Here is a 114,651-nt window from a genome sequence, read left to right as displayed (position 1 = left end):
ACGCGCACTTCGTTTGCCGTCTCGAAGAGAACCTCGCCGTCTTCTCCGAGATAGCGCACCCGCCACCAGAACTGCTCGCCGGTGACCTCGATGCGGCGCAGTCCGCCGTCTTCGTCCTGAAACCAGGGCCGGACATTCGGCATCAGCCAGACGGCATAGGAAAGAAGCGCGGCAAGGATGACGGTCGGCATGACCGCGCCGCCCCAGAGGATGAACTGGCCGGCTCCCTTTTCCGAATGCGCCCGCCTTTTGCGCGCCGCATAGACGAGCATCGCCACGACGCCCGCCCAGATGACAGCGCCGCCTGTCAGCATGACGAAGAAAAGCGTTGCGACATCCGCCGCTTCCCGACCGGCGGGATCGAGCGCCGACTGGATGCCGGAGCAGGAAGCGGTCATGGGACAGAGGAGAAGGGCGGGAATGGCCCGGATCGCCCGCCGATGGGTGCCCCGAGCGTCGCCAAGGCCGAAAATCTGTCTTGATCGGATTGGCCGGCTGGAACCGGTCAAGCGGTCATCCTTCATTCGGCGGGCACCCGGACAAGTTCATCAGCGGCGGGGAGCGCAGACATCCGGCGTCAAACGCACGACACGGAATTTTGTTCCAGAACCGCACGATAACGTTGTGTAACGGGCTGCAAAAAAGATGGAACGAATTCGTGGGCCGGGGGTTTGCCCCTGCGTAAGAGGGCACATGCCCTCGTTCGCGACGGGAGATCTATCATGCGACACTTTTTCAAGATGCTGCGAAACAGACTGACCGGCACCAACGAGAAGAAGACGTTTGCCGTTGCCCATCCGGAAGAGCTGCAGGTCGTCGTACCCGAAGCCGTGGTCCTTCCGCTGCCCAAGGCGCCTCGCGAAGAAATCAGCGTTCCCGCCTCCATCAACGGCCGGGACCTTTCCACCGGCCGCCTTTGAGACCGGAAAAACATTCGACGAAAAGGAGTTCAGAATGACCGCTATCGAGTCCGCTTCCATCCTGATCCTCGCGACCGACGGCTACGAGCGATCGGAACTGCGCGTTCCATTGGAGGAGCTGAAGAAACGCGGAGCCGAGGTGAAGATCGCATCGATCAAGTCAGGCGAGATCAAGAGCTGGGACAAGAAGGACTGGGGCGATACCGTCCCGGTCGACCTCGAAGCCAAAAACGTCAAGGCCGAGGAATTCGACGCCCTCGTCCTGCCCGGCGGGCAGATCAATCCCGATCTTCTGCGCGTCAACGAGGATGCCGTGCGCGTCGTGCGCGATTTCGTGAGAAGCGGCAAGCCCGTCGCGGCGATCTGCCATGGTCCGTGGCTGCTGGTGGAAGCCGACGCATTGCGGGGCCGCAAGGCGACGTCCTACCACTCGATCCGGACGGACATCCGCAATGCGGGCGCCTCCTGGAAGGATGAAGCGGTGGTGGTCGACAACGGCATCATCACCTCGCGCTCGCCCGACGATCTGCCGCAATTCGTCGACAAGATCGTCGAGGAGGTCCGGGAAGGACCGCACGATCGCCGGGCGGCGTGATCGACGCCAACCCGGTTTTCGGCCGCCCGTCACTCCTCGCGGGCGGCCGTCCCCAAGGCCCTCAGCTGGTCGAGACCTCCCGCAGGAAAGCCATCAGCCGCCGCTCGTTGGCCCTCAGGCCTCTCGGGCCATCCAATACGGTCTCGTCCCCCATCACCTTTTCCAGCGGAGAGATATCCTCCGCCAGCGCCAGTATGCTCGGGTGGATATAGCTCGACCGGCAGACGGCCGGCGTGTTGTTCAATGCTTCCGACGCGGCTTTCGTCATCAACTTGACCTTCGGGCGCCTGCCCTCCGCCTCCACGAACTCCCATGCCGCCATGAAGGCGGAAAGGCTGCCGCCCCAGGTCCGGAAGGTCTTTGCCGAGACGGGAAAGCCCGCCGCCTTGGCGAGATAGGCGTTCAGCCTTCCCGAATCGACCGGATGAGGGACGCCCTGGTCGTCCGGCCAGGAGAAGAGCTGGCGGCCGGGCAGATCGGCGATCTCCTCCAGGATGCGCTGCAGGCGCGGATGCTTCAGCGTATGCTGGACCCGTTTCCCGCCCTTGGCGACGAAGCGCAACCGGATCGCATCGCCCGAAAGGATCATGTGCCGCTTGAGGAGCGTCGTAGCTCCGTAGGTCTTGTTCTCCTTGGCATAGGCCCTGTTGCCGACGCGCAGATGCGTGGCGTCGAGAAGCGCCACGAGAGCCGCGATCACCGCATCGGAATTGTCCAGGCCGAGCGTCAGATCGCGCTTCACCTTGCGGCGGATTCTGGGCAGCGCCTCGCCGAAACGGACGAGCTGGTCGTATTTCTGCTCGCTGCGGAAATTCTGCCAGTCCGGATGATAGCGGTACTGCTTGCGGCCGCGCGAATCGTAGCCCGTCGCCTGCAGATGCCCGCGCGGATCGAGGCAGATCCAGACGTTTTCATAGGCCGGCGGGAGGCCGAGCGAAGCGATCCTGCGCCGCTCCTCTTCATCCTCCAGCAATGCGCCGTCCGGCAGGCGGTAGCAGAAGCCCTTGCCGCGCCGCAGCCGCCGGATGCCGGGCTCGGTATCGCTGACATAGGTAAGGCCGATGATTTCGAGGGAATCCCGATCGATCTCGATCGTCGTGAGAGTGGCGTCCATGGCCGCTTAAACGGCAGGAGCGCTGCTTCGTTCCGACGCCGGAGGCTAAATCGCGATATCCTTGAGGCTTTCGGCGCCCTCGCCCCGCTCGAAGGAGGAGCGCGGTGCCACGAGGATCCAGCAAAGCCCCTCGGGACGGAAATCGACGTCCACCTGGCCTGCGAACGCCGCCGCCGCGTGGCGCTTGATGATCGTCGTGCCGAAACCCGTCCGCGACGGTTCGCGGACCGGCGGACCGTCCTTTTCCTCCCAGACCAGCCGGAGCTTGGTCTCGCCTCCGCCCTCGTCGGCGACATCCCTCCAGGCGATGCGGACCTTGCCCTGCGGCACCGAGAGCGCACCGTATTTCACCGAGTTCGTCGCAAGCTCGTGCAGGATGAGACCGAGGTTTTGAACCGCCTCCGCTTTCAGCGTGAAATCCGCGCCCTGCAGTTCCACCCGATCGGCCACTTCCGCAAAGGTGCTCATGTGGATCTCGATCACACGGCGGATGGAGACGCCGCCCCATTGCTCCTTCGCCAGCGCCTCGATCGATTTGCTGAGACCCTGAAGGCGGTTGCTGATGGCGTTCTGGAACTCCTCCATCGTCGTGTCCTGGCGCGCGAGCTGGCGCATCATCGCCTGCACGAGGGTGAGGATGTTCTTGGTTCGATGGACAAGCTCGTGCAGGATCAGGTGAATGCGATCTTCCGCCTGGCTGCGGTCGAAGGAAGCGTTGGAAAGGGCGACGGCCACCTGGTTGGCTTCCCGTATCTTGGTTTCCACCGGCGCCACGATTTCGCCCCTGCCGATGCGCTCGGCCATTTCGGCGATCTGCCGGATGGGAATGCGAAGCTGGCGGCCGACGAGCCAGGCGATCAGCATGCCGACGGCCAGGAAAATCGCCCCGCCGGCGATCAATTGCCGCCAGGTGGTCAGGATGCTTGCCTGCGCCGCGTCTATCGGCCCCCACACCACGGCCTTCCAGGTCCAGCCGGTGATCTGGGCATAACCGTACATCTGCTTCAATTCGCCGTCCATGTCCTCGATCGTGCCCTTGAAGCCGGTCATCAGCCTCAGGGTATCGGCGGGAAAGGCCGAGCCGGACGCTAGCGCATTCGCACCGGTCGACGTGACCACATGCCCGGAGCCATCGACCACCGCGACCGTCCACCCGGCCGAGAGCCCTTCCGTCGAGATGAGCTTTTGCAGGTCCTCGGCGTTCTGCGTGATGATCATCGCAGCGCCGGAATGGGAAACCTCCTTCGGCAGGGGCATCGAGACGTTGAAGACGTGCTTGCCGCTCGTGGTGCCGAAGAAGACATTGGAGACTTCCGTCACGCCGCTGCGCAAAACCGATGCGAGCGCCGCCGGATTGGATACCTTGCCGAGCGAGGTTCCGAAAGGCACGCGCGTATTGAGCCGCTGCTGACCGTCCGCATCGACCACGAGCACGTAGAGCGAGTTCGATCGAAGGCTGTTCTGCGTGCGTTTGTGGAAGGCCCTGAGATCGCCGTTTTCAAGCTCCTGCGACGTGACGAGCAGCCTCAGCGTCGTCGCCATGTCCTGCAATTCACGATCGACCGAACGGGCGATGAGCTGGGCGTCCTCGGCCGTTTCGTTGGCGAGGATCTCGCGCTCGTTCGACTCGAGCTCCAGCATCAGATAGGCCACGAAAACCAGCAAGGGCAAAGCCACGCCAGCCGCAAGCGCGACCAGGTAAGCGCCGATGGGCGCTGTCGGGAAAAACCGCGAAACTCTTAACATTCCGCGCATTTACCCTAGGGAAACGATGCAGGCGCCTGTGCCGCCTGCCCCCGTACTCGTCTCAATATCCCGCCCTTTGCTAATATAGCTAGCGCGTATCTTCTAACCGGTTTTGGGGGCGCGGCCAAGGATTGATTGCTGGCGATACGTCTTTTCACAGGAGCGTCGGAAACGTCCCGGGCGGAAGGCGATCGAAGAAAATCCGCAGAGGAAGCGGCCTAGATATTCCGGGAGCGCTCGGTAATGTCGAATTTGACCTCCCAGTCCTTCTTCGGCTCCTTGCGACCGGGCGGCAGCTTATGGGCGGTCGCATCTTCCGAACCGGTGATCACCGTGGGCTTGGCGCTCGCCACGCCGCTGCTTTTGCCGCCCGTTTTCGGGTTGGCGAACTGGCCCTCGGCATCCTTGCGAATCGCTTCCGGGCCGTGTCGGTCACTCGTCGTCTTGGTCATGGGCGCTCCTTGGGAAAGGCGTCGGTGGGAAAAGGGCCGGGCCGCCGGGCGGCCCGGCACGTCATCGAAAGCGGCTAGTCCGTGGTCGAACCGGTGAGCGTATCGGCCGGGGCGCTGTTCACGCGCAGATTGTTCTGCACATGCCGGACGCCGGAGACGTCGTCCACCAGGTCCTCGGCGCGCCGCTTGTCCCAGCGGCTGGAAACGAATCCGTCGAGCGTCACTTCCGCGCTCTTGACGGTGACCGTGATGTTCGATGCGTCGAGCACGGGATCGTCGCTCAGACGGTCGTTGACGTCCTCCTCGATGCGCGAATCGGAACGCTGATAGCCTTTCGGCCCTTTGCCGCGATGCTGATCCATCATGCGGCGCTGTTCGGCCTCTTCATCGCCGAACCAGGATGCGACCTCGTCGCCGGCCCGCTCCATGAAGCTGCGCTGGGAGCCACGGTCGTCCGAGCCACGGAAGCGATCCTCCCTTCCATAGCCCCGGTCGGTCACGGCTCCATAGCCATAGTCGGCGCCGTAGCGGTCTCCATAGGCCTGGTTCACCCGGCGCCGGCCGGGCTCGTAGCTGAAGGACGAAGGCCTGCCGCGATAGGATTCTCGGGCCCAGGCGCGGGAACGCTCCGTATCGCCGTAACCGGACTCATAGCCGTAGTCGTCGCTGGCCCATTGCTCACCCCGGCCGTAGCGGGAGGAGCGCGACCGATCGCCCTCGCTGCCGCCGGACTCCCGGTCCCCGAAGGAATTGTCGCCGCTGCGCTGGTAGTCGCCGAAGCCGCGGACATAACCGGTGTCGCCCGGACGGTAATCGCCGGAGGTCTCCCGCGCAAAGTCGCGCTCGTCGCGCATGCGGTCGTTTCGATATCCACCCGACTGGGAATAATTTCCGTTAGCCATTGCCTGTCTCCTCGATCTGATCTTGGCCCCGTTCCGGACCGACTACGGATAGAACCGCGCCTCTGGGGAGATTGTTCCGGATTTTTCGAGGATTCCGGCGCTCAAAGCACCGAAACGGCCATGACCATGGAAAGGCCGGGAAGCACGGTTTCCGCGGTCGTTCCCATGGGCTCTGCATGAAAGATCGAGCCGGAAACGGGCGGGATCGACTTCTCCTGCTCCGAAAGATTGGCACGGAGCTGCAGGATGCGATCCGCCAGGCGCCAGTCGACGGCGATTACGCCCGGTTCGGCATCCAGCATCTCGCCGGAACGAGGCGGCGCGGAACGCAGGCCGGGAACGACATGCTCGCGACGCTTGGCGATCAGCTCGCGAAACCGGCCGCGAAAGGCCCGGCCCTCCGGCCGCCGGACATGCTCCCAGCGCAATTTCGAGCGCTCGAAAGTGTCGACGAGATTGGGATCGGCGATATCCTCCGGCCTGGAGACGCCTTCGGGAATGCCGCCGAAATTCGCCGCCTCGTTGATCCGGTTGTCCCAGGTCTCCCTGGCGAGCACGCCCTGATAATCGCTGAAGAAGCGGAAACCCTGTGTCTCGCCGTAATCCTCGCCCATGAACAGGAGGGGGACCTGCGGCGAAAGCAGCAGGATCGCGGTCATGACACGCAGCATCCGGGGGTCGGTAAGTGAGATGAGCCGTTCGCCGAAAGCACGGTTGCCGACCTGGTCGTGGTTCTGCAGGAAATTGATGAATGCCGTCGGCGGAAGGTGGCCGCTCGGCTCGCCGTGTGCCTCGCCGTCCGGCGACGGTTCGCCCTGATGGATGAAGCCTTCCGCCAGTCCCCTGGCGAATTTCCGGACCGGATCGTCGGCAAAGATCCCCACATAGCCGGCCGTCTCGCCGGTTGCGGCGACATGCGCCGCATGATGGACGTCGTGGTTCCAGACCGCCTCGTAAAGCAGTGCCTCGCCGGCGCGATTGCGCTCGAGATAGCGGGTGATGTTGCGGTGATCCTCCATGACGAGATGCCGGCGGCGGCCCGTCACCTCGCCGTGCACCCTTTCGGCGAGCTCCACCAGGAAATGCTTCTCCGAGGAGTCGTCGACGATCTGATCGACGGCATCGAGCCTTAGCCCGTCGAGATCGTATTCCTCCAGCCAATAGAGGGCGTTGTCGATGAAGAACCGCCGCACCTGAGGCCGGCTGAAATCGATGGCCGGCCCCCATGGCGTCTTCCGCTCCGGATCGAAGAAGGAAGGTACGTAGGGCTGGAGCAGGGACCCGCGCGGGCCGAAATGGTTGTAGACGACGTCGAGCATGACCGACAGCCCGTGCCGGTGGGCGGCATCCACGAACGCCTTCATGTCGTCCGGCGTCCCGTAGGCATGGTGCGGAGCATAGGGCAGCACGCCGTCATATCCCCAGCCCCGTTCGCCGGGAAACTGGTTGACCGGCATGACCTGCAGCATTGTGACGCCGAGCGAGGCGAGCTGGTTCAATCTCTCCGCCGCGGCGCGGAACGTGCCTTCGGGCGTGAACGTACCGATATGGATTTCGTAGAGGATGGCCTCCTCCCAGGCATGGCCCCGCCAGCCGGGCGCGCTCCAGCGATAGGACGAGGGGTCGAGAACGATCGACGGGCCGTCCACGCCGCCCTCCTGGGCACGCGACGCCGGGTCCGCGAAGGCCTGCCCGTCGGGCATGACGAACCGATACGGCGTTCCCGGCTCCACGTCTTCGACGACCAGCGTGAACCACCCGGCCCCGGCCGGCAGCATCTCGCGATTGCGTCCGTCGACCTGCAAGCGCAGGCGCTCGATGTCCGGCGCCCAGAGCCGGAACAGAGCCTCGCCATCGCTCAGATATTCTGCACCCCATGACTTGGGGAACGCCCGTTTCGCGGGACGTTCGGAGGCTTCCTTACGCGAATCGAACTGCGTGAAATCCCGGGTTCGCGACATGACTTCTCCTTGGTTCCGATGTTTCCAAGGGAACACAAGTTCGTGAGGAATGGTTCCGCACGTGTGGCTAAGTCGCTGTTATCGCTACCTAAAAAGGCGCATGTATTGCGCCTTCGTCCATTTCGGAGGTGGCCTCAATCGATACGGCTGGTCGTCTGCGGATCGAAGACGACGGCCTTGTCGAGATTGAAGGAGAAGGGAAATTTCTGGCCGACCGAAACATGCACGTCCGCACGGGTGCGGGCCGTGAAGCTTGCCCCGTCCAGCTTGCCGGTCACGAACGTATCGGAACCCGTCGGCTCGACCATGGTCACATCCGCCTCGATCTGCGCGACGGAGCGCACCTGCGGATCGAGGAGGCCGCTGTCCGTGATCGCTTCCGGACGCAGGCCCAGAATGACCTCCTTGCCGTCGGCGAGACTCGCCGTGACGGAGGGCGGCATGGAGACCTTGACGCCCTCGTTGCCGAAGAGCGCGATCGACTGCGCGCCGCCGGAGGAGACGACCTTGCCCTTCAGCATGTTCATCGCCGGAGAGCCCATGAAGTCGGCGACGAAGAGGTTGGCCGGACGATTGTAGATTTCGGAAGGCGCGCCGACCTGCTGCACCGTGCCCTCCTTGAGCACGACGATCTTGGTGGCGAGCGTCATCGCCTCGATCTGGTCGTGGGTGACGTAGACGATCGTGGCATGGGTGTTCTGGTGCAGCGCCTTGATCTCGGCGCGCACTTCGACGCGCAGCTTGGCGTCGAGGTTGGAGAGCGGCTCGTCGAACAGGAAGACGCGCGGCTGGCGCACGAGGGCGCGGCCCATGGCGACGCGCTGGCGCTGACCGCCGGAAAGCTGGCTCGGACGACGCTTCAGGAGATGCTCGATCTGCAGCGTTTTCGCCACCTGCTTGACCGCAGCCTCGCGGCTCGCCTTGTCGACGCCGCGCATTTCCAGCGCGAACGCGATGTTTTCCTCGACCGTCATGTTCGGATAGAGCGCGTAGGACTGGAAGACCATGGCGATGTCGCGCTTCGACGGATGCAGGTCGGTGACCACCTGTCCGTCGATAACGATGTCGCCGGAAGACTGCGGCAGAAGGCCGGCAATGACGTTGAGCAGGGTCGACTTGCCGCAGCCGGACGGCCCGACGAGAACCAGGAAGCCGCCCTTTTCGAGGTCGATATTGATGCCCTTCAGGATCTCGACGTTGCCGATCTTCTTGCGGATGTTCTTGATTTCAAGAAAGCTCATGAGCACTTATCCCTTGACCGCGCCGGCCATCAGACCGCGCACGAAATAGCGTCCGGCGACGATGTAGACAAACAGGGTCGGCAATGCCGCGAAGACGGCGGCCGCCATGTCGACATTGTATTCCTTGACGCCCGTGGAAGAGGAAACGAGGTTGTTCAGCGCGACCGTCATCGGCGAGGCCTCCCCGCCCGCGAAGGAGACGCCGAACAGGAAGTCGTTCCAGATATTGGTGAACTGGTAGATGACGGTAACGACGATGATCGGCCCCGACGTCGGCAGCAGGATGCGCCAGAAGATGCGGAAGAAGCCCGCGCCGTCGATCATCGCGGCCTTCACGAGTTCGTCCGGGAAGGCTTCGTAATAGTTCCGGAAGAACAGCGTGGTGAAGCCGAGACCGTAGATCACGTGGACCATGACGAGACCGGTCGTGGTGTTCGAAAGCCCCATCAGGCCGAGCAGGCGCGCCATCGGGATGAGGACGGCCTGGAAGGGAATGAAGCAGGCGAACAGCATCATGCCGAAGACGATCTTGTGCCCCGGAAAACGCCATTTGGTGAGCACGTAGCCGTTGAGCGCGCCGAGCAGCGTCGAGATGACGACCGCCGGAACGACCATCTTGATGGAGTTCCAGAAATAACCCTTGATGCCGACGCAGGAGACGCCGATGCAGGCCTCTCCCCAGGCCCTCGCCCAGGCGGCGACCGAGGGCTCGCGCGGCAGGGCGAGCATGTCGCCTGCGCGGATCTCGTCGAGCGACTTCAAGGATGTGGTGAGCATCACGTAGAGCGGCAGCAGGTAGACGAGCGCAAGTACGATGAGCGCCGCATAGATGAAATAGCGGGCGGTGCGGGCCGAACCGGCGCTCACCGTCCCATTGGCGGTTTCTTGTGTCGCGCTCATTGCTTTCTCTCCCGCAGTTCCGAATAGAGATAGGGCACGATGATCGCGGTGATGCCCATCAGCATCATGACGGCGCTCGCCGAACCGACATTCATCTGGTTGCGCGTGAAAGTGTAGGAATACATGAAGGTGGACGGCAGTTCGGTCGCGTTGCCCGGCCCTCCGCCGGTGAGCGCGATGACCAGGTCGTAGGACTTGATCGCCATGTGCGCGAGCACGATGAAGGCGGAGAGGAAGACCGGACGCAGAAGCGGAATGATGATGCGGCGGTAGATCGCCACGTTCGATGCGCCGTCGATCTGGGCGGCCTTGACGATCTCGCCGTCGATGCCGCGAAGCCCCGCGAGGAACATCGCCATGACGAAGCCGGAAGCCTGCCAGACGCCGGCGATGACGACGGTATAGATCGCCATCTGCGGGTTGACGAGCCAGTCGAACCTGAAACTCTCCCAGCCGAGATGGTGCATGGTGTTCTCAAGCCCGAGGCCGGGGTTGAGGAACCATTTCCAGGCGGTGCCGGTGACCACGAAGGAGAGCGCCATCGGATAGAGGAAGATCGGCCGAAGCACGCCTTCGGCGCGGATGCGCTGGTCCATCAGGATCGCGATGGCGAGGCCGAGCGCGATGCAGATGCCGATATAGAGAATGCCGAAGATCGCCAGATTCTGCATGGCCACATACCAGTTCGGCTGCGACCAGAGGCGGTAATAGGCGTCGAACCCGCCCCACTTGTAGACCGGCAGGATGCGTGAGGTGGTGAAGGAGAGATAGACGGTCCAGAGGATGAAGCCGTAGACGAAGACCAGGATCACCGCGAACGAGGGCGCCAGCACGATCTTCGGCAGCGCGTTGCGCAATCCATCCGCAACTGAGCGGCCCTGTCTCTGCGGCACCACGGCCGGCACCGGTTCGATTGTCGTCATCATGACCTCCGGTAGACACCAGAAATAAGGAAACTCGAAAAGTGGCCGGGATTGCCTCCCGGCCACTTAAACTTCAGCAATTTACAATCAGCCGATCACTTCGCGGCAGCGACCGCTTCCGGCAGGCGCTTCAGCGCCGCGTCGGTGGTGAGCTGGCCGTTGAGATGCTGGGTGATGACGTCCAGCATGGCTTCCTTGATGGCGGCCGGCTGGGCGTAGCCATGGGCGAGCGAGCCCATCAGCGTACCCTTGGAAGAGGCTTCGGCGAGGTCCGCAATGCCCTTCTTGCCGCAATCGTCGAACTGGTCGCCCGGCACGTCGGTGCGGGCGGGCACCGAGCCCTTGACGGTGTTGAAGGCGATCTGGAAGGCCGGATCCTCGACGGCGGACGCCATCTTGAGCTGGGCGTCGCGCTGGTCGTCACCCACGTCGAACATCATGAACTGGTCGGCGTTGAAGAGAACGGACCCCTGCGTGCCGGGGAAGCGGATGCAGACGAAATCCGTGCCTGGTTTCTTGCCGGCGCGCAGCCATTCGCCCTTGGACCAGTCGCCCATTTCCTGAGCGCCCGCCTTGCCTTCGATGACGAGAGCGGTCGAGAGGTTCCATTCGCGGCCCGAGAAGTTCGGGTCGAAATAGGTGCGCAGCTTCGACATCGTGTCGAAGACCGTCTTCATCTGATCGCCGGAAAGAGCCGCCGGATCGAGATCGAGAACCGCCTTCTTGTAGAAGTCCGGGCCGCCGACGGAAAGGACGACGGCTTCCCACAGCGTGCCGTCCTGCCACGGAACGCCGCCATGGGCGAGAGCCGTGAGGCCCTGGGCCTTGAAGGCATCGAGCAGCGTGATCAGCTCGTCGAGGTTCGTCGGAACCTTGCCGCCGGCCTTGTCGAGAGCCGCCTTGTTGATCCACAGCCAGTTGGTGGAGTGGATGTTCACCGGAGCGGCGATCCAGTGGCCGTCATACTTGGAGAAATCCTGGAGAGCTGCCGGGATGACCTTGTCCCAGCCTTCCTTGGCGGCGAGGTCGTCGAGATTGGCGGCAACGCCCATTTCCGCCCAGTCGCGGAGGTCGAAGCCGAGAAGCTGGACGGCGGTCGGCGGATCGCCGGCCGTGACGCGGGCGCGCAGCGCCGTCATCGCGGCGGAGCCTGCACCGCCGGCAACCGGCATGTCCTTCCAGGCGACGCCTTCCTTCTGGAGGTTTTCCTTCAGGACGTTGAGCGCCGCAGCCTCACCGCCGGAGGTCCACCAGTGGAGGACTTCGACGCTTTCCTGCGCCTTGGCGGCACCCGCCGTCAGGGCGATGATCGCCGCGCCGGCAGCGAATTTGCTGATCATTCGAATATTCATTGAGAATCTCCCTTTGCATCCGGGCTCCTCTCCGGATATGGCGATTTATAACGATATAAACGCGGTTGGTGTCAACCCGGCAGGAGGAGTTTTTTGAGGAGTTTCATCATACGCCTAACACAATGAAAAAACTTGAGAATCTGAAAGGAAGCAAATTTTTCCTCAGGAATCGAGAAAAATTCCTGGCGACATCCGGAAAATTTGTAACGATATAGGTGAGGCTTGTTCCGATTTCGGAAGGGGCGGAGGAGACGAGGATACATGTCGCTGGATGACCTGGAGGACAAGGGTCGGCGGGCGATGCCGGATCGGACGACGGAAAGATCCGGCTCGGATGCGAAGCCAACCTTGAAGACGATCGCCGAACTGACGGGGCTTGCCGTCACGACCGTATCGCGGGCGCTCGCCGATGCGCCGCAGATCGCGCTCGAAACGCGGATGCGCGTGCGCCAGGTCGCCGGCGAGATCGGCTACCTGCCGGACCGGGCGGCGCAACGCCTGCGCACCGGCCGCACCAACGTCATCAGCCTGGTTCTCGATCCGCACGAGGAAATCCTCGGCTACGCCACCTCGATGATCAGGGGATTGACGGAAGCCTTGCGCGGCACGGCCTACCATCTCGTCGTCACCCCGCACTTTTCCGACACGCCGCAGATCGACCCGGTACGCCACATCGTGCGCAACCGCATGGCCGACGGCATCGTCTTCACCCGCACGGAGCCCTCGGACGAGCGTGTCAAACTGCTGATGGAGAACAATTTTCCGTTCATCTGTCATGGCCGCACCGAGCTTGCGACCGCCCACCCCTATGTGGACTACGACAATTACGGCTTCGCCTACCAGGCCGCCCGCAAGCTGATCGCGGCCGGGTCGAAAAAGCTGTTCATCATCCTGCCGCCGGACCGCTTCACCTTCGCCCACCACATGCGGCACGGCTTCATGACGGCGGTGCGCGAGGAAGGCGTCGGCTTCGAGATCGCCAAAGGCGTGACGCTCGACAGCAAGTCGGACGACATCCGCGACCATCTCTACCGGCGGATGGCCGAACCCGACCGTCCGGACGGCTTCGTCTGCGGCGGCGAGGTCTCGGCTCTTTCGGTGATCGCCGCCGCCTCCGACCAGGGCCTCGAAGTCGGGAAGGACGTGCGGCTGGTGGCCAAGCAGACCTCCGGCCTCGATCGGACGGTCGATGAAGATCATCGGATCGCCGCGCGAAATGACTAGCGAACGCCTGAGGTTCTCCTCCATCAGCGGACCAAGGATGAAGCCGAGCACCATGGGGGCCGGTTCGCAGCCGAGCTTGTGCAGGATATAGCCGAAGATCGTGAAGACGATCATCAGGACCATCATGAACGGTTCGGTACTGGTCGAATAGACACCGATCGCGCAGAACAGCAGGATCGCCGGATAGAGCAGGCGATAGGGGACCGACAGCAGCTTCACCCAGATGCCGATCATCGGCAGGTTGATGATGACCAACATCAGGTTGCCGATCCACATCGAGGCGACCATGCCCCAGAAGAGGTCCGGACGGGTGGTCATGACGGCCGCACCCGGCTGGATGCCCTGGATGATCATCGCGCCCATCATGATCGCCATGATCGGGTTCGAGGGAATGCCGAGCGTCAGCAACGGGATGAACGAGGTCTGGGCCGCCGCATTGTTAGCCGCCTCCGGACCGGCGACGCCTTCGACGGCGCCATTGCCGAACTTGCGGGGGGTCTTGGTGATCTTCTTCTCCAGCGTGTAGCTGGCGAAAGAGGCAAGAACCGCTCCGCCACCCGGCAGGATGCCGAGGATCGAGCCGAGGCCGGTGCCGCGCAGCGCGGCCGGAATGGAGTCCCTTATCTCCTGCTTGTTGGGCCAGAGATCGCGCAACCGCGTGCTGATCGTCTCGCGCGGCGGCGGCGGGTTTTCGAGATTGCGGATGATTTCCACGATGCCGAACAGGCCGAGGACCAGCGGCAGGAAGTCGATGCCCTCCCAAAGACCGGACAGGCCGAAGGTGTAGCGGGTGAGGCCTGTATTGATGTCGGTGCCGACGAGGCCGAGAAGCAGACCCATGAGGACCATCGCGACGGCCTTGAGCACCGAGCCGTGCGCCAGCACGATCGCCATGACCAGGCCGAGCAGCATCAGTGCGAAATAGTCCGGCGAGTTGAACTGCTGGGCGATCGCCGACAGCGGCGGGCCGAAGGCGGCGATGAAGACCGTGCCGACGCAGCCGGCGAAGAACGAGCCGAGAGCGGCGATCGCGAGCGCGGCGCCGGCGCGCCCGCGCCTGGCCATCTGGTGGCCCTCGATGCAGGTCACCACCGAGGAGGCTTCGCCCGGCATGTTGACCAGGATCGAGGTGGTCGAGCCGCCGTATTGGGCACCGTAATAGATGCCGGCCAGCATGATGAGCGAGGAGAGCGGGTCGAGGCCGAACGTGATCGGCAGAAGAATGGCGAGCGCGGGGATCGGACCGATGCCAGGGAGGACACCGATCAGCGTGCCGAGCACCGTGCCGATCAAGACGTCAGGGCCACGGAGAGGACAGGTTCTATCTGCGGCAGGCCGGCTTCCTTGACGGTCGGAAGGTCCTTCAGGACGTCGAGGCGCTCCGGCGAGGTGACCGCATAGGCCTTCACGGTGCCCCCCTGGATCTGCTTCGTCGTGTTGGTGGTCTGGTCGCACATGATGTCCACCTGGCCGCCGAGCAGATCGGTCATGGCCGGGCCGGTGCCCTTGTAGGGGACGGTGACGAGCGGCGTTTCGATCGCGCTCATGAAGAGCATGCCGCAAAGATGCGAGGCGGCGCCGATGCCGGCATTGGCGACGGTCACCTTGTCCGCATTGGCCTTGGCGTATTCGATCAGGCCCTTCAGGTCGGTCGCCTCCATGTCCTTGCGGGCGAGCAGCGTCATCGGAACGTCGGTGACGAGGCCGACATATTCGAAGGCGTTCAGCGTGTCGTAGGGAAGCTTGCGGTAGAGCGTGGCGCTGGTCGCCATGCCGATATGGTGGAGCAGCACGGTATAACCGTCCGCCTCGGCATTCGCGACGCGGGCCGCGCCGAGCGTGCCGCCTGCACCGCCGACGTTTTCGACGACGATCTGCTGGCCGAGGTCCTTCGACATGGATTCGGCGACGAGACGGGCGACCGTGTCGGTCGGGCCGCCGGCTGCGAACGGCACGACCATGGTGATCTGGCGTTCCGGATAACCTTGTGCATTGGCGGAGGCGGAAAAGAGCGAAAGTGCCGCAAGAGCGGTTGCGCCGATGACGGCGTTCATGATTTTCATCGGGGTCCTCCAGGATGAAAGCTGTGGCTTAGCCGGCGCGCAAGTCTCCTCAAGTCTCCTCCGGCGCCAGCCTGAAGGCCATTTGTTGCAAGACCGGACGAGGCGCAATCATTGCGAAAGTGTTAAACCGGCATTTCCGTGAATGCCGCGCCGCAGCATGGGTGGATTCGGAAACAATGGGGGAAAACCATGGGTGGATTTCCACCCATCCCTAGGCCGGATCAGCTCTCCCGATCGTCCTGCAGCATGTGTTCCGGGCCGAGCAGCTTCTTGTCGAGGCCGTATTTCTGCATCTTTTCGTAAAGCGTCTTGCGCGAGATGCCGAGGGATTCGTAGACGGGCCTGAGCGCGCCGCCATGCGCGGCGATCTCGCCGGCGATCAGGTTGCGCTCGAAGGCCGCGACCTTGTCGGCGAGCCGCCCTGCCCCGTCCTTGGCTGCCCCCGCCGTTTCGCCGGGCTTCGGATCGAGCCCGAGCACCAGCCGGTCGGCGGCATTGCGCAGCTCGCGCACGTTGCCCGGCCAGTCGCGCTGGGCGACCGCCGAGATGACGTCGGCCGGCACGTCCACATCCTCCCGGCCGTAGCGCGCCGCCGCCTCCCGCACGAGCTGCAGGAAGAGAAGCGGGATATCCGCCCGCCGCTGCATGAGCGACGGAACATGGATGGTCGCGACATTGAGGCGGTAGAAGAGATCGGCGCGGAACCGGCCGGCCGCCACCTCCGCTTCGAGATCAACCTTGCTGGTGGCGATGAAGCGCACGTCGAGCGGCACGGTCTCGTTGGAGCCGAGCCTGGTGATCACCCGCTCCTGCAGCACACGCAGGAATTTCGCCTGCAGGTCGACGGGCATAGAGCCGATCTCGTCGAGCAGGATCGTGCCGCCCCGCCCGTGTTCGAACTTGCCGTAGCGCGGCCGAAGCGCGCCGGGAAAGGCGCCGGCCTCGTGACCGAAAAGCTCGCTCTCGATCAGGTTTTCCGGCAGGGCGGCGCAGTTGATGGCGATGAACGGCCTGTTGGCGCGCGTGCTGACGTCGTGCAGCGCCCGGGCCACCACTTCCTTGCCGGCGCCCGTCTCGCCGATGATCAGCGTGTCCGCGTCGGTCGCGCCGATCGCGCGGATGCGATAGCGCAGGTCGACCATGACCTGGGTGCGGCCGGGTAGCCGGGCCTCCACATCGTCGCGCTTGCCGGCCACGGCCCGCAGGCGCCGGTTTTCGAGCACGAGGCCGCGGCGATCGAGCGCGCGGCGGATGATGCCGGCGAGATGCTGGGGGGTGAACGGCTTTTCGAGGAAATCGTAGGCCCCTTCCCGCATCGCCTTCACGGCGAGCTGCACGTCGCCGTGCCCCGTCACCAGGATGACCGGGATTTCCGCATCGAGCTCGCGGATACGCTGGAGAAGCGTCATGCCGTCGATGCCGGGCATGCGGATATCGCTGACGACCACGCCGTCGAAGCCGAAACCGGTGAGCTCCAGCACGTGATCGGCATGGGAGAAGGTCTGGACGGTGAGGCCGAAGAGCTCCAGCGCCTGCGCGGTCGAGCGGCGCAGCTCCTCCTCGTCATCGACCAGCAGAACCCTTTGCCCGTTCACTCGGCCGCCTCCAGGAGATTGCCGTCGGCAACGTCGAGCTCGATCATGAAGACCGCGCCGCCCTCCGGATGATCGGCAACGCTCAAGCTGCCGCCGAAATCCTTGACGATATTGTAGGAGATCGAAAGCCCGAGGCCCAGGCCCTTGCCGACGCCCTTGGTGGTGAAGAACGGATCGAAGATGCGCTCGCGGATGGCGGCCGCCACACCCGGGCCGCGGTCGCGCACGGACACCATCACCTTGTCGCCGTGCACGGCGGCGGAAACGGTGATGCGGCGATCATCGAGCCCTTCGACGGCATCGGCGGCATTGGTGATGATGTTGACCAGCACCTGTTGAAGCCGCACCGCGCCCGCTTTCACGGCCTTCACCGCGGGATCGATCTCGATCTCGAGCTCCGCGTCCGCCGCCTTGAGCCGCGCGGCGACGATTTCCAGCGTGTCCCGCATGACGTCGTCGAGCGCGACCGGCCCGAGCTTCTCGTTCGGCTTGCGGGCGAAGTTGCGCAGATGCTTGCTGATCGAGGCCATGCGGTCGATGAGCGCGGAGATGCGCTTCACGTTGTCCCGCGCCTCCTCGGTGCGCCCGAGATCGATCAGGACGCCGGTCGTCTCGGCATAGGTCTTGGCGGCCGCCAGCGGCTGGTTGAGCTCGTGGGAGAGTGCGGCCGACATCTGGCCAAGGCCGGCGAGCTTGCCCGCCTGGATGAGGTCCGCCTGGGTTTGACGGAGCCGCTGCTCGGTCAGGCGCCGCTCGGCGATCTCCTCCTCGATGCGGCTGTTGACCCGGGCGAGATCGGCGGTGCGTTCGGCAACGCGCCGTTCGAGCTCGTTGCGCGCCTCCGCCTGCAGCTGCATGCGCTCGTCCAGCCGGGCGCGGCGCTGCATGAAGATGGCGATCGCAAGCCCCGCAAGGCAGAGCATCAAGAGCACGGCGACGATCGTCGTCGTGGCCTGCTTGTGAACGGAGCTGGTATCCATCAGGACGTTGACGGTCCAGCCGGCCTCAGGCATCGGCTGCGACACGACAAGATATTCCTTCGCGACCCCGCCATCGGCGATCGTCATCACGTTCCGGTCCGCGAAGGTGCCGCGTCTCACCGGCAGCTCGCGCAGCTTCGCATCCGCGTAACGGCGGGAGGCCTCGGTGCGGGCGATGCGGTCGGGCGTCAGCGGCAGGATGCTCGCATAGAGCCATTCCGGGCTGCCGGTCATGAAGATGATGCCTTCCGGATCGGACACGAAAATCCGGTCGTCGCCACCGCTCCAGGACGCTTCGATGGAATCGATATCCACCTTGAAGACGATCACCCCGTAGATGATGCCGTCGATTTCGATCGGCGAGCCGAAATAGTAACCGCGCTTCAGCGACGTGGTGCCGAGCGCGTAGAAACGCGACTGCCGGCCCTTGGCCGCCTCCAGGAAATAAGGGCGATAGATGAAATTCTCGCCGACGAAGCTGACCGGGGAATCGTAGTTGCTGGCGGCGATCGTCTCTCCCTCCATGGTCATCACATAGATGTCCGAGGATTTGAGGAGCGCGTTGATCTCCTTGAGATAAGCATTCGTGCGCGCCCGCAATCCCTGGTTCTTCGGGTCGAAGATAAGCGCCTCGATATTGTTCTGGTCGGCGATCAGCGCCGGCAGCGCCTCGTATCGCTTCAGATGCCCGTCGAGCGCGGAGACGGCAAGGCGCAGCGTCGTGCCCGCCTGGACCTCGGCCTCGTTCATATAGCCGCGCGCAACGATATCGCCGCCCTTCAGGACCAGCGCCAGGCCGATCGCTGCAAGCGCGACCAGAGGCAGAAGAATGCGATATCTCAACAGGCGGGCTCCTCCATCCGTCCCGGGCTTCTAGCGGGAACCGGCGGTCATTTTAATCCCTGTGCAGCCGATTTCCATAAAATCCTTCGAGACGGGAAAGCACGTTTTGCGAGCACTCCAGGCAGAAAGGCAGGTGCGGGGGCGGTTTATACAAGTTTTACTTGACCCGATGCTGGGTCGGGAACAGTCTTGCGTCCGGGACAGGTCACGCCGAAACGGCATCAAAAGGGGGTTATCGTGGTTTATGTGCTTGCACTTCTGATCGGCGTCGTCGCCGGCCTTCGCGCCATGACGGCGCCCGCCGCCGTCGCCTGGGCCGCCTATCTCGGCTGGCTCGATCTTTCCGGCTCCTGGCTCGCCTTCATGGGTTCGGTCTGGGCGGTCGGCATCTTCACGATCCTCGCGATCGTCGAACTCGTCACCGACCAGCTTCCGTCCACGCCGAGCCGCAAGGTGCCGCAGCAGTTCGGCGCCCGCATCCTCATGGGCGCGCTGGCGGGTGCCGCGATCGGCACGCCCTCTGGCGGCTGGATCGCAGGATTGATTGCCGGCATCGTCGGCGCGGTCATCGGAACCTATGGCGGCGCGGCCGCCCGTGCCGGGCTTGCCAAGAGCTTCGGCAAGGATCTCCCGGCCGCCCTCATCGAGGATGCCGTCGCGATCGTCGGCGCCTACCTCATCGTGTCATCCCTGTCCGTTCCGGTTGCGCCATGAAGGCTTTCGACGCGATCATCATCGGCGCAGGACAGGCGGGCCCGTCGCTCGCCGGACGTTTCAACGACGCCGGCAAGACGGTCGCGATCATCGAGCGCAAGCATGTCGGCGGCACCTGTGTCAACACGGGCTGCAAACCGACCAAGACGCTTGTCGCGAGCGCCTACGCAGCCCATCTCGCCCGCCGCGGCGCCGATTACGGCGTCGTGCTCGGCGGGCCGGTGAAGATCGACATGAAGGCGGTCATGCGCCGCTCGCATCAGGTGACGCTCGATTCCCGCCACGGCAACGAAAGCTGGCTGGAAGGCATGCCGAACTGCACGCTGATCCGCGGCCATGCGCGTTTTGAAAGCAGGAACACGGTGCGCGTCGGCGACGAATTGCTGACCGCCCCGCAAATATTCCTGAACGTCGGCGGACGGGCCGCGATCCCGGATTTCCCGGGCATCGGCGACGTGCCCTACATGACCAACAGCGACATCGTCATGCTCGACCGGGTGCCGGAACATCTCATCATCGTCGGCGGCAGCTATATCGGCCTCGAATTCGCGCAGATGTACCGCCGCTTCGGCGCGAAGGTGACGATCGTCGAGAAAGGCCCCCGCCTCATCGGCCGCGAGGACGAGGAAATCTCCGACGCGGTCCGCGGCATCCTGGAGGCGGAGGGGATCGACGTCCGCACCGGCGCCGAATGCATCCGCCTCCGCAAGGACGGAGACAGGGTCGCGGTCGGGGTGAACTGCACCGAAGGCGCGCCGGAGGTCGTCGGTTCAGACATCCTGCTCGCGGTCGGACGCCGCCCGAACACGGACGACCTCGGCCTCGACAAGGCCGGCGTCGAGACGGACACGCGGGGCTACGTCAAGGTCGACGACCGTCTCGCGACCAACGTGGACGGTATTTGGGCGATGGGCGACTGCAACGGCAAGGGCGCCTTCACCCACACCGCCTATAACGACTTCGAAATCATCGCCGCGAACCTCTTCGACGGCGAGGACCGCAAGGTGTCCGACCGGCTGCTCGGCTATGCGCTCTATATCGACCCGCCGCTCGGCCGCGTCGGCATGAGCGAGACCGAAGCCCGCAAAGCCGGAAAGAAGGTCCTCGTCGGCCGCCGGCCGATGACGCAGGTCGGCCGGGCGGTCGAAAAGGGCGAGACGCAGGGCTTCATGAAGATCGTGACCGATGCGGAAACCAGACGGATCCTCGGCGCCGCCATCCTCGGCACCGGCGGCGATGAATCGATCCACGGCGTGCTCGACATGATGAACGCCGGCGCCACCTTCGATGCGCTGCGCTGGGCGGTTCCGATCCATCCGACGGTCTCGGAACTCTGGCCGACCGTCATCCTCAGCATGCAGCCAACCTGAACCTCTTTTGGACACGCGTAAAATTTTACCGGCCGCTTAAGGAGAGGCTAAGGCATTTCCGTCTATGAATGGGTTGTGTTCCTGTTCATGGTGGAAACAGATGTGCGGTTTGGCTGGCTTCGCCGGTGAGGCATGCGGCTCCGGAAATCCGGAGATGCTGCTGTCATCCATGGCTCACGCGATCGCCCATCGCGGGCCGGACGGACAGGGCGTGTTGTCCGCTCCGGGCGTCGGACTTGCGCATGTGCGGCTTTCGATCGTCGGGCTTGCCGACGGCCAGCAGCCGATGTCGGACAGCGACTGCCGGTACACGATCGTCTTCAACGGCGAGATCTTCAACTACGTGGAACTGCGCGACGAGCTCAAGGCGCGCGGCGTGATCTTCAGAACCGGCAGCGACACCGAAGTCCTGCTGCAGCTCTATGCGACCTACGGCGAGGCCTGCCTGTCGCGCCTCAACGGCGATTTCGCCTTTGCGATCTGGGATGCCCGCGAGCGGCGGCTGACGCTTGCCCGCGACCGCATGGGCGTCCGGCCGCTCTTCTACGCCGAACACAAGGGAGCTCTCTATTTCGCTTCCGAGGTGAAGGCGCTGTTGCAGGTGCCGGGCATCGAGGCGGAACTCGATCCGGTGGCGCTCGACCAGATTTTCACGCTCTGGGCGCCGATCCCGCCGCGCACCGCATTCAAGAACATCTTCGAGCTGGAACCGGGCCATCTGATGAGCGTCCGGAACGGCCGGACCGAAATCCGGCCCTATTGGAGCTTGGATTTTCCGGATGCGGGCGATCACGCCGAAGCCGATCAGGCCACGAAGGAAGAAGAACTTCGGGCGCTGCTGGCGGATGCGACGCGGCTGAGGATGCGCGCCGACGTGCCGGTCGGCGCCTATCTCTCCGGCGGCCTCGATTCCTCGCTGATCGCAGCACTCGCCGCGCCGATGGCTCCGAACGGGCTGAACACCTTTTCGGTCACCTTCGACGATGCCGAGCATGACGAAAGCGCCTTCCAGATGGCGGTGGCGCAGGCACTCGGCACCCATCACCGCGCCGTCGCCTGCGGCCCGGGCGACATCGCAGGGAATTTCCCGGACGTGATCCGCTTCACCGAACGGCCCGTCCTGCGCACCGCCCCTGCCCCGCTTTACCGCCTTTCCGGTCTCGTACGTGACGCCGGCATGAAAGTGGTGCTGACCGGCGAAGGCGCCGACGAAGTGTTTGCCGGTTACGATATCTTTCGCGAGGCGCGCGTTCGCCGCTTCTGCGGCCGCCAGCCGGGCTCGAAGATCAGGCCGCATCTCTTCCGCAAGCTCTATCCCTATCTGCCGGGTCTGAAGCAGCAGTCGGCGGACTATCTCGCCGCCTTCTTCGGCGCCGGCAACGATGCGGCCGACGATCCTCTCTTCTCGCACCGGCCCCGCTTCCGCTCGACGGCTGCGGCAAAGATCTTCTATTCCGACGACCTGCGTTCGACGCTGGGGACCTATGACGCGGCGGCGGAACTCGCCTCCCGCCTGCCGGAAGATTTCGGCCGCTGGCATCCGCTCCATCAGGCGCAATATCTCGAAACCCGCTTCCTGCTCCCCGGTTATATCCTGTCCAGCCAGGGCGACCGCATGGCGATGGCGCACGGCATCGAAGGGCGCTTCCCCTTCCTCGACCACCGGCTGGTGGAGTTCGCAAGCCGCCTGCCGCCCGGCATGAAGCTCAAGGGGTTGGAAGAAAAGCACATCCTGCGCCGCGTCGCGAAGGACCTGCTGCCGGACCTGATCAGCAAGCGCCCGAAACAGCCCTATCGCGCGCCGGACAGCCGCTCCTTTGCCGGCAGCGGCGAACAGGCCTATGTGGGCGAATTGCTGAGTGAGCAGGCGATCGCCGGTTCCGGCCTCTTCAACGCCCGCGCCGTGTCGAAACTCCATCAAAAATGCCGTGCACAACCCGTTTCGGGTTTCCGCGACAACGCCGCCTTCGTCGGCATCCTTTCAACCCAGCTCTGGCTGAGGCGTTTCGCGACCCGCCAGGCGGCAGGCGTGCGGAATGCCGCGGCAGCGGCCGGAACGCCTCGCGTCATGGCCAAGAGCAGGCATCCCAGCCTGGCGATAGGAATGCCCGCCGAATGAACCCGTCGCCGAACCCGGTCCATCTCGAAGAGCCTTCCCCCGTCCGGCCCCTCCGCGAGCCCAGCCGTTGCGTGCGCCCCATGGAGGCCGCCGATCTTCCCGCCGTCGGGCGGCTCTTCAACAAGGCGTTCCGCAGGAAAAACGAGGAGCCGCAGCAGGATCTCCTCGGCTATCTCGACCACGTTTTCCTGCAAAATCCGGGCTATGCGCCGGAACACGGCAGCATCGTACACAAGGACGGAACGGGGCGCATCGACAGCGCGCTGCTTTCGCTCCCCATGTCCTTTCATGCCATGGGCCACCGCATCACGGCGCGGCTTCTCTGCGCCTTCATGGCGGACGGCAGGGCGGGATTTGCCGGCGCGGCGAAACTGGCGCGGGCAATCCGCCTCTCGCAGCCGGATCTCTGCTTTTCCGACAATGCCTCTCCCGTCAGCGCCGACCACTGGATCACGGGCGGCGGTTTCATGCTGCCCATCCAGAGCCTCGAATGGCGGCGAACCTTCCGCCCCTTCCAGGGAGGGTTCGAGCGGCTGAGGGAGACGATGCCGGCGTTCCGGCATCTCCGGCTCACTCCGCTCCTCAAACCCGCCGATCTCGTCGCGCGCCGCCTGTTCGGCGCCTTCGTTCCGCCGGGGCCGCCGGGCATGGCCTCCATCGAAGCGGGCCTGGACGAATTTCTTGCCTGCGCGCGGCAAATGACGGAGCGTTTCGCCATCCGGCCGGACTGGTCGCGCGAGGACGTCGCCTGGCTGATGGATACGGCCGCCCTGAACACGTCGCTCGGCCAGCTCCGCTGCAGGATCGCCGTCAACGCCCAGGGCGCGACGGTCGGCTGTTACCTCTTCTCCGGCAGGCCGGGGGAGATGGCGCACGTGCTCAACGTCCTCTGCCTCGAGGGCCGGGAATTCGACGTCGTCGGACATATGTTCGCCGATCTTGCCGCGTCCGGTTATGCCGCAGCCCGCGGCATGGCCCAGCCGTTCCTGATGAATGCGCTGATGCGCCAGCGGCAGATGAATTTCCGGCACCGCGGTTATTTCTGCATGGTCACCCAGCATCGGGACATCCGCGAAGCGGCGCTCCGCAACGACATCTTCATCGGCGGCCTGGCTTCGGAAAGCTGGAGCCGGCTGCTTACGGATTTTCGATAGGTCCCGGTCAGCTCCGGTCGGCCGGCCTCTCCGCCGGCACGGGATCAAAACGGCGTTTCGCGGGTTTCTTCCCTGAGTGAAAAAAGATTCAGGAGGAAACCTCATGGCCAATGCCAACTCGAAACAGCTTGGAGCAGCAACCCGCGGGAAAAGCAGCGGAAACGGCGCCATGACGGATATCGACAAGAACGTCCTGCCCGAGAACATGGTGCTCTCCAACCGCGACAAGGCGCAGCACTCGCGGCAGCGGGGATTGGACGGCAAATCCGTTCAGACGGAACAATTTCACAACCATGAGGCCAACCACCTCGACGACTGAAAAAGGACGCACATTCACGACTGGGTGAGAAGAGACGCGAGGGCGTCCGGACAGCCATAATTTGTCGTTCCTCCCTTGCAAAGGAGGAGAGAAGGAGTAGTCTTGGCCTATTGCAAGTAGGGGGGTGTCGGCGACGGGAATGCAGAAACGCTTTCGCCGCCTGAGTGGAGGCCGAAAAGATGAATCCGGCAATCCTGACGAATACCTTTGAACCCAGCGACTTGGCGTTTCTCCAGCGCCTTTTCGACCATCTTTGCGCGGAACGCGGGCTGCCCGGCGGAAGCCTCGCCGCCAATGATCTCGCTGCGAAGATCATCCAGCTCTACCAGCAGGGCGTGCGGGACGAAAGGGACCTGCAGGCCCAGCTCGACTGCGGAGCGATGCCGAAAAACTGAGCGATGCCGCCTCTCCTGGGGGGCTCTCCTACCTTTTAGCCATCAGATCGCGCTCGTCCCGCATGAGGAATATGCGGGTGATCGTGTCGAGATTGGCTTCCAGCCATTCCGCCATGGCGATTTCTTCCGCCAGGATCTGCTCGAAGACGAGCTTCGCACCCATTTCCTCGAGCTCGTCCGCCGCGGCGATGAGAACGCGATAGCTGGCGATTTCGAGATGCTCGAAAGCATAGCCCGTCATCGCCCCCCTCACGACCTCGTCGCTCGTCAGCATCCCGCCGACACCCTGCGCCTTCGCCGCAAGCTTCGCCGCCATGTCCTTCAGCGCCAGCGCGCCGCCCGAGCCGGAGAACTGGTCGAGCAGGTCCTTCAGCGCCTGCGCATGTCCTTCCGTTTCGTGAAGGTGCGCGATGATCCGGGCCTTGAGGTCCGGATAGCTTTCGATGCGCCGCGACTGGGCGGCCAGCATGGTGATCGCCTGCTCCTCCATGGCATGCGCCGCGCGAAGCCAGGTCAGGAAATTGTCTTGGGCATGTGTCATTCGCATCTCCTCGAAAATGATCAGCCGCCGGAGAGGAGAATGGGCGCAACCGACGGATTTCAACCCCTGACGGCACGCGAAGTTCCTCTTCGCGTCGTCCCGGCGGAACATTTGCACCCGGTTGCGAATTATCCCGCTGCAGAATGAACAGCCATAGAGGCAAGCATCATGACCCGCGCAGGCAGGGCGAATTCGATCATCGGAGCCATCATCGTGGTATTTCTGGTGCTGGCGCTCGGTTATTACTTCACCGGCAGCCAGGATACGGCGCAGGCGCCCGGCGCTCCCGCAGCGACCGATACCGCCCAGACGCCGGCACCCGCACCGGCCCCGGGGACCGACACCACCAACACCGGCTCCACCAATCCGTAAGCACGACGATTGCGAGGAACAATCGCCATGCCGGGCGGTTGTGGATCGAGTAACAGGGAGCCTATCCCATGATGCCCGATCCCCGCGAACCGAGCGAACAGCCACCCATGCCGGCGCCCGTCTGGACGCCGGAACCACCGGTTGAAGAGCCTGAACCCGATCGCCTGCCGGACGAGATACCGCTGCCCAATCCGGACGAAAGTCCCGATCCGCCAGCTTACATGCCGCCCGGCAGCCTGATCCTGCATTGACGAGATACCGGCACGCGACAGCGCCGAGGTGCAATCATGAACATGCATAGCCGTCCCCATGTGAGCCACCGGGAGACGCAGGAAGGCAGCCGCCGGAGACCGGCGAAGTCCGGTCTCTGGAAACTGCTGGCCGCGGCAGCCCTAATCCTTCTCGGGCTGGCCGTGGTGGTGGAACTTTTCGAAGACACGCAAAGCGCGTTCAACGCGCCCGATCCGGCCCAGCAGACCCAAGATGAATGACAGCAGGCACCTGCACTTCCCGAACGTTGCGGACCAGCTTCGGGAACAAGGATAAAATTCGCACGTTTTCCAGTCGTTTATGACGAGGTCGCGCAGGTGGATATCACGACGCAATCGCTCCCGCTCCGGGAAACGGCACCCCATTTCGAACCGATCATTCGCCCCGGCCGCAACGTCTGGCGCAGCGCCGAGGCGGAAAGCCTGGCCTTCCTGATCGACGGCGAGGACTATTATCGCCGGCTGGACCGGGTGCTGCGGCAGGCGGAACGGTCGATCTTCATCGTCGGCTGGGATTTCAACCCCGATATCCGGCTGCGGCCCGCCGAACCGGACGGGGAAACGCTCGGTGCGCTTCTGCGCAGACTGATCGAGGAGAAACCCGCCCTGGAAATCCGGATACTGGTCTGGGGCATGGGGCCGGTCTATTCCAGCAAGAGCCTGAAGATGTTCGGAAAGATGGACTGGAGCGATCATCCGCGGATTTTCCTCCAGTTCGACTTCAAACACCCGCTGCGCGCCAGCCACCACCAGAAGATCGTCGTCGTGGACGACAGGACAGCCTTCCTGGGCGGCATCGACCTCACGGCCGAACGCTGGGACGACCGGCGCCACGCCGCCGAAAACCCGTTGCGCCGCGGGCCGGACGGCACGCCTCACGGCCCTGTCCACGACATGCAGACGATCGTCACCGGCGATACGGCGAGACTTATCGGCGACGTTGCGCGGCGCCGCTGGCAGAAGGCCACGCGGGAGATCCTGAAGCCCCTGGATGCCGGCGGCGGAAAGCCGTGGCCGGAGGATCTCGAGCCCGCGCTTTCCCGTTGCAGAACCGGCCTTGCGCTGACCGAGCCCTGGAAATGGAGGGGCCGCCGCGGGCATCGCGAGGCGATCCGCCTCACCCATGACGCGCTGAGATCGGCCAGTCGCCACCTCTATCTGGAAACCCAGTACCTCGCCTCCTTCGGCGTGGGACGAACGCTCGCCCAGCGCCTCAGGAAGGCCGACGGACCGGAGATCGTCGTCGTCGTGACCCGGCAATCCCACGGTTTCCTGGAGCGGCTGATGATGGGGCACAACCGCAACCGTCTGATCCGGCGCCTGAAGCGTGCCGATCGCCACGGCCGGCTGCGCGTCTTCTACGCCGTCGTGCCGGACGGCAAGGGCGGCGAGCAGGAGATCATCGTGCATTCCAAGCTCATCATCGTCGACGACCGCTTCGTCCGGGTCGGCTCGTCCAACCTCAACAACCGGTCGGAAGGGCTGGATACGGAATGCGACCTGGCCGTCGAAACCGACGAGGCGGCAGGCAGGCAGGCGATCGCCTCTCTGCGCGACGGCCTGCTTGCGGAACATCTCGACGCGGAACCCGATGAGGTCGCGCGGATCATCGAGGAAACCGGCTCCATGATCGCCGCGATCGACCGGCTGAACGTCAGGCCACGGGGGCTGAGAGCCTTCGACGTCGATCCGGAAAAGGGCGAGACCAGGTCGATGATCGGGACCTCCATCGTCGATCCGAAACAGCCGTTCTGGCCGATCCCCGAGATCAAGAGCGGCCTCCGGCGGTTCTTCGCCCGCCTGTCACATCACCGTCTGCTCTGAAAACCGGCCGCCGCGGTGGCGATAATAGGCCTCGGAGATCAGCAGGGTCGGCACGCCGATCGTCAGCGGCACGAAATAATAGAGCACGCGGAAGGCGATCAGCGCGCCGATCGAGGCTGTCGAAGGCAGGATGGCGAGCATGGTCGCCTCCAGGACGCCGATCCCTCCCGGCACATGGCTGATCAGCGCCGCGATATTGGCCGTCACGTAAGCGCTCGCGACTTCCAGATAGCCAGCATCGGTGAAGGTCGCGAGGAGTTGATGGATCGATGCCGCGACGCAGGCGAAATTGAGCGTGCCGAGAACGATCTGGCCGATGGCGAGGCCGAGCTTCGGAGGATCGAACTGCCATGTGCGCAGACGGAGCGGCCGCCGGACGAAGGCGCAGAGCAGGAGATAGAGCGCCGGCATGGAAAGGCAGGCGAGCCCCAGGGCGGTCCTGACCGGGCTCTCCAGGCCGAGGAGATCCGGCCCGCCCTCCTGCAGCAGCAGCGCCAGGCCGGCGAGCGTCACAAGCCCGAGCCCGACGGTCACGCCACAGAAGATGATGATCTTGGCGACATCCTCCGCCGTCAGTCCCCAGCGCGAATAGAACCGATAGCGCACCGCGCCGCTACTGAGGGCGGCAAGCCCCACATTGTGCCCGATCGAAAGCGCCGTGAACGAGGCGAGCGCCGTCCGGCGGTAGGCAAGGGGCTTGCCGGCATAGCGCACGGCGAGAGTATCGAAGCCGGTAAGGCAGAGATAGGAGAGAATGACGAACAGAAAGGCCGAGGCCAGCCGGAAGCCGGCGATCGATTGCACGGACTCCTCGATCTCGTCCAGCGTATAGCGGCCAAGGCTGCGATAGACGAGAAAGATCGCCAGGCAGATCGCCCCGCCTATGAGGAATTTCAGCAGATGGCGTCTGGCGATCATGATCCTCCCCGCGGGCTGTTGTCTGATATCGGGAACGAAAACGCGGGCAAGTGTGTTCCCAGCGCTATGGATGACCCGACTGTTCCCGCCCCCGCCGACAGGCATCGCCTGAAAATCCTGAGCTACAACGTCCACAGCTGCATCGGCACCGACGGCAGGCTCGATCCCGCACGGGTGGCGGAGGTCATTGCCGCCCTCGAACCCGACATCATCGGGTTGCAGGAACTGGATGTCGGCCGAAACCGCACCGGCGGCGTGGACCAGGCCCATATCATCGCGTCCCTGCTGCGGATGGAATACCACTTCCATGCGGCTCTCAGCGTGGCGGAGGAACGCTATGGCGATGCCATTCTGACGGCCCTGCCGGCAAGGATGGTGAAGGGCGCGGGCCTGCCCTCGCGCGGCGAGCCGCGCGGCGCCGTATGGGTGGAGATCGAAGTCGGCCGGCACCGGCTGCAGGTCTTCAACACGCATCTCGGCCTGCGCGGCCGGGACCGGCTCGGCCAGATGGCGGCGCTTCTCGGCCCTTCCTGGCTCGGCAGTCCCGCTTGCCACGGCAAGCCTCAAGTCCTGATCGGCGATTTCAACGCCATCCCGTCGACGGTGACGTATAAGGGCATCACCCGCCAGATGATCGACGTTCAGCTCCGCCCGCGCGCAAAGCCGAAACCCACCTTCCCCTCCCGCTATCCCCTTCTGAGGATCGATCACGTCTTCGTCTCGCGGGAGATCTCACCCGTCGGCGCCGAGGTCGTCTCGACGCCGCTGGCGCGCCGCGCGTCCGATCACCTGCCGCTGCTCGCAACGGTCGAACTCTGATCCTCAATGGAGCATGCGGGCGAGCCGGCGGGCCTCCTTCAGAAGCCGCACCACATCCTGATCCGTGGTCTCGGTGAAATCGCCGTAATGCAGGCTGACCGCCTCCAGCCGCTCCGGCGCCGAAAGGCAGACGATATCGTCGACCTCCTCCCGCAACTCTTCCAGGAGATCGCGGGGCGCAACGGGAACCGCGAGCCGGATCGAGCCGACGGCCATCTCCTTCAAGGCATGGATGCCGGCGCGGATCGAACCGCCGTTGGCGATGCCGTCGTCTACGAGAATGACGTCGCGGCCGGCGTGATCATGATCCTCCGGCTGGTCCTCGCCGAAATACATCCGGTGGCGGCGCTCGATCTCGGCGAGCTGATGCTCGCGTTCGGCCGCGAGGTAGCCGGGCGGGATGTGGAATTGGCGGGCCGCCACCTCGTTGACGATCACATGCGGCTCCTTGCCGTCGACGACAGCGCCGATGCCGTATTCCGGATGACCCGGCGCGCCGATCTTGCGCACGATCAGGAGATCGAGCGGCGCGCCGAGCCGTTGCGCCACCTCGAAGGCGACGGGGACGCCGCCGCGGGGAAGCGCCACGACGACGGGGTCCTTCAGCGGCGCGGCCTGCATGGCGTCCGCAAGCTGCCTGCCGGCATCTTCGCGATCGGAAAAAACAGGGCCTGAAGCGAACATGTCATCCTCCCCGGAACATGGCGGCGCGACCATGGGGCCGCGCCTTTCGTCTCACCCAGCCCTGAAGGGATCATACCATCAGGGGCATATCCGACAACCTTGGGGATGCAGGTTCGGTTCCCTGCACCGACCGTTACGTGCCGCTGCCCTTGTGGTGTTCGCTCTCCTGGTTGCGGCCGCGGACGATGGACGGATCGTCGTTCATGGAGCGATCCGCGGCGCGCATGTCCAGATCGTCGCCGCGCCGGAAGGCTTCGCGGGCCGCCTCGCTGCGATGGAGATCGGCGCTTGCGTCGAAATCCCTGCCCGCATTGGCGGTGTTCTCCCGCTTCTCGATGATGTTGCGCTGCTGCTGATGGGTCTTCTTGCCCTGCATGATCGTTTCTCCTTGAGCCGGTTACTTGTTGGCACGGCCGCGCTGGTTGGGATTGACGCCGCCGAAACGGGTCGCATCATTGGCGACATCGCCTTCTTCGGTGTTCTCGCCGGCGATTTCCTCGTTGCCGGTGGCGCGGTTCAACCCCTTGGACTGGCCGATGCCGGGATCGTTTTTCAGATCGGCATCGCTCGGCTCTTTCGGCTTGAAATGTTTGGACATGACCGTCCTCCTTTCATGCGCTCGGCCGCGGCCAGGAGCCGCAGGCCTCAGTGCTTCGTGCGGGACACGAACTTGTTGAAGCGGCTGGTTTTTCCCGCCTCCGTCTCGTCCTGGTAGAGGAAAGAAAGCTTGTTCTCGTCGAAGATCGCGAAGAAATCGTCCCATCCGATCTCTTCGAGCGCCTCTTCCGGCTTGCCGAAATCGACCCGCAGGATGCCTCCCTCGCGGGCGCCTTTGACGCGGGCCGGATGGCCTCCGCGCTCCTCGATCCACTGCCGGATTTCGTTGTGATTCGTCGTTTCAACGGCCTTGCTCATGGCATCGGTTCTCCCTGTTGTCCGATTGCAGAACCGGCGCCATGGACGATTGTTCCGTTCGCGAGGCAGGCAATCGGAAGGGTAAGCGGAACAAAACTCACGACTGTGTGTTCACGCCGTGTCGGACGCCGAACCTCCACGCGGCCGACAGCGTCATAAGTACCCCTCCCCAACTGACGCTTCCCTTCACGGGAAGCGTCTTTTTCCCCGTATGGACGCAATTGACCTTCAGCGTCTCGTCAGCGCGACCACGTAGCGGGCCGGCTCCCGGCCCGGATTGAAGAAGACGCAATCGGCCGGCGGGCCGAGCAGAAGGCAGTCGCCCTCCGTCAGGTGATGCAGGGTTGGGCCTTCCTGGAAATCGAGCCGGCCCGAGAGCACCCAGATCTGCTGATGCTGGAAGGCGAAGGCCGAGGCCGGATAGGGCACGCGCACGCCGGGCGGCAACGAGACTTCCAGAAGTTCCAGCAAGGCGTTCGGCGGCGATACGGCACGTCGGGTATAGCCGGTTTCCGGATCGGTCCAAACCGGCTGTTCCGCATGGGGAGCGACGCGCTGCTCAGCCCGCTCCGCCAGCGCCAGGAGCACCGACAGCGGCAGGCCGAAGGCGCCGGAAAGACGGCCGAGCACGGTCGCGGTCGGGCTCGCCTCGCCGCGCTCGATCTTGCTGATCATCGCCTTCGAGACGCCGGAACGTTCCGCAAGCTCGGCCAGCGACCAGCCGCGCGCCTCCCGCTCGACCTTCAGCCGCATGGCGATCGCCTGGACCGGGTCCTTCTCCGCCTGCTGCAAGATGCTTGCCTTTCGCCGATCGTCTTCTATAGTGGACAAACGAATCCTATAAGAGACGAGCGCGGTTCGCAACGAAAAACAGGGAAGAGCATGGCGCGCGAAATCCGGTTCAACGCTTTCGACATGAACTGCGTCGGGCATATCCAGCAGGGGCTCTGGACGCATCCGCGCGACCAATCGCATCGTTATGCCGAGCTGCGCTACTGGACGGAGTATGCGAAGAGGCTGGAGGCCGGCCTGTTCGACGGCATCTTCCTCGCCGATGTCGTCGGCATCAACGACGTCTATGGCGGCGGCGATGCGGCGGCACTCAGAGGCGCGGTGCAGGTTCCCGTCAACGATCCCATGATGCTGGTGCCCGCCATGGCGGCGGTGACCGAGCACCTCTCCTTCGGCATCACGTCGAACCTCACCTACGAGCCGCCCTTCCTCTTCGCGCGGCGCATGTCGACGCTCGATCATCTGACCAACGGCCGGATCGGCTGGAACATCGTCACTGGCTATCTCGACAGCGCCGCCAAGGCGATCGGCCTCGACACGCAAGCCGCCCATGACGACCGCTACGATCTGGCGGACGAGTACATGGAAGTCATGTACCGGCTATGGGAGGGGAGCTGGGAGGACGATGCGACCGTCTTCGACCGGGAAAAGCGGATCTATGCCGATCCCTCAAAGGTCCATAAGATCCGGCATCACGGCAGGCAGTACCGGATCGACACCGTCCATCTCTGCGAACCGTCGCCGCAGCGCACGCCCGTCCTCTATCAGGCCGGCTCATCGACCCGCGGGCGGCAGTTCGCCGCGACCCATGCGGAATGCGTCTTCGTCAACGGCCAGAAGATCGAGGGCGTGAAGGGCATCGTCGACGATATCCGCGCCCGTGCCGGGGAATACGGCCGGCAGGCGGACGATGTGAAGGTCTTCGTCGGCGCGACGATCGTCACCGGCCGCACGGAGAAAGAGGCGCGCGAAAAATTCGAGGATTACCGCGCCCATGCGAGCACGGAAGGTGCGCTCGTCCATGCCGCCGCCTCCCTCGGCATCGATTTTGCGAAATACGATCTCGACGAACCGATCGAGACCGGCAGGAGCGCGGCGATCGTCTCAAATGTCGAAGCGATGACCCGCACCGCCGGACCGCAATGGACAAAGCGCAAGCTGCTCGAACAGATGGTGCTCGGCAGCCGTCAGGCACCGATGGTGGGCTCCGCCGAACAGATCGCCGACAGGCTCGTCACGTGGATGGACGAGGCCGGCGTCGACGGCTTCAACCTGTCGCGCACCGTCGTGCCGGAATGTTTCGACGACATCATCGGGCTGGTGATCCCGATTTTGCAGGAGCGCGGCCTCTACAAGACGGATTACCGTGAAGGCACTTTCCGCGAAAAACTCTTCGGATCGCCGCGCCTGCCGGACCGGCACGTCGCCGCTGGATATCGGGCTGCAGGATGAACAACATACACGGCGCTTTGCTTGGCACCCCCCTCTGCCCTGCCGGGCATCTCCCCCACAAGGGGGGAGATCGGCAAGAAGTACCGGCTTCCCAAATCATTAGCGGTGTTGAACCTGGCTCCGGCGATCTCGAACCTGGGTTGGGAGCGAGAGCCCGCTACTATCCGATCTCCCCCCTTGTGGGGGAGATGCCCGGCAGGGCAGAGGGGGGTGAAGGATGACGGCGTCGCCGGAATCAAAGGCTGAAGGCCGTTGGCGCATGCTGGCGCTCCTCTGCCTCGCGGTCGTGCTCTCCTTCTCGACCTGGTTTTCGGCAAACGCCATCGCGCCGGAATTGAAGCGCATCTGGTCGCTGTCAGAAGGCAGCGCCGCCTGGCTGACCAACGGCGTGCAGATCGGCTTCGTCGTCGGGGCGCTGTCGGCGAGCCTCTTCAACCTGCCGGACCTCATCCGCATGAACCGGCTGATGGCGGGCTCCGCCCTGCTTGCCGGGCTTTCCAATGCCGTGATGCTGCTGGAGCCCGGACCGGCCGGCGCCGTCTTCTGCCGCATGGTCACGGGCTTTGCGCTTGCGGGCGTCTATCCGCCGGCGCTGAAGCTCGTTTCCACCTGGTTCGTTTCCGGCCGCGGCCTGGCCTTGGCCGGCGTCATCGGCGCCATCACCGCCGGTTCCTCGCTGCCGCATCTTTTCCGCGGCATGTCGTCCGCCGTCGACTGGCACGCCGTCGTCGCTCTTTCAAGCGGCGCCTCGCTGATCGGCGCCGTCGTTTTCCTGCTCTTCACCCGCGAAGGCCCCTACCCGTTCGGCAAGGCGCTGTTCGATCCGCGCCAGATCGGCCGGGTGCTGAAGGATCGCAACCTGCTGCTCGTCAACGGCGGCTATCTCGGCCACATGTGGGAACTCTATGCCATGTGGGCCTGGCTGCTCGCCTATCTGACGGCCGCGCTCGCCGACGGCGGAACCGGCATCAGCAGCGAGGCCTCGCTGCTCACCTTCGTCGCCGTCGCCTCCGGCGTCGTCGGCTGTTTCGGCGGCGGCATCCTCTCCGACCGTTTCGGCCGCACGGCCACCACCGCCGGCCTGATGATCGTCTCCGGTGCCTGCGCGCTCACGATCGGCTTCGTCTTCGACGGCCCCTTCTGGCTGCTGACGCTGGTGGTCGTCGTCTGGGGCATTTCGATCATCGGGGATTCGGCGCAGTTCTCCGCCGCGGTCACCGAACTTGCCGACCGCAGTTATATCGGCACGGCGCTTTCCCTGCAGATGGGCATGGGCTTTGCGCTGACCATCTTCATGATCTGGCTGATGCCGCATCTGGCGGAATTGCTCGGCGGCTGGCGCTGGACCTTCGTCCTGCTCGCCGTCGGTCCGATCTTCGGTGCCGTCTCCATGCTGATCCTGCGCGGCAGGCCGGATGCCGTCCGGCTTGCCGGAGGCCGCCGCTGATCAGGCGCCGTTGATCAGGCAACCAGGCGGCGGTTTTCCCCCTCCCGCGCCTGCCGGTCGCGCGCCAGGCGTTCGGCACTGCGGGTCTTGAAGCCGCGCAGCGCCGTCACCAGCCGTTCCACGGCATCGCGGAGATCCGAGGTCTGCTGCGACGTCTCCAGGACCATGGAGGAATTGTCCTGCGTGATCGTGTCCATGCGGGTCAGCGCGCCGCTGACCTCCTTGAGGCCGCTGGACTGATTGGCGGCTTCGCCTGCGATCGTCTTGACGATCGTGTTGATGTCGTCGATCCGGTCGGTGATCTGGCTGAGCGCCGCGCCGGCGTTGTTGACGAGGTCGACACCCGCCTGAACCTGCCGGGAACTGTCCGAAATCAGGTCCTTGATCTCCTTGGCGGCATCGGCGCAGCGCTGCGCGAGCGCCCGCACTTCCTGCGCCACCACGGCGAAACCGCGGCCGGCCTCGCCCGCGCGGGCCGCCTCGACGCCGGCATTCAGCGCCAGCAGGTTGGTCTGGAAAGCGATCTCGTCGATGACCCCGATGATCTTGGAAATCTCGTCCGACGAGCGCTCGATCTCGCCCATTGCCGAAACCGCCTGCTTGACGACCGGGCCGGAGGCCCGCGCTTCGGAAAGCGCCACGTCGACCGCGGCCGCCGCCTTGCTGGCGCCGTCGGCGGTGCCGGACACGCTTTGGGTCAGCTGAAGCAGCGTCGCAGAGCTTTCTTCCAGCCCCTGCGCCTGCTCTTCCGTGCGCTGCGCCAGGTCTCTTGAAGCCTGTGAGATGGCGTTCGTGCTGGTGAGAATTTCCTCGCCGGCATGGCGGACGGTCGCCATCGTCAGACGCAGCTTCTCGGCGCTGTCGTTGTAATCCTTGACCATACGGGCGAAGTTGGCCGGCAGATCGTGGGAAAGCCGGGTTTCCAGATCGCCGGTCGCAAGTCCCCTGAGGACGTCGTCGAGAGCCTCGAGCGCGACTTCCTGCTCCTGATCGGCGGCGCGCTTCGCTTCTTGCGCACGGCGGCGTTCTTCCGCCTGGATGTCCAGATAGACGGAGATCGAATAGTCCATGTCGAGCATCGCCGCCTTGACGAGCGCGCTGATTTCCTTGGCGAGCTTCTCGGAATTGCTGCGGCCGAAGCGGGACGGCCGGCTCGCCGCCATCACCGCATGGATGAGCTGCTCCAGAACGATCGCGTAGCCGCCGATATACCAGCGCGGATCGAGACCGATATGGGCATGCGCCGCCCCCACGGCCCGCACGCCTTCGACATAGCGCTCGTCGTAATTGGCTTCGCCGACGACGGCCCAATGGCTCGTCTGGCGCCTCTTGGCCCCTTCCATATGGGACTGGCTGGAAAAGAAGCCGGCGGTATCCGGCGTCGATTGAATTTTCTTGTAAAGGGCGCCGAGCGCCGCTGGAAGACCGGCGTTGATGACGGGAGCCAGGCGGCGAAGCGCGGCGCGTGCCTCCTGGTCCAGGCCGACGAAATCCAGGCGCTTCTGCAATTCACGTTTTTCTTCAGCCGACGACATTCAAAGCCCCCAAATCCGCCGCGTCCGCACCCCGAGCGGGGCGTTCCACGTCCATATTGTGAATCTTAAGGTATAAGATCCCTTAATAAGGCGCCCTGAGAAGTAATAGATTGTCGGAATCTCCGTCAGGCGCCGCGGGCGGGAATGCGGTTTTCCAGCAGACGGAAGCCGGCCACCAGAATGCCCGTCAGGCAGAGATAGATCAGCGCCAGCAGCAGCAGCGGTTCGTAGGTCAGGAAGGTATCCTGCCTCACGCGCGAGATCACCGCATAGACGTCGATGACGGTGATGGTTGCCACAAGCGGCGTGGATTTCAGTTGCAGCACGGTTTCGCCGGCAAGCGTCGGCAGCGCCCGGTGCACGGCTCTCGGCAGCCAGATGCGGCGGAACATCGTGAAACGGCTCATGCCGAAGGCGCGCGCCGCCTCCAGTTCGCCCCGCGGCACGCCGGCAAAGGCGCCGCGCATCACCTCGCCCTCGTAGGCCGCAAACGAGATCATCAGCGCCGTGAAGCCGTAGGGCCAGGCCTGCCGCAGATAGGGCCATAGGAAGGAGGAGCGGATCTCCGGATATTGGGAGAAGAGCGAACCGAGCCCATAATAGAGAAGCCAGAGCTGCAGGAGCAGCGGCGTGCCCCGGATGATCGTGCAGAAGATCCTGGCGAGCCAGGCGAGCGGCCACGGACCGGTGACCTGCACGAGACCGATCGGCACGGCGAGCAGGAAACCGATCCCCGCCGTGCAGAACAGCATGAGGAGCGTCTGCCAGACGCCGTAGGCGAGCCGGCCGCCATAGCGCGGCAGCCAGTCCCAGCGCATGAAGCATATGGCGCAGAAGACGATGACGAGGAAGACCGCCATCAGGAACAGCCGGTGCGGCTCGAAAAGGCTGCGCGCCTTGGGCGGGATATAGGCCGGCAGAGCGGAAGTCTCTTCGCTCATGACGTCACACCGTGCGGGGCATGCCGCGCCGGGCATGCCGTTCGATGAAGCCGATGACGATGTTCGACATCAGCGTCACCAGGAGATAGAGAACGCCCGCCGCGAGATAGAAGGTCATGTAGGCCTTGGTGGAACCGGCCGCCTGGCGGGTGACGAGCGTCAGTTCGCTGAAGCCGACGACGGCAAGCAGCGCCGTATCCTTGGTGGCGATCAGCCAGAGATTGGAGAGGCCGGGAATGGCGTAAGGCAGCATGGCCGGCAGGATCACGCGGCGCAAAGCGAGGAACGGCGGCATGCCGTAGGCGCGCGCCGCCTCGATCTGCCCCGCCGGCACCGCCTTGATCGCGCCCCGCAGCACTTCGGTGGAATAGGCGCCCTGCACCACCCCGATCACGAAGATGCCGGCTGCGAGTCCGCTGATATCGACCGCCGGAAAGCCCAGCAGCAGCAGGATCTGGTTCACGGCATCCGTGCCGGCATAATAAAGAAGCAGGATCAGCACCAGTTCCGGCACGGCGCGGATCAGCGTCGTGTAGACTTCCAGCAGGTCGCGCAGGATCGGCCCGCCGTAAAGCTTGCCGCAGGCGCCGCCGATCCCGATCACGAGGCCAAGCAGATAGCCGCCGACGGCAAGTTGCAGGGAGGCCGCGAGCCCCGCGAGCAGCACACCGCCCCAGCCGGGCGGCGAAAGCGACAGGAGTTCAAGACCGGACGGCATGCCGGTTCAAGGTCCGTCAACCGCCGTAGATGTCGAAGTCGAAATACTTCTTGGAGAACGTGTCGTAGGTGCCGTTGGCGCGGATCGCCTTGATCGCCGCGTTGACCTTGTCCTTGAGTTCGGTCTCGCCCTTGCGCAGGCCGACGCCGATGCCGGCGCCGAGAACCGCCGGATCGTCCTCCACATTGCCCTTGAGGTCGCAGCAGGCACCCGCATCGGACTTCAGGAAGGCGTCGAGCGCGATCGCGTCCGCCTGCACCGCATCGATGCGGCCGGCGGCGAGATCCTGGTTCGCCTCGTCCTGCGTCTGGTATTCCTTGATCTCGGCGGCGACCGGGCCGAAATGTTTCGTCGCATATTCCTAATGCACGGTGGACACCTGCACGCCGATGATCTTGCCCTTGAGGCCTTCCGGCGTCGCGTCGAACTTTTCCGACTTCGGACCGACGATGCCGGTCGGGGTGTTGTAATATTTGTCGGAGAAATCGATCGTCTTCAGGCGTTCCTCGGTGATCGACATGGAGCCGACGATCATGTCGATCTTCTTCGAGGTCAGCGCCGGAATGATGCCGTCCCAGGCGATCGGCGTGGGGACGCATTGAAGCTTGGCCTCGGCGCACATCGCTTCCATGAAATCGATCTCCCAGCCCACCCATTTGCCGCTCGCATCCGGAGAGGTGAAAGGCGGATAGGGCTCGGCCGCGAAGCCGACCTTCACCTCCTGCGCCTGAGCCGCGCCGAAGGCAACGGTTCCGAGAACGACCGCCGCCGCGATGGCCTTGATGACATTTTGCATGATCTTTCCCCTTTTTCCGTTGTTTTGGTTAGTGGATCGAGCTGATGAATTTTTTGAGCCGCTCGGATTCCGGAGCTCCGAAGATCCGATCCGGAGGCCCCTGTTCCTCGATGACGCCGTTGTGCAGGAAGACGACGTGGTTCGAGACCTCGCGGGCGAACTTCATCTCGTGGGTGACGAGGATCATCGTGCGTTTTTCGCGCGCCAGGCCGCCGATGACCGAGAGCACTTCGCCCACCAGTTCCGGATCGAGCGCCGAGGTCGGTTCGTCGAACAGCATGACGAGCGGCTGGATGGCCAGCGCCCGGGCGATCGCCGCGCGCTGCTGCTGGCCGCCCGACAGAAAGGCCGGATAGGCGTCGCGCTTCTCGTAGAGCCCGACGCGGCGCAGGAGCGCCTCGGCGATCTCCACCGCCTCGTCCTTCGGCGTTTTGAGCACATGCACCGGCACTTCGATGACGTTCTGCAGCACCGTCATGTGCTGCCAGAGATTGAAGCCCTGGAACACCAGGCCAAGCTGCGAACGGATGCGCTGCACCTGCCTGCGGTCGGCGGGCATCAGCCCGCCATGTCCGTCCTTCTTCATGGAAATCGTCTCGCCGTGAATGGCGATCGTGCCGGCGCTCGGCAGTTCCAGCATGTTGATGCAGCGCAGAAACGTGGATTTGCCGGAGCCGCTGCCGCCGATGATGGCGATCACGTCGCCCTGCCGGGCCGTCAGCGAGACGCCCTTCAGCACTTCCAGAGGACCGAAACGTTTATGCAGGTTCGAGACTTCTATGGCTTGCGCCGAATCCGTCATGGACACCGTCACCGCCGGCTCGGGTGAAGCCGGTCCGCACAATTGGCACTGTTCCCCCAGCTTATGATTTTTAAGGCGCGCGGCGCTGGTTCCGCTGCCCTGTTGAGAAGAAGTCTGGCACTTGTGCCGGAATTATTCAAGCGTATAATAAAACCAAATCCGAAAAAGAGCGGCATCAGCCCGCTTCGCTTTCCCGAAGGGATGATCCATGACCGCCTGCGGCTCAGAAGCCATGTCGACGCCCTTGCTGCATGTCCTGATGCACCGTCCGGGAAAGGTCCGCGGATGACGGTGAACCGGCGCAGCTACCATCGCGCCAGCGAGGCCGAACGGCGCGAGGACCTGATCGCCGCCACGCTCGACTGCATCGCGGAATTCGGCATCCAGGGCGCGACCGTCCGCCAGATCGCCACCCGCGCCGGCGTGACCGGCGGGCTGATCCGGCACTATTTCGCCGGCAAGGACCAGATGCTGCAGGCGGCCTACCGGAAGGTGATGACCGGCATGACGGAGACCGCGATAGCGGCAGCCATAGAGGGCGAGACGGCCAAGGCGAGGCTCCGCCGCTTCATCGTCGCCAACGTCACGCCGCCGGTCACCGATCCGCGCACCCTGTCGCTCTGGGCGGCCTTCATCAGCCATATCCAGATCGACCCGAGCTTCGCGGCCGTTCACCGCGAGAACTACCTGGCCTTCCTCGAAGCGCTGGAAACGCTGCTCACCGCTTTCTTCCGGGAAGAAAACCGGGCGGTGAGCCCGCAGGAATGCCGCCGTTACGCCGTCGCTCTGAACGCGCTGGTCGACGGACTGTGGCTTGAAGGAACCCTGGCGGCGGACATGTTCGCGGACAGGGAACTGGCGGAGAATGCGCTTCATTCCGTGGAGGCGCTGTTGCGCCTGGAGCCGGGCGGACTCTCGGCCGAAGAACGATAAGAAAAGGAAATACCAATGCGTTATGCCTCGATCACCGATCGCCTCGCCCATCTCGGCTCCGGCCGCTGGGCCCTTCATCTCACCGCCCGCCGCATGAAGGCGTCCGGCGAAGAGATCATCGAGCTGACGATCGGCGAACCGGACGTGGCTCCCGACAAGGCGCTGCTCGACGAGGCTGCGCGCGCCATGTATGCCGGCCGCACCCGCTATTCCAACGGCCGCGGCGAACCGTCGATCCTGGCAGCCCTGGTGGAGAAATATGCAAAGCGCCGCCCGGGCGTCACCGAGCGCAACTTCCTCTGTTTCCCCGGCACCCAGACCGCGCTTTACGGCGTCATGACCGGGCTCGTGGAGGCCGGCGACGGCGTGCTGGTCGGCGATCCGCTCTATGCGACCTACGAGGGCGTCATCGCCTCGACCGGCGCGCATATGATCCCCGTGCCGCTCCGCCCCGAGAAGAAGTTCCACCTGCAGGCCGACGATCTGGAACGGGCGATCACCCCGGAAGCGCGGGTGCTGCTCCTCAACACGCCGCACAACCCGACGGGCGCGGTTCTGACCGCCGCCGAGATTGCCCGTATCGGCGAGGTCTGCCGCCGCCACGACCTCTGGATCGTCTGCGACGAGGTCTACGAACAGCTGATCTTCGAAGGCACCGACTTCGCCTCGCCCTTCGACATGCCCGAACTCGCCGAACGCACGATCGTCGTCTCGTCGATCTCGAAATCGCATGCCGCACCCGGCTTCCGCAGCGGCTGGGCCGCCGGCCCGGAGGAGTTCTGCGAAAAGCTCCTGCCGGTCTCCGAGACCATGCTGTTCGGCGTGCAGCCCTTCATCTCCGATATGACGGCGATGGCGCTGTCGCAGCATTTCGACACTGCCGACGTGATGCGCGAGAACTATCGCCGCCGCGCCGCGATCGTCGAGAAGGCCTTTGCCGGCAGCAACCTCGTGAAGCCCATGCCGCCGGAAGGGGGCATGTTCATCCTGCTCGACGTGACGGCGACCGGGCTGAACGGCGAGGAATTCGCCTGGGAGCTCCTGCAGGAGGAGAAGGTCGCGGTGATGCCCGGCACCTCCTTCGGTGACCAGGCCGCGGGGTTCCTGCGCATCTCGCTGACCGTGCCGGAAGATGTCGTCGCGGCCGCCATGGGCCGCATCGCCGATCTCGCCGGCCGCATCGTCTCGCGCAGGGAGGCGCCCGTGCATGTCCGGTGAGCTGAAGACGGTCGGCGAAACGTTGATCGACCTTCTGGAGGTCAACGGCGTGGATGTCGTCTTCGGCATCCCCGGCGTCCATACCGTCGAGCTCTACCGCGGCCTCGCCGCCTCGAACATCCGCCACGTGACGCCGCGCCACGAACAGGGCGCCGGCTTCATGGCCGACGGTTACGCCCGGGTCAGCGGCAAGCCGGGCGTCTGCCTCGTCATCACCGGGCCGGGCCTCACCAACATCATCACCCCCATGGCGCAGGCCTATCAGGATTCCGTACCCATGCTGGTGATATCGGGCGTCAACGCCCGCGCCACGCTCGGCCATGGCCGCGGCCGGCTGCACGAACTGCCCGACCAGCGCGGCATGATCGCGACGCTGGCGCTGATGTCGCACACGCTGCATGAACCCGAAGACCTGGCGGACGTGATGGAACGGGCCTTCGCGATCCTGCGCTCCGGCCGGCCCGGGCCGGTGCATATCGAAATCCCGATCGACGTCATGTCAGCGAGGATCGAGGCCCCTCGCCTCCGGCATGCCGCCCCTCTCCGGCCTCGCGCCGACATGGGCACGATTAACGAAGCGGCTTCCCGCTGTCTCGCCGCGAAACGGCCGGTCATCCTCGTGGGCGGCGGCGGCGTGCCGGCCGCCGGGGACATCCGGACGCTTGCCGAGCGGCTCGATGCGCCGCTGGTGACGACCACCAACGCCCGCGGCGCCTTCGCCGGCCATCCGTTGTCCGTGCCGGCAAGCCCGAGCCTCAAATCCGTCCGCAAGCTGATCGCGGATGCCGATCTTGTGCTCGCCTTCGGCACCCAGATGGGCCAGACGGATTACGACATGTATGCGGATGGCGGCTTCCCCGAACTCCACAATCTCATCCGCATCGACATCGACGCCGCCCAGCTTGCCCGCGGCCCGCAAGCGGCGATTTCGATCCTCGCTTCGGCGGAAAATGCCGTGGCCGACCTGCTTGCCGCAATCGGCACAGGCAATCGGCCCGAGGCCGGGGGCGCAGCACGGGCGGAAGGAGTCCGCAGCGCGACGCTCGCCGAGCTGACGCCGAAGATGCGCGCCGAGATCGGCATTCTGGACAAGGTCCGCGACGCCCTGCCCGGCGCGATCATCGTCGGCGACAGCACGCAGGCCGTTTATGCCGGCAACCTCTATTACGAGGCAGGCCGGCCGCATGGCTGGTTCAATGCCGCGACGGGCTACGGCGCGCTCGGTTACGGCCCGCCCGCCGCCATCGGCGCCGCGATCGCCGAACCGGAAGCGCCGGTCGTCTGCCTCACCGGCGACGGCGGCCTTCAGTTCACGCTGGCCGAGATCGGCTCGGCCAGGGACGCCGGCGCCAACGTCATCTTCCTCGTCTGGAACAATGACGGTTACCAGGAGATCGAGACCTATATGGTCGAGAACGGCATCGAGCCGGAAGGCGTCAGACCCTCGGCCCCGGACTTCCTGAAGATCGCGGAAGCCTTCGGCCTGCCGGCGCAACGCCTCGCGCATGTGGACGAGCTGCCGGCGGCATTGCGGAAGTTCCGGCAGCACAAGGGTCCGTCGCTGATCGAAATCCATCAGACGAAAACGGCCGGCGCGACTGCCTGAACCGCATTGCGAGGATCAATGTCCGTCCTTGCGCCTCGTCTGGCGGCCGACGACATCGGCTTGAGTCTCGGTGTCGTAGGGCAAGTTCTGGCCGCCTGCGTCGCCCGCGTCGGCGACGCGGCCGCTCGTGTTGCCGGAACCTTCCGCATCCCAGACCTTCCGCGCCTTGTTGATCTCGGTCGTGGCCGGATCGGGTTGCTTGCGGATCGTGCTCTCGCCGGTGCCGGAACTCTTGGCGATGTTCGGCTGGCTGCTGCCGAAACGTTTGGCTTCCTGGTTGGCGTTGTTGCGTTCCATGAGGATCCTCCTTTGGGTCTCACGGAAAACCACCGGGAGGCCTGATCGTTCCCGGCTCACCCTCGCCGCTTCCGAGCCTCGTCCTTAGAGCGCCGTGCGTCCGAACGGACGCACAAAGGACGCTCTAACTTATTGAATCTACGCATCGTGCTTACCGAAAATCGATTCCGATTTTCGGGCCGATGCTGTAGGCGGCGGTTCGAAGCCGAAGACGCTGCGGCCGCCCCATTCATGCGAATGGCGGAACTCGCCCGCGACGATCTCCTTGAGGTCCGGACCGGTGACGTAGCGCTCGAGCCGCCGGGCCTGGTCGTCCAGCCGCTTCAGCGCCTGCAGCTCCTCCTCGCGGCCGAGCCTCGCCTTGCCGACCGCCGATTTCATCACCTTGATCGTCTCGTCGTAGACCTTGATCGGCACGGGAAACGGATGCCGGTCCTTGCCGCCATGGGCGAGCGAAAAACGCGCCGGATCGGAAAAACGGCACGGCGCGCCATGCACCACTTCCGCCACCATGGCGAGCGCCTTGACCGTGCGGGCGCCGACGCCCGGCATCAGCAGCAGGCTTTCGAAATCCTCCGGGCCGCGATCGGCCGCCGCCGCAAGCGTGCCGTGCAGCCGTTTCATGTTGACGTCCTCCTGGCGGACGTCGTGATGCGCCGGCATGATGAGATGCGGCAGCATGGGCTGTGCCGTATCTTTGGATTTCCGCGAAGGATCGAGCGCGATCACTTCGCGGACGATCCGGTCCGGCCCGAGCGATGCGAGCAGATCGAGCTGGCCCTTGCGGGAAGCGTCCGCCCGATGATCCGCGAGATTGACGATCTCGCCCTGCTTGCGGCCCTCGATCGCCGCATGCGGCGAGTCGACGAAACTGGTGATGCCATCCGAGAGCCAGTGATAGCGCCGCGCCTGCCGCTTGTCGCCGTTCATGCCCTGCTGCACGACGACCCATTTGCCGTCGTCGGTGACGATGAAGCCGTGCAGGTAGAGATCGAAACCATCCTGCACCGCGGCGCTGTCGACCTTCGCGACGAGCTTGCTGGTCTGTGCAAGCGCACCGCCGTCGATGCCGACGCGGTTGCCGATGGCGATCAATTCTTCCGGCGTCTTGCGGGAATTCTGCCCGCGCCCGCCGCAGACATGGATGCCGAGCTCGCCGGCAAGCGGCGTCAGTCCGCGTTTGAGCGCACCGATGACGCTGGTGGTGATGCCGGAGGAGTGCCAGTCCATGCCCATGACGCAGCCGAAAGACTGGAACCAGAAGGGGTGCGCGAGCCGCCTGAGCAGCTCGTCGCGGCCGTATTCGATGACGATCGCTTGCGTGATGATCGCGCCGAGTTTCGTCATGCGCTCGCCCAGCCACCGGGGAACCCGGCCGCCGTGAAGCGGGAGATCAGCGCTGCCTGCTCTTTGGACCATGATCCGCTTATATACGGAGGAACCCGATCAGGATAGAGAAAAGTTCTGCAAACGTTCTTCCAGAAGGCGGATCGTCGGCACGTCCGCATTGGCGAAGGCGAAGCGGAGGTAATCCTGCTGGCCCGCGCCGAAATAGGCGCCCGGAATGCAGGTGATGCCTGCCTGTTTGGCGAGCTTTTCCGCGACTTCCGCGGAGCTCCTGCCCGGGAAAGGGTGGCGCACGAACGCGAAATAGGCGCCGATCGCATCGAGCTTCCAGCCGTTGACCGAGCGCATCACCGCCTTCAGGGCGTCCGCCCGCCGGCCGATCTCTTGCCGGTTTTGCTCGCGCCAATCCGCCAGGAGCGGCAGTGCTCTTGCGACGGCCGCCTGAGCGGCACGCGGCGCGCAGATCTGCAGATTGTCCATGATCTTGGCGATCTGCTCCACGGCTTCGGCGCCCGCCGTGATCGCCCCCAGCCGGTGTCCCGGAATGCAGAAGGATTTGGAGAAGCTGTAAAGGCTGATCAGCGTCTCCTGCCAGCCGTCGAGGCCGAAGAGGGCGTGCGGGGCCGCACCGGCTTGCGGCATGAAATCGCGATAGGTCTCGTCGAGGATCAACCAGATGCCCTTCGACCGGCAGAGCTTGAAGACGGCTTCCAGAAGCGACGGCGGATAGATCGCGCCGGTCGGGTTGTTGGGGGAAACGAGCGCCAGCGCCCGCACGTCCGCCGTGATCGCCGCTTCCAGCCCGACGAGATCCGGCAGAAAGCCGTTTTCCGCCGCGCAGGCCACGAAGGCGGTCTTGATGCCCATCATGGCAAGCGTGGTTTCGTGGTTGAAGTAGAAGGGCTCCGTCATCAGCACCGTATTGCCGGGACCGGCGACCGTCATCGCGGCGCAGACGAAGGCCTGATTGCAGCCGGAGGTGATGTGGATGTTCTCCACGCCGAGCGATGCGCCGTAAATTTCCGAGAGGTGTTCCGCATAGGCGCGGCGAAGCTCCGTCTCCCCCTCGATCGGCCCGTAGCCGGTGAAGGCTGTGGAAGATGCCGCCTCCCCGAGCAGTTTCAGCATGTCCGGATGGGCCGGATATCCCGGCACCGCCTGCGACAGGTCGATCAGCGGCCCTTTCGATCCGTCATAGGCGCGCCCCCAGGCTGCGACGGAGGGAACGGGCGGCGGCTCAAGCTTTTCGACGAGGGGATTGAAGGCGGGCATGATTGTTCCGGAACAGTCTTTTCAAAGACAGGCGATTGATTTGAACCCCTTGTTCATCAGATTATCGGGGGACGCAAGGAGAACCGCATATGGCCGACGACATTCCCCCCGAGGATTCGAAGCTTACCATCACCAAGCGGAAATGGGCGGAGCAGGGAAAATTCCTGACCGGACGCATCTCCAGGCCGCAAACCGAGCGGCTGCCGCCCGGCCAGCACCTGGTGAAGAACTGGCCGGTGCTCGACCTCGGCCAGCAGCCGCGGGTTTCGACCTCCCAGTGGAAGCTCAACGTGCGCGGCCTCGTCAACAATCCGAGGACCTTCGACTGGGCGGCTTTCCAGGCGCTGCCGCAGACCGAGATGCGCTCCGACATCCATTGCGTGACGACCTGGTCGCGCTACGACAACAACTGGAAGGGCGTTTCCACTCACGATTTCCTCGATGCCGTCGATCCGAAGGACGAGGCGGTGGCGGTGATGCTGACGAGCTATGACGGCTACACCACCAATCTCCTGCTGTCCGATTTCGCCTCGCCGGACGCGATCATCGTCTACGAATGGGAAGGCCAGCCGCTGACGGAAGAGCACGGCGGACCGGTGCGCCTCGTGGTGCCGCATCTCTATTTCTGGAAGAGCGCCAAATGGCTCCACCGGATCGAATTCCTCGACCGGGACCGCGCCGGCTTCTGGGAGCAAAACGGCTACCATATGCGGGGCGACCCGTGGGCCGAGGAGCGCTATTCGGAAGACTGACGGAACTCGACGGAGCCCCGCATCTGCCTGCCGGTACCTTCTCCATTGCCGGGGAGCAGAATTGCCGTGCCGGCCCGGCTGGCGGGATGCGGCGCATAACTGCAAGGAAAATTGCCAAGGAGTTCGGTCGCCAGGCTTTCGGCGATAACGCCGCAGGTCTGTCTCGCCTTGGACGCAGTCCGATGCTATTGCTATTGCTACAGCAACAGGAAACGGGGCAGGACAATCATGGATTTGGCAATTCCCAGCGCAACCAATCTCAGCCTGTTCGTCAGCGCCACGCTGGTGCTGCTTCTCGTGCCGGGACCGGCAGTCCTTTACATCTTCGCGCGTTCGGTCGAGCAGGGCCGTTCCGCCGGCCTCGTTTCGATCCTCGGCATCCACACGGCCACGCTTGTGCATGTCACCGCCGCCGCTGTGGGGCTGTCGGCACTCCTGGCGTCGTCCGCACTCGCCTTCAGCGTCGTGAAGTATGCCGGCGCGGCCTACCTGATCTGGCTTGGCCTCAAGAAGCTCTTCGGCCCGTCGGACATTCCAGGTGTCGAGGGCGGTTTACCGGCGCGCAGCCGCATGCGCCTCTTTCGCGAGGGCTTCATAGTCAACCTCCTCAACCCGAAGACAGCGCTGTTCTTCCTGGCTTTCCTGCCGCAATTCGTCGAGGTCGACCGTGGTCATGTGGCAATGCAGATCGCTTTTCTCGGAATTCTCTATACAGCGATCGGCGTTCTGACGGACAGCACCTATGCACTTGCCGCCGGCACGGCCGGCAACTGGCTGAAGCGCAGCCCCGTCTATCTGAAGGCTGAACGCTGGGTCAGCGGCTTCGTCTATATCGGCCTTGGCTTGACGGCCGCTTTTGCGGGCAATCAGAAGAAATAGGCCGTAGGTGACATCCCCATCCTAATTCCGAATATTTCTTCTCCCCCTACGCAGGGGGAGAAGATGGGTCTATCCGATGGCAACCCTCAGATCAGCTTTTCCAGCGTGATCGGCAGGTCGCGGATGCGTTTTCCCGTCGCGTGGAAGACGGCATTGGCGATCGCGGGCGCGACGCCGACGATGCCGACCTCGCCCACGCCCTTGCCGCCCAATGCCGAGGCGTTGTAATCCGGCACGCCGACGGAGATGACCTGGATGTCCGGAATGTCGGAATTGGTCGGCACCAGATAGTCGCCCACGTTGTTGTTGATCGTCCGGGCGTTGCGCTGGTCGACAAGTCCCTCTTCCAGCAGCGCCTGGCCTATCCCCATGATGATGCCGCCGCGCCACTGGCTTTCCACCAGCCGCGGATTGTAGAGCCGGCCGCAATCGAAGGCGGAGACCATCCGCGAGACACGCACCGTGCCGAAATCCTCGTCCACGCGAACTTCGGCGAAATGGGCGCACCAGCTGTGCATGGAATACTCGCCCATGGTCGGTCCCTGCACCTTTGCCATGGTCGTCCAGGCCTGATGGTGCTCCTGGGCGGTTGCGCCGTCCGGCAGCGTATTTCGGCGGGTCTCGAGTTCGTCGCGGCCGAGCGCCGCCATCAGTTCCGGCAGGGTAAGCGAGGGTCCCTCGCCGCGCTGCACGCCGATCCGCCCGTCGCTGAAAGCGAGCGTGTTGGCCCCGGTGTCGCGCAGCGGCGAATTCGCGTCGCTGAGCGCAAGCCCGATCAGCTCGTCGCGCGCTGCCGTCGCAGCCTTGTGAACGGCACCGAGGATCGAACCCGCAAGCATCGAGCCCCCGGCGATCGCCGAACCCGGCAGGCGGGAATCGCCGAGCTTCACGTCTACCTGGCTGACCGGCACGCCGAACACTTCCGCGGCCGTCTGGGCGAGGATCGTATAGGTGCCCTGCCCCATGTCGATCGCACCGCTGACGACCTCCACACGGCCGTTGCCGAGGATACGGATCATCGCCTCGCTCGGTGCCTGGATGACCGGGAACGTGCCGCAGCCGATGCCCCAGCCGATCAGCGTCTTCCCGTCACGCATGGAACGCGGCGCGTGGCTGCGCTTCGACCAGCCGAAGGCTTCCGCCCCCTCGGTCAGGGCCTCGCGCAGGCGGCGGGTCGACCAGGGTTTTCCCGACTGGTAGTCACGGTCGGCATAGTTCTTCAGCCGGATTTCCAGAGGATCCATGCCGAGCTTGTAGGCAAGCTCCTCGATGGCGCTTTCGATGCCGTAGGCGCTCGGGTTCTTGCCCGGCCCCCGAAGCGCGCCGGGCGTCACCGTATTGACGGGCACGACCCGGTGCTGCGAGGAGAAGTTCTCGACCTTGTAGAGGATCGGGGTCGCGGCACCCGTCTGCTCGGGCCAGACCGCGTATGTGGACGTCTCGCTGGCGCCGCGATGGACGATAGACTGCAGGACACCGTCTTCCGTCGCGCCGAGCTTGATCGTCTGGCGGGTTGCGGCACGGCCGCCGTAACTCGTGAAATTCTGCGGCCGGGTGACCGCGAGCTTCACCGGCCGGCCGAGCTTTCTCGCCGCGAAGGCAGCGACCGCGCCATAGGCGAGAACCGCGCCCTTCGAGCCGAAACCGCCGCCGATGAAGGGGGATATGAGGCGGACGTTCTCGTAGGGAATGCCGAACCATTCCGCATAGGTGCGCGCCATGCCATGCGACCACTGGCTCGGTTCCCAGACCGTCAGCTGGTCGCCATCCCATTTCACCGTCAATCCATGCGGCTCCATGGCGGTGTGATATTCGCGGGGCGTGGAATATTCCGCCTCGATCTGAACGGGTGCGGCCGCAAACGCGGCCTCGGCATCACCCCAGGCAGAGCTGAGATTATCCATCACCATACCTTCGCCCGCCTTCGGATCGTCGAGGCTCGCCACATGAGGGGCTTCCTCATAGCTGACCCGGATCAGCCTCGCGGCCTCATCGGCCTGCTCCCGGCTTTCGGCCACCACCGCCGCGATCGCCTCACCGTTGAAACGCACCTCGCGCGGCAGCGGGATATAGGGCTGGTTTTCCGGACGGTTGCCGTACCAGTCCGTCGCGACGGTGAGGCCGAGATCGTCGTCGGGCGTCAGCACCATCAGCACGCCCGGCGCGGCAAGCGCCTTCGACGCGTCGATCGAGACCACGCGGCCGGCCGGGATCGTGCTCTGGACCAGAACTGCATGAGCAAGGCCGTCGACCGGATATTCCAGCGCATAGGTCGCGGCGCCCGTGACCTTCAATTGGCCTTCGAAGCGGGTTTGGCGGCCGCCGACCATGCCGTCGGAAGCGTCGCCATGTTTGCGGGGTTCCATGATGGTCATGCGAGGACTCCGATATTCTGGGCCATTTTCAGGATGGCGCGGGTAACGACGCGCGGCGCTAGCTCGATCTTGTAACGGTTGCCGCCATGGGAGACGGCGCCTTCCATCGCGAGCCGGCTCGCCTTTTCGACGCTTTCCGCATCGAGAATCTTGCCGGTGAGCGCCTGTTCGACCGCGCGGGCGCGCCAGGGTTTCGTTGCAACGCCGCCAAGCGCGACGCGGATGTCGCGGATCGTTCTGCCATCCGCTTCGAACTCGATACCCACGGCAGCGCTTGCCGCGGCGAATTCGTAGGATTGCCGGTCGCGCACCTTGAGATAGGTCGAGTGCCTTGCGGCAGCGGAAGCCGGAATGCCGACGCTGACGATCATCTCGCCGCGCTCCAGCACGGTTTCCCTGTCCGGCGTGTCGCCGGGCGTCAGAAAGAAGTCATCGACGGCGACTTTCCGGGTACCCAGATCGACCACGGCGTCGAACGCCACCAGAGCCACCGCCAGATCGCCGGGATTGGAGGCGATGCAGGCGTCGCTCGTGCCGAGGACGGCATGGTTGCGCGTCACGCCGCCGATAGCCGAACAGCCGGAACCCGGATTGCGCTTGTTGCAGGCCGGGAAAGCGCCCGGATCGCGGAAATAGGGACAGCGCGTCCGCTGCAAGAGATTGCCGCCGATCGTCGCCATGTTGCGGAGCTGGGCGGAAGCGGCGAGCGACAGAGATTCCGCGACGGCCGGAAAGGCTGCACGGATGTCGCGGTGGTCGGCGACATCGCCCATCCTGGCAAGCGCGCCGACCGTGGCGCCGCTTTCGTCGACCGTGATCCCGCCGAGACCGGAGAGGTGGGTTATGTCGATTACCGTTTCAGGCTCGACGACGCCGCATTTGGCGAGATCGAGCAACGTCGTGCCGCCGGCAAGCAGGGCGGCACCGGCCTGAAGAGCGGCCTGACGGGCTTCGTCCGCCGAGGTCGCGCGGAGATAGGAAAAGTCTCGCATCAGGCCATCTCCGCCGCTTCGCGCACCGCCGCGACGATGCTGTTATAGGCCCCGCACCGACAGAGATTGCCGGACATGTATTCGCGGATCTCCTCGTCCGAACCCGCATGCCCCTCCCGGATGCAGGCGACGGCGGACATGATCTGGCCCGGCGTGCAATAGCCGCACTGGAAGGCGTCGTTCTCGATGAACGCGGCCTGGACGGGGTGAAGATCGCCGCTTTCCGCCGCCAGCCCTTCGATCGTGGTGACCTGCCGGCCTTCGACCTGGGCGGCGAGCGTCAGACAGGAGAGCACGCGCTTGCCGTCGACATGGCAGGTGCAGGCGCCGCACTGGCCCTGGTCGCAGCCCTTCTTGGTGCCGGTCAGCGACAGATGCTCGCGCAACGCGTCAAGCAGGGTGACGCGGGGCTCGACATCGAGCTCGTGCCGCCTCCCGTTGATATCGAGCGAAAGATGGATGGTTCGTGTCATGGATCAAGCTCCTGCCATCGTCACGAGAATGAATTCAAAATCCAGAATGGGGTGGTCGGCCGTCGACCGGGTGCTATATTGATTTCCAACAAGAGAAGCCCCGGCACATTTGGGCATGGCATCCGGCCCCCTTCTGGAATAAGAAGTGGAAGGCACTCCAGATAACCGGAGGCGCCTCCGTTTAAACTAGTGGCTTGTGGGATTTCGTCAAGCCCTCATTCGCCTGGAGCACCATTTTGGCCTCGGCCGAGCCCAAGACAGCATCGACCGCCTCCACCAAGCTTCGCGCCGACGCCCGTCGCAACCGGGACAAGCTGATCGAAGTGGCCGCCGCCGCCTTCGCGGAAAATGGCGTCGAGACCTCGCTGGAGGACATAGCGCGACAGGCCGGCGTCGGCATCGGCACGCTCTACCGGCATTTTCCGACCCGCGAACATCTGGTCGAGGTCGTCTACCGCCGGGAATTGGAAAGCCTCGCCGCCGCGGCTACGGAACTCGCGGGGAAATATCCGCCGGACCTGGCGCTCGAAGAATGGACGCGCCGTTTCGTGGGCTATATCGCCGCCAAACGCGGCATGGCGAACAGCCTGCGCATCCTGATGACCTCCAATTCCTCGCTCTTCGCCGAGGGCTCGGGGCTCATTCGCGGCGCTCTCGAAGGGCTGCTGAAGACTGCCGGAAAAGAGGGTTATATCCGTACCGACATCGAGACGACCGATCTTCTGCAGGCTCTGTCCAGCATCTATTCCATTCCGGATTCGCCGGAATGGCGCGAACGGGCGTATCGGCTGATCGGTCTGCTGATGGATGGTTTGAGGGCGAAGAAATAGCGCCTCGAAATGGCCGATCAGGCCATCCTCGGCGCTCCTGTCGATGGCCAGATTTCGCATCGTCCTTGAACGGAAAATCAATCAATCCGCATTGGCAGGTATCCTGTTACTCCGTCCTCGGGTTTCATCAGATTATCCTTGTAAAATAACCGGATAGCAGAACGGAAATCTGGGATTTTTCCGCCCGAAAACGGTCAAAAATCGTTTTACATTGTCAAAATTCAATCTGTCGTTAAAGAGTTTGACCTAGGCTCCGGACCATGGCGCCGTCGCCGTCCGGCATGGCGCGGAACCGGTATGAGGCCGGTTCTCTTCCCCACACTGCCAGATATCAGATCTGCGCGTGAAAACGCGATGCCTCTCCTCGAGGCTTCCTCATGTCGGAGCCGAACTCATGTCCCGTCTCTCCATCCGCAGCTCGCTGATCGCCGTCTTCGGCGCGATAGCAGCGCTCACCGCCGTTCTTTCCTGGGCGGCCATTTCCTCGCTCTCCCATGTCGCCGGCAATCTCGATACGATTTCCAACAATTCCCTTCGGAGCGTCCAAGCCTCCAAGAACATCGAGACGGCCATCCTCGGCATGACGATCGCCTACATGAGCCATCTCACGACGACGTCGGACTTCGGCATGGAAGCTGCGGAAAAGCTGATCACCGAGCAGTCGGCAGCTCTGAAGTCCGCCCTCGACACCTACAAGCCGATGATTTCCGGCGACGACGAAAAGCAGCTCGTCGATCAGATCGCAACCGGCGTCGACAAATACGTGGCGGGCGGCGAAAAGATGCTGGGCTTCTCCCGCAAGGCTTCCGATGCCCGCGCCCGCGTCGAAATGGAGAAGATGCGCATCGCGATCCAGCCGGTCATGGAGGCCGTGACAGAGCTCGTCAAGGGGAACGCCGACGAGGCGGTCGTCGAAACCGCCAAGGCGGAGGCGACCTATGCCAGTGCGTTGACCACGATGTATGCGATCCTCGGCGTCGTGTTCGCCCTGATCGCCGGCGCGGCCGTCTACGTCCTGACCGGCATCGCCCGCCCGATCCAGCGCATCACAGCCTCGATGAGCAATCTTGCCGCCGGCGACACGGCGACGGGAATTCCCTTCGCGGGCCGCAAGGACGAAGTCGGTGCTATGGCCGGCGCCGTCGAGGTCTTCCGCCAGGCCGCGATCTCCAACCGGCAGCTTCAGGAAGAGGCCGAAGAGGCCCGCGCCCGTGCCGAAGCCGACCGCATCCGCCTGCAGGAGGAAGCCGAAGCCGCCGCCCAGGCCCGCCTTCAGGAGGCCACCTCCGGCCTCGCCGCCGGTCTGCGCCGCCTGGCCTCCGGCGATCTCGCGTTCCAGCTCACCGAACCCTTCGCTCCGGATTTCGAGGCGCTGCGCGAAGACCTGAACTCTGCCGTCGCTCGCCTCAGCAGCGCCCTTTCGGAAGTCGCCTCCTCGGCCCAGTCGATCGACAGCGGCTCGCGCGAAGTAAGCCAGAGCGCCGACGACCTTTCGAAGCGCACGGAGCAGCAGGCCGCCTCGCTTGAGGAGACCGCCGCCGCTCTCGACGAGATCACCGCCAACGTCTCGAACTCTTCCAAGCGCGCCGACGAGGCGAAGGCGATCGCGCGGGAGGCGAATGCCAGCGCGGCCCAGTCGGGCAGCGTCGTGGCGAACGCCGTCGACGCGATGCAGCGCATCGAACAGTCGTCCAGCCAGATCTCCAACATCATCGGCGTGATCGACGAGATCGCCTTCCAGACCAACCTGCTGGCGCTGAATGCCGGCGTCGAGGCAGCCCGCGCCGGTGAAGCCGGCAAGGGTTTCGCGGTCGTCGCCCAGGAGGTTCGCGAACTCGCCCAGCGCTCGGCCAACGCCGCCAAGGAGATCAAGGACCTCATCCGCAATTCCGGCGCCGAGGTCCAAAACGGCGTGAAGCTGGTCCGCGAGACGGGCGACGCGCTGAAGACGATCGAAGCGCATGTCGTCACCATCAACGAGCACATCAGCGCGATCGCGACCGCCGCCCGCGAACAGTCGGTGGGCCTCGCGGAAGTCAACTCGGCCGTCAACCAGATGGACCAGGTGACTCAGCAGAACGCCGCGATGGTGGAGGAAACCAACGCCGCCGGCGCCAATCTCGCCTCGGAAAGTTCCAAGCTGCGCGATCTCATCGGCCGTTTCAAGCTCGCCGAAACCGCAGCCAACCGTGCAGGCGCGTCGCGCATCCAGGGGCCGGTTGCGGCGGCCCACAATGCCGCCCCGCAGGAATCGCCGGCCCGCCGGCTCGCACAGCGGGTGACGAAGTCGTTCGGCGGCACGGTAGCGGCGGCAACCGCCGAAGCCCAGTGGACCGAATTCTGATCCGCTGATCAGCTTTCAGCCTGGGACGGCCCGGCTCCTGCCATCCGGCGCAGAAGCCGGGCCGTTTCGTCGTTGGCGGGGAAGAAGGATTCGACCGCGAGTTCCGAGAGCGTCACGTCGACGGGCGTCCCGAACACGGTGATCGTCGAGATGAAGGACAGAAGCCCCGCCTCCGTCCGCAACTCCATCGGCACGGCGATGCCGGCATAGTCCCGGCCTGCGGATTTGGGCGCCGCTTCCGGCGCAGGATAACCGGACAGCTCCTCCAGAAGCTCTTCGAGCACCCGATCGCCGGTCGCCACGATCTGCTGGTGCAGCCGCTCCAGCAGATGGTTTCGCCATTCGAAAAGATTGGCGATCTGCGGCGCCAGCCCCTGCGGGTGGAGGCTGAGGCGCAGCACGTTGACCTGTCCTTCCAGCAAGGTTCTGTCGGCTACACCTTTGAGCAATGGCGCGACCGCCGCATTCGCCGCAACGAGGGTCCAGTGCCGGTCGACGGCGAGGGCCGGAAAAGGCTCATGGCCCTTCAGCACCATGTCGATCGCCTGCCGCGCCGGCGCGAGCGCCGGATCGTCGAGCCTGCGCTCCGCAAAGACCGGCGCAAAACCCGCGGCGATCAGCATCGGATTGCGTTCGCGAAGCGGCACGTCGAGCCGCTCCGCCAGGTGCAGCAGCATTTCCCGGCTCGGAGCCGACCGCCCGCTCTCGATGAAGCTCAGATGGCGCTGCGAGATATCGGCCTCCAGGGCCAGGTCGAGCTGGCTCATGCGCCGGCGGCGGCGCCAGTCGCGCAGGAAATCGCCGAGAGGACGGGCGGTCGCGACGGTCGTCATGCGGCGGCCGGAACCTGGTCGAGGAAACCGTGCACCGTCTTCAGCCGGCCGTTTTCGAGCCTGGCGAAATCCGTGCCCTTGATGATCGGCTCGCCGCCTTCCGGTCCGAGATCCCAGGAAAAGCGCAGGTTGTCGCCATAGCCGTCGGCTTCGCCTATCAGCGCGAAGCGGAAGCCCGGAAAACGGGTCTGCACGCCCTCGACCAGGCAATCGATCCAATCATGACCCTTGCCGTGCATCAGCGGATCGACATAGACGCCATCCTCCGTCCAGGCATCGGCGATCATCGCCCGGCGGCGAGCGGCATCCGTCTCGTTCCAGATGGCGAGATAACGTTCGGCATGGGTGTTCGCGTCGGTCATGTCTTTTCTCCTTTGGTCGTCCCGTTCGTTTCAAGGACAGGGCGATCATGCGGGAGGAGCTGCACCGTCTCAATTACGCGGCAGGTAATAACTATCGCTCGGAAAGCGCAAGCCGGGCACCAAGCAATACGAACGCGCCGGCAAAGGTGCGCCGCATCCAGACGAGGATACCGGGCCGGGAGACGACGTGGCTGCGGATCGATGCGGCGAAGAGCCCATAGGTGACAAAGACGCCGAAGGTCATCAGCATGAAGACGAGGCTGAGCTCCGCCATGCGGGTAACCGGGAACGCTTCGCTTTCGGGAACGAATTGCGGCAGGAAGGCGAAGAAGAAGATTGAAAGCTTCGGGTTGAGCACGTTGGCAAGAATGGAAGAGACGATCATCTGCCGTGCCGATTTCGGCGTATCCTTGGTCTCGATGGTCAGTGCGCCCTTCTCCTTCAGGACCTGCCAAGCCATGAAAAGCAGATAGGCGACACCAAGATATTTGATCACCTGGAAGGCGAGCGCGCTGGCATGCAGCACGGCCGCAAGGCCGGAGATCGCGGCAACCATGTGCGGAACGATGCCGAGCGTGCAGCCGAAGGCGGCAATGATGCTCGCCCGCGCTCCGCGCGACAGACCCGCGGCAAGCGTGATCAGAACGCCGGTGCCCGGCGAAGCGACAACGATCAAGGAGGTAATCAGGAATTCGGGACTCATGGACTGTCCTTTCGAAAGGTTCGGCTATCGCCGAAACCCAACGTACCGATCCTCGAACGAAAAGACAGACCCGGAACAGTCCGCCATGACGGCATGCACAAGATGACATCCAGCCGGCCGCCGGATGGCGGAATGGTTTGCAGGCGTTTGCCGGGATGGACCGGTATCAGAAGCGATGGATGCGCAGACCCAGCACCTTTTCCGAAATGACCACCACCGCCAGCGTCAGCACGATCGAGCAGGTCGAGACGGCTGCCGCCTCCGGCGTGAAATTGGTGCGCAGATAGTCGAAGAGCTGGATCGGCAGCGTCGAGGTTCCGACATTCTTCAGCATGAAGGAGATGGTGAAGATGTCGAAGGAAATGATGAAGGCGAAGAGGCAGCCGCCGACGACGCCCGGCTTGATGAGCGGCAGCATGATCCGCCGGAAGCGGGTGAAGCGGCCCGCGCCAAGGCTTTGCGCGGCCATGCTCCAGGACGGATCGTAGCTTTCCATCGAGGCGGAGACGTTGATGAAGACGAAAGGAAGCGTGATCAGCACGTGTCCGACGATCATGCCGACCATGGTCTGGGTGCCGATGCCGACCGAATAGACGAAGAAGAGAAGCGCGATCGCCGTCAGCACTTCCGGCAAGAGCAGCGGCGCCAGCATGGCGATCCGCACCGTCTCCTTGAGCCTGCCCGAATACTGGACGTAGAACATCGCCGCCATCGTGCCGATGACGCCCGAGATCACCATGGTGATCGCCGCGATCCACAACGAGGTGCGGATCGCCCGCATGAACACCTCGTTGTTGAAGAAGACCACGTACCAGCGGAACGAAAAGCCCTGCGGCGGGAAGGTGAGGAAGGCGCCGGCATTGAAGGAGGCGACGACGACGACCAGGATCGGCGCCAGCAGGAAAGCGTAGATGACGAGGCAATAGGCGGTGAAGAATGGCTTCGACATGGTTCCTCAGGCCTTCCATTTCATGCGGGTCAGCCGCCCGAACAGCACGACGACGATCGCGCCGGTGACCGACAGCATCAGCGCGAGCGCCGAGCCGAACGGCCACTGGAACGTGTCGATCAAGGCGTCGACCACGGTGACCGCCATGGTCTTCACCCGCATGCCGCCGATCAGCGACGGCGTCACGTAGGCGCTGAGCGACAGCACGAAGACGAGGATGCAGCCCGCCTGGATGCCCGGCAGCGACAAGGGCAGCGTGATGCGGCGAAAGGCCGTGATCCGGGAAGCCCCGAGCGAACGCGCTGCCGCTTCCAGAGACGGATCGATGCCCTGGATGGCGCTCATGATCGGCAGGATCATGAAGGGGAGGAAGACATGCACCAGCGCGATGACGATGCCGAGCGCATTGTACATCAGCGGCAGCGGTCCATCGACGATGCCCCAGCTCGTCAATGTGCGGTTGATGATGCCGTTGTTGCCGAGCAGGATCGTCCAGCCGTAGCTGCGGATGACGATGCCGACGAGGAGCGGCGAAAGCACGAGGCCGTAACCCAAAGCCCGAAATGCCGAGGTGCCGCGCGCCAGCTGCCAGGCGACGGGATAGCCGAGAACCAGGCAGGCGAAGGTGGTCACGAAGCCGATCCACAGCGTGTTGACGACCTGGCCGATATAGAAGCCGTCGGCGAAGAACTTGCCGTAGTTGGCGAAGGTGAAGCCCGGCGCATAGGGCGTGCCCTGCCCCGGGATGCGGAAGCTCATCACCACGATATTGAGATAGGGCAGCACCAGGAAGACGCCGAGCAGGATCGCGGCGGGCGCGATCAGCAGCAGCGGTCCGAAACCCTTCTTTGCAGGAACGGCATTCATGCGCCGATCCCGGTCACTGGGCCGAGCGGCCAGAAGCGGTCGGCCGGCGCATGCACCAGCACGTGGTCGCCATCGGCGAAGCGCGTGCGCGGAAAGGCCTGGACATTGACGGCCGCACCGTCCGCAAGCTCCAGCCGGTAGTCCACGAGGCTTCCGGAATAATAGCTGGAAAGCACCCTGGCCGGCACGCCGGCCGCATCGGACCCGACCGGCAGAAGCTCGACCGCCTCCGGCCTGAGCGCCAGCATCAGTTCGGCGCCTTCGGCGTAGTCGCCGGAAACCGGCACGTCGCCGAAGGCGGTCGAGACGACCCGGTTCCCCACGCTGCCGCGGATGATGTTGACCTGACCGACGAACTCGGCGACTTCCAGATTGGCAGGCCGTTCGTAGATGTCGGACGGCGTGCCGATCTGCGCGATGCGGCCGCCGAACATCACGACGACACGGTCCGACATCGTCATTGCCTCCGCCTGGTCATGGGTGACGTAGACGGTGGTGATGCCGACGCGCCGCTGCAGGTCGCGGATGAAGACGCGCATTTCCTCGCGCAGCTTGGCGTCGAGATTGGCGAGCGGCTCGTCGAGCAGCAGGATCTTCGGCTCGATGACGAGCGCGCGGGCAAGCGCCACGCGCTGCTGCTGGCCGCCGGAAAGCTGGCGCGGATAGCGCTCCGCATAGCCGGCGAGCTGCACCATGTCCAAGACCTTGGCGATGCGCTCGCGGATCTCGGATTTCGGCACCTTGCGCATCTCCAGCCCGAAGGCGAGGTTCTTCTCCACCGTCATATGCGGGAAGAGCGCATAGTTCTGGAAGACCATGCCGATATCGCGCTTTTCGACCGGCACATGCACCACGTCGCGGCCGTCGAAGCGGATAGCCCCTTCGGTGGCGTCCTCGAAACCGGCGATCATCTTCAGCGTCGTCGTCTTGCCGCAGCCGGACGGGCCGAGCAGCGAGATGAACTCGCCCTCGGCTATTTTTATCGAAATGCCGTTGACCGCGGGGCCTTGCCCATAGTCCTTGGTCAGCTTTTCGATGCTAACCTCTGTCATGAAATTCCACTTTCAAATTCCGTCCCGAAAAAGCCGATCATGGCATGCCCGCGAAGGCAGGCCATGATCGCAGCGGGGGAAAATCACCTGACCGTCTTCGCCCAGCGTTCGGAAAGTTCGCCCTGCTTTTCGTTGACGAAGTTCCAGTCCCAGGTGAGGATCTTGTCCATGTCGGCGCCGGAGACCGGCACATCGGCCTTGAGGTCGTCCGGCACCGCGACCTTGGCATTGGTCGGCGAGATGAAGAACTCCTTCATCATCATCGCCTGCACTTCCGGCGACAGAAGGAAGTCGGCGTATTGATAGGCCAGTTCCTTTTCCGGGGCGTTGGCGAGGATGTTGATCGTCTGGTCGAACATGATCATGCCTTCTTCCGGGATGATGCAGTCGACCGGCAGGCCCTGACGGCGCAGGCGCGCGATCTCGCCGAAATCGAACGGAGCGACGACGATCTCGCCCGAGGCAAGGCCGGTGGAAAGATTGAAATCGACCTGGATGACCGAGCCGAGTTTTTCGAGCGCGGCGAAGCCGGCATCGACATCGTACTGGTCCTTGCCGAAGATCTTCGAGAAAAGCAGCAGCTCCATCTTGCCGGCGCTGTTGGCGAAATTGTAGAGGCCGATCTTGCCCTTGAATTCCGGGTTCTCCCACAGATCCTTCCAGCTCTTCGGCTTGGTCTTCACGAGGTCGGTGCGGTAGCCGATGCCGATCGGAGAGACGGCGGCGATCGCCCCCCAGCCGTCGGTCTTCTTGGCGAGCGGATAGAGATCGGCATAGTTCGGCAGCTTGGAAAGGTCGAGCTTTTCGAAGAAGCCTTCCTTGCGCAGGCCGGAGGCGAAGACCTCGTTGGTCATCACAATCGAATAGGGCGGCTTGGCGACGCCCGCGGCGCGCAGGTTGGCGCCGAAGACGCGGCCGTTGCCGACATCGAGCGTGACGGCCGCGCCGCTCTGCCTGGTGAATTCCGGCGCGACGGTCGAGCGCCAGTATTGTTCCCAGACGCCGCCGAGCGTCGGCACGACCAGCGTCTTCTGCTGCGCCCGGGCGGGCAGGCCCATGAGGCCGGCCGCCGCGAGAGCACCCATTCCGGCAAGTGTCTGCCGCCTTGTCAAATCCATCATGTGCAGTTCCCCTTGTTGCGATCTTTTCATGATCCGGTGTGCCGGCGGTTTTCCGCTTCTGGGCACGCGTTTGGTCGGTCGTCAGCCTTTCGAAAAAGCCTGCTTCGTCTTCAGGTCGATATATTCGCCATAGGTGATCGGCTCGTATTTCGCCCCGCCTTTGACGAAAGGCGGCAGGCACTCGATCACCGTCTCCTTCGACGGGTTGAGGAAGAAAGGGATCGACTGGCGGCGCGCCGTGCCCTTGAAGCCGCTCGGCGGATTGGCGACGCGATGCGGCGTCGAGACCCATTCGTCATTGGTCCAGCGCATGAAGGCGTCGGCGATGTTGATGACATAGGCGCCCTCGATCGAGGGTGCATCGAGCCACTCGCCGTTGCGGTTCCGCACCTGCAGCCCGCCGGGAGAGGCTTCCGAACGCAGGATGGTCATGAAGCCGTAATCGGTATGGACGCCGGCCCGCAGCTGCCCCGGCAGCGGCGATTCTTCCTGTTCAGGATAGTTGATGACGCGCAGCGCCGAGAGATGGTTCTCGAAGGATGGCTCGAAATAGTCCTGGTCGAGGCCGATCGCCTGGCAGAAGATGCGGCGCATGTGCTTCGAGAGCACTTCCATTTCCCTGAAATAGTCCCGGAACGCCTGCTCCAGCCCCTCGGGCCGGTCCGGCCAGGCGTCGCCCGGCAGGTTCTTGCCGAAGTTCAGGCTTTCCTTGTAGTCGCCCGGCGTCTTCAGGCCGAGCGTGGCGGCCAGCGCCTCCTCGGCGATCGGCGAGAAGGCGACGCCGCCCGTGACACCTGTGCCGCGGCCGATCGTCTTCTTCCAGTCCTGTAGTTCGTCGAAGAAGGCGCGGGCGAGATTGTAGAGGCGGGACGTAATCTCCGGCGAAACGCCATGGCCGGTGACGAGGAAGAAGCCCGTATCACGGCAGGCGGTTTCGATCGCCTTTACCACGGCGGAAGCGCCCGCCTCGTTCCGGATGAAGGGGCCGACGTCGATGACCGGGATGCCGGGCACCGATCCGCTTGTCGATACGGGATTGGCAGTCGAAACCGTCATGGCATGCCTCCATTCACATCTGACAAACAGATGTTGACAAAAACATCTGTTGTTGTCCATATCAAAAATAACGAAGTTTTAAGGCGTGTCGCGCCGGGAAGAACAACTCAAGATGGATGACCTCGCCCCCCAGGAAGCGGCCGTCCTGGCAATCATCAAGGACAACCCGTTCGCGGGTCAGCAGGAGATCGCCGCCCAACTCGGACTGGCGCGCTCTACGGTGGCCGCGCATATCGTCCAGCTCATGCAGAAGGGCTACATCCTCGGCCGCGGCTATGTGATGCCGGCCGAAGCCCGGGCCGTCTGCATCGGCGGCGCGGTGCTCGACCGCAAGTACCGCGCCAGGCAGGACCTGGTCTTCGAGACGTCCAACCCGGTCGACGGCATCCGCTCGATGGGCGGCGTCGCCCGCAACGTGGCGGAAAACCTGGCGCTTCTGGGCACCACCACCAGCTTCGTGTCGATCGTCGGCGACGACGAGGGCGGCAGGGCGCTTCTGAAGCACATGCGCGACCGCGGCATCGACGTGAGCCAGGTTCTCACCACCACCGAGCGCCCCACGGCGGAATATGCGGCGATCCTCGACTTGAAGGGCGACCTTGTGCTCGGCATTGCCGACATGGGCATTTTCGACCTGCTCCCGCCCAGCCATTTGGAGCGGATCTGGCCGCATCTCGCCGCCGCGAGCTGGGTCTTCTGCGACTGCAACGTGCCGGCCGAGACGCTTGCCGCTCTGATCGCAAAGCGTCAGGGCGCCCGCTTCAGGCTGGCGGTGGACGCGGTCTCGACGCCGAAAGCCGCCCGCCTGCCGGAAGACCTCACCGGCATCGATCTTCTGTTCATGAACATCGACGAGGCGAATGCGGTCCTGCACCGCAGGGCACATGAAACGATCGAAGACGCGCGCGATGCCGCGCTTGCGCTGCAGGCCGCCGGCGCCCGCGAGGCGGTGGTCACCATGGGGCCGCGCGGCATTGCCGTCGCCGGCACCGAAGGCGCGAAAACCTATCCCGCCGTGCATGCCAGGCCGGTCGATATCACCGGAGCGGGCGACGCGATGATTGCCGGGACCCTCCACCGCATCCTCCACGGGGAGGATACATACAACGCCGCGCGCACCGGCGCGCTGCTCGGCACGCTGACGACGGAAAGCGCGGCAAGCGTCCATACCGAATTGTCCGAACGCTTCCTGGAAGCGAACATGCACCGGCTTGCCGGATGAGCCGACCGGCCGAACAAGGAATACTGCAATGACCCTTCTGAAACCGAAGCTGAGCCGCGAAGTGGCCGAAACCATCGCAGCCGGCGGCCCTGTCGTCGCGCTGGAATCGACCATCATCACCCATGGCATGCCCTACCCCGCCAATCTCGAAACGGCGCTCGCCGTCGAGGGCGTCATCCGCGAGAACGGCGCGGTGCCCGCCACCATCGCCGTGATCGGGGGCGAGCTGCGCGTCGGCCTCGAACGTCACGAGCTGGACGCGCTGGCGCAGGCCGAGGGCGTGGTCAAGGCATCCGGCCGCGACCTCGCCGTCGCCATGGTCAGGAAGCAGTCGGCAGGCACGACCGTCTCCGCCACCATGCTGCTCGCCGATCTCGCCGGCATCGACATCTTCGCGACCGGCGGCGTCGGCGGCGTGCATCGCGGCGCCGAACAGACCTTCGACATTTCCGCCGACCTGACCGAGCTCGGCCGCACCAAGACCGCCGTCGTCTGCGCCGGCGTCAAATCGATCCTCGATATCGCCAAGACGCTCGAATATCTGGAAACCCAGCGCGTGCCCGTCATCGCCTACGGCACCGAGGATTTCCCGGCCTTCTTCACGAGAAAGAGCGGCTACAAGGCCGATCATCGGCTGGATACGCCGGAAGAGATCGCCGAGGCCATGTGGCTGCACCACAAGCTCGGCACCGGCACCGGCCTGATGATCGCCAATCCCATTCCCGAAGCGGCGGCGCTGACGCCGGAATTCATCGACGGCACGATCGCCGACGCGGTGCGCGAGGCGGACGAAAAGGGTATCGGCCGCAAGGAACTGACGCCTTTCCTGCTCGCCCGCATCAACGAGCTTTCGAAAGGCGAGAGCCTCAAGGCCAATATCGAGCTGGTGAAGAACAATGCCCGTCTGGCCGCGAAGATGGCGGTCGCCTACGCGGCGCTCAAGAAGACCGGCAAGTAATCAAGAAATAAGGGGAACTGCCATGACTTATGAAACGATCCTTTACGAGAAGGACGCCACCGACAAATTCGCGACGATCACCATCAATCGTCCCGACAAGATGAACGCGATGAACAAGACGGTGATTCGCGAGATCGACGCGGCGCTGAAGGCTGCCGTCGAGGATCCGGACGTCAACGCGCTGGTCATCACCGGCGCCGGCCGCGCCTTCTCCTCGGGCTACGACCTGCAGGGCGGCGATTTCGACGTCGATATCGACTTCTGGCGCGAGGACATGACCGAGAACGCCGAGGCGCTGCTCAACATCTGGCGCGCGCCGATCCCGGTCATCGCTTCGGTCAACGGCTATGCGCTGGCCGGCGCGCTGGAACTGATGATGAGCTGCGACCTGGCGATCGCCGCCGATACCGCCAAGTTCGGCGAACCGGAAGTACGCCATAATTCAGGCCCGCCTGCGCTGATGATGCCCTGGCTGCTCGCCACCCGCGACGTGCGCTGGCTGATGTTCACCGGCGACATGGTGGATGCCGAAGAGGCGCTGCGCATGCATCTTATCAACAAGGTCGTGCCGGCCGATCAGCTCAAGGAAAAGACCGAAAACCTTGCCCGCAAGCTGGCCCGCATGCCTGTTCCGGCGCTGAAATACACCAAGGCCTCGATCAACAACCAGCAGATGGTCGCGGGCCTCATGCCGTCTTTCCAATACAATATCGAGGCGATCGCCGCCCTGCACGTGACCAGACAGGGCCGCGAATGGATGGCGAACCTCGCCAAGATGTCGCTGAAGGAATACCTCGCCTTCCGCGACAATCCCTTCAAGGGTCTCGACTGAGGAGGCTTCTGCCGATGCCCGCAAACAAGTCCGAAGACTTTGGCGATGCGATGCGGGCTTTGATGGCGCCGCGCTCCGTCGCCGTCGTCGGCGCCACGGAGCGCGCCGACGCCTCGTCAAGCTTCGTGATGAAGAACCTGATGCGCTTCGGCTATCGGGGAGAGATCATCCCGGTGCATCCCAAGGCGGAAACGGTCTTTGGCTACAAGGCGGCCCCTTCCCTCTCCTCGCTCGATGCCGCGCCGGATGTCGCGGTCATCGGCATCGCCGCCGAGAAGGTGATTGAAGCGCTGGACGAGGCAGGGCGGACGGGCGTCAAGGCGGCCGTCGTGCTGGCCTCCGGCTTCGCCGAACTGGACGAGGCCGGCCGCCAGCGACAACGGCAGCTGGTCGAGATCGCCGGGCGATACGGCATGGCGATCTGCGGGCCGAATTGCCTCGGCCTCTTCAATCTCGGCACGGGCGCGGCGCTCTATTCATCGAGCCTCTCGACCAATCTCGAAAAGGGCCGGTTCGCGATCCTCTCCCATTCCGGCGCCAGCGCCATCGCGCTCGGCAATACCGGCCGCTTCGGGCTGAGCCATATCGTCTCCTCCGGCAACAGCGCCGCGACCGACATTCCGGATTATCTCGAATTCCTCGCCACGGACGAAGCCACGAGCGCGGTCGGCATCGTGATCGAAGCGATCCGCGAGCCGGGAAAGCTCGCCCGAGCGATGATGAAGATGCATGCGGCGAACAAGCCGGTCATCGCGCTTCGGGCCGGGCGCTCGGCGCGCGGGGCACAGGCGACGGCTGCCCATACCGGTTCGCTTGCCGGCAGCAACGAGGCCTATCGCGCCTTTTTCAAGCGCGTCGGCATCATCGAAATGCCGGACATGGACGGCTTCATGGAGACGGCGACGCTCTGCCTGAGCCTGAAGCAGCGGCCGACGAGGCCCGGCGTGGCGATCGTCGGCGTCTCCGGCGGCGGCGTCGCGCATGTCTCCGATATTGCCGACGAGGCGGGCCTCTCGTTGCCGGATCTGCAACCCCAGACGGTTACGAAACTCAAGAGCTTGTTGCCGCCCTTCGCGACGCCCCAGAACCCGCTCGACACGACCGGCGTGGTCTTCGCCAACGGCGATATCTACCGCGACGTGCTGCATTCCCTCGCCGGTGACCCGTCGATTGGCCTGATCGTCGCCGCGCAGGATGCTCCAGCCGGTCTCGACGATTTCTGCGCTTCGGAATATCTAGGCATCGCGGGGGCGGTTTCCGCCTATGCCGAGACCGGCAGGGCGCCGGTCGTCTTCATGAGCAATCTCTCCTCCGGCCACCATCCGGCCGTCGAGGCGAAGCTGCCGGATGTGCCGGTCCTGCGGGGCACGAAAAGCACTCTGACGGCCATTGCCGGCCTGATCGGACAGAACCGCGTCGTCTCATGGCCGGGCATGGCGACGGCGGCAAAGAAGTCCCTATCCGCAGATGCACGCACCGAACGCGAAGCCAAGGCGCTGCTGGCTGCCGAAGGTCTGCCGGTGCCGGCGGAAAAGCTTGTCACTAGCCCCGACGCCGCCGCGGAAGCGGCAAAGGCGCTCGGCTTTCCCGTGGTGATGAAGATCGAGTCGCCGGATATCCTCCACAAGACGGAGGCCGGCGGGGTGAAGCTCGGCATCGCTTCCGAAGCGGAAGCCCGCGCCGCGTTCGAGACAATCATGGCAAGTGCCCGTGCCTATGCTCCGAAAGCCGATCTGCGCGGTGTCTCGGTGCAGGAAATGGTAGCGGGCGGTGTCGAGGCGCTGGTCGGCCTCGTCCGCCATGAACCCTTCGGTCTGGGCCTCGTGATCGGCATCGGCGGCGTGCTGGTGGAATTGGTCAAGGACAGCGCCTTCGACCTCCTGCCGATCGACCTTGCCCGCGCCGAAGCGCTGATCGGCGAAACGAAGCTCGCATCGCTGCTCGACGGTTATCGCGGCGCGCCGAAGGCCGACCGCAAGGCCCTGGCGGAACTGCTGGTGAAACTCTCCGGCTTTGCCGCCTGCTATGGCGAGGATATCGAGGCGGTCGACCTCAACCCGGTCGCCGTCCTGCCGGCGGGCAAGGGCGTGCGCATCCTCGATGCGCTGATCATTCCGAGGACAGACGGTAAACGCGATGTCGGGCCAGCTATTGAAGCCGAACGTTGACCATTCTCTCCGTCATTCCTGTGACAAGCACAGGGATGACGATGGAAATATTAGGTCGTCTCTGCCCTGGCATCAGCCTGTTTGGCGGCCAACGCCGCCAGCCTTTCCGTCAGCAGCGCATAAAAACCGTCGGCGTCCACGTCGCGCATGAACATGGCGTTCTTCGGACGGCCGGAAACGCCCCACCAGTCGGTCACGGTCATGCCCTTGGTGAGTTCGGATTCCGTCTCGATCTCCACATTGCAGAGCCGGCCGGAATAAAGCTCAGGCTTCAGGAGATAGGCGATCACGTTCGGGTCGTGCAGCGGCCCGCCCTCGCTGCCGTATTTCGCCACGTCGAAGCGCTCGAAATAATCGAGCCAGCCGACCAGCACTTCGGAAAAATGCCCGCCGATCCTCCGGATCGCCTCGACCCTCGCCCGCGTCGTCAGCGTCTTGTGGGTGACGTCGAGCGGCATCATGACGATCGGTACGCCGGAGCCGAAGACGACGGCCGCCGCCTGCGGATCGACGTAGATGTTGAACTCGGCGGCCGGCGTGATGTTGCCGCCTTCGAAGCAGCCGCCGCCCATCAGCACGATTTGCCTGATGCGGCCGGCGATCTCCGGCTCCTTCGCCAGCGCCTTGCCGAGATTGGTGAGCGGGCCGAGCGTGCAGATCGTCACCGTGCCGGCCTGCTTGTTCCGGAGCGTCTCGATGATGAAGTCGACGCCGTGCTGATCCTGCAGCGGCATCGTGGGCTCCGGCAGGTCGGCGCCGTCGAGGCCCGTCGCGCCATGCACGTGCTCGGCCGTTACCAAGGCTCCGTCCATGGGCTGACTGCAGCCGGCGAAGACCTTGATGTCGGGCCGCCCCGCGAGCTCGCAGATCTTGCGGATGTTCACGTTGGTGAGCGAAAGCGGCACGTTGCCCGCTGCGGCGACGATGCCGAGAACGTCGAGCTCCGGACTTGCCAGAGCCAGCAGAATGGCGAGGGCGTCGTCCTGCCCGGGATCGGTGTCGATGATGATCTTTTCTGCCATGCTGGTCGCTCTCGAAAGCTGGAAAATCGGTCAGGCGACATGGGTGAGCGGTACCGCTGCACGCCATTTCGCAATGAGGTCGGCTTTGCGTTTATCGTAACGCTCGACGGAAGCAAGTTTGACGGGACCGAAACCGCGGACCATGTCCGGCAGGCCGGCAAGCTCGGTGGAGAGCGCGTGATTGCCGGCATCGAGGCCGGCCGCAAGCTCCGCCACGAGCGCGAAATAATCCTCGACAAGCTGCCGCTCCATGCGCCGCTCGGACGTGCGTCCGAAGGGATCGAAGGCCGTGCCGCGCAGGAATTTCAGCTTCTCCAGCACCGCGAAGGCGGGCCTGATCCAGCCGCCGAAGGCGATCTTGGCCGGGTGGCCGGTGCGCGCATCGATCCGGCGGGAGAAAAGCGGCGGCGCGAGGTGATGCTTTATCTTGAAATCGCCCTCGAACTGCTCGGCGAGCTTCCTTTCGAAACTGCCGTCGCGATGTAGCCGGGCAACCTCGTATTCGTCCTTGTAGGCCATCAGCTTGAAGGCGTTTTTCGCCACCGCCTCGGCAAAACCGGCCGCACCGTGCAACCGCGCCTCGGCGTTCTTGGCGATCTCGACGAGGTCCTTGTAACGCGCGGCATAGGCGGCGTTCTGGTAACCGGTGAGGAATGCGACGCGACGGGCGACGGTCTCCTCCAGCGTTTGGGCCCTGGGCTCGGCCTTTGCCAGACCCGCCTCGCGGGCGACTTCCGCGACATCCACCGCCGCGCGGCGGCCCCAGCCGAAGGCGGCGCGGTTCACGGCGATGCCCGTGCCGTTCAGTTCGATCGCCTTGTCGATCGAGGCAAGGCCGATCGGCACGAGGCCGCGCTGCCAGGCATATCCGAGCAGGAACATGTTGGACGCGATCGCATCGCCGAGAAGCGCCGTGGCGAGATCGGTCGCCGGCACGGTGTCGACCGCATCCTCTCCGGCGGCACGGCGCAGCGATTTCAGCGTCGCCTCCTGCCGGAAATCGATCGTCGTATCCTTCACGAAGGAAGCGGTCGGCGCGAAGTGATCGTCGATCACCGCCCGCGTTTTGTTCCTGGCGAATGAGGCGAGCGAGTTCTTCTGGGCCGCCACGACGATGTCGAAACCGAGCACCAGATCGCTTTCGCCGGGGCCGATCCGCGCCGCGTTGATTTGCGCGGGGTCCTTCGCCAGCCTTATATGCGAGACGACCGAGCCGTTTTTCTGCGCCAGCCCCGTCTGATCCAGTGTCACCAGCGCCAGCCCGTCGAGAAGTGCTGCCTGCGCGAGGATGGCGCTGACCGTGATGACGCCCGTGCCGCCGATGCCGGCGAGCAGCATGCTGTAAGGCGTCTCGAAAGTCGCGGTGAACGCCGGCAGCGGCAGGTCGTCCGTCTTGACGGACCTCGATTTCACGGCCGGCTTGCGGATGCTGCCGCCCTCGACGGTGACGAAGCTCGGACAGAAACCCTTGATGCAGGAAAGGTCGGTATTGCAGCTCGACTGGTTGATGCGCCGCTTGCGGCCGAATTCGGTCTCCTGCGGCTCGATCGAAATGCAGTTGGAGACGGCCGAACAGTCGCCGCAACCTTCGCAGACAAGCTCGTTGATGAAGGCGCGCTTGGTCGAGACGGGATAGGCGCCGCGCTTGCGGCGACGCCGCTTTTCGGCGGCACAGACCTGGTCGTAGATCAGCACGGTGACGCCCGGAATTTCCCGCAATTCGCGCTGCACCGCGTCGAGCTCGTCGCGGTGATGGACCGAAACATCGCGCGGAAGATTGCCCTGCCAGACCTCCGGCCGCTCGGCGACGACGACGACGCGGCCGGCCCCCTCGGCCAGCATCTGCGCGACGATGCCCGGCACGGTGACCTCGCCGTCGTGCTTCTGGCCGCCGGTCATGGCGACCGCATCGTTGTAGAGGATCTTGTAGGTGGCATTGACCTTCGCCGCGATCGCCGCGCGGATCGCCAGCACGCCGGAATGGAAATAGGTGCCGTCGCCCATGTTGACGAAGATGTGCTTCTCGTCGGTAAAGGGCGAGAGCCCGATCCACGAGCCACCCTCGCCGCCCATCTGCGTGAAGGTGGAAGTGTTGCGGTCCTCGTTGCCGATGATCATCATATGACAGCCGATGCCGGTCGAGGCACGGCTTCCCTCCGGCAGGCGGGTCGAGACACTGTGCGGACAGCCCGAGCAGAAATAGGCCTCGCGGCGGAGTGCCGTCGCTTCGACACCCGTGGCAATCCCCATTTCCTCCACGAAACGGGCCTTTGCCTGCAGCGCTTCGTCAAGCACTCCTAGGCGCGAGAGAATCGCCTTGGCGACCGAGAGCGTGTTGATCTCGGCGATCGACTGGAGAAGCGTTGCGCCCTGTTCGCCCACCTTGCCGAAGACCCGCGGCCGCTGGTCGGAAGGCAGGTTGAAGAGCTGCGCCTTGATCTGGTCTTCGAGGATGGAGCGCTTCTCCTCCACCACCAGCAGTTCCTCGACGCCCGAGGCGAAATCCGTAATCCCCTGCGGTTCCAGCGGCCAGACCATGCCGACCTTGTAGAGCCGGATGCCGAGTTGGGCGGCGCGGGCCTCGTCGATCCCGAGTAGCGCCAGCGCACCCATCAGGTCGAGCCAGGATTTGCCGGTCGAGACGATGCCGAGCCGGGCTCGTCCGGCCGAACCCCAGACGGTGCGGTCGATCCTGTTGGCACGGGCGAAGGCCTGCACCGCCAGCATCTTGCGTTCAAGCCGCAGCTCCATCGCATGCGGCCCGTCGGGCCAGCGCAGCGACAGGCCGTCCGGCGCGAAGGTTTCATCGGGAAGCACGATCTGCGGCCGATCCGGGTCGAGATCGACCGTCGCCGAACATTCGACGATCTCGGTCTGGCACTTGAAGCCGACCCAGGCGCCGGAATAGCGGCTCATGGCAAAGCCCAGAAGGCCGTAGTCGATATATTCGCCGACGCCGGCCGGCGAGAGCATCGGCACCATGGCGGAGATCAGGTTGTGCTCGCTCTGGTGCGGCAGGGTGGAGGATACCGCGCCGTGGTCGTCGCCGACCAGGAGCAGCACGCCCCCGTTCGGGTTGGTGCCCACCGCGTTGGCGTGGCGGATCACGTCCATGCTGCGGTCGACGCCCGGCCCCTTGCCGTACCACATGGCGAAAACGCCGTCGTAACGCGAGCCCTGGAACATGCCGGTCTGCTGCGTGCCCCAGACGGCGGTCGCCGCCATGTCCTCGTTGAGGCCCGGCTGGAATTTGACATGCGCCGCATCGAGATATTTCTTCGCCTTGCCCATCTCGCGGTCGAAGCTCGCCAGCGGCGAACCGCGATAGCCCGAAACATAGCCGGCGGTATTCAGCCCTCGCGCCAGATCTCTTTGGCGCTGGATCATCGGCAGGCGGATCAGCGCCTGCGTGCCCGACACCAGGATGCGGCCCTTTTCCAGCGTGTAACGATCGTCGAGGCTGACCTTGCGATCCGAGGAGAGCGTATCCGGGGCGGCATGTATCGACATCTAGGCTCGCTCCGCCTCGTCGGCCGGAACCGGCGCCTCGAAGACCCGGCCGCGGTTGAGAATATGGTTCGGGTCGAAGGCGGCCTTCAGCCGCCGCATCGTGGCGATCTCGGCGTCGCTGCGCGCATATCTGAGATACCGAACCTTGTCGGTGCCGATGCCGTGCTCGGCGGAAACGCCGCCGCCGACCGCCGCGATGCCGGAGAACACCGCCTCGGCGATCTTCTCCTTCCGCCGCGTCAGCACGCAATAATGCAGGTTGCCGTCGCCGAGATGGCCGAAGATGAAGGAGACCGCATCCGGATCGATCTCCGCTATGGCGTGAGCGGCCCTGTCCAGGAATTCCCCCATGCGGGAGAGCGGCACGGAAATGTCGTAGCCCGCCATCTCGCCAAGGCCGAAGAGGTAATCGTTGATGCCGTCGCGGATCGCCCAGAGTCCGTTGAACTCGCGCAGCGAATTGGAAAGCACGACATCGGTGGCAAGGCCTTCCTCCAGCGCCGCGGCGAGGGCCGCCTCGAAACGCTCGTTGTCCTGCTCCGGCGACTGGCCCTGGATTTCGACCATGGCATACATGCCCGCACCCGTCTCAACCGGAGGGCGGATGCCCATATGGGCGACGGTACCCTCATAGACATTCGGAAAAATCGCTTCGAAGGCCGATAGCAACCCGGACAATTCGGTCCGCAGCTTCCCCAGAAGCTCCTGGGCCGCCCGCAGCGACGGCAGCGCGACAAAGGCGTTGCGTTCGATCTTCGGCTTCGGATGCAGTTTCAGGCAGGCGCGGGTGACGACGCCAAGGGTACCTTCCGTGCCGATGAACAGCGGGTTGAGATCATAGCCGGAATTGTCCTTCGGCAGGCCCTTGAGCGAGGAAAGCACGGTGCCGTCGGCCAGCACCGCCTCAAGCCCCATGACCTGCGCCCGGTACATGCCGTAGCGCAGCACGCGGATGCCGCCGGCATTGGTGCCGATATTGCCGCCGACCGTCGCCGTGCCGCGCGCGCCGATATCGACGCCGAAGAACAGATCGTTGTCGGCGGCGACCTGCTGCACGATCTGCAACGGAGTGCCGGCGGCGACGATCATGGTCTGCGCCGCAACGTCGATCGATTCAACGCCGCCCATCCGCTCCAGCGAGATCGAAACCTCGCCGGCGAGCGGTCGCGAGGCGCCGGACAACCCGGTTCGCCCACCCTGCACGACGAGCGGCTGGCCGAGATCGCTGGCAGCGGCAAGAATGGCCGAAACGTCGGCGGTATTGCGCGGACGGAGAACTGCAAGGGGATGGTGGCCGCGTGCCGTGGCGTCTGCGGCATAGCCGTCGGAAACCGCATCGCCGGCAAGAATTGCGGCGGCATCGAGCCTGCCTTCAAGACGAGCCAGAAGACGCTTGACGCGATCAGACAAGGAAACCCTCCTTCGAATGCCTTTCCAAGCCGCCATGGCATGATGCCGGGCCGAATGTCATGTCGCACATAGCCTTCCCCTCGCCTTGACGGCTTTGCAAGAGACGTTATTCCCATTCCCCTATTTGTCAAACCTATATTTAAAAAGCATTGGCCTTTTCATTTTCCGCGTGGCATGACTATCGGCAGGAGACATGGCCAGGACATCGGGGAAGGGTAACATGATCCTCAAATACGACGAGGTCGTCCGCACCGGCATCGCCAAACAGGTGGCCGACAATATCCGCTCGGCGATCCTCGACGGAAGGCTGAAGGTGGACGAGCGCCTGCCGACCGAGGAAGAGCTCGCGAGGAGCTTCGGCATCTCCCGCCCGACCGTGCGCGAAGCGCTCAAGCGGCTGGCCGCCCAGAACCTCATCCATTCCAAGCGCGGCCCCGCCGGTGGCAATTTCGTCAAGCGGCCGGATCCCGAAGGACTCTCCAAGGCGATCACCGGTGCGGCCACCCTGCTCGTCGGCATCGGCGCCTTCGACATCGAGGAAATCATCACCGCCCGCCTCGAGACCGAGACGGTCTGCTGCCGGCTCGCCTGCGAAAACCGCAGCGAAACGGATCTCGCCGCCATGGCGGCGGAGATCGCCGTGCAGCAGGACGAGGCGATCAGCGACGAGGATTTCTGCGCTTCGGACGTGCGCTTCCATCGGGCGCTGGTGGAATCGACCGGCAACGGTCCCTTGAAGCTGATGATGTACACCGTCATCGAGGCCTTCATCCCGATCACCAACATGATCGTCTTCCGGGTGCGCGAACGCCGGCATGTCGCCTCGCTGCACCAGGAAATTCTCGACGCGGTGCGCGATCGTCATGACGCGAAGGCTGCCACGGCGCTTGCCCGGCTGCTTGCCTATGTGCGCGAGAGCTATGCCGCCGTGCTCGATGCTCGGGCCGAACGCGAAGCCCAGGCTTCCGCCTGATACCAGCCAAATCCAAACCGGGAGAGAGATGCCCATGAGCGAGACCTTCGGAGCCCCCGAGACCTTCAGGGCAATGGTGATCGACGCCGTCGACGGCAAGCCGAAAGGGGCCTTCAGGGAGATTTCCGTCGCCGATCTTCCCGATCATGAGGTGCTCGTCGAGATCGCCTATTCGACGCTGAACTACAAGGACGGGCTCGCCCTCACCGGCAAGGGCAAGATCGCCCGCCGCATGCCGATGGTGGGCGGCATCGACCTTTCCGGCACGGTCGTGGAATCCCGCTCGCCGGAATGGAAACCGGGCGACAAGGTCGTGCTGAACGGCTGGGGCCTTTCCGAGACCGAGTGGGGTGCCTATGGCCGCTACCAGCGCGTCAAGCCGGAATGGCTGATCCGTCTTCCCGAAGCCTTCACGATGGAACAGGCCATGGCGATCGGCACGGCCGGCTACACGGCGGCCCTTTGCGTCGATGCGCTCGAAAAATGGGGGTCGATCAGGCCCGGCGAAGGCGAGGTTCTGGTGACGGGTGCGGCCGGCGGCGTCGGCTCCGTGGCAATCGCCCTTCTTGCTGCCCGTGGCTACAACGTCACCGCCTCCACCGGCCGGCCGGAAACCCACGACTATCTCGCCTCGCTCGGCGCCACCGGTTTCATCGACCGTGCGACGCTCGCTGAAAAGGGTGGTCCGCTGCAGAAGGAACGCTGGACCGGCGGCGTCGATTCCGTCGGCTCTACCACGCTCGTCAACGCGCTTGCCCAGACGGTGCGCGGCGGCGCCATTGCCGCCTGCGGCCTTGCCGGCGGCGCAGACCTGCCCGGCACCGTGCTGCCGCACATCCTGCGCGCCGTCACACTGATCGGCGTGGATAGCGTCATCGCCACGCGCGAGCAGAGGCTTTCGGCCTGGGCACGGCTCGCCCGCGATCTGGATAAGGCGAAGCTCGACAGCATCACCACCGTCGAACCGATGTCGAACCTGCCGCAGCTCGCCGAGGACATTATTGCGGGAAAGGTTCGAGGGCGCGTGGTGATCGACGTGACGAGGTAGCGATCGTACTTTGTGCTCGATGGTTTAATCCGCCAATCGCGGAGCAAGGCCGCCCCCCTCTGGCCTGCCGGCCATCTCCCCCACAGGTGGGGAGATCGGCTGAACGCACCGGCTTCCTCAAACAACTTCGGTACAGGTCGGTGGACCATCGCTTTGTGGGAAGGTCGGCCCGCTTGTGATCTCCCCACCTGTGGGGGAGATGGCCGGCAGGCCAGAGGGGGGCTGACTCGGCATGAGCCAGCCGCTGACAATCGCTCACATCTTCATCTCGCCCAGCTTCGTCAGCAACGCCGCACCGGTCCTGATCCCGTCGATGAACAGATCGATCTTCAGGTTCTCGTTGGGCGCGTGGTTCGCTTCGTCCGCATTGGCGTAAGGAACGACAAACGCAGGCTTTTTCAATATCTTGGTGAAGACATAATCCGGCAGCGAGCCGCCGACGGTCGGGTAGAGCAGCGGCTCGACGCCCCGCGCCGCGACGATCGCATCCTGAATGACCGGCGCAAACGGATTGTCCATCGGCGTCTTCGACGGCAGCATGGCGTTCTGCGGCACGAACTCCACGTCAGGCGCATGGCGTTCCACATGCGCCCTCACCTTCTCGAACACGTAGTCCGGCGTGAGGCTTTCGACGAGGCGGATGTCGCACTTCGCAAGAGCCTCGCAGGGCAGAACCGTCTTCTGGCCCGGGCCGCCGTAGCCGCCATGCAGGCCATTGATCGTCAGCGTCGGGTGGAACATCAGCCGGTCGAAATAACCGCGGTCGAGCGGCTGGTCGAGTTCCCTGATGCCGAGATCTGCCTTGATCGCGTCGAGATCGAGCGGCAGCTTGGAGACCGCCTCGCGTTCCATGTTGGTCGGCGGCACGACCACGTCGTGCAGCCCGTCGATGGTGATCTCGCCGCGCTCGTTCTTCATGGTCGCGAGCAGATGCACGAGCTTCCAGATGGCGTTCGGCATGACCCCGCCGAAATTGCCGGAATGGGCATCACGGTTGGCCGTCTTGCAGCGAAGCTCGAAGGAAGCCACACCGCGCACGCCAAAAGTGATGATCGGCAGGCCGATTTCATGCAGCGGGCCGTCGGACGTGACGACGAGGTCGGCATCGAGCTTGTCGGCATGCTCGGCGACGAATTCGGCGATATGCGGACTGCCGATCTCCTCCTCTCCTTCGAGCAGGAAGATGACGTTGCAGGGCAGTTCGCCGGTCACCTTCAGGTGCGATTCCAGCGCCATGAGCTGGGCGAAATGCTGGCCCTTGTTGTCGCCGATGCCGCGCGCATAGATGCGGCCGTCGCGGATGGTCGGCTCGAAGGGCGGACTATGCCACAACTCGTATGGTTCCGGCGGCTGCACGTCGTAATGGCCGTAGAGCAGCACGGTCGGCTTGCCCGGCTGCTTTTCCATCCGGCCGAGAACCATCGGATGGTTCCTGGTCGGAATGGTCATGGCCTCCATGCCCATGCCTTGCAGCATGTCGACAAGGATCGCCGCGACTTCCTTGATGCCGTTGTTCTGGGCGCTGATCGAGGGATGGCGGACATAGTCCATCACCCGCTCGATGAAGCTCTCGCGGTTTTCCTCGATATGCGCGAAGACGCGCTCCAGATCGCTCTTTTGCTCGGTCATGTCACGCCTCCTGCTTTCGGGTGAGAAGAAGGGCGCCGCACGGGTGAACCGCGCCGGTCCAGCCGGGCGCGACGAGTGTCGTCGTATCGAGCTGGGTAAGGATCATCGGTCCCTCGAAGGCGGCACCGGCACCCAGCGTCGAACGGTCGACGACCGGAACGCTCTTTACGCCGCTTTCGAAATGCACCGGCACATGGTCGAACGGAGCGACTGCCGAACCGGGTTCGAGCTTCGCCGGCGGCGGTTCATGCGTCATGCCGGCGGCTTCGACGCGCAGCGTCACCAGCTCGATTGCGGTATCCAGCGTAAAGCCGTAGAGCGCCTTGTGCTCGGCGGCGAAGGCGGCTTCCACAGCCTCACGGGTCTCGCCCCAGACGACCGGAAGTTCGCCGCCCTGGCCGTGATAGCGCAGCAGCGCGACCGTCTGCATGCGGCGGTCCTTTTCGGCCACGCCTTCCGTCTCGAACCAGGCGGCCGCCTGCTTCTCGAGGTCGGCGATGATGCCGCTCGCGACGCCGACATCGATCGCACCGGCCTTCGGCAGCGTGCGGCTGAACTCGGCCTTGAGATCGGCTGCCAGCAGCCCGTCGGCGCAGAGGATGCCCGGCGCCGGCGCGATCATGACGCGGGAAATGCCGAGCAGTTCGGCGAGCGAGCAGCCATGCAGCGGCCCGGCGCCGCCGAAGGGCACCAGCGTGAAATCGCGCGGATCGTGGCCGCGCTCGACTGAGACGACACGCACCGCGCCCACCATGTGGTTGTCGACGATCGCCAGAATGCCGCGCGCGGCGGTGGCGGTCGAAAGGCCGAGCGGATCCGCGACCTTCGTCTCCACGGCCTTGCGTGCGGCTTCCACGTCGAGCGCCATGCGGCCGCCGAGAAGCCGGGCCGGCAGATGGCCGAGCACGACATGCGCGTCGGTGACGGTCGGGTTCTCGCCGCCATGGCCGTATGCGGCCGGGCCCGGGCGGGCACCGGCGCTCTGCGGACCGACGGACAACGTGTGATCGCTCACCTTGGCGATCGAGCCGCCGCCGGCGCCGATCGTCACCATGTCGACCATGGGAAGCGGCAGCGGCCACTCGCCCACCTTGCCGTGCTGGGTGAGCCCGATCCTGCCGTCCTTGATGAGGCAGATATCCGCGCTCGTGCCGCCGATATCGACGGTGATGATGTCCTTGATGCCGCAGGCGGCCGCCACCGAGCGCGCGCCGACCACGCCGGCGGCAGGACCAGACAGCGCCGTCAGCGCCGGCGCCTGGCGGATGGTCGCCGCCCCCGCCACGCCTCCGTTCGACTGCATCAGGAGCAGCGGCGCCGCCACCTTCTCGTCTTCCAGCCGCTTTTCCAGTCGTCCGACATAGGTGGTGACGCCCGGCATGACGGTGGCGTTCAGCACCGTCGTCAGCGAGCGCTCGAATTCACGGACGACCGGCAGCACGTCGGTCGAGGTAGTGATCGCAAGGCCCGGCAGTTCCTCGCGCAGGATTTCCGCCGCGCGCCTCTCGTGCACCGGGTTGGCGAAGGCATGCAGCAGGCAGACGGCGACGGCCTCGACATCCATTCCCCGGATCGCTTCGGCCGCAGCCCGCACGCTCGCTTCATCCAGCGCATCGACCACGGCACCGCCGGCGGCGATACGCTCGTCGATCTCGATGATGCGCGAGGCCGGCACGGGCCGCTCCGGCTTCACCCAGGTATAGAGGTTCGCCTTGCGGGGAATGTCCTGCCGGCCGATCGCCAGCACGTGGCGGAAGCCGCGTGTGGTGACGAGCGCCGTGCGGGCGCCCTTGTCTTCCAGGATCATGTTGGTGGCGACCGTCGTGCCGTGCAGTACCTGGCCGAGCGACGCGGCCTCGCGTTTGGCATCAGCGAGTGCCAGGCGGATGCCGTTCAGGAAAGCCTCCGAGGGGTCGGACGGCACGCTCGGCGTCTTCGCCCGCCAGACCTTGCCGGTCGCCCGGTCGAGAAGGGCGACGTCGGTGAAAGTGCCGCCGATATCGACCGCGACGGAAAGAGACGTATCAAGCGAGGACATCGACATACTCCTGACGATGGAATGCACGGGTAGAGGGTCGGTTGGCGCGCAGGGCCGCCGTGGCGGCCTCATCGACCTTGTTGCCGGCGATCACCACGCCATAGAGACGCTGGGCAGCCTCCGCGCTGACGAAACCGCCGAGCACGTCTTCGAGAACGGCTTCGAGCTTGCGGTCGTAGGGATGGCCGTAACCGCCGCCCCCGCCGGTCTCCATGCGCAGGATATCGCCCTTGACCAGCCTGTTGCCGTCGGAGAGCGGTGCAAGGATGCGTTCATTCCCTTGGCCGGGATTGATGGTCACGCGGCCGGTCCCCCCGCCCATGCCGCCATGGATGCCCCAGGGCGGATTCTTGACGCTGTCGATGCGCACCGCGAGCATCATGTCTTCCGCCAGGATCTCGTATTCGCGGATGATGCCGCAGCCGCCGCGATATTGGCCGGCGCCGCCGGAATCCTTGACGATGCCGTAGGTCCTGAGCCGCACCGGATACCCCACTTCCAGGAACTCGACCGGATAATTCTCCTGCGCCACGAAATAGACGGCGTCGATGCCGTCCGCCTCCGGCCGCGCGCCGTAGCCGACGCCGATGCCGTCGGCGAGCAGGAAGCGTTTCAGGTCGCCCGCGTCATCCTTGTAGTTGCCGCGCATGATGGTGATGACATAGGCCGAGTTCGAGGCCGGCGCCTTGCCGCCCGCCGTGTTGACGAGACCGTTGAGCGCCGAAAGCACGCGCATGGTGGTCAGCCCGCGCATGCCGAGCGCGGCCGGGAAATTCGGCTGCAGGAAGGACCCTTGCCTCAGCTTCACATCGTCCAGCGCCTGCGGCCCGCCGGCATTGCAGACCTGCGCCGGATCGCCGCCCAGATAATAGAGGCCGAGCGCCATGCCCGGCACGCCGCGGTTCATCAGGAAATTGACCGGACCGGGCGCCTGGTCGTCGGATTGGGTGGCGTCGAAAATGAACCTGTCCTCGCCGTCCCCCCTCTCGCGGGTCAGCGAGAACCGCATCTTGAACGGACCGTTGCCGTGGCCATCCGTATCGATCGCATCGGTGAAGCTGTGCGTGCCGTAATCGAAGGTCTCGGCAAGCTTGGCGCGCACCAGCTTGCGGGTGCGGGTGAGCAACTGCGACAGCGCATCCTCGACGATATCGGCGCCGAAACGGTCGAGGATTTCCCCGATCCGCTTCACGCCGAGATCGACGCTCGCCATCAGCGCCCGCATGTCGCCGATGCTCTGTTCGGGAAAGCGGGAATTGCGATGGAAGATCGACAGCGTTGCCTCGTTGGTGACGCCCTGGTCGATCAGCTTGGTGACCGGAATGATGATGCCTTCCTGGTAGATGTCCGTCGCATCGGGGCTGATCGAGCCCGGCCGCATCCCGCCGATATCGGCGAAATGCGCCCAGCTCATCACGAAGGCCGAGCGCTTGCCGTCCTTGAAGACCGGCGCCAGCAGAACCTGGTCGTTGGAGTGGGAAACGGCGCCGCGCGACCCATAGCAGTCGTTGTACCAGTAGAGATCGCCGGGCTTCATCGTGTCGGCCGGAAAGCTGTCGAAGACCGGGCCGGTCATGTCGCCGAAGATCGGCACCATGGAGCCGACCGCCATCACGCCGTCGGCATCGAACAAAGCGGTATAAAAGTCCTTCTTTTCGCGGATGAAGGCGGAAATCGCCGTGCGTTCGAGCAGCGCTTCCATCTCCGACTGGGCGGCGGCGATCGCGCCGCGGATGATTTCGAGCGAAACGGGATCGCAGGCGGCCCCCTCCCGTTTCGGCGCCCGCAGGGATGCGCCGTCGCTTTCAGGCCCCTTGCTCTCTTGGGGATTGTACATGCTGGAATCCTCGATGGATGAAATGGAATGGAGAGATCGGGAGCTCATGGCCGGCCCCCGATCAGGACGACGACATTGCCGAGGCTGCCGCGCTCTACGCGCTCATGAGCTCCGGCGATGTCGTGAAGCGGAAATGTCGCGCCGATCGCGACCTTGAGCCTGCCGGCATCGGCCAGCTCGGCGATCATCTTCTCGCCGGCCAGCCGCTGAGCCTCGGGGATCAGGAAACCCTGGATGAAGCGCAGGTTGGCGCCCTTGCTGGCAAAAGCGTAGTAGGGAAGCGTCGGCGCCGGGTTGCTGCTCGACGAATAGGAAGCGACCGTGCCGTTGCGCTTCAGGACGGCCGCATCGAGTTCCAGATTGGCACCGAAATCCACCTCGACGATGCGGTCGACACCCGCGCCTTCCGTCAGCTCGAGAACCCGCGCCGTGACATCTTCCCTTTTGCGGTCGATGGTCGCGAAAGCGCCGGCATCCATCACATGCGCGGCCGCTTCGGGATTGCTGACCGTGCCGATCACCTTCGCGCCGCCGGCAACCGCCATCTGCACGGCAAAATGCCCGACGGCGCCGGCCGCACCGTTGACGAAGACCGTCTGGCCGGCGACAGGACCGTCCGCGAAGACGGCGCGGTAGGCGGTCATGGCGGGCACGCCGAGATTGGCGCCCTCGGCATAGCTCAGGCTGTCCGCCAGCCTTACCGCCTGATGCGCGGCGATGGCGATGAACTCGGCCGCGGTGCCAAAGGCGCGCCCCGCCTCGCCATATCCGCCTTGCGCATTCCACATCCAGACCCGCTCGCCCACACGGGAGGGATCAACGCCCTCACCGACCGAGACGATCTCGCCTGCCCCATCCGTATGCGGAATGACCAGCGGATGATCGAGCCCCATGCCGCGCCAGCCGGCGCGGCGCTTCACGTCGGCGGGGTTGATACCCGAGGCGTGAACCCGCACCAGCACCTCACCGGGGCCTGCGACCGACGCAGCCATTTCGCCAACGGAGAGAACTTCCGCGGCGGGACCGGTACGTGTGTAGGTGGCAGCTAACATCGAAACCTCCGCTCAAAACAGATGACAGGCGACGGTGCGCGTGCCGACCTGCCGCGGCTGCGGCACTTCCGCCGCGCAGCGCGCGTGCGCCGACGGACACCGGTCGCGGAAGACGCAGCCGGAGGGCGGGTTGCGCGGATCCGGCGCACCGCGGCCGATCGGCAACGGATCATGGCTCTGGTCGGGATTGGGCACCGGCACCGCGGCGACCAGCGCCTTGGTGTAGGGATGCAACGGCTGATGGACGATATCCTCGGTCGGTCCGTCCTCCATGATGCGGCCGAGATACATGACGATCGTCCGCTCGCAGACATAACGCACCAAAGCCAGATCGTGGCTGATATAGATGGCGGTCAGCCCCAGCCGGTCGCGCACGTCGCGGAAGACGTTGAGCACCCCTGCCCGGACGGAAACGTCGAGCATGGAGACCGGCTCGTCGGCCACGACGAATTCCGGCTGCAGGATCAGCGCCCGCGCCATGACGACCCGCTGCAGCTGGCCGCCCGAAAGCTGGTGCGGATAACGGTCGAGGAACTGCGCCGGCTCGGGCAGGCGGACGAGTTCGAGCGCCTTGATGATGCGGCCTTCCCGCTCACCGCGCGGGATGCCCGCATTCTCCAGCGGCTCGGAGAGCGTCGCGCGGATGCTGAAGCGCGGGTTGATCGCGTCGAACGGATTCTGGAAGATGAGCTGCGCCCTGGAGCGGAACGTCTTCAACCCCTTGCGCTGGACCTTGCCCAGTTCCTCGCCGTCGAAATGGATCGAACCGCCGGTGGTTTCTTCGAGCTTCAGCAGCAGCCGGCCCATCGAGGTCTTGCCGCAGCCGGATTCGCCGAGCAGCCCGACGCTTTCGCCGCGGCGGATGTCGAAGGTGACGCCGTCGACCGCCTTCACGACCGTCGACTTGCCGCGCATCGCGGCGAAGGCGCCGCCGACACGGTAATGCAGCCTGGCATCGTGCACGGAGACGAGAACGTCGGTTTTCCTGGTCGCTATATTCATGCGCGGGCCATCCAGGTCTCCGTCTTGGCGGCTTCTATGCGTAAGGCTGCGCTTTCGGATGCGCGATGGCAGAGCACCGGATGCCCCGGCGCCACATCGACGACCGGCGGCTCCGAGCCGCAGAGATCGAGCGCGAAGGGACAGCGCGGCTTGAACCGGCAGCCGGTGGGCGGATTTGCGAGGTTCGGCGGCGCACCCTCGATCGGCGTCAGCACGCCGGAAGCTGCGCCCTGCAGGTCCGGGAAGGCGTTGCGCAGGCCCATCGTGTAGGGATGCGACGGCGCGGTCAGCGCCGCCTGCATGCTGCCCGACTCCGCCACCTTGCCGGCATACATGACGACGGTTCGGTCGCAGATATAGGCGACGACCGAGATGTCGTGCGTGACGAGGATGACCGAGATGCCGAGCCGCGTCTGCAGCTCCTTGAGCTGGTCGAGGATCTGCCGCTGCACGATGACGTCGAGCGCCGTCACCGGCTCGTCGGCGATGATCAGCTTCGGGTCGAGCGCAAGGGCAAGCGCGATCGCCACCCGCTGGCGCATGCCGCCGGAAAACTGGTGCGGGTAATCGGTCAGCCGGCCCGGATCGATGCCGACCATGTCGAACAGCTCTTCGGAACGCTTGCGCGCCTGGGCCCTGCTCATGCCGCCGCGACGCCGCAGCACCTCGCCGAGCTGGTATTCGACCGTGTAGACCGGATCGAGCGAGTTCATGGCGCTCTGCGGGATGAAGGCGATGTCGCGCCAGCGCAGCGCATTCATCTCCTTCTCCGGTATCCTCGCGAGGTCCTTGCCGTTAAACAGGATCTGCCCGCCGGAGATCGTCGCATTGTCGGCTATGACGCGCGTCAGCGCCCGGGCGACGGTGGTCTTGCCGCAGCCGGATTCGCCGACAAGGCCGGTGATCGAACCCTTCGGAATGTCGAAGCTCGCGCCATCCACCGCATGGACGAAATTGCGCCCCACCTGATAGCTGACGCGAAGATCCCTCACGGAAAGAAGGGGATCCCTGACGGAAAGAAGGGCTTCTGTCATCGGTTCAACTTCGGGAAAAGGATGTTTTCATAACCGCGGGTGATGAAGAAGCCCGCGCTGACGACGAGGATGATGCAGACGCCCGGCGGCACGAACCAGTAATAGGCCTGCTTGGCGAGCGCCTGGCTCGCGAACGCGTCCTGCAGCATGTAGCCCCAGCTGATCGAATCCGGATCGCCGAAGCCGAGGAAGCTGATCGAGGCTTCGGTGAGGATCGCCCAGCCGATCGCGATCGATCCGTAGAGGAAGGAAAGCGGCAGGATGTTCGGCGCGATATGGCGCAGGATGATCTTGAAATCGGAAGAGCCCGCCACCCGCGCCGCCTCGACATAGCCGCGGGTCCTGAGCGTCAGCACCTGGCTGCGGATGACGCGGGCCGTATCGCGCCAGAGCACCAGCGCCATGGCGATGACGACGTTCCAGATCGAAGGCTGCAGGAAGGCTGCGAGCACGATGACGAAAGGCAGGAACGGGATGCCGAAGGCGATGTCGGCGAGCCGCATCAGCACCGCATCCACCCACCGGCCGAAGTAACCGGCGACGAGCCCGATGATCGAGCCGATCAGCGCCACCATGAAGGCGGCGGTCACGCCGATCAGAAGCGCCGAGCGGCTGCCGTAGACGAGCTGCGAGAAGATGTCCCGGCCGAGGCTGGTGGTTCCCATCAGGAAACCGTCCTGCCCCGGCCGGAGGTCCGCCGCCAGATCGTAGGAGGGCGTGTAGAGGATCTCGGTCGGGTCGTGCGTGGCGATCTGATCGGCAAACACCGCCGCCACGACGAAGACGAGATAGATGACGAGGCCGGCCACCGCGAACGGATCGTTGACCGGCAGCTTCAGCGCCTGGAAAATCCGGACGAAGATATGGGGTCTTCTTATACCCGCGGCCTTGGAAATGGTGCTCTTGGGAATGGCGATCTCAGGCATGCGAGACCCTCGGATCGAGAATGGCGTAAAGCATGTCGGCCAGCAGGTTCATCAGGATCACGACGAGCGCGATCATCAGAAAGGCGCCCTGCGCCAGCGGATAGTCGGAGGCGGCGACCGCATTCACCAGTTCGCGGCCGAGGCCGGGCCAGGAGAAGACCGATTCCACCACGACATTGCCCTGGAGCTGGTAGCCGACGGCGATCGCAAACGAGGTCATGACCGGCAGCAGCGCGTTGCGCGCCGCGTGGCGCACCACCACCGTCCAGTTCGAAAGCCCCTTGATGCGGGCCATGGTAACGAAGTCCTCCTTCATCACGTCCAGCATGTTGGAACGCATCAGCAAGAGCGGCAGGCCCTGGCTGTAGATCGCGAGCGTCGCGGCCGGCAGGACCAGATGCGCAAGGAAGTCGCGCGACGTGTAAAGGTCGAGCAGGCCCGAATATTCCGCGCCGGGGTCGCGCGTGCCGCCCGCCGGAAACCAGCCGAGCGAGAAGGAGAAGATCGCCAGCAGCACCATGCCGAGCCAGAATTCCGGCATGGCGCGGGTCGTCAGCACCATCGGGATGGCCGCCTGCTCCACCCAGCTTCCGCGCCGCCAGGCGAGATAGGCGCCGGCCAGGATGCCGAATGCATAGGCGATGATCAAAGAGGAGAAAGTCAGGATCAGCGTGTTCGGCAGCAGGGTCCAGATGCGCTGCCCGACCGGCTCGCGATAGCGGAAGCTCTGGCCGAGTTCGCCCTGCAGGAGATTGCCGAGATAGATCAGGTATTGCTGCCAGAGCGGCTTGTCGAGACCGAACTGGGCCATGAGCTGCTGTTGCTGCTCCAGCGTGAAGGTCGGGTCGATATAGGCGGCCATCGGATTGCCCGGCATCAGCCGGAACATCAGGAAGAGGATGGTCACCACCGCCCACAGGACAAGAGCGAGCTGCAGCAGCCTGCTGCCCACGGCCTTGAAATTGCTCATCTGAAAAAATCCTTCTCTTGGCTCGACCCCCTTCGCGCGGAACGAGAGGAGAAGCCGATGTCAAGCGTCGGGAAAAGAGGGAGGCGGCGACGGGAGGAGCCCGCCGCCTCCCGAAGGATCACTTGGCGGCGACGGTTTCCTTGCTGTCGCCCGGATAGTGGAGCTTGCCGCCTTCCAGCGTGTAGCCCGCATCCTTCAAGGTCTTCGCCGCGATGGCCTGGCCTGCCTTGAAGTTTTCGACGACCGACTTGTCGTGCCAGAACTCGAGCGCCGGAGAGACGATGGAATTCGAGGCGACCGCGAAACCGCGATAGGCGGCCTTGACGATCAGCTGGCGGTCGACCGCTTCCGATAGCGCGCGGCGGAAGGCCGGATCGTTGAAGGGCGGCCGGCGTTCGTTGAAGGCGATGTAGCGGAAGCCCATGTCGACCGTCGAGACGACTTCCAGATCGCCGTCCTGCTGGGCTGCGTTGACCAGCACCTGCGGATCGCCGGTGAACTCGCCCATGAAATTGACCTCACCCGAACGCAGCATGCCGAGGGCGGCTTCCGCATTCGGAACGATGCGCAGGATCCAGCGGTCCACCTTCGGCGGATTGAAGTGATCCTTGTTCGCGGCAAGCGTGACGGACTCGTTCTTCGCCCAGCTGACGAACTTGAACGGGCCGGAGCCGATCGGCATCTGCTCCTGGTAGCTTTCCGCCGTTTCCGGCTTGGCGGCGAGGTCCTTCAGGATCGGTTCCCAGACATGCTTCGGGATCAGGTTGATCTTGGCAAGGCTGGAGGTGACGAAGGAGGCGGCCGGCTTCTTCAGCTTGAAGGTGATCACGTCGCCATCGATGGCGATCGAGTCGATATTGGTGGCGAAGGGCTTGTACATCGGCGCCTCTCCGCCGACGGCCGCTTCGAAGGAGAACTTGACGTCTTCCGGCGTCACCGGCTGGCCGTCATGCCACTTCAGGCCGGATTTCAACTTCACGTCGACCGTGGTCGCATCCTTCCAGGTGAAGCTCTCGGCCGCCCACGGCTTCGGCAGGCCGTCCGGGCCGACGCGCAGCAGGCGGTCCCAGACGAGTTCGGTGATCCAGCTGTCGACGCTGCCCGAGATATAGAGCGGGTTGATCGACTTGATATTGTCGGAGGAGTTGATGATCAGGTCCTTCTTGGCGCCGGCCGGCTCGATGCCCAGGAAGGTCCAGGTGTTGCGGATGCCGATGCCGCTCTGGTTGACGACCGATTCCGGCTTCCAGACGGTCTTGTCGAAGGCGAAGGTCGACTTGGGATGCACCAGCATCATGTAGGGCTGGTCCTTGCTGAGGATCTCCTGCGCCTTGTAGACGAGCGCCTTGCGCTTTTCCGGATCGATCTCGCCGCGCTGCGCCTCGGCGGTCGCGTCGTAATCCTTGTTCAGGTAGCCCGCGAAATTATAGCCGTTCTCCGCGGTCGAGGAATGGAAGAGGTTGAAGATGAGCTCGTCGGGGTCGGAGCGCTCGGGACGGCCGACCATCTGCCAGGCGGTCGAGTCCCAGTCGTTGCGCTTGTACCAGACGACATCGGACATCTGTTCCCACGGCATCGCCTTGACCTCGACGTCGAGACCGAGCTTGCGCCATTCCTGGGCAATGAGCTGGACGGACTGGAATTCCGCCTGCTGACCGGCCTGCGGACGGCTCAGGAGGGTGATCTTGCGGATCGGATCGCCGGCCCAGGCGGGCAGAGCGACGGCTGTCACCACAAGCGCTGCAAATGCACTTTTCAACACGGACTTCATTGTCGTTCTCCTCTGAATAGTTTGACTATTCTCTTTGTTGGCAAAGGGTTGGCTCCCTTGCTTTGCGAATTCCGAAATCTCTCTCCGGCACGCATCGCACGCACCGGAAAACGGCCTTCAATCCACAGCTTCATCGCCGAACGCCGGAAGCGATTGCATCGCAGCGTGCAATGTTTTATTCTGTGAAACATCGTTTCGCATTGCAAACGAGTAAATCACATTCCCAGAAGATTGCAAGAAGCTTCAAGCAATCCATGTTGAGACGACGGAGGACGCATCCGATGACCGAACCGAAAGACTACAAGATCGCGGCCGTGGACCGGGCGCTTGCCCTCCTCGAAGCACTGGCCGACCGTCCGGAACAGGGCGTCACCTCGCTGGCGAAATCCCTCGGCATGACCAAATCCCTCGTCTTCCGGCTGCTGCATACGCTGGAGGAGCGAGGCTTCGTGTCGCGAGACCCGGAACGCGCGGAATATTCGCTCGGCTACCGCATCGGCGTGCTCGGCGAACGGCTCGGCAAGGACGGCGCCTTGCTCTATGCCGCCCGGCCGGTGATGGATGCCCTGCGCGACAAGACGTCGGAGAACGTCAATCTCGTGATCCGGGAGGGGCTGAAAAGCTATGTGCTCGCCACCCGCGCCGGCTATCATTCGATCCGGCTTTTCGCCCAGGCGGGACGCAACGGCCCATTGCATGCGGGCGGCGGATCGCTGCTTCTGCTTGCCTATGCCGATCCGTCCGTCGTCGAAACCGTGCTCGCCCAGCCCCTCGAAGCCTTCACGCCGCATACGGTCACCGATCGCGCCAAGCTGCGCCAGGTGCTCGAACGCATCCGGGCGAACGGCTACAACATCGTGCTCAACGACCTCGATGACGGCGCCTTCTCGGTGGCCGCGCCGATCCGCAGCGCCGACGGAGCCGTGATCGCCTCGATCTCGGTCGCGGGCGCGGTCGTCCGCTTCGACGAGGAGCGCCGGGAAACCTATCTGAAGGCGGCGCTCGACGCCGCGGCGGAAATTTCCGAACGCCTGTCGATCCACGGCCCGGGTGAGAACGGCCGCGTGAAATCAATGGCTTAGAGGCACAGCGCCCCCTCATGCGTCATTCTCGGGCTTGTCCCGAGAATCTGTCCGCATCAAACGTGGTTAGATCCTCGCCACAAGGGCGAGGATGACGTCCACCAATGAAAATCATCACAGGAAAATCCGCGGGCGCTTTTAGCGCCCGTTTTCGTCAGTGCGATTTCTTGCCCTCCGAACCCGCTTGCGGCGCCCGGAAACCTCTGTTAGCGTTTTCATGTTTTATGAAACGATGTTTCATCTGATAAAACAATATGGGGAGTACCGGAGATGAACGAGATCGAATCCGCCGTTCTGGGAGCGGTGAAGCTGGATGAACCCTGGGCGCTGATCGAAAGCTTTGCGACCTACAAGCGCGAACATCCGACCGATGTGAACCGCGGCATGGACGAAGTGGCCGCGCGGCTGAAGAAGCACGGCGTCAATGTGACCATGCACGAGCCGAGCCTCTATCTCAGCCTGCCGGGGCTTGCCCGCGTCGAAGCCGGCGGCAAGACGTTTCGCGCCAAGCCGCCGGCTTATGCCAAGGATGCCAAGGCCGGCGTGAAGGGCGAGCTCGTCTACATCAGCAGCCATCAGCCGAAGGCGATCTCGACCATGTTCGAGAAGGCCGTCGAGGACACCGACAACCTCGCAGCCCGGGTGCGCGGCAAGATCGTGCTGTCGGAAGGTTTCGCCAATCCGGGCCTCGTCTCGCAATTCACCGAACTCGGCGCGATCGGCGTTATCGCCATCAATCCCGGCGTCGATATCCATTGGGGCATCTGCACCACCGTCTGGGGCACGCCCGATCTCGACGACCTGCCCCGCAAGCCGTCCATCCCGGCCGTCGCCGTCAACCGCGAGAGCGGCGATGCGCTGATCGAGCTCGCCAAGTCCGGCGCCGAGGTCACCGTCTTCACCGACATGGAGGAAGGCTGGTTCACGTCCAAGCTGCCGGAAGTCTTCATCGAGGGCACGGACGAGCCGGAGAAATACATCCTCCTGCACGGCCATCTCGATAGCTGGGACGTTGGCGTCGGCGACAACGCCACCGGCGACGCGACCCTCCTCGAAATCGCCCGCGTGCTCTGGGCCAATCGCGACAAACTGAAGCGCTCCGTGCGCATCTGCTGGTGGCCGGGCCATTCGACCGGCCGTTATGCAGGCTCCACCTGGTTCTCCGACAATTTCGCGCTGGACCTCGACGAGAACTGCGTCGCGTCCGTCAATTGCGACAGCCCCGGCTGCCGCTGGGCGACGGAATTCATCAACCTCTGCATGATGAGCGAGACGGAAGCCTTCCTCTCCGACGTCATCGAGGAAGTGGCCGGCAAAAAGGCCGAAGGCGAGCGCCCGCACCGCGCCGGCGACTATTCCTTCAACAATATCGGCCTTTCGAGCTACCTGATGCTCTCTTCGACCATGGCGGACCGCGACCGGGAGGAAAAGGGCTACTACACGGTCGGCGGCTGCGGCGGCAACATCGCCTGGCACACCGAAAACGACACGCTGGAGATCGCCGACAAGGATATCCTGCTGCGCGACATCAAGGTCTATCTGCTCGCCGTGCTGCGCAATGCCAATGCGAAGATCCTGCCCTTCGACTGGCGCGCGACGGCACGAGAATTCCTGGACACGGTCGATACCTATCAGAAGAAGGCCGGCGATCGCTTCGATCTTTCACCGACCCGCAAGGCCGTGGAATCGTTTGCTGAAGCACTCGCTGCCTTTCATGCCGGCATCGACGGCGGCAAGGTGGAGGCGAAGAAGGCCAACCACGTGATCCAGCGCCTCGCCCGCATACTCGTACCGCTGAACTATACCCGCGAGCAGCGTTTCCGTCACGATCCCGCCCTGCCGATCCCGGAACTTCCGGCACTCTCGACGGCTGCCGATTTCGACAAGCTCGATCCGGCCAAGCATGGTTTCGCCAGGACGCAGCTCGTCCGCGGCCAGAACCGCGTCATCGCAGCACTTCGCCAGGCCGAAGAGCTCGTCCGCTCCGCCGGTTGACCGGCCGGCCGATGAAGCCTGCGCCGATTTTCGGCGCAGGCCAGCATGATGGCAAACCTGGCGTCTTGCCCGGCGTCATCCTCGGCCTTGTGCCGGGGATCTATAAACGTCAATGATTTGCAGATGCTCGGCACAGGCCCGAGCATGACGGTCAGGGATTTTCGAACCGTTGTCGGCAGTCTGACTCGCGCCGACTTTTCGGCCCGAGCTTGCATCTAATCTGCCCGACAGGGCGACAGAAACATTTGTCAAATCGGAACTCCTGCCTTAGCGTCACGGCCAGTGTCAGCGAGGCTGATACCGATCGCTTGTGCCTGCCGGGGAGTACGTTCTTTTGAGCAATGATCATGAGGTCTTCACCGGCCGCCGGGAAGACGCGAGGCTTGTTACCGGGCAAGGCGCCTATACCGCCGACAAGAGACTGGATGGACAGCTTTACGCCGCGTTTTTGAGGGGGGACCAGCCGCACGCACGCATCGTCTCGATCGATGTGGAAGCGGCGATCGAGGCACCCGGCGTTCATCTCGTTTTGACGGGCAAGGATGCGCTCGAAGCCAGGCTGATCGCCCCCGGCCCGCTCATCTCCTTCCCGGGCGTCGACGGCATGACGATCAGGGCGCCGGTCCGCTACGCGCTCTCGACCGACCGCGTCCGCTTCGTCGGCGAGCCGGTCGTCCTGGTCGTTGCCGACAGCGCGGAAGCTGCCGCCGATGCGGTCGAACTCATCGCCGTCGAGTACGAGGAACTGCCGGCGGTCGTCGATGCCGAAAAGGCACTCGAGGAGGATGCGCCGCAGCTCTTCGACGACGTGCCCGGCAATCTGGTCTTCCTGCACGGCTTCGGCGACAAGGCCGCAACCGACGAGGCCTTCGCCAGGGCCACCCATATCTCGAAGCTTACCGTCGAATCGCAGCGCGTCGCCGCCAATCCCCTCGAACTGAAATCCTTCATGGCGGCCTACGATCCGGAAACGGACGTCTTCGACGTCTATTCCGCCAGCCAGGGCACGGGCCTTGCCGATGGGCTTGCCCGCTTCACCGGCCATCCGCCGGAAAAGGTCCGGCATCATATGGGCGATGTCGGCGGCAGTTTCGGCATCCGCGGTGCGGCCTATCCGGAATATGCGGCGATCATGCTCGCCACGCGAAGGCTCTGTCGCCCGGTGCGCTGGACCGCCAGCCGCACCGAGAGCTTTCTTGCCGATTACCATGGCCGCGCGGTGAAGCTCACCGGAGAACTCGCCATGAACGAGGCCGGCGAGTTCCTCGGCATCCGCATCGGCGTCGTGTGCGATCTCGGCGCCTATCATTCGCCGCCGGGCGCGTTGATCAACGTGCTGAACCCGATGCTGACGGGCACCGGCTGCTACAGGATCCCTGTCGTTTTCGGCCTCAACAGGCTCGCCTTCACCAACACCTCTCCGATCGCCGCCTATCGCGGCGCCGGCCGTCCCGACATCAACTATATGGTGGAACGACTGGTCGATCAGGCTGCGACCGACATCGGCATGGATCGGGTCGAAATCCGGCGGAAGAACCTGATCCCGGACGACGCCTATCCCTACCGGACGCCGACTACGGTCTATGACAGCGGCAACTATGTCGCCATGCTGGAGGAAGCGGTCTCGATTTCCGACTGGAAGGGTTTCGAGGCGCGCCGCAGGGAGGCCGAAAGCCGCGGCAACCTGCGCGGCATCGGCATGGGCATTTTCATCGAACCGTCGGGCGGCGGCCATATGCCGGAGGAAACGGAAATCCGTTTCGAGCCCGACGGCACGATCACGCTCTACACGCTCTCCGGTTCTGCCGGCCAGGGCCATGAGACGGTCCTGCCACGGCTTGTCGCGAGGGAGCTCGGCATCGACGAGAACCTGATCACGCTCCGCGCCAACAGCGTGAAGGCACCCCACAGGCTGAAGGGCGCCGGCACCATGGGTTCCCGCACCATGGCTTCGCACGGCGCCTCGCTCACGGTCACCTCACGCGAGGTGGTGAAGAAAGGCTTCAAGCTCGCCGCGGACGCGCTGGAAGCCTCGGAAAACGACATCGAGTTCGACCATGGCCATTACAAGGTCGCCGGCACGAACCTTTCCGTCTCGCTCATGGAACTCGCCGCCCGCAACGTCACGCCGGAGGGCAATGCGCTCGACACGTTGGCCTCGATCCAGCCGGAGCGCAATTTTCCGGGCGGCGTGCATGTGGCCGAGGTGGAGATCGATCCCCGCACCGGCGAGACGAAGGTCATCTCCTATATCGGCGTCGACGATGCGGGCCGCGTGATCGACCATACGCTTCTCGAAGGCCAGATGCATGGCGGCCTCGCCCAGGGCGCCGGTCAGGTCTTCGGCGAGGAGATCGTCTACGACGGCGACAGCGGCCAGCTTCTGACCGCCACCTTCATGGACTATTTCATGCCGCGGGCGGATTTCATGCCGACGCCGCGCTTCGTCGACATGCCGGTGCCTTCGCCGACCAACGTGCTTGGCGCCAAGGGCGGCGGCGAAGCGGGCACGACCGGCGCCCTGCCGACGTTGATGAACGCGGTGGTGGATGCGCTTCGCCGGGCGGGCGTCAGGGAATTCGACATGCCGGCAACGCCCTACAGGATCTGGAAGGCTTTGAAATCGGCAGAAGCCGGCATATGACGGAGACGATCGAACGCCCGACATGAGTCTGCCTGAGGGTTCCGGACGATGAATCTGGATGAAATCGCTGAAACCGTCATCGCCCGCGCCGGGGACAAACGGCGCTTCATCGTCGCGGTCGCCGGTCCTCCCGGCGCCGGCAAGTCGACGCTGGCGGAGGCGCTGCACAAGGCGTTGCTGGCGCGCGGCGAAACCGCCGAAGTCCTGCCGATGGACGGTTTCCACATGGATAACGGCATTCTGGAAGCCCGCGGCCTGCTGCCCCGCAAGGGCGCGCCGGAAACCTTCGACGTCCGCGGCTTTGCCGATATCCTCCGCGCCGTACGGCAGGCGGAGGAGGAAGTGCTGGTGCCGGTCTTTGACCGGTCGCGCGAGATCGCCATCGCTTCGGCGCGGCCGATTTCGCCGGACACCCATATCGTGCTTGCGGAAGGCAATTACCTGCTGATCGATGCCGCTCCCTGGTCGCGGCTCAGGAACTTTTTCGATCTCACCATCTTCGTCGGCCCGGAGGAAGAGGTGCTGCGCGAGCGCCTGACGGCGCGCTGGGTGCATTACGGGCTGGACGAGGCCGCCATCGCCTGGAAGCTCGACGGCAACGACCTGCCGAACGGCCGGTTTATCATCGCCAATTCCCGCCCCGCCGACATCCGGCTCGAGACGTTCTGAAATTACAGCGCGGCGCCGCTTTCGCGGTCGAAGACATGCACCTGCTCGGCCGGAATGTTCGCCTCGAACCTCGCGCCGTAGCGGGCCGGATATTCGCCGTCGACGATCGCCGTCACCGGCTGGCCGGCGAGGTCGAAGACCACATGCGTCTGCGCGCCCGTCGGCTCGACCAGCAGCGTCCGCCCGGCCAGAGCGGTCCCGCCCGTGCCGGGGCTCAGATGTTCGGGCCGCAGGCCGATCTTGATCGCCTGCCCGCGCTTCACCTTGCGGTCCGGCGCGATGCGGATCGCCGTGCCGTCGCCGAGGCGCGCCGCCGCCTCGCCACCCTCGCCGTCGACGGTGCCGTCGAGGATATTCATCGCCGGCGAGCCGATGAAGGCCGCGACGAAGAGGTTCGCCGGCGTCTTGTAGAGTTCCATCGGCGTGCCCTCCTGCTCCACCCGTCCCTGGTTGAGCACGACGATGCGGTCGGCGAGCGTCATCGCCTCGATCTGGTCGTGGGTCACGTAGATCGAGGTCGTGCCCACCTTCTGATGCAGGGTCTTGATCTCGGAGCGCATCTGCACGCGCAGTTTCGCATCGAGGTTGGAAAGCGGCTCGTCGAACAGGAAGACGGCAGGGTTGCGGACGACCGCCCGTCCCATGGCGACCCGCTGGCGCTGGCCGCCGGAAAGCTGCGCCGGCTTGCGGTCGAGAAGCGGGACGAGATCGAGCATGCGCGCCGCCTCGTTGACCCGCTCGGCGATGACCGGCTTCGGCGCGCCCGAAAGGCGCAGATTGAAGCCCATGTTCTCGGCCACCGTCATATGCGGATAGAGCGCATAGGACTGGAACACCATGGCGATGTTCCGTTCGCGCGGCGTCAGCTCGTTGACGACCTTGCCGCCGATGAGGACGTCACCTTCGGTAATCTCCTCAAGGCCTGCGATCATCCTGAGAAGCGTGGATTTTCCGCATCCCGACGGGCCGACCAGCGCGATGAATTCGCCGTCCTCGATGGAAAGCCTCACGCCGTGGATGACCCCGAGGGAGCCGTAGGATTTTTGGACGTTGGACAGGGTGACGGAGGCCATGGGTGTTCCGATCTTCGGTCAGGACTTCACGGCGCCGGCCGTCAGGCCGGCGATGATGTGCTTCTGGGCAAGGAAGAAGACGATGATGGTCGGCAGGATGGTGAGCGTGATGAAGGCGAGCACCAGTTGCCACTCGGTCCCGAATTCTCCCCGGTAGACCATGATCCCCAGCGGCCAGGGATAGATGGATTCCGAATTCAGCATGATGAGCGGCAGGATGTAGCTGTTCCAGCTCGCCACGAAGGAGACGATCGCCACCGTCGCGATGATCGGGCGCGAGAGCGGCAGCGTGACGTGCCAGAAGAAGCGCATGTAGCCGCAGCCATCCACGAAGGCGGCCTGGAACAGTTCCTCCGGAAGATTGCGGAAATAATTCCGGAACAGCAGGATGCTCATGCCGAGGCCGAAGGCCACCTGCGGCAGGACGACACCCCAATAGGTATTGAGCAGGCCGAGGTCGCGGATACGGATGAAGAGCGGCAGGATCGCGGTCGCGGCCGGAAACATCAGCCCGATCAGAAAGTAGTTGAGCAGGAAGTTCGAGCCGAAGAACCGGACATGGGCAAAGGTGAAGGCCGCCATGGCCGCGACGGACACGGTGAGGAACACGGTGAGCGTGGCGATGATCAGCGAGTTCATCATCTGCCGCCAGTACCGGTCCCCGAACAGGATATCGGTATAGTTGGACCATTGCCATTCGGCCGGCAGGCCGAACGGATTGATGCGCAGGTCGCCGAGCGTCTTGAAGCCGCCGAGAGCCGTCGTCAGCAGCGGAACGACGACGACCGCCGCAATGATGGTGAGCGAGACGTAAAGGTAGACTTTCGTGCCGGCGCTCATCCGGATTGAGGATCCCGTCTCAGTCATGGCGCATGAATATCCGTTTGTAGCTGAAGGCGAGCGTGACGCAGATCACGAACAGGACTACGCCGACCGCGCTTCCGAGACCCACCTGCATCCGGGTGACCCCGAAATTGTAGAGGAAGGTCACCATCGTCTGGGTGGAATTGAACGGTCCGCCGCCGGTCAGCGGCATGATCATGTCGAACAGTTGCAGCGACCCGACCACGGCGAAGAACACCGACAGGCGCAGCGTCGAGCCGAGGAGCGGCAGCGTCACGAAGCGGAATTTCTGCCAGCCGGTGGCGCCGTCGATCTCGGCGGCTTCCAGGACGCTCTTGTCGAGGGACTGGAGCCCGGCGATGAAGAGCATCATGTGGAAGCCGAAATATTTCCAGACCACCACGGCGAGCACCGCATAGATGGCGAGGTCCTTGTCGGCGAGAACATAGGGCGTCTCGACCCTGAGGAAGCCTGCGACGGCCGCGAAAAGCCCGTAGTCCCCGTCATAGACGAAGCGCCAGATGAGGCCGGCCGCCACATCGGCGAGCACATAGGGCAGGAAGAAGATCAGCCGGAAGACGATCACGCCCTTGATGCGGTTCGCCAGCATCATGGCAAGCCAGATCGCAAGCGGTATTTGCAGAAGCAGCGAAACGACGATGATCAGGAAGTTGTTCTTGAGGGCCGTCAGAAAGGCGCCGTTTCCGAAGAGCACCTCGAAATTCCGCAGGCCCACGAACTGCTCGGGCAGGCCGTAGCCGTCCCACCGGTAGAGGCTGTACCAGGCGGCCTCGCCCATCGGCATGATCACGAAGATCGTGAAAAGAAGAAGCGCCGGCGGCAGGAACAGGATTAGTACCGGAAGCCGCCCCCGTGCCGTCGGGCTCTTGCGCCTGGCAACGCGACGTGCGTCCGCCGCATGCCCTATGGCGGTCGTTGCAGAAACATTGGTCATCTTCGTTCCGGCTGTCATGGGCTGCAGGGAACGCGCCGGCCGGGGCAGTCGGCCCCGCCGGCGCCTCGCATCACATCTTGTCCATTTCCACCGCGTCCTGGATCGTCTGCGCGCCTTCCTCCGGCGACATCTGACCCGACACGATGGCGACCGACGCGTCGTTCACGACACGGCCGACGGATGGGCCCAGCTCCTGATCGAAGAAGTTCTGGTGCCAGGTGGAAGCTTCGAGCTGTCTTGCAGACTCGCTAAGGAGCGGGTTGGTGACGCCGTCCTCCGCTCCGACCGCCGCCGGCAGGATCATCCCCGCCTTCGCCATGAGCCGTTCGTTTTCTGCATTCGTCAGATAGGCGAGGAAATCCAGGGTTTCCGGCGGCGCCTTCGCCGTCACGGCCCATGCGTTGATGCCGCCCAGCGTATCGGTGGCCTTGCCGGCTCCGCCTGCCACCGCGGGGAAGGCGAAGCGGCCGATATTGTCGCTTGCAAGCCCCTTGCCGTCGCCGGCATTTCTGCGCTGGAAAGCTTCCGTCGTCTCGAAACCGAGGATCATCGCGGCCTTGCCGTCGCCGAAGACGCCGAGTGCCTGAGGCCAGGTCGTGGCGAGATAGCCCGGCTGGAACGGTTCAAGCTTGCCGAGTTCGGCAAGCTGCTCGCCGGCTTTTACGGCTTCAGGCGCCACGAAACCATCGCCCGCACCGGTCTTCATCGCATCGAAGCCCTGCTGGCCGGCATTGCGCATGACCAGATAGCTCCAGTAGAAGTGGATCGGCCACTTCTCCCCGCCGCCGCCCGCGATCGGCACGATCCCCGCATCCTTGAGCTTTTTGACTGCGGCGAGAAAATCGTCCCAGGTCTTGATGCCCGCGGCATCGACCCCCGCTTTCGCGAAATAGGCCTTGTTATAGAAGAAGCTGACGGTTCCCATCTTGTAGGGCACGGCGCTGATCTTGTCGTCGAAGGTGACTGCCTTCAGGGCGGCGGGATTGTAGCTCTTGCCCCAGGCGCCGCCATCTCCCTTCATCTTGTCGGTAATGTCCTTGAGCGCGCCCGTCGCCTGCTGCTGCTTCAGCACGCCGCCGCCCCAGCTGTAGAAGAAATCCGGCGCATCGCTGGATTGCAGCAGCGTCGGCAGCTTTGCCTTGAAGGCCTCGTTTTCGAGAAACTGCATCTCGATCTTCACGCCGGGATGCTCGGCCTGATACTTGTCGGCGATGCCGCGCCAGACTTTCACATATTCCGGATTGAGCTCCAGGTGCAGCCATTTCACGACCGCATCGGCCGAGGCCGTAGCGGCCGTCGCGCATAAAGCCAGCGTACCGATGGTGCTGGCAAACGCAAAGCGAATTCCCGATTTCCCGATGGTCAGCATTTCGCACTCCTCCCGTAGCGCTTTATTTCTGTACCCGGATTAAATAATCGCAGCCTTTCCCGTTCTGTCAATAGCTTGCCTGAGAAAGCGGCAAAAAGCGCCTAAAAAGAATGCTTAAACAGAAATTCCTGTTGCGCAAACATGAAAATCGGATTTAGAAGAAGGCGAATTTAATTTGCCATGCGTAAAAAATACGCCGGGCACTGACGGGGTTGGGTGCCCGCACGAGACGATGAAAACTGCCGATCCCGAACTGATGCGCGCCATCAACCGCCTGAGCGTGCTGGATACGATCCGGCGCCACGGGCCGATCTCCCGCGTGGAGATCAGCGAGCGAACCGAGCTTTCGACCACCACCGTCTCGGCAATCACCGGCTCCCTCCTCGACGACGGATTGATCCTGACCCGCCACGAAGGCGACATCCGCAACGAGACCGTGCGCGGCCGGCCCCGCGTCATGCTGGAGGTCAATCCGGATGCCGCCCGCGTCGTCGGCGCCAAGATCGCTGCAAATCGCATGGTCTTCGTCGTCACCAATTTCCGCGGCGACGTGCTGTCCAAGCTGACGCTGCCGATCCGCATCGACCGGCAGCCGATCGCCGTCATCGCCGACCTGGTGGAAGACGGCGTACGCCGCTGCGTCGTGGATGCCGACCTGTCGCTGGAGGATGTCGACAGCGTCTGCCTCGGAATTCCGGGCGTCATCGAGCATCGCACCGGCTATATCCGGTCAAGCCCGATCTTCCGTGAGGTGAACATCGATTTCGCCGCTGAAATGTCGGTGCGCCTGTCGACGCCGACGATCATCGAAAGCGACGCACACGCCATCACGCTCGGCCACCACTGGTTCGGCAAGGCCCGCGACCTGGAGGACATGGTACTGATATCGCTGGAGCAGACGCTGGGCTTGGGCGTGCTGCACCGCAATCAGCTTTTCCGGGGCGCCGGCGGCCTCAGCCACAATCTCGGCGACCTCGTGCTCGGCATGGGCCAGCAGGGTGTCGTGCGGCTTTCGAGCCGGGCGGGCGAAAGCGCGATCCTCGGCGAACAGCAGACGGACGGGCGCTTTGCGGAAGCCGTGCGGCTCGGCCGCGGCATGAGCCACGTGCAGGCGCTGATCCAGGCGGACGACGACCGGCTGATCGGCGCGGCGATGCGCGCCGGCGAAGCGGTCGGGCTGACGATCGCCAACATCGTCACGCTGTTCGCGCCGCCCAGGGTCATCCTCGTCGGCTCCTCGCTGGCGCTCGGCGAACCGTTCCTCAACAGCCTGCGCGATGCCTATGCGCTCGCCATCCCCCCGTCGCTGAAAGGCGTCAGCGAACTCGTCTTCGACGATTCGACCGACGATTTCTGGGCGCAGGGGGCGGCGGCCGTCGCGCTTTACGAACTTTACGAATCGCCCTGGAGCACCACCGGGCCGGCGCTCTGACGCACCCCGGATATCATGATTCATTGGGAGGAGAATGATGGACAAAGTCGGTATCGGCATCATCGGATGCGGCAACATCTCAGGCGCCTACTTGAAGGCGATGACCTCCGCATTCCCGATCCTCGACATTCGCGGGCTGGCCGACCTCAACCGCGACCTTGCGGAAGCGAAGGCTTCGGAATTCAACCTCTCCGCCAGAAGCGTGGACGAGCTGCTCACGGACCCGCAGATCGAGATCATCGTCAACCTGACGATCCCGAAGGCGCATGTGGCCGTCGGCCTGCAGGCGCTCGAAGCCGGCAAGCACACCTATTCGGAAAAGCCGCTCGGGATTAATTTCGCGGAAGGGAAAAAACTGGCGGAGGCAGCCAAAGCCAGGGGCCTGCGTATCGGCGCGGCACCCGACACCTTCCTCGGCGGCGGCCACCAGACCGCCCGCGCCCTGATCGATGAGGGCGTCATCGGGATACCGGTCGGCGGCACGGCGACCTTCATGTGCCCCGGCCACGAGCGCTGGCATCCCAATCCCGCCTTCTATTACGAGGTCGGCGGCGGACCGATGCTCGACATGGGACCCTATTACATCACCGATCTCGTCAACCTGCTCGGCCCGGTCTCGCAGGTCGCGGGTTTTGCGATCACCCCCCGCAAGGAGCGCGTCATCACCAGCGAACCGAGAAACGGCGAGCGCATTCCCGTGCATGTGCCGACCCATGTGGCGGGCGTGATGGCCTTTGCCGGCGGCGCGGTCGTGCAGATCGGCATGAGCTTCGACGTCGCCGGCCACAAGCATGTGCCGCTGGAAGTCTATGGCACCGAGGGCACGCTGATCGTGCCGGATCCGAACCATTTCGGCGGACGGGTCGAATACCTGAAGAAGGGCGGCCAGTTCGAGGAACAGCCGCTGACCGCGCCCTATGCGGACGGCAACTACCGTTCACTCGGCGTCGCCGACATGGCTTACGCGATCCGCTCCAACCGCCCACACCGGGCGAACGGCGATCTCGCGCTGCATGTGCTGGAGGTGATGGAAGCCTTCCACACCGCAGCAGCCGAAGGCCGCACCATCAAGATCACCACGGCAACGGAACGACCGGCGCCTCTGCCGGTCTCGCTCGTCGACGGCCGGCTGGCCCGGTAATCCGATAAAGCAATTCTGGAGGAAAAGAACATGCGGGAAGCACTGATCGTCTGGGGCGGCTGGAGCGGCCACGAACCGCAGGAATGCGCCGAGATCATCAAGGACATGCTCGAGGAGGACGGCTTCAAGGTCTATCTCGAACATTCGACCGAGGCCTTCGCCGACCCTTCGATCCATGACCTGAGCCTCATCGTGCCGATCATGACCATGTCGAAGATCGAGAAGGAAGAGGTGAAGAACCTCGCCGCCGCGGTCGAGGGCGGCGTCGGCATCGCCGGCTATCACGGCGGCGCGGGCGACGCCTTCCGCGAATCGGTCGACTACCAGTTCATCATCGGCGGCCAGTGGGTCGCCCATCCCGGCAACATCATCGACTACACCGTCAACATCACCAGGCCCGACGATCCGCTGATGGAAGGGATCACCGATTTCCCCTACACGTCCGAGCAATATTACATGCATGTCGACCCCTCGAACGAGGTGCTGGCGACAACGACCTTCACCGGCGCGCATGCCTGGTGGATCGACGGCGTGGTGATGCCGGTGGTCTGGAAGCGGAAATACGGCAATGGCCGTGTCTTCTATTCCTCGCTCGGCCATCAGGCGAAGGAATTCGACGTACCGCAGATGAAGACGATCTTCCGCCGCGGCGCGAATTGGGCGGCTCGGTAGAGATAGGCGTTCGGCGGTGCGTCTAGCCGATCTCCCCCCTCGAGGGGGGAGATGCCCGGCAGGGCAGAGGGGGGTGCTGCGGCATACTCTTCCGCAATTGAATTCGTGGCGCCACCCCCCTCTGTCACCTTCGGCGACATCTCCCCCTCAAGGGGGGAGATCGGGAGTTTGCCGCACCGCCTCTCACCTCTTCACACCTAGCTCCTCACATTCCCCTCAGCCCCTCAAACATCTCCGCAAAAGCCGCACCCTTCCGATAAAACACCGGCGGACAGCCGATCGGCGAGGCGACCGTCGCCTCCTGACCGCCTGAAAACTCCTCTCCGCTCCAGACATGCACCCAATCCGCTCCTTCCGGCAGATAGACGGCGCGCTCGCCTTGGGCCGCGTGCCAGACCGGCGCCACCAGCAGGTCCGGGCCGTAAAGATAGCTGTCCTGGATCGCGTAGGTTTTCAGGTCATGCTCGTAATGCAGGAAGAGCGGCCGCTGCACCGGCAGGCCGCGCGTGGCGGCCTCCTTCGACAAGGTTTTGAGATAGGGCGCCAGATGCACGTAGATCCACGTCATCCTGGCGAAATGGGCGAGCACTTCCGGGTCCTGGTCGATCTGGACATTGTCGCGCGGCCGGTTGCCCTCGTGGCTGCGCATCACCGGCGTGAACGCGGCCATCTCGGCCCAGCGCATCAGAAGCTCGGGCGTGCGGACATTGCCGAACAGGCTCGTGTAGCCGCCGATGTCGGAATGGTGGTATGCGTTGCCCAGGAGGCCCGACGACAGCGCCGCGCATATGACGGTGACGAGACCGTCATGGCGGGAGAAATCCACCGACTGGTCGCCGCCCCATAAGAGCGGACAATGTTTCTGCACCCCGGTGAAGCCGGCCCGCATGAAGAACAAGGCCTCCCCGGTCTTGCCGCGGCTTGCGATCGCCTTTGCATTGACCTCGGCCCAGAGCACCGGCCAGGCATTGTGCATCAGCTTGGCGTCGATGCCGTTCGCGAGCTCGACGTCGATCGGGAGATACTCGCCGAAATCCGCCATCCACCCAGACAGGCCGAAATCCAGCATGCGGCGGCCTATCACCTCCTCGGCGAACCATTCGGCGGCCTCCGGATTGGTGAAATCGACGACACCGCAGTCGAACTCGCCGAAATCGACGATCGCCGTACGGCCGAGCTGATCCCTGGCGAAATAACCCGCCGCTTCCGCCTCCGGAAACAGTGCTCCATCGACGCAGAGATAGGGATTCACGTAGCCGAGGAAGCGGATGCCCTCGCCGTTCAATTCGGCGATGCGCTCCTTAAGGCCCGGATACCGCTCCTCGTTCGCCTGCCAGTCCCAGAAGAGGCGAGAGCCGAACGAAGTCTGCCGGATGCCGACCCAATCCTCGCACCAGAGGCCGGAGACCTGCACGCCCGCTTGCAGCATCCTGTCCAGCCGGTCGAAGGAATTCATGCCGTCCTTCAGACCGACGATCGCGCCGTTATAGACCCAATCCGGCAGTTCCGGCTGCCGTCCGAAACGCGATGACAGGGTTTCGACGAGTTCGACGAAGGTCGGCGCGGAATGGAGCTCGATCCGCTCCGGGACCGCCCAGACCTCGATCTCGTGAAAGGTCTGGCGGCGGAAATCGAAGACGCAATAGGCCGTCGTCTCCACATGCAGCGCATAACGCGCCGAGGAGATGTAGGTCGGCTGCGGATAGTTGGTGTTGTAATAATCGCCGCCCGCCTTGTCCTTGAGGTCGGATTTGAAGGTGATCTCGCTCGTCTTGTCGCGGCCGACGCCCGGCTCGGAGGTCCAGAGCGGGAAACGGCGCCCGCGCATGTCGAAATAGGACATCTGCTCGCCGCCGCCCCAGACATGCTCGTCGTTCTTCGCATGGATGCGGATCCAGAAACGGTTGATGCGGCCGTCCAGCGAGCGGAAATGGATGGCGGACCCCGCGATCGTCAGTTCGAGGCGCGGCGCCCTTCCCTCCGCCTCCGAAAGGCTGATCGTATCTCCCTCGACGGCCGCATGCCTGAGCGGGCTGCGCTCGACGATATAGTCCTCGACCTCGAAATTGCCGCGGTACATGTCCATCCGCTCCTGCCCCTCGCCCACGAAAATGCAGGGCAAGGAGGCGCTGTGCCGGAGAACCGTCCGGCCGTTCAGCGAGATGGAGAAACCGTCGGGCGTGCTTTCGAATGTCATGTGTCGGCTGCGCAAATCCATCGGCCTACCTCAAGCGCGATACGTAGCGCGCCACGGAATGGTCGAACCATGTACGGGAAACCTCGGCCACCGCGCCGTCCTGCGCCTGGCTCATGCGCAGCACGTGGGCGATCGGCGCGCCCGGTTTGTGGCCGAAGACCGGCGGCGCCCATTCGGGCACGGTATCGAGAGCGATCCTGTCCTCGGCCCTGACGATCCAGAGATTGAGCCGCGTGCGATAGTAGAGATAAAGCGATTCCGACAGGTCCTCCGGCGCAATCGCTTGCGCATAGGAACCGTCCAGCCAGATTTCCTCCAGTGCCGCCACTTTCCCCGACAATCGCCGTATCCGCCGGATGCGATGGCCTTCCGGAGAAAAGCCGAATTTCGGCAGATCCCCGGATTTGTCGAGCCGCTCGACATCGATGATCTCGGCGGTGGGCAGTCCGCCGCCCTGGATGAGTTCCAGGCGGAACATGGCATAGACGCTTTTCGGATCGCTGATCGCCCGGATATAGTTCCCCGACCCCTGCACCCGTTCCAGAAGTCCGCGGCTCTGGAGCTCCGCAAGCGCCTTCCGCAACGTACCCACCGCAATGCCGAGTTCGGCCGCCATGTCGCGCTCCGGCGCCAGCTTCTCGCCGTCGACCAGCCGGCCGGCCGCGATATCCCGCACCAGCAGTTCGGTGATCTGCAGATAGATCGGCAGGCTGCCGGGATGACTTTCCATCGAAGCGCTTCTCCCCCCAAAGAGAAAATTGATACATCATTGATCTACATCAAATCAGATGTTATGCAAGTGTCAAGTATCGACGCGGAGGAGGAGACTGATGACCGTTGTCCCGATCACATCGCCGGATCTCGATGCGGCCGAAGTGTCCTGGTTCGCCGCCCTCTGCTCGGACGACTATGCCTATCTCGGCGTTCCCGACGACGCCCTGAAATCGAGCTTCGAGCACTGTTCCGAGATCGTCACGCGCGCCGAAACGCTCGGCTTCCGCAACATCCTCTGCCCCTCCTCCTATCAGGTCGGGCAGGACACGCTGAGCTTCGTCGCCGCCTGCTCGCAAATCACCGAGAGGATCAACCTTCTCGCCGCGATCCGCTGCGGCGAGATGCAGCCGATCATGCTCGCCCGCACCGTCGCAACCCTCGACCACATGCTGAAGGGCCGCCTGACGCTCAACGTCATCAGCTCGGATTTCCCCGGCGAAGTGGCCGACAGCGCCTTCCGCTATCGCCGCAGCCACGAGGTCGTGCAGATTCTCCGCCAGGCCTGGACGCGCGACACGATCGACCACGAAGGCGAGGTCTACAATTTCAAGGGCGTCACCACCGAGCCCGCCAGACCCTACCAGCAGAACGGCGGCCCGCTTCTCTATTTCGGCGGCTATTCGCCGGATGCGCTGGAGCTCTGCGGAGCCCAATGCGATGTCTACCTCATGTGGCCGGAACCCAAGGAGCAGATCGCCGAACGCATGAAGGCCGTGCACGCCCGTGCCGAAGCTCACGGCCGCACCCTGGATTACGGTCTGCGCGTTCACATGATCGTCCGCGATACGGAAAAGGAAGCCCGGGATTATGCCGAGCACCTCGTCTCGAAGCTGGACGACGAATACGGCCGGCTGATCCGCAGCCGCGCCCATGACAGCACCTCGCTCGGCGTTTCCCATCAGGCTCGCACCCGGGAGCTCGCCGACAAGTTCGGCTATGTCGAGCGCCACCTCTGGACCGGCATCGGCCGGGCACGCTCCGGCTGCGGCGCGGCGCTGGTCGGCTCCACCGATCAGGTGCTTTCGGAAATCGAGGCCTACAAGAAGATGGGCGTCAGGGCCTTCATCTTTTCCGGCTACCCCCATCTCGACGAAGCGGAACATTTCGGCAAGAAGGTCCTGCCGCAGCTGAAGACCTGCTCGCTGCCGCATATCTACGGCCGCGTACCGGCCGACACGCCCGCAACACCGCTCGGCGCAGGGAGGCGCCACTGATGGACCGCATTCAACTTTCACCCGATCTCGAACTCAGCCGCCTCGTCTACGGGCTGTGGCGCATCGGCGACGATGCCGATACCTCGCCGAAACATGTCGAGGCCAAGATCGAGGCCTGCCTGGCGCAGGGCATCACCACCATGGACAATGCCGACATCTACGGCGGCTACACGGCGGAAGCGATCTTCGGCGCGGCGCTGAAGGCCTCGCCTTCACTGCGCGACAGGATAGAGATCGTCACCAAATGCGGCATCGTCGCGCCGGCCGGCCGGCATTCGGCCGTCCGCGGCAAGCACTATGATACAAGCGCCGGGCACATCAACGCGTCGGTCGAAGCCTCGCTGCGCGACATGGCGACGGATTACATCGATCTGCTCCTCATCCATCGTCCCGACCCGTTCATGGATCCGGACGAGACGGGGCCGGCGCTCGATGCGCTGGTGGAATCCGGCAAGGTGCGCGCCGTCGGCGTTTCGAATTTCCGGCCCTGGGGTTTCTCGCTGCTGCAGTCTTCGATGGAAGCCGAACTCGTCACCAATCAGATCGAGATGAGCCTCGTCGCGATGGATTCCTTCACAAATGGCGACCTTGCCTATCTGCAGGAACGCAACATCGCGCCGATGGCCTGGTCGCCGCTCGGCGGCGGTTCGCTCTTCAAGCCGGAAAACCGGCGGCTGATGACGGTGCTGGAGCGGACTGCCGGCGAACGGGGTGTCGATGCGACGGCCGTCGCGGTCGCATGGCTGCTGGCCCATCCGGCGAGGATCCTGCCGGTGCTCGGCACCAACAATCTCGACCGTATCGGAAAGATCGCCGACGCCGCGAAAGTGGCGATCGATCGCCAGACCTGGTTCGAACTCTATACCGCTGCCATCGGAAAGCAGGTGCCATGACGATATCAGCCGACATCACCCACGGCCTGAACGAGCAGGTCTTCATTCCCGACGCATCGACCGCCCGGCACTACCGCAATGCGCTTGGCACGTTCACGACCGGCGTGGCGGTGGTGACGGCAAGGACGCCGGGCGGGCCGATCGGCATGACGGTCAACAGCTTCACGTCGGTTTCGCTCGACCCGCCGCTCGTCCTCTGGTCGCCGGCAAAAAGCTCGTCGCGCCATCGGGCCTTCACGGCGGCAAGCTATTTTGTCATCCATGTGCTGAGTGCCGAGCAGGATCGCCTGAGCGCCCGCTTCACCCGCAACGGAGCGGGTTTCGAGGGGCTCGACTGGATCGAGAACATGGAAGGCGTACCGGTCATCCCCGGTACGCTCGCCCGCTTCGAATGCGAACGCTCGGACCTGCACGATGCCGGCGACCACACGCTGATCCTCGGCCGCGTGCTGCGCGCCGCCCACCGCGAGGGCGATCCCTTGTGCTTCTCGCGCGGCACGTTCGGCCGCTTTCAGAGCCACTGACGCCTGAAACATATTGACCGGGAATAGGTCCGGGCCTACGCAGGAAAACACCATCCCAGCATCGACAGGCCATCCATGACCATCATCAGACCGGATATCAGCGCCCGCGCCGCGGCAGCGCCCCGCAGCGGCATTGGCGAGATCGTCACCTATGCCAGAGGCCGCGAAAACCTGATGCCGCTCTGGATCGGCGAAGGCGATCTTCCGACGCCGGATTTCATCACACGCGCAGCCAGCGAGGCGCTGCTGGCCGGCGAGACCTTCTACACCTGGACGCAAGGCATTCCCGCCCTTCGGGAGGCGATCGTTCGCTATTATCAGCGGCACTACGGCACGAAGCTTTCGGCCGACAATATCTACGTCACCGGTTCGGGCATGCAGTCGATCGTGCTGGCGATCCAGACGGTCGCTTCCGCCGGCGACGAGATCGTCTACCTCTCGCCCGCCTGGCCGAATGTCGTGAACGCCATCGGCGTCTCCGAAGCCAAGCCCGTTACGGTCCGGCTCGGCTTTGCCGACGGCCGCTGGGTGCTGGACATCGAGCGGCTGGAAGCGGCGATCACTCCCAAAACCACCGCGCTCTTCATCAACTCGCCCTCCAATCCGACGGGCTGGACCGCGACGCACGAAGATCTCAAGGCCATCCTCGAACTCGCCCGCAAGCGCGGGCTGTGGATCATCGCCGACGAGATCTACGGCCTCTATTATTTCGACGGCGCCCGCGCGCCCTCCTTCATGGACGTCATGGAGCCGGAGGACCGGATCATCTTCGCCAATTCCTTCTCGAAGAACTGGTGCATGACCGGCTGGCGCGTCGGCTGGATGGTGGCGCCGGCCGAGATCGGCCAGACGCTCACCAACCTCATCCAGTATTCGACCTCGGGCGTCGCGCAGTTCATGCAGAAGGGCGCCATCGTGGCCCTCGAACAGGGTGACGATTTCATCCGCACCAATATCGAGCGAGCGCGCAAATCCCGCGACATCCTCTGCGATGCGCTGATCGCCACCAACCGCGTCGAGACCCGCAAGCCGGACGGCGCGCTCTACGCCTTCCTGAAGATCGACGGCGTCACCGACAGCCGCGACGAGGCGTTCAGGATCGTCGACAAGACGGGCGTCGGCATGGCGCCGGGAACCGCCTTCGGCCCCGGCGGCCAAGCCTTCATGCGCGCCTGCTATCTGCGCGATCCGCTGCAGGTCAAGGACGCGGCGCAGAGGTTGAGCGACTATATCCGCAGCCGTTGAGGCTTTTCGAGACACGCGCTCCCCTCACTTGCGATTTCTAACACTTAGCTAAAGCTAAGATGTTGAAATCACTTTCTCTCCCACAAGGGGAGAGATAGGAATGCCGCGCCGCCGCGGGGCTACCTCTCCCCTTGTGGGAGAGGTTACAAAATCACGATCTTAGCTTTAGCTAAGTCGTAGATTTTGTTGGTGAGGGGGTTCGTGCCTCACTCCTCGAAACCATCCGGCACCGCCGCACCCGAACGTCCGCCCGAGATGATCTCGCGCTTGCCGACGTGGTTGGCGGGGCCGACGAGCCCTTCCTGTTCCATGCGCTCGACCAGCGAAGCGGCACGATTGTAGCCGATCGAGAGCCGCCGCTGGATATAGGAGGTCGAGCATTTGCGATCCTTCATGACCACCTTGACGGCCTTTTCGTAGAGCTCGTCGCTGTCGTCGCCACCCATGGCGCTCTTGTCGAAGACGGCTTCCTGCGAAGCCTCTTCGCTTTCCGCCTCTTCCTCGTCCTCGGTGACCGTGCCGAGATAGTCCGGCCTGCCTTGCGTCTTGAGGTGACGGACGACCGATTCCACCTCTGCATCGGAGACGAACGGACCGTGGACGCGGGAAATCCGCCCGCCGCCGGCCATGTGCAGCATGTCGCCCTGGCCGAGCAGATGTTCGGCGCCCTGCTCCCCGAGGATCGTGCGGCTGTCGATCTTCGACGTGACCTGGAAGGAGATGCGGGTCGGGAAGTTCGCCTTGATCGTGCCGGTGATGACGTCGACGGACGGGCGCTGCGTCGCCATGATCAGGTGGATGCCGGCAGCGCGCGCCATCTGCGCCAGGCGCTGGATCGCCCCTTCGATATCTTTGCCGGCGACCATCATCAGGTCGGCCATTTCGTCGACGATGACGACTATGTAGGGCATCGGCGACAGGTCGAGTTCCTGTTCCTCGTAGACGATCTCACCGGTCGTCCGGTCGAAACCGGTCTGGACGCTGACGGTGATGACCTCGCCCTTTTCCCGCGCCTGCGCTGCACGCTGGTTGTAGCCGTCGATATTGCGGACGCCGAGGCGGGACATCTTGCGATAGCGGTCCTCCATCTCGCGGACCGCCCATTTCAGCGCCAGGACGGCCTTCTTCGGATCGGTGACGACGGGCGTCAGCAGATGCGGGATGCCGTCATAGACGGAAAGCTCCAGCATCTTCGGATCGATCATGATCAGCCGGCATTCTTCCGGGCGCAGCCGGTAGAGGAGCGACAGGATCATCGTGTTGATCGCCACCGACTTGCCCGAACCGGTCGTACCGGCCACGAGCAGATGCGGCATCTTCGCGAGCTCGGCGATGACAGGTTCGCCGCCGATCGTCTTGCCGAGGCAGAGCGCGAGGCGATGCTTGGTCTCCCAATAGTCCTCGCATTCGATGAGTTCGCGGAAATAGACCGTCTCGCGGGTGGCGTTCGGCAGTTCGATGCCGATGACGTTGCGGCCTGGCACGACGGCGACGCGGGCCGACAGCGCCGACATCGACCGGGCGATGTCGTCCGAAAGGCCGATGACGCGCGAGGATTTGACGCCCGGCGCCGGCTCGAATTCGTAGAGCGTCACGACCGGACCGGGGCGGACATCGATGATCTCGCCGCGCACGCCGAAATCTTCGAGGATGCTTTCCAGCAGCCCGGCGCTCTGCTGCAGGGCATCCGGCTGCATGGCCTGGCCGCGCTCGCCGCGCGGCTCCTGCAGAAGCGAAATGGGTGGGAATTCGTACTCGGCTATCGCCGGCCGAACGGTGCGCGGGCGGGCCGGCTCGGTTTGCGGAGCCGGCGCGGGAGCTGCCGTGAAAACGGGGGTCGGCTGCGGCGGCTCCGAGACCACGGGAGCCTCGGTTTTTAACACCGGCGCCGGAACGGCCTGAACAGGCGCCGCCGGTTCAGGGACCTTGACCGGTTCCGGCCTCGGGGATGGCGCGACCACGAGCGTCCGGGCGGCCGCCTGGCGCGGCACTTCGCGATAAAGGGCCGTCACCGGCTGGTTGGCCCTTGCCAAAACCGGCGCTCTTACCGGCTGCGGTGCCGGAACACGCTCGACAACGGCCGGTCCTTCCAGTTCGAACGGCATGGCGTCCCAGAAGGCGAAATCGGAGATCGCGATATCCTGGCGCGGAACTGCGATCGCGGGCATCGCCTGCGGAGCTTCCGGCTGCGCCGCCTCGATGGATACGGCCGCCGGAATATCAGGCGGGGGTGCAGCGACAACCGGCTGCCGCATTGTGGCGGCGAGCTGTTGCAGGCCGGCGATCTGGTCGAGAGGCACGGCCGGCGCTTCAGCTGCGGCGTCCGAATCACCTGCAGCGGCCGGATACGGCTCCGCCGGAACAACGTCGACGGGCTCGGCAGCCGGCTCGGCCGCCTTGTGTTCGGCAGCACTATCCGACACCTGCGCCGGAACCGCCTCGGCCTCCGCCTGCCTGCGAGTGAGAACGTTTTCCGGCGTGCGGGTGAACCGCACGTTCGGGGCCAGCCGGAACGCCGCCTGCCAGGGCGCCTGCTCTATGACGGGCTGATTGAAGTCGGCCAGGCTCTGCTGGCGGACATTCTGCCGCACCACCTCGACTGCATCGTCTTCGGTGCTGGCTTGGTCGGAACTCTGGGGGAAATTATTGCGTGTGAATTGCATGAGAACCGGACGAGAAACGAGAGGGCACATCTATCCATGAAGTAAAAAATAAAGGTTAACTGGTTCTTTCCGTCCGGCTCCCGGCGGAACAAATCCTCAGGCCCCATCATGACGCTTGCCAAGATTGCTGCACTGCGGCAACACTATGGGATGCCGGCACCCGATCTCACCATTCTGGTTATCGACGAAAACGCCATCCGCGCCTCCATCATCGAGGAAGGGCTGCGGGAGGCCGGGCATGGCAATGTCACGGTGATCCACGAGGTGCAGGGCGTCGCCCGCATCATCGACACGCTGAAGCCGGATGTCATCGTCATCGATATCGAGAACCCGAACCGTGACATGATGGAGCACCTGTTCCAGCTCACGCGGACGGTGAGCCGGCCGATCGCCATGTTCGTGGACCGCTCCGACACGGCCTCCATCGAAGCCGCGGTGGAGGCCGGCGTTTCGGCCTACGTGGTCGACGGTTTGAAGAAGGAGCGCGTCAAGCCGATCCTCGACATGGCGGTCAGCCGCTTCAACGCCTTCAGCCGGCTGCAGCGGGAGCTTGCCGACGCGAAATCGGCGCTGGAGGAACGCAAGGTCATTGAGCGCGCCAAGGGCATTCTCATGAAGATGCGCGGCCTCTCGGAGGAGGATGCCTTCGCGCTGCTCCGCCAGACCGCCATGAACGAGAAGAAGAAGATATCCGAGATCGCCCAGAGCGTGGTGACGGCAGCCGGGCTGCTGATGTGATGCATTCGACCAAGGAAATATCCGGGAGAAAGCCGGAGTGAACATGATGAGCAAGATCGACCAATCGGGAGAAAATCTCGCCGCACCCGGGCGCTCGAACGGCGAAGGCCCGAAGGTGCTGCGCGCCGGCTTCATTCCGCTGGTCGACGCCTCCGTGCTGATCGCCGCCGCCGAATTCGGCTTTGCGCGAAAGGAAGGCCTGACGCTCGATCTGGTGAAGGACGTCTCCTGGGCCAATGTGCGGGACCGGCTCGCCTTCCGGCAATTCGACATCGCCCACATGCTGTCGCCCATGCCGGTCGCATCGATGCTCGGCCTCGGCTCCAACCCCTCGCCCACCATCACGCCCTTCTCGCTCGGCCGCGGCGGCAATGCCATCACGCTTTCGATCCGGCTCTTCGAACGCATGCGCGAGGCCGGCGGGATTTCGGAGGCCGCAAGCGCGCTGGAGAACGCACAGGCGCTCGCAAAGGTACTTCAGGCCATGAAGGAGTGCGGCGAGCCGCTGCCGACGCTCGGCATGACCTATCCCTTCTCGTCGCACAACTACGAATTCCGCTATTGGCTCGCCGCCGGCGGCATCGATCCGGACCGCGACGTGAAGCTCGTCGTCGTGCCGCCGCCGCTGACCTCGGATGCGCTGGCGGCCGGCGCGATCGACGGCTTCTGCGTCGGCGCGCCGTGGAACATGGTCGCCTCCGAACGAGGCGCCGGCCGCATCGTCGCTGCCAAGCAGGACATCTGGCCATCGGCGCCGGAAAAGGTGATCGGCATGCGTCCGGAATGGGCCGGGACGCATCCCGAAATCGTCTCCCGCCTCATCGTCGCGCTCGATGCCGCCGCCCGCTGGTGCGACGAGGCGAAAAACCATGATGCGCTGGCCGAGGCGTTGGCCGATCCGCGCTTCATCGCGGCTCCGGTGAAGATCATCCGCCACGTACTGGCCGGCGAATTCAGCCTCGACGCCAAGGGCAACCGCCGCGTCATCGACGACTACTTCACCTTCCATCGCGGTTTTGCGAATTATCCGCGCCCGAGCCAGGCCCTGTGGATCTACAGCCAGATGATCCGTTGGGGCCAGACCGGGTTCAGCGAGGCGGGTGCGCGCGCCGCAGCGGGCGCCTATCGCCCCGATCTCTACCGGACCGCCCTGGGGAACGGACCGACGGAACCCGATATCGGCATCGAGGGTGATCGCGATGGCGACCGCTTCATGGACGGCCATGTTTTCGACCCGCGGAAATTGCCGGATTATGTCGCGGGCTTCAGCGTCGCCCGGCGGGACCCGGCAGGCCTGGACGCCAACGAGACGTGAAGACGGACGCCGCCTCCCGGGGTTGACATCGGATATCCCGCCGGGGATCATGAGGCATGACCACGTTTTCAGGCCTGCACATCCTCTTTCGTAATAGGGCGTGTCCTATCGCAGGATACTGACCCCGCCCCGGTTGCCGTCGCGCCCCGGGTCATGGGGTAGCTTAGCCACGGGCCAATCGCCCATTCCGCGACAATCAAATCGAAAAAACGAATGCAGACGCCAGGAACGGAAGCATTGCTCCGTCCGGCGCCAGAGGTAACTATTATGGAAAATCTTCAATCCGACGCATCGAAGCCGCTCATCATCGTCGCAGAAACCGACTACACGCGCCTGACGGGCCTTGCGCAAGGCGCTCTCGAGCGTTTTCCGGAGGTCGCTGACGAATTGCTCGTGGAACTGGAGCGGGCATGCGTCATGCTGGACGACCAGCTTGCGTCGAACATCATCCGTATGGGATCCACGGCAACCTATAAGACGGAGACCGGCGAGGAACGCACGGTGACGCTCGTCTATCCAGGCGAGGCGGACATCGCGGCCGGAAGGATATCGATCCTCACCCCGATCGGCGTTGCCCTTCTCGGCCTTGGCCCCGGCCAATCGATAAGCTGGCAGGCCCGCGACGGAAGCCATCACAGACTTACGATCAAGGACGTGAAGGCAATTTAACGCGCATCATCCCGGTGCCATCCCGTTCGGCATGGCACCATTATCCTTCTGCTGCGATGCACAGCGAATGCCTAGATTGCCTGCATTCCGAGCCGCGCTTCCGCCTAAAATCTGGGCGAGACCCCCTGTGCACAATTATTAATCAACGCCGTAAAAGTAAGCATTTCTATTTCGTTCCAATAAGTTAGGACGAAAGCATCAATCTGGCACGCCGCTTGCGTAGTAAAACTTGCACCGGTCAACGGCGACCGGCGCAGATAGGCGCGCCATAAGCGCTTGCAGAAGACACCGACGTCGCAAGGTTTTTGCTGTCCGGGACACCTCCCATCCCGCGGACGCAATCATCGAGCGGCGTTTTTTTGTGCCCAAATTCCGCCAGCAGAGGGAACCTGCGCATGAACAAGATTTTGACGACCGGCATCAGCCGCCGCAATGTGCTCAAGACCACAGCCACCGCCGCCCTGATCGGCGCGGCAAAAATTGCTTTCCCCTCCGGCGCCTTTGCCGCCCCGTCCGGCCCAGAAGTGACGGGCGTCAAGCTCGGCTTCATCGCGCTCACCGACGCAGCGCCGCTGATCATCGCCAAGGAAAAGGGCCTGTTCGAAAAACACGGCCTTCCGGATGTCGATGTCGCCAAGCAGGCGTCCTGGGGCGCCACCCGCGACAACCTCGTGCTCGGCGGCGCGGCGAACGGCATCGACGGCGCGCACATCCTCTCGCCGCTCCCCTATCTCATGCACACCGGCAAGGTGACGCAAAACAACAAGCCCGTACCGATGGCGATCCTCGCCCGGCTCAATCTCGACAGCCAGGGCATCTCGGTCGCCAGGGAATATGCCGAAACCGGCGTCCAGCTCGATGCGTCGAAGCTGAAGGCGGCTTTCGAGAAGAAGAAGGCCGAGGGCAAGGAGATCAAGGCGGCCATGACCTTCCCGGGCGGCACGCATGACCTCTGGATCCGCTATTGGCTCGCCGCCGGCGGCATCGACCCGAACAAGGACGTCTCGACCATCGTCGTGCCGCCGCCGCAGATGGTGGCGAACATGAAGGTCGGCAACATGGACGTCTTCTGTGTGGGCGAACCCTGGAACGAGCAGCTCGTCAACCAGGGCATCGGCTTCACCGCCGCTACCACCGGCGAGCTCTGGAAGGGCCATCCCGAAAAGGCGCTCGG

General features: G+C 64.3%; 100 protein-coding genes and 3 pseudogenes (2 of these 103 only partly in view). 44 read left to right on the top strand and 59 right to left on the bottom strand.

The features are described 5' to 3' along the window. On the bottom strand, nt 1-509 hold the beginning of the coding sequence (coxB, locus tag QTA58_RS14060) for a cytochrome c oxidase subunit II (RefSeq protein ID WP_289669324.1). It extends 544 nt beyond the left edge of the window; 509 of the gene's 1,053 nt are visible here — the first part of the coding sequence; the start codon lies at nt 507-509; its stop codon lies beyond the left edge, outside the window. A 213-nt stretch (nt 510-722) separates the two neighbouring features. Here coxB and QTA58_RS14055 point away from each other — a divergent pair, with 213 nt between their 5' ends. Continuing rightward, entirely contained in the window at nt 723-920 is a 198-nt protein-coding gene (locus tag QTA58_RS14055; protein ID WP_085420398.1) for a hypothetical protein, read from the top strand. 34 nt (nt 921-954) lie between these two features. After that, nucleotides 955-1,515, top strand: coding sequence for a type 1 glutamine amidotransferase domain-containing protein (locus tag QTA58_RS14050; protein ID WP_085420399.1), 561 nt, complete (start codon nt 955-957; stop codon nt 1,513-1,515). Nucleotides 1,516-1,576: 61 nt separating this feature from the next. Here the strand turns inward: QTA58_RS14050 and QTA58_RS14045 are convergent, their stop codons facing one another. The 9 genes from QTA58_RS14045 to QTA58_RS14005 all read right to left on the bottom strand — a co-directional run bounded on the left by QTA58_RS14045 (nt 1,577) and on the right by QTA58_RS14005 (nt 12,100). After that, nucleotides 1,577-2,602, bottom strand: coding sequence for a DNA topoisomerase IB (locus tag QTA58_RS14045; RefSeq protein WP_289673167.1), 1,026 nt, complete (start codon nt 2,600-2,602; stop codon nt 1,577-1,579). Nucleotides 2,603-2,674: 72 nt separating this feature from the next. Beyond that, on the bottom strand, nt 2,675-4,375 hold the full coding sequence (locus tag QTA58_RS14040) for a sensor histidine kinase (protein ID WP_085420400.1): 1,701 nt from the start codon (nt 4,373-4,375) through the stop codon (nt 2,675-2,677). Between the two features lie 218 nt (nt 4,376-4,593). After that, on the bottom strand, nt 4,594-4,827 hold the full coding sequence (locus QTA58_RS14035) for a hypothetical protein (RefSeq protein WP_085420401.1): 234 nt from the start codon (nt 4,825-4,827) through the stop codon (nt 4,594-4,596). Nucleotides 4,828-4,901: 74 nt separating this feature from the next. Continuing rightward, a complete protein-coding gene (locus QTA58_RS14030; protein ID WP_289669323.1) occupies nt 4,902-5,729 on the bottom strand; it encodes a BON domain-containing protein in 828 nt (275 codons plus the stop codon). Nucleotides 5,730-5,830: 101 nt separating this feature from the next. After that, nucleotides 5,831-7,690 carry a malto-oligosyltrehalose trehalohydrolase gene (treZ, locus tag QTA58_RS14025; RefSeq protein WP_289669322.1) on the bottom strand — a complete coding sequence of 620 codons (1,860 nt, stop codon included), beginning with the start codon at nt 7,688-7,690 and terminating at the stop codon, nt 5,831-5,833. A gap of 134 nt (nt 7,691-7,824) precedes the next feature. After that, entirely contained in the window at nt 7,825-8,931 is a 1,107-nt protein-coding gene (locus QTA58_RS14020; RefSeq protein WP_085420404.1) for an ABC transporter ATP-binding protein, read from the bottom strand. A gap of 6 nt (nt 8,932-8,937) precedes the next feature. After that, nucleotides 8,938-9,831, bottom strand: coding sequence for a carbohydrate ABC transporter permease (locus QTA58_RS14015; protein ID WP_289669321.1), 894 nt, complete (start codon nt 9,829-9,831; stop codon nt 8,938-8,940). Then, nucleotides 9,828-10,754, bottom strand: coding sequence for a sugar ABC transporter permease (locus tag QTA58_RS14010; RefSeq protein WP_289669320.1), 927 nt, complete (start codon nt 10,752-10,754; stop codon nt 9,828-9,830). Before QTA58_RS14010 ends, QTA58_RS14015 begins: the two co-directional genes overlap by 4 nt. A 95-nt stretch (nt 10,755-10,849) precedes the next feature. Next, complete coding sequence (locus QTA58_RS14005; RefSeq protein ID WP_289673165.1) at nt 10,850-12,100, bottom strand: ABC transporter substrate-binding protein; 1,251 nt, start codon at nt 12,098-12,100, stop codon at nt 10,850-10,852. A gap of 267 nt (nt 12,101-12,367) precedes the next feature. Between QTA58_RS14005 and QTA58_RS14000 the strand changes: the two genes are divergently transcribed. Continuing rightward, nucleotides 12,368-13,330, top strand: a complete 963-nt coding sequence (locus QTA58_RS14000) for a LacI family transcriptional regulator (RefSeq protein WP_341850281.1) — start codon at nt 12,368-12,370, stop codon at nt 13,328-13,330. Here the strand turns inward: QTA58_RS14000 and QTA58_RS13995 are convergent. From QTA58_RS13995 to QTA58_RS13980, 4 genes and pseudogenes are all read right to left on the bottom strand, one after another. Next, a pseudogene (locus tag QTA58_RS13995) lies at nt 13,277-14,623 on the bottom strand (tripartite tricarboxylate transporter permease); the annotation flags it as partial. The gene QTA58_RS14000 and the pseudogene QTA58_RS13995 sit on opposite strands and share 54 nt — an antisense overlap. A gap of 35 nt (nt 14,624-14,658) precedes the next feature. Continuing rightward, nucleotides 14,659-15,393: pseudogene (locus QTA58_RS13990) on the bottom strand (tripartite tricarboxylate transporter substrate-binding protein); the annotation flags it as partial. Between the two features lie 221 nt (nt 15,394-15,614). Further along, a complete protein-coding gene (locus QTA58_RS13985) occupies nt 15,615-16,988 on the bottom strand; it encodes a sigma-54 dependent transcriptional regulator (protein ID WP_289669319.1) in 1,374 nt (457 codons plus the stop codon). Then, nucleotides 16,985-18,811, bottom strand: coding sequence for a sensor histidine kinase (locus QTA58_RS13980; protein WP_341850262.1), 1,827 nt, complete (start codon nt 18,809-18,811; stop codon nt 16,985-16,987). Before QTA58_RS13980 ends, QTA58_RS13985 begins: the two co-directional genes overlap by 4 nt. A gap of 237 nt (nt 18,812-19,048) precedes the next feature. Between QTA58_RS13980 and QTA58_RS13975 the strand changes: the two genes are divergently transcribed. The 6 genes from QTA58_RS13975 to QTA58_RS13950 all read left to right on the top strand — a co-directional run bounded on the left by QTA58_RS13975 (nt 19,049) and on the right by QTA58_RS13950 (nt 24,882). Continuing rightward, a complete protein-coding gene (locus QTA58_RS13975) occupies nt 19,049-19,525 on the top strand; it encodes a DUF4126 family protein (RefSeq protein WP_289669318.1) in 477 nt (158 codons plus the stop codon). After that, nucleotides 19,522-20,895, top strand: coding sequence for an FAD-containing oxidoreductase (locus tag QTA58_RS13970; protein WP_289669317.1), 1,374 nt, complete (start codon nt 19,522-19,524; stop codon nt 20,893-20,895). Before QTA58_RS13975 ends, QTA58_RS13970 begins: the two co-directional genes overlap by 4 nt. Before the next feature lie 100 nt (nt 20,896-20,995). Next, nucleotides 20,996-23,014: an asparagine synthase (glutamine-hydrolyzing) gene (gene asnB, locus QTA58_RS13965; protein ID WP_289669316.1), complete on the top strand. Its 2,019-nt coding sequence runs from the start codon at nt 20,996-20,998 to the stop codon at nt 23,012-23,014. Beyond that, complete coding sequence (locus QTA58_RS13960; RefSeq protein WP_289669315.1) at nt 23,011-24,168, top strand: GNAT family N-acetyltransferase; 1,158 nt, start codon at nt 23,011-23,013, stop codon at nt 24,166-24,168. Before asnB ends, QTA58_RS13960 begins: the two co-directional genes overlap by 4 nt. A gap of 103 nt (nt 24,169-24,271) precedes the next feature. Then, a complete protein-coding gene (locus QTA58_RS13955; protein ID WP_289669314.1) occupies nt 24,272-24,487 on the top strand; it encodes a hypothetical protein in 216 nt (71 codons plus the stop codon). 179 nt (nt 24,488-24,666) lie between these two features. Next, nucleotides 24,667-24,882 carry a hypothetical protein gene (locus tag QTA58_RS13950; RefSeq protein WP_143531489.1) on the top strand — a complete coding sequence of 72 codons (216 nt, stop codon included), beginning with the start codon at nt 24,667-24,669 and terminating at the stop codon, nt 24,880-24,882. Nucleotides 24,883-24,910: 28 nt separating this feature from the next. On the opposite strand, the gene QTA58_RS13945 is transcribed toward QTA58_RS13950, so the two are convergent. Then, nucleotides 24,911-25,423 (bottom strand): DUF892 family protein, encoded by a 513-nt coding sequence (locus tag QTA58_RS13945; protein WP_289669313.1) that lies wholly within the window; start codon nt 25,421-25,423, stop codon nt 24,911-24,913. Between the two features lie 168 nt (nt 25,424-25,591). On the opposite strand from QTA58_RS13945, the gene QTA58_RS13940 reads away from it, so the two are divergent. From QTA58_RS13940 to QTA58_RS13925, 4 genes are all read left to right on the top strand, one after another. Then, nucleotides 25,592-25,795 carry a hypothetical protein gene (locus QTA58_RS13940; protein ID WP_085420416.1) on the top strand — a complete coding sequence of 68 codons (204 nt, stop codon included), beginning with the start codon at nt 25,592-25,594 and terminating at the stop codon, nt 25,793-25,795. 71 nt (nt 25,796-25,866) lie between these two features. Next, complete coding sequence (locus QTA58_RS13935) at nt 25,867-26,046, top strand: hypothetical protein (RefSeq protein ID WP_085420795.1); 180 nt, start codon at nt 25,867-25,869, stop codon at nt 26,044-26,046. Between the two features lie 36 nt (nt 26,047-26,082). Continuing rightward, nucleotides 26,083-26,286, top strand: coding sequence for a hypothetical protein (locus tag QTA58_RS13930; protein WP_289669311.1), 204 nt, complete (start codon nt 26,083-26,085; stop codon nt 26,284-26,286). Nucleotides 26,287-26,382: 96 nt separating this feature from the next. Beyond that, entirely contained in the window at nt 26,383-27,888 is a 1,506-nt protein-coding gene (locus QTA58_RS13925; protein ID WP_289669310.1) for a phospholipase D-like domain-containing protein, read from the top strand. On the opposite strand, the gene QTA58_RS13920 is transcribed toward QTA58_RS13925, so the two are convergent. Next, entirely contained in the window at nt 27,868-28,806 is a 939-nt protein-coding gene (locus QTA58_RS13920; protein ID WP_289669309.1) for a UPF0104 family protein, read from the bottom strand. The genes QTA58_RS13925 and QTA58_RS13920 overlap by 21 nt on opposite strands. A gap of 66 nt (nt 28,807-28,872) precedes the next feature. Between QTA58_RS13920 and QTA58_RS13915 the strand changes: the two genes are divergently transcribed. Beyond that, complete coding sequence (locus tag QTA58_RS13915; RefSeq protein WP_289669308.1) at nt 28,873-29,625, top strand: endonuclease/exonuclease/phosphatase family protein; 753 nt, start codon at nt 28,873-28,875, stop codon at nt 29,623-29,625. 3 nt (nt 29,626-29,628) lie between these two features. Here the strand turns inward: QTA58_RS13915 and QTA58_RS13910 are convergent, their stop codons facing one another. The 5 genes from QTA58_RS13910 to QTA58_RS13890 form a co-directional block, all read right to left on the bottom strand. Further along, nucleotides 29,629-30,309 carry a phosphoribosyltransferase family protein gene (locus QTA58_RS13910; protein WP_289669307.1) on the bottom strand — a complete coding sequence of 227 codons (681 nt, stop codon included), beginning with the start codon at nt 30,307-30,309 and terminating at the stop codon, nt 29,629-29,631. A gap of 133 nt (nt 30,310-30,442) precedes the next feature. Beyond that, nucleotides 30,443-30,685, bottom strand: a complete 243-nt coding sequence (locus QTA58_RS13905) for a hypothetical protein (RefSeq protein ID WP_289669306.1) — start codon at nt 30,683-30,685, stop codon at nt 30,443-30,445. 21 nt (nt 30,686-30,706) lie between these two features. Further along, on the bottom strand, nt 30,707-30,907 hold the full coding sequence (locus QTA58_RS13900) for a hypothetical protein (RefSeq protein WP_085420423.1): 201 nt from the start codon (nt 30,905-30,907) through the stop codon (nt 30,707-30,709). Between the two features lie 47 nt (nt 30,908-30,954). Beyond that, nucleotides 30,955-31,224, bottom strand: a complete 270-nt coding sequence (locus QTA58_RS13895; protein WP_085420424.1) for a hypothetical protein — start codon at nt 31,222-31,224, stop codon at nt 30,955-30,957. Nucleotides 31,225-31,452: 228 nt separating this feature from the next. Next, on the bottom strand, nt 31,453-32,016 hold the full coding sequence (locus QTA58_RS13890; protein WP_289669305.1) for an XRE family transcriptional regulator: 564 nt from the start codon (nt 32,014-32,016) through the stop codon (nt 31,453-31,455). A 90-nt stretch (nt 32,017-32,106) separates the two neighbouring features. Here QTA58_RS13890 and QTA58_RS13885 point away from each other — a divergent pair, with 90 nt between their 5' ends. Together QTA58_RS13885 and QTA58_RS13880 are read left to right on the top strand one after the other, a co-directional pair. After that, on the top strand, nt 32,107-33,468 hold the full coding sequence (locus tag QTA58_RS13885; protein ID WP_289669304.1) for an LLM class flavin-dependent oxidoreductase: 1,362 nt from the start codon (nt 32,107-32,109) through the stop codon (nt 33,466-33,468). A 217-nt stretch (nt 33,469-33,685) separates the two neighbouring features. Then, nucleotides 33,686-34,915, top strand: a complete 1,230-nt coding sequence (locus QTA58_RS13880; protein WP_289669303.1) for an MFS transporter — start codon at nt 33,686-33,688, stop codon at nt 34,913-34,915. Nucleotides 34,916-34,929: 14 nt separating this feature from the next. Here QTA58_RS13880 and QTA58_RS13875 read toward each other — a convergent pair whose 3' ends face one another. The 5 genes and pseudogenes from QTA58_RS13875 to QTA58_RS13855 form a co-directional block, all read right to left on the bottom strand. Beyond that, nucleotides 34,930-36,450 carry a globin-coupled sensor protein gene (locus tag QTA58_RS13875; protein WP_289669302.1) on the bottom strand — a complete coding sequence of 507 codons (1,521 nt, stop codon included), beginning with the start codon at nt 36,448-36,450 and terminating at the stop codon, nt 34,930-34,932. Between the two features lie 125 nt (nt 36,451-36,575). Continuing rightward, nucleotides 36,576-37,391, bottom strand: a complete 816-nt coding sequence (locus QTA58_RS13870; protein WP_085420429.1) for an ABC transporter permease subunit — start codon at nt 37,389-37,391, stop codon at nt 36,576-36,578. A gap of 4 nt (nt 37,392-37,395) precedes the next feature. After that, entirely contained in the window at nt 37,396-38,109 is a 714-nt protein-coding gene (locus tag QTA58_RS13865) for an ABC transporter permease (RefSeq protein WP_289669301.1), read from the bottom strand. A gap of 16 nt (nt 38,110-38,125) precedes the next feature. Then, a pseudogene (locus tag QTA58_RS13860) lies at nt 38,126-38,905 on the bottom strand (transporter substrate-binding domain-containing protein). Between the two features lie 28 nt (nt 38,906-38,933). Further along, entirely contained in the window at nt 38,934-39,707 is a 774-nt protein-coding gene (locus QTA58_RS13855) for an ATP-binding cassette domain-containing protein (protein ID WP_289669300.1), read from the bottom strand. Between the two features lie 291 nt (nt 39,708-39,998). Between QTA58_RS13855 and QTA58_RS13850 the strand changes: the two genes are divergently transcribed. Genes QTA58_RS13850 through QTA58_RS13840 form a run of 3 tightly spaced genes read left to right on the top strand, consistent with a single transcriptional unit; the run spans nt 39,999 to nt 43,464 of the window. Further along, the gene (locus QTA58_RS13850) at nt 39,999-40,640 is read left to right on the top strand and encodes a TetR family transcriptional regulator C-terminal domain-containing protein (RefSeq protein WP_085420798.1); all 642 of its coding nucleotides are present in this window, start codon (nt 39,999-40,001) and stop codon (nt 40,638-40,640) included. Nucleotides 40,641-40,655: 15 nt separating this feature from the next. Then, nucleotides 40,656-41,858, top strand: a complete 1,203-nt coding sequence (locus QTA58_RS13845; protein ID WP_289669299.1) for a pyridoxal phosphate-dependent aminotransferase — start codon at nt 40,656-40,658, stop codon at nt 41,856-41,858. Next, on the top strand, nt 41,848-43,464 hold the full coding sequence (locus QTA58_RS13840; RefSeq protein WP_289669298.1) for a 5-guanidino-2-oxopentanoate decarboxylase: 1,617 nt from the start codon (nt 41,848-41,850) through the stop codon (nt 43,462-43,464). The genes QTA58_RS13845 and QTA58_RS13840 overlap by 11 nt, the downstream gene beginning before the upstream one ends. Before the next feature lie 15 nt (nt 43,465-43,479). Here QTA58_RS13840 and QTA58_RS13835 read toward each other — a convergent pair whose 3' ends face one another. From QTA58_RS13835 to QTA58_RS13825, 3 genes are all read right to left on the bottom strand, one after another. Beyond that, a complete protein-coding gene (locus QTA58_RS13835) occupies nt 43,480-43,761 on the bottom strand; it encodes a hypothetical protein (RefSeq protein WP_085420434.1) in 282 nt (93 codons plus the stop codon). Nucleotides 43,762-43,899: 138 nt separating this feature from the next. Next, entirely contained in the window at nt 43,900-45,180 is a 1,281-nt protein-coding gene (locus QTA58_RS13830; RefSeq protein WP_289669297.1) for a DUF763 domain-containing protein, read from the bottom strand. Between the two features lie 27 nt (nt 45,181-45,207). Further along, nucleotides 45,208-46,380: an aminotransferase gene (locus QTA58_RS13825; RefSeq protein ID WP_289669296.1), complete on the bottom strand. Its 1,173-nt coding sequence runs from the start codon at nt 46,378-46,380 to the stop codon at nt 45,208-45,210. Nucleotides 46,381-46,469: 89 nt separating this feature from the next. Here QTA58_RS13825 and QTA58_RS13820 point away from each other — a divergent pair, with 89 nt between their 5' ends. Together QTA58_RS13820 and QTA58_RS13815 are read left to right on the top strand one after the other, a co-directional pair. Beyond that, nucleotides 46,470-47,132, top strand: coding sequence for a sulfite oxidase-like oxidoreductase (locus QTA58_RS13820; protein ID WP_289669295.1), 663 nt, complete (start codon nt 46,470-46,472; stop codon nt 47,130-47,132). Nucleotides 47,133-47,360: 228 nt separating this feature from the next. Next, nucleotides 47,361-48,011 carry a LysE family translocator gene (locus tag QTA58_RS13815; RefSeq protein ID WP_289669294.1) on the top strand — a complete coding sequence of 217 codons (651 nt, stop codon included), beginning with the start codon at nt 47,361-47,363 and terminating at the stop codon, nt 48,009-48,011. An 86-nt stretch (nt 48,012-48,097) separates the two neighbouring features. Here the strand turns inward: QTA58_RS13815 and QTA58_RS13810 are convergent, their stop codons facing one another. The 3 genes from QTA58_RS13810 to QTA58_RS13800 are packed head-to-tail and all read right to left on the bottom strand — an operon-like array spanning nt 48,098 to nt 51,851. Further along, a complete protein-coding gene (locus QTA58_RS13810; protein WP_289669293.1) occupies nt 48,098-50,386 on the bottom strand; it encodes a xanthine dehydrogenase family protein molybdopterin-binding subunit in 2,289 nt (762 codons plus the stop codon). Beyond that, complete coding sequence (locus QTA58_RS13805) at nt 50,383-51,378, bottom strand: xanthine dehydrogenase family protein subunit M (RefSeq protein WP_289669292.1); 996 nt, start codon at nt 51,376-51,378, stop codon at nt 50,383-50,385. The genes QTA58_RS13810 and QTA58_RS13805 overlap by 4 nt, the downstream gene beginning before the upstream one ends. Beyond that, the gene (locus tag QTA58_RS13800; protein ID WP_289669291.1) at nt 51,378-51,851 is read right to left on the bottom strand and encodes a (2Fe-2S)-binding protein; all 474 of its coding nucleotides are present in this window, start codon (nt 51,849-51,851) and stop codon (nt 51,378-51,380) included. Before QTA58_RS13800 ends, QTA58_RS13805 begins: the two co-directional genes overlap by 1 nt. Nucleotides 51,852-52,087: 236 nt before the next feature. Here QTA58_RS13800 and QTA58_RS13795 point away from each other — a divergent pair, with 236 nt between their 5' ends. Together QTA58_RS13795 and QTA58_RS13790 are read left to right on the top strand one after the other, a co-directional pair. After that, nucleotides 52,088-52,681 carry a TetR/AcrR family transcriptional regulator gene (locus tag QTA58_RS13795; protein WP_289669290.1) on the top strand — a complete coding sequence of 198 codons (594 nt, stop codon included), beginning with the start codon at nt 52,088-52,090 and terminating at the stop codon, nt 52,679-52,681. A 394-nt stretch (nt 52,682-53,075) separates the two neighbouring features. Beyond that, entirely contained in the window at nt 53,076-55,025 is a 1,950-nt protein-coding gene (locus QTA58_RS13790) for a HAMP domain-containing methyl-accepting chemotaxis protein (RefSeq protein ID WP_289669289.1), read from the top strand. A gap of 8 nt (nt 55,026-55,033) precedes the next feature. Here QTA58_RS13790 and QTA58_RS13785 read toward each other — a convergent pair whose 3' ends face one another. The 8 genes from QTA58_RS13785 to QTA58_RS13750 form a co-directional block, all read right to left on the bottom strand. After that, nucleotides 55,034-55,858 carry a helix-turn-helix transcriptional regulator gene (locus QTA58_RS13785; protein WP_289669288.1) on the bottom strand — a complete coding sequence of 275 codons (825 nt, stop codon included), beginning with the start codon at nt 55,856-55,858 and terminating at the stop codon, nt 55,034-55,036. Continuing rightward, the gene (locus QTA58_RS13780) at nt 55,855-56,220 is read right to left on the bottom strand and encodes a nuclear transport factor 2 family protein (RefSeq protein WP_289669287.1); all 366 of its coding nucleotides are present in this window, start codon (nt 56,218-56,220) and stop codon (nt 55,855-55,857) included. The genes QTA58_RS13785 and QTA58_RS13780 overlap by 4 nt, the downstream gene beginning before the upstream one ends. A gap of 91 nt (nt 56,221-56,311) precedes the next feature. Continuing rightward, nucleotides 56,312-56,923: a LysE family translocator gene (locus QTA58_RS13775; protein WP_085420445.1), complete on the bottom strand. Its 612-nt coding sequence runs from the start codon at nt 56,921-56,923 to the stop codon at nt 56,312-56,314. A 166-nt stretch (nt 56,924-57,089) separates the two neighbouring features. Further along, complete coding sequence (locus QTA58_RS13770; RefSeq protein ID WP_289669286.1) at nt 57,090-57,872, bottom strand: ABC transporter permease; 783 nt, start codon at nt 57,870-57,872, stop codon at nt 57,090-57,092. A gap of 6 nt (nt 57,873-57,878) precedes the next feature. Continuing rightward, nucleotides 57,879-58,739: an ABC transporter permease gene (locus QTA58_RS13765; RefSeq protein ID WP_085420447.1), complete on the bottom strand. Its 861-nt coding sequence runs from the start codon at nt 58,737-58,739 to the stop codon at nt 57,879-57,881. Beyond that, nucleotides 58,736-59,791: an ABC transporter ATP-binding protein gene (locus QTA58_RS13760; RefSeq protein ID WP_289669285.1), complete on the bottom strand. Its 1,056-nt coding sequence runs from the start codon at nt 59,789-59,791 to the stop codon at nt 58,736-58,738. Before QTA58_RS13760 ends, QTA58_RS13765 begins: the two co-directional genes overlap by 4 nt. Before the next feature lie 83 nt (nt 59,792-59,874). Continuing rightward, nucleotides 59,875-60,912 carry an ABC transporter substrate-binding protein gene (locus QTA58_RS13755; protein WP_289669284.1) on the bottom strand — a complete coding sequence of 346 codons (1,038 nt, stop codon included), beginning with the start codon at nt 60,910-60,912 and terminating at the stop codon, nt 59,875-59,877. A gap of 81 nt (nt 60,913-60,993) precedes the next feature. After that, a complete protein-coding gene (locus QTA58_RS13750; protein ID WP_289669283.1) occupies nt 60,994-61,968 on the bottom strand; it encodes a 2-oxoglutarate and iron-dependent oxygenase domain-containing protein in 975 nt (324 codons plus the stop codon). A 112-nt stretch (nt 61,969-62,080) separates the two neighbouring features. Between QTA58_RS13750 and QTA58_RS13745 the strand changes: the two genes are divergently transcribed. From QTA58_RS13745 to QTA58_RS13730, 4 genes are read left to right on the top strand one after another with little or no spacing between them, the layout of a single operon-like run. Then, nucleotides 62,081-63,190, top strand: a complete 1,110-nt coding sequence (locus tag QTA58_RS13745; protein WP_289669282.1) for a carbohydrate kinase — start codon at nt 62,081-62,083, stop codon at nt 63,188-63,190. 28 nt (nt 63,191-63,218) lie between these two features. Further along, a complete protein-coding gene (locus QTA58_RS13740) occupies nt 63,219-64,148 on the top strand; it encodes a pseudouridine-5'-phosphate glycosidase (protein ID WP_085420452.1) in 930 nt (309 codons plus the stop codon). A 22-nt stretch (nt 64,149-64,170) separates the two neighbouring features. Further along, nucleotides 64,171-64,980 (top strand): enoyl-CoA hydratase/isomerase family protein, encoded by an 810-nt coding sequence (locus tag QTA58_RS13735; protein WP_289669281.1) that lies wholly within the window; start codon nt 64,171-64,173, stop codon nt 64,978-64,980. A gap of 14 nt (nt 64,981-64,994) precedes the next feature. Then, a complete protein-coding gene (locus tag QTA58_RS13730; RefSeq protein ID WP_289669280.1) occupies nt 64,995-67,148 on the top strand; it encodes an acetate--CoA ligase family protein in 2,154 nt (717 codons plus the stop codon). A gap of 50 nt (nt 67,149-67,198) precedes the next feature. Here QTA58_RS13730 and QTA58_RS13725 read toward each other — a convergent pair whose 3' ends face one another. The 3 genes from QTA58_RS13725 to QTA58_RS13715 are packed head-to-tail and all read right to left on the bottom strand — an operon-like array spanning nt 67,199 to nt 73,126. Beyond that, nucleotides 67,199-68,170, bottom strand: a complete 972-nt coding sequence (locus QTA58_RS13725) for a nucleoside hydrolase (protein ID WP_289669279.1) — start codon at nt 68,168-68,170, stop codon at nt 67,199-67,201. Nucleotides 68,171-68,200: 30 nt separating this feature from the next. Beyond that, entirely contained in the window at nt 68,201-71,680 is a 3,480-nt protein-coding gene (locus QTA58_RS13720; RefSeq protein WP_289669278.1) for an indolepyruvate ferredoxin oxidoreductase family protein, read from the bottom strand. Beyond that, nucleotides 71,681-73,126 carry an FAD-binding oxidoreductase gene (locus QTA58_RS13715; protein ID WP_289669277.1) on the bottom strand — a complete coding sequence of 482 codons (1,446 nt, stop codon included), beginning with the start codon at nt 73,124-73,126 and terminating at the stop codon, nt 71,681-71,683. A gap of 184 nt (nt 73,127-73,310) precedes the next feature. On the opposite strand from QTA58_RS13715, the gene QTA58_RS13710 reads away from it, so the two are divergent. Together QTA58_RS13710 and QTA58_RS13705 are read left to right on the top strand one after the other, a co-directional pair. After that, a complete protein-coding gene (locus tag QTA58_RS13710; protein ID WP_289669276.1) occupies nt 73,311-74,063 on the top strand; it encodes a GntR family transcriptional regulator in 753 nt (250 codons plus the stop codon). A gap of 34 nt (nt 74,064-74,097) precedes the next feature. After that, on the top strand, nt 74,098-75,111 hold the full coding sequence (locus tag QTA58_RS13705; RefSeq protein ID WP_289669274.1) for an MDR family oxidoreductase: 1,014 nt from the start codon (nt 74,098-74,100) through the stop codon (nt 75,109-75,111). Nucleotides 75,112-75,366: 255 nt separating this feature from the next. Here QTA58_RS13705 and QTA58_RS13700 read toward each other — a convergent pair whose 3' ends face one another. From QTA58_RS13700 to QTA58_RS13660, 9 genes are all read right to left on the bottom strand, one after another. Next, nucleotides 75,367-76,740: a M20/M25/M40 family metallo-hydrolase gene (locus QTA58_RS13700; RefSeq protein ID WP_289669273.1), complete on the bottom strand. Its 1,374-nt coding sequence runs from the start codon at nt 76,738-76,740 to the stop codon at nt 75,367-75,369. Between the two features lies 1 nt (nt 76,741). Then, a complete protein-coding gene (locus QTA58_RS13695) occupies nt 76,742-78,778 on the bottom strand; it encodes a hydantoinase/oxoprolinase family protein (RefSeq protein ID WP_289669272.1) in 2,037 nt (678 codons plus the stop codon). Further along, entirely contained in the window at nt 78,765-80,615 is a 1,851-nt protein-coding gene (locus QTA58_RS13690; RefSeq protein WP_289669271.1) for a hydantoinase B/oxoprolinase family protein, read from the bottom strand. Before QTA58_RS13690 ends, QTA58_RS13695 begins: the two co-directional genes overlap by 14 nt. Before the next feature lie 44 nt (nt 80,616-80,659). Then, a complete protein-coding gene (locus QTA58_RS13685; RefSeq protein WP_289669270.1) occupies nt 80,660-81,667 on the bottom strand; it encodes an NADPH:quinone reductase in 1,008 nt (335 codons plus the stop codon). Nucleotides 81,668-81,679: 12 nt separating this feature from the next. Then, nucleotides 81,680-82,669 carry an ABC transporter ATP-binding protein gene (locus tag QTA58_RS13680; protein ID WP_085420462.1) on the bottom strand — a complete coding sequence of 330 codons (990 nt, stop codon included), beginning with the start codon at nt 82,667-82,669 and terminating at the stop codon, nt 81,680-81,682. Further along, nucleotides 82,666-83,703, bottom strand: coding sequence for an ABC transporter ATP-binding protein (locus QTA58_RS13675; protein WP_289669268.1), 1,038 nt, complete (start codon nt 83,701-83,703; stop codon nt 82,666-82,668). Before QTA58_RS13675 ends, QTA58_RS13680 begins: the two co-directional genes overlap by 4 nt. Continuing rightward, complete coding sequence (locus QTA58_RS13670) at nt 83,700-84,629, bottom strand: ABC transporter permease (protein WP_289669267.1); 930 nt, start codon at nt 84,627-84,629, stop codon at nt 83,700-83,702. The genes QTA58_RS13675 and QTA58_RS13670 overlap by 4 nt, the downstream gene beginning before the upstream one ends. After that, complete coding sequence (locus QTA58_RS13665) at nt 84,622-85,599, bottom strand: ABC transporter permease (protein ID WP_289669266.1); 978 nt, start codon at nt 85,597-85,599, stop codon at nt 84,622-84,624. Before QTA58_RS13665 ends, QTA58_RS13670 begins: the two co-directional genes overlap by 8 nt. Nucleotides 85,600-85,717: 118 nt before the next feature. Beyond that, nucleotides 85,718-87,370 (bottom strand): ABC transporter substrate-binding protein, encoded by a 1,653-nt coding sequence (locus tag QTA58_RS13660; RefSeq protein ID WP_289669265.1) that lies wholly within the window; start codon nt 87,368-87,370, stop codon nt 85,718-85,720. Nucleotides 87,371-87,651: 281 nt separating this feature from the next. On the opposite strand from QTA58_RS13660, the gene QTA58_RS13655 reads away from it, so the two are divergent. From QTA58_RS13655 to QTA58_RS13640, 4 genes are all read left to right on the top strand, one after another. Next, entirely contained in the window at nt 87,652-88,452 is an 801-nt protein-coding gene (locus tag QTA58_RS13655) for an IclR family transcriptional regulator (protein ID WP_289669264.1), read from the top strand. A gap of 270 nt (nt 88,453-88,722) precedes the next feature. Then, complete coding sequence (locus QTA58_RS13650; RefSeq protein ID WP_289669263.1) at nt 88,723-90,447, top strand: M28 family peptidase; 1,725 nt, start codon at nt 88,723-88,725, stop codon at nt 90,445-90,447. 334 nt (nt 90,448-90,781) lie between these two features. Then, entirely contained in the window at nt 90,782-93,091 is a 2,310-nt protein-coding gene (locus QTA58_RS13645) for a xanthine dehydrogenase family protein molybdopterin-binding subunit (protein WP_289669262.1), read from the top strand. Between the two features lie 48 nt (nt 93,092-93,139). Continuing rightward, nucleotides 93,140-93,760 (top strand): nucleoside triphosphate hydrolase, encoded by a 621-nt coding sequence (locus QTA58_RS13640; RefSeq protein WP_289669261.1) that lies wholly within the window; start codon nt 93,140-93,142, stop codon nt 93,758-93,760. Between the two features lie 2 nt (nt 93,761-93,762). Here the strand turns inward: QTA58_RS13640 and ugpC are convergent, their stop codons facing one another. The 4 genes from ugpC to QTA58_RS13620 form a co-directional block, all read right to left on the bottom strand. Next, nucleotides 93,763-94,833 (bottom strand): sn-glycerol-3-phosphate ABC transporter ATP-binding protein UgpC, encoded by a 1,071-nt coding sequence (gene ugpC, locus QTA58_RS13635; RefSeq protein ID WP_289669260.1) that lies wholly within the window; start codon nt 94,831-94,833, stop codon nt 93,763-93,765. An 18-nt stretch (nt 94,834-94,851) separates the two neighbouring features. Next, complete coding sequence (locus tag QTA58_RS13630; protein ID WP_289669259.1) at nt 94,852-95,700, bottom strand: carbohydrate ABC transporter permease; 849 nt, start codon at nt 95,698-95,700, stop codon at nt 94,852-94,854. Then, the gene (locus QTA58_RS13625) at nt 95,693-96,631 is read right to left on the bottom strand and encodes a sugar ABC transporter permease (RefSeq protein WP_289669258.1); all 939 of its coding nucleotides are present in this window, start codon (nt 96,629-96,631) and stop codon (nt 95,693-95,695) included. Before QTA58_RS13625 ends, QTA58_RS13630 begins: the two co-directional genes overlap by 8 nt. A 70-nt stretch (nt 96,632-96,701) precedes the next feature. Next, nucleotides 96,702-98,000: an extracellular solute-binding protein gene (locus tag QTA58_RS13620; protein WP_289669257.1), complete on the bottom strand. Its 1,299-nt coding sequence runs from the start codon at nt 97,998-98,000 to the stop codon at nt 96,702-96,704. 232 nt (nt 98,001-98,232) lie between these two features. On the opposite strand from QTA58_RS13620, the gene QTA58_RS13615 reads away from it, so the two are divergent. From QTA58_RS13615 to QTA58_RS13605, 3 genes are read left to right on the top strand one after another with little or no spacing between them, the layout of a single operon-like run. Then, nucleotides 98,233-99,432, top strand: coding sequence for an ROK family transcriptional regulator (locus QTA58_RS13615; protein WP_085420474.1), 1,200 nt, complete (start codon nt 98,233-98,235; stop codon nt 99,430-99,432). A 37-nt stretch (nt 99,433-99,469) separates the two neighbouring features. After that, nucleotides 99,470-100,573: a Gfo/Idh/MocA family oxidoreductase gene (locus tag QTA58_RS13610; protein ID WP_289669256.1), complete on the top strand. Its 1,104-nt coding sequence runs from the start codon at nt 99,470-99,472 to the stop codon at nt 100,571-100,573. A gap of 30 nt (nt 100,574-100,603) precedes the next feature. Beyond that, on the top strand, nt 100,604-101,245 hold the full coding sequence (locus QTA58_RS13605; protein ID WP_085420476.1) for a ThuA domain-containing protein: 642 nt from the start codon (nt 100,604-100,606) through the stop codon (nt 101,243-101,245). 205 nt (nt 101,246-101,450) lie between these two features. Here QTA58_RS13605 and QTA58_RS13600 read toward each other — a convergent pair whose 3' ends face one another. Both QTA58_RS13600 and QTA58_RS13595 read right to left on the bottom strand, forming a co-directional pair. After that, complete coding sequence (locus QTA58_RS13600) at nt 101,451-103,442, bottom strand: alpha-glucosidase (RefSeq protein ID WP_289669255.1); 1,992 nt, start codon at nt 103,440-103,442, stop codon at nt 101,451-101,453. Between the two features lie 25 nt (nt 103,443-103,467). Next, on the bottom strand, nt 103,468-104,172 hold the full coding sequence (locus QTA58_RS13595) for a GntR family transcriptional regulator (protein ID WP_289669254.1): 705 nt from the start codon (nt 104,170-104,172) through the stop codon (nt 103,468-103,470). 100 nt (nt 104,173-104,272) lie between these two features. Between QTA58_RS13595 and QTA58_RS13590 the strand changes: the two genes are divergently transcribed. From QTA58_RS13590 to QTA58_RS13575, 4 genes are all read left to right on the top strand, one after another. Further along, nucleotides 104,273-105,430, top strand: a complete 1,158-nt coding sequence (locus QTA58_RS13590) for an LLM class flavin-dependent oxidoreductase (RefSeq protein ID WP_085420480.1) — start codon at nt 104,273-104,275, stop codon at nt 105,428-105,430. Further along, nucleotides 105,430-106,323, top strand: coding sequence for an aldo/keto reductase (locus tag QTA58_RS13585; protein ID WP_289669251.1), 894 nt, complete (start codon nt 105,430-105,432; stop codon nt 106,321-106,323). Before QTA58_RS13590 ends, QTA58_RS13585 begins: the two co-directional genes overlap by 1 nt. Further along, nucleotides 106,320-106,847: a flavin reductase family protein gene (locus QTA58_RS13580; RefSeq protein WP_289669250.1), complete on the top strand. Its 528-nt coding sequence runs from the start codon at nt 106,320-106,322 to the stop codon at nt 106,845-106,847. The genes QTA58_RS13585 and QTA58_RS13580 overlap by 4 nt, the downstream gene beginning before the upstream one ends. 75 nt (nt 106,848-106,922) lie before the next feature. Next, nucleotides 106,923-108,092 carry a pyridoxal phosphate-dependent aminotransferase gene (locus tag QTA58_RS13575; protein ID WP_289669249.1) on the top strand — a complete coding sequence of 390 codons (1,170 nt, stop codon included), beginning with the start codon at nt 106,923-106,925 and terminating at the stop codon, nt 108,090-108,092. A gap of 206 nt (nt 108,093-108,298) precedes the next feature. Here the strand turns inward: QTA58_RS13575 and QTA58_RS13570 are convergent, their stop codons facing one another. Next, entirely contained in the window at nt 108,299-110,755 is a 2,457-nt protein-coding gene (locus QTA58_RS13570; protein WP_289669248.1) for a DNA translocase FtsK, read from the bottom strand. Nucleotides 110,756-110,905: 150 nt separating this feature from the next. Between QTA58_RS13570 and QTA58_RS13565 the strand changes: the two genes are divergently transcribed. The 4 genes from QTA58_RS13565 to QTA58_RS13550 form a co-directional block, all read left to right on the top strand. Next, nucleotides 110,906-111,493, top strand: coding sequence for an ANTAR domain-containing response regulator (locus QTA58_RS13565; protein WP_085420801.1), 588 nt, complete (start codon nt 110,906-110,908; stop codon nt 111,491-111,493). Between the two features lie 37 nt (nt 111,494-111,530). Further along, nucleotides 111,531-112,808, top strand: coding sequence for a CmpA/NrtA family ABC transporter substrate-binding protein (locus tag QTA58_RS13560; RefSeq protein ID WP_289669247.1), 1,278 nt, complete (start codon nt 111,531-111,533; stop codon nt 112,806-112,808). A gap of 267 nt (nt 112,809-113,075) precedes the next feature. After that, nucleotides 113,076-113,477 carry a nucleoside diphosphate kinase regulator gene (rnk, locus tag QTA58_RS13555; protein ID WP_289669246.1) on the top strand — a complete coding sequence of 134 codons (402 nt, stop codon included), beginning with the start codon at nt 113,076-113,078 and terminating at the stop codon, nt 113,475-113,477. A 395-nt stretch (nt 113,478-113,872) separates the two neighbouring features. Then, nucleotides 113,873-114,651: the 5' portion of a CmpA/NrtA family ABC transporter substrate-binding protein gene (locus QTA58_RS13550; RefSeq protein WP_289669244.1), read on the top strand. Its footprint extends 520 nt past the window's final position; the window shows 779 of its 1,299 coding nt (coding positions 1-779); it begins with the start codon at nt 113,873-113,875; its stop codon lies beyond the right edge, outside the window.

It is taken from the genome of Neorhizobium sp. CSC1952 (assembly GCF_030378245.1).
Classification (GTDB): Bacteria; Pseudomonadota; Alphaproteobacteria; order Rhizobiales; family Rhizobiaceae; genus Neorhizobium; species Neorhizobium oryzae_A.
This window is presented reverse-complemented; position numbering and strand designations above follow the sequence as displayed.

Excerpts from the sequence above, each read along its gene's own strand:
- QTA58_RS14055 (WP_085420398.1), top strand. The coding sequence starts at position 723 with ATGCGACACTTTTTCAAGATGCTGCGAAACAGACTGACCGGCACCAAC.
- QTA58_RS14050 (WP_085420399.1), top strand. The coding sequence starts at position 955 with ATGACCGCTATCGAGTCCGCTTCCATCCTGATCCTCGCGACCGACGGC.
- QTA58_RS14040 (WP_085420400.1), bottom strand. The coding sequence starts at position 4,375 with ATGTTAAGAGTTTCGCGGTTTTTCCCGACAGCGCCCATCGGCGCTTAC.
- QTA58_RS14035 (WP_085420401.1), bottom strand. The coding sequence starts at position 4,827 with ATGACCAAGACGACGAGTGACCGACACGGCCCGGAAGCGATTCGCAAG.
- QTA58_RS14030 (WP_289669323.1), bottom strand. The coding sequence starts at position 5,729 with ATGGCTAACGGAAATTATTCCCAGTCGGGTGGATATCGAAACGACCGC.
- treZ (WP_289669322.1), bottom strand. The coding sequence starts at position 7,690 with ATGTCGCGAACCCGGGATTTCACGCAGTTCGATTCGCGTAAGGAAGCC.
- QTA58_RS14020 (WP_085420404.1), bottom strand. The coding sequence starts at position 8,931 with ATGAGCTTTCTTGAAATCAAGAACATCCGCAAGAAGATCGGCAACGTC.
- QTA58_RS14015 (WP_289669321.1), bottom strand. The coding sequence starts at position 9,831 with ATGAGCGCGACACAAGAAACCGCCAATGGGACGGTGAGCGCCGGTTCG.
- QTA58_RS14010 (WP_289669320.1), bottom strand. The coding sequence starts at position 10,754 with ATGACGACAATCGAACCGGTGCCGGCCGTGGTGCCGCAGAGACAGGGC.
- QTA58_RS14000 (WP_341850281.1), top strand. The coding sequence starts at position 12,368 with ATGTCGCTGGATGACCTGGAGGACAAGGGTCGGCGGGCGATGCCGGAT.
- QTA58_RS13970 (WP_289669317.1), top strand. The coding sequence starts at position 19,522 with ATGAAGGCTTTCGACGCGATCATCATCGGCGCAGGACAGGCGGGCCCG.
- asnB (WP_289669316.1), top strand. The coding sequence starts at position 20,996 with ATGTGCGGTTTGGCTGGCTTCGCCGGTGAGGCATGCGGCTCCGGAAAT.
- QTA58_RS13960 (WP_289669315.1), top strand. The coding sequence starts at position 23,011 with ATGAACCCGTCGCCGAACCCGGTCCATCTCGAAGAGCCTTCCCCCGTC.
- QTA58_RS13955 (WP_289669314.1), top strand. The coding sequence starts at position 24,272 with ATGGCCAATGCCAACTCGAAACAGCTTGGAGCAGCAACCCGCGGGAAA.
- QTA58_RS13950 (WP_143531489.1), top strand. The coding sequence starts at position 24,667 with ATGAATCCGGCAATCCTGACGAATACCTTTGAACCCAGCGACTTGGCG.
- QTA58_RS13945 (WP_289669313.1), bottom strand. The coding sequence starts at position 25,423 with ATGACACATGCCCAAGACAATTTCCTGACCTGGCTTCGCGCGGCGCAT.
- QTA58_RS13940 (WP_085420416.1), top strand. The coding sequence starts at position 25,592 with ATGACCCGCGCAGGCAGGGCGAATTCGATCATCGGAGCCATCATCGTG.
- QTA58_RS13935 (WP_085420795.1), top strand. The coding sequence starts at position 25,867 with ATGCCCGATCCCCGCGAACCGAGCGAACAGCCACCCATGCCGGCGCCC.
- QTA58_RS13930 (WP_289669311.1), top strand. The coding sequence starts at position 26,083 with ATGAACATGCATAGCCGTCCCCATGTGAGCCACCGGGAGACGCAGGAA.
- QTA58_RS13920 (WP_289669309.1), bottom strand. The coding sequence starts at position 28,806 with ATGATCGCCAGACGCCATCTGCTGAAATTCCTCATAGGCGGGGCGATC.
- QTA58_RS13915 (WP_289669308.1), top strand. The coding sequence starts at position 28,873 with ATGGATGACCCGACTGTTCCCGCCCCCGCCGACAGGCATCGCCTGAAA.
- QTA58_RS13910 (WP_289669307.1), bottom strand. The coding sequence starts at position 30,309 with ATGTTCGCTTCAGGCCCTGTTTTTTCCGATCGCGAAGATGCCGGCAGG.
- QTA58_RS13905 (WP_289669306.1), bottom strand. The coding sequence starts at position 30,685 with ATGCAGGGCAAGAAGACCCATCAGCAGCAGCGCAACATCATCGAGAAG.
- QTA58_RS13900 (WP_085420423.1), bottom strand. The coding sequence starts at position 30,907 with ATGTCCAAACATTTCAAGCCGAAAGAGCCGAGCGATGCCGATCTGAAA.
- QTA58_RS13895 (WP_085420424.1), bottom strand. The coding sequence starts at position 31,224 with ATGAGCAAGGCCGTTGAAACGACGAATCACAACGAAATCCGGCAGTGG.
- QTA58_RS13885 (WP_289669304.1), top strand. The coding sequence starts at position 32,107 with ATGGCGCGCGAAATCCGGTTCAACGCTTTCGACATGAACTGCGTCGGG.
- QTA58_RS13880 (WP_289669303.1), top strand. The coding sequence starts at position 33,686 with ATGACGGCGTCGCCGGAATCAAAGGCTGAAGGCCGTTGGCGCATGCTG.
- QTA58_RS13875 (WP_289669302.1), bottom strand. The coding sequence starts at position 36,450 with ATGTCGTCGGCTGAAGAAAAACGTGAATTGCAGAAGCGCCTGGATTTC.
- QTA58_RS13870 (WP_085420429.1), bottom strand. The coding sequence starts at position 37,391 with ATGAGCGAAGAGACTTCCGCTCTGCCGGCCTATATCCCGCCCAAGGCG.
- QTA58_RS13865 (WP_289669301.1), bottom strand. The coding sequence starts at position 38,109 with ATGCCGTCCGGTCTTGAACTCCTGTCGCTTTCGCCGCCCGGCTGGGGC.
- QTA58_RS13855 (WP_289669300.1), bottom strand. The coding sequence starts at position 39,707 with ATGACGGATTCGGCGCAAGCCATAGAAGTCTCGAACCTGCATAAACGT.
- QTA58_RS13845 (WP_289669299.1), top strand. The coding sequence starts at position 40,656 with ATGCGTTATGCCTCGATCACCGATCGCCTCGCCCATCTCGGCTCCGGC.
- QTA58_RS13840 (WP_289669298.1), top strand. The coding sequence starts at position 41,848 with ATGTCCGGTGAGCTGAAGACGGTCGGCGAAACGTTGATCGACCTTCTG.
- QTA58_RS13835 (WP_085420434.1), bottom strand. The coding sequence starts at position 43,761 with ATGGAACGCAACAACGCCAACCAGGAAGCCAAACGTTTCGGCAGCAGC.
- QTA58_RS13830 (WP_289669297.1), bottom strand. The coding sequence starts at position 45,180 with ATGGTCCAAAGAGCAGGCAGCGCTGATCTCCCGCTTCACGGCGGCCGG.
- QTA58_RS13825 (WP_289669296.1), bottom strand. The coding sequence starts at position 46,380 with ATGCCCGCCTTCAATCCCCTCGTCGAAAAGCTTGAGCCGCCGCCCGTT.
- QTA58_RS13820 (WP_289669295.1), top strand. The coding sequence starts at position 46,470 with ATGGCCGACGACATTCCCCCCGAGGATTCGAAGCTTACCATCACCAAG.
- QTA58_RS13815 (WP_289669294.1), top strand. The coding sequence starts at position 47,361 with ATGGATTTGGCAATTCCCAGCGCAACCAATCTCAGCCTGTTCGTCAGC.
- QTA58_RS13810 (WP_289669293.1), bottom strand. The coding sequence starts at position 50,386 with ATGACCATCATGGAACCCCGCAAACATGGCGACGCTTCCGACGGCATG.
- QTA58_RS13805 (WP_289669292.1), bottom strand. The coding sequence starts at position 51,378 with ATGCGAGACTTTTCCTATCTCCGCGCGACCTCGGCGGACGAAGCCCGT.
- QTA58_RS13800 (WP_289669291.1), bottom strand. The coding sequence starts at position 51,851 with ATGACACGAACCATCCATCTTTCGCTCGATATCAACGGGAGGCGGCAC.
- QTA58_RS13790 (WP_289669289.1), top strand. The coding sequence starts at position 53,076 with ATGTCCCGTCTCTCCATCCGCAGCTCGCTGATCGCCGTCTTCGGCGCG.
- QTA58_RS13785 (WP_289669288.1), bottom strand. The coding sequence starts at position 55,858 with ATGACGACCGTCGCGACCGCCCGTCCTCTCGGCGATTTCCTGCGCGAC.
- QTA58_RS13780 (WP_289669287.1), bottom strand. The coding sequence starts at position 56,220 with ATGACCGACGCGAACACCCATGCCGAACGTTATCTCGCCATCTGGAAC.
- QTA58_RS13775 (WP_085420445.1), bottom strand. The coding sequence starts at position 56,923 with ATGAGTCCCGAATTCCTGATTACCTCCTTGATCGTTGTCGCTTCGCCG.
- QTA58_RS13770 (WP_289669286.1), bottom strand. The coding sequence starts at position 57,872 with ATGTCGAAGCCATTCTTCACCGCCTATTGCCTCGTCATCTACGCTTTC.
- QTA58_RS13765 (WP_085420447.1), bottom strand. The coding sequence starts at position 58,739 with ATGAATGCCGTTCCTGCAAAGAAGGGTTTCGGACCGCTGCTGCTGATC.
- QTA58_RS13760 (WP_289669285.1), bottom strand. The coding sequence starts at position 59,791 with ATGACAGAGGTTAGCATCGAAAAGCTGACCAAGGACTATGGGCAAGGC.
- QTA58_RS13755 (WP_289669284.1), bottom strand. The coding sequence starts at position 60,912 with ATGATGGATTTGACAAGGCGGCAGACACTTGCCGGAATGGGTGCTCTC.
- QTA58_RS13750 (WP_289669283.1), bottom strand. The coding sequence starts at position 61,968 with ATGACGGTTTCGACTGCCAATCCCGTATCGACAAGCGGATCGGTGCCC.
- QTA58_RS13745 (WP_289669282.1), top strand. The coding sequence starts at position 62,081 with ATGGATGACCTCGCCCCCCAGGAAGCGGCCGTCCTGGCAATCATCAAG.
- QTA58_RS13740 (WP_085420452.1), top strand. The coding sequence starts at position 63,219 with ATGACCCTTCTGAAACCGAAGCTGAGCCGCGAAGTGGCCGAAACCATC.
- QTA58_RS13735 (WP_289669281.1), top strand. The coding sequence starts at position 64,171 with ATGACTTATGAAACGATCCTTTACGAGAAGGACGCCACCGACAAATTC.
- QTA58_RS13730 (WP_289669280.1), top strand. The coding sequence starts at position 64,995 with ATGCCCGCAAACAAGTCCGAAGACTTTGGCGATGCGATGCGGGCTTTG.
- QTA58_RS13725 (WP_289669279.1), bottom strand. The coding sequence starts at position 68,170 with ATGGCAGAAAAGATCATCATCGACACCGATCCCGGGCAGGACGACGCC.
- QTA58_RS13720 (WP_289669278.1), bottom strand. The coding sequence starts at position 71,680 with ATGTCGATACATGCCGCCCCGGATACGCTCTCCTCGGATCGCAAGGTC.
- QTA58_RS13715 (WP_289669277.1), bottom strand. The coding sequence starts at position 73,126 with ATGGCGGCTTGGAAAGGCATTCGAAGGAGGGTTTCCTTGTCTGATCGC.
- QTA58_RS13710 (WP_289669276.1), top strand. The coding sequence starts at position 73,311 with ATGATCCTCAAATACGACGAGGTCGTCCGCACCGGCATCGCCAAACAG.
- QTA58_RS13705 (WP_289669274.1), top strand. The coding sequence starts at position 74,098 with ATGAGCGAGACCTTCGGAGCCCCCGAGACCTTCAGGGCAATGGTGATC.
- QTA58_RS13700 (WP_289669273.1), bottom strand. The coding sequence starts at position 76,740 with ATGACCGAGCAAAAGAGCGATCTGGAGCGCGTCTTCGCGCATATCGAG.
- QTA58_RS13695 (WP_289669272.1), bottom strand. The coding sequence starts at position 78,778 with ATGTCCTCGCTTGATACGTCTCTTTCCGTCGCGGTCGATATCGGCGGC.
- QTA58_RS13690 (WP_289669271.1), bottom strand. The coding sequence starts at position 80,615 with ATGTACAATCCCCAAGAGAGCAAGGGGCCTGAAAGCGACGGCGCATCC.
- QTA58_RS13685 (WP_289669270.1), bottom strand. The coding sequence starts at position 81,667 with ATGTTAGCTGCCACCTACACACGTACCGGTCCCGCCGCGGAAGTTCTC.
- QTA58_RS13680 (WP_085420462.1), bottom strand. The coding sequence starts at position 82,669 with ATGAATATAGCGACCAGGAAAACCGACGTTCTCGTCTCCGTGCACGAT.
- QTA58_RS13675 (WP_289669268.1), bottom strand. The coding sequence starts at position 83,703 with ATGACAGAAGCCCTTCTTTCCGTCAGGGATCCCCTTCTTTCCGTGAGG.
- QTA58_RS13670 (WP_289669267.1), bottom strand. The coding sequence starts at position 84,629 with ATGCCTGAGATCGCCATTCCCAAGAGCACCATTTCCAAGGCCGCGGGT.
- QTA58_RS13665 (WP_289669266.1), bottom strand. The coding sequence starts at position 85,599 with ATGAGCAATTTCAAGGCCGTGGGCAGCAGGCTGCTGCAGCTCGCTCTT.
- QTA58_RS13660 (WP_289669265.1), bottom strand. The coding sequence starts at position 87,370 with ATGAAGTCCGTGTTGAAAAGTGCATTTGCAGCGCTTGTGGTGACAGCC.
- QTA58_RS13655 (WP_289669264.1), top strand. The coding sequence starts at position 87,652 with ATGACCGAACCGAAAGACTACAAGATCGCGGCCGTGGACCGGGCGCTT.
- QTA58_RS13650 (WP_289669263.1), top strand. The coding sequence starts at position 88,723 with ATGAACGAGATCGAATCCGCCGTTCTGGGAGCGGTGAAGCTGGATGAA.
- QTA58_RS13640 (WP_289669261.1), top strand. The coding sequence starts at position 93,140 with ATGAATCTGGATGAAATCGCTGAAACCGTCATCGCCCGCGCCGGGGAC.
- ugpC (WP_289669260.1), bottom strand. The coding sequence starts at position 94,833 with ATGGCCTCCGTCACCCTGTCCAACGTCCAAAAATCCTACGGCTCCCTC.
- QTA58_RS13630 (WP_289669259.1), bottom strand. The coding sequence starts at position 95,700 with ATGACTGAGACGGGATCCTCAATCCGGATGAGCGCCGGCACGAAAGTC.
- QTA58_RS13625 (WP_289669258.1), bottom strand. The coding sequence starts at position 96,631 with ATGACCAATGTTTCTGCAACGACCGCCATAGGGCATGCGGCGGACGCA.
- QTA58_RS13620 (WP_289669257.1), bottom strand. The coding sequence starts at position 98,000 with ATGCTGACCATCGGGAAATCGGGAATTCGCTTTGCGTTTGCCAGCACC.
- QTA58_RS13615 (WP_085420474.1), top strand. The coding sequence starts at position 98,233 with ATGAAAACTGCCGATCCCGAACTGATGCGCGCCATCAACCGCCTGAGC.
- QTA58_RS13610 (WP_289669256.1), top strand. The coding sequence starts at position 99,470 with ATGGACAAAGTCGGTATCGGCATCATCGGATGCGGCAACATCTCAGGC.
- QTA58_RS13605 (WP_085420476.1), top strand. The coding sequence starts at position 100,604 with ATGCGGGAAGCACTGATCGTCTGGGGCGGCTGGAGCGGCCACGAACCG.
- QTA58_RS13600 (WP_289669255.1), bottom strand. The coding sequence starts at position 103,442 with ATGACATTCGAAAGCACGCCCGACGGTTTCTCCATCTCGCTGAACGGC.
- QTA58_RS13595 (WP_289669254.1), bottom strand. The coding sequence starts at position 104,172 with ATGGAAAGTCATCCCGGCAGCCTGCCGATCTATCTGCAGATCACCGAA.
- QTA58_RS13590 (WP_085420480.1), top strand. The coding sequence starts at position 104,273 with ATGACCGTTGTCCCGATCACATCGCCGGATCTCGATGCGGCCGAAGTG.
- QTA58_RS13585 (WP_289669251.1), top strand. The coding sequence starts at position 105,430 with ATGGACCGCATTCAACTTTCACCCGATCTCGAACTCAGCCGCCTCGTC.
- QTA58_RS13580 (WP_289669250.1), top strand. The coding sequence starts at position 106,320 with ATGACGATATCAGCCGACATCACCCACGGCCTGAACGAGCAGGTCTTC.
- QTA58_RS13575 (WP_289669249.1), top strand. The coding sequence starts at position 106,923 with ATGACCATCATCAGACCGGATATCAGCGCCCGCGCCGCGGCAGCGCCC.
- QTA58_RS13570 (WP_289669248.1), bottom strand. The coding sequence starts at position 110,755 with ATGCAATTCACACGCAATAATTTCCCCCAGAGTTCCGACCAAGCCAGC.
- QTA58_RS13565 (WP_085420801.1), top strand. The coding sequence starts at position 110,906 with ATGCCGGCACCCGATCTCACCATTCTGGTTATCGACGAAAACGCCATC.
- rnk (WP_289669246.1), top strand. The coding sequence starts at position 113,076 with ATGGAAAATCTTCAATCCGACGCATCGAAGCCGCTCATCATCGTCGCA.